We start from the raw sequence: 115,343 nt of genomic DNA, 5'->3' as shown, positions 1-115,343 counted from the left end.
ATGTGCGCGGTCGAGCGGCGCGGATTCAACGCCTCCACGACCTGCTCGAACGGCACCTCGGCGTGCGCGAACGCGGCCAGATCCGTTTCGCGAGTGGCGGCGAGCAACTGGTCGAACGGCTGCCGGGACGACACCCGCGACCGCAACACCAGCGTGTTGACGAACATGCCGATCAGATCGTCGAGTTCGCGATCGCCACGACCGGCTATCGGAGTACCGACCGCCACGTCGTCCACACCGGCCAGCCGTGCCAGCAGTACGGTCAACGCGGTATGCAGGACCATGAACACCGTGGCGTTGGCCGTGCGGGCGAGTGTGTCGATGCGGGCATGCAGTTCGGCGGACAGCTCGAAATCGACCGTGCGGCCGCGTGTGGACGCCACCGACGGCCGCGGCAGATCGGTCGGCAGCTCGAGCAGTTCGGGCAGCCCGGTGAGGGTGTCGGTCCAGAATCGCAGCTGCCGGGAGACCAGCGAATCCGGATCGTGCTCGTCACCGAGCACCTCGCGCTGCCACAACGCATAGTCGGCGTACTGGATCCGCAGCGGCGGCCAGTTCGGTTGCGTCCCTTGCCGACTCGCCTCGTACGCCACCGCCACATCCCGTGCGAGCGGCATCATGGACTGCCCGTCGGCGCAGATATGGTGTACACAGATCACCAGCACGTGATCGCGGTCGTCGAGGGCGAACAATTCGGCTCGCACCGGCGGTGCCTGGGTGACATCGAAGCCCGCGGAGACCACCGCCGCCGCCCGCTCGAGCACCTGCTGTTCGTCGACCTGGATCGGGGTCAACGCCGGTGCCACCCGGTCGACGTCGACCATGACCTGGCAGGGCGTTCCGTTGATCATCGGGAATGTGGTGCGCAGCGACTCGTGCCGGTTGATGACCAGCGCGCACGCCTGCCGCAGCGCATCGAGGTCGAGTTCGCCGTGCAGCCGGATCACCAACGGAATGTTGTAGCCGCCGACCGAGGTGTCGAACTGGTTGAGGAACCACATCCGCTGCTGAGCCGGGGACAGCGGCACCAGCGCCGGGCGGGTGCGCGATATCAGCGGCACCGCGACGTGGCGGTCGGCCGTGGCGAGATGCGCAGCCAGGTCGGCGACGGTCGGTGCGTCGAACAGGTCTTGGATACCCAGGCTCACCCCGAGTGCCGTGCGCAATCGCGCGACCGCCCGCGTCGCCGACAGCGAATTGCCACCGAGGTCGAAGAAACTGTCCGTCGCGCCCACCGCGCCGATACCCAGGACGTCGCCGAAGACATCCGCGATGCGATGTTCGGTCTCGGTGCGCGGGGCGATCCGTTCCCGTTCGTCCGGGAACTGCGGCGCGGGTAGTGCCGCCCGATCGAGTTTGCCGGTCGCGGTGAGCGGGAGTTCGGCGAGCGGCATGAGCACGTCGGGCACCATGTGCGCGGGCAGGTACCGCCGAGCCGCGCCCTTGACGGCGCTCGGATCGATGCGGCCGTCGCCGACCAGGTAGCCGACGAGCCGGTCGGTGCCGTACTCATCGGTGTGCAGCACGACCACAGCGTGGTCGACACCGGGATGTTCGGACAGCACGGCTTCGATCTCGCCGAGTTCGATGCGTTGACCGCGGATCTTGACCTGGAAGTCGCGGCGGCCGAGATACTCCACGGTGTGGTCGGTGTTCCAGCGGGCCAGATCGCCGGTGCGGTACATGCGTGAGCCCGCCGCCCCGACGGGATTCGCCACGAATGCACCCGCTGTGACCGCAGGCCGCCGCACGTACCCGCGGGCCAGCTGGATGCCCGCGAGGTACAACTCCCCGACCACCCCGACCGGCACCGGCCGCAGCCACGGATCGAGGACGACGGCCTCGACGCCACGGCTCGGTCCGCCGATCGTCACCACATCACCGGGAAGCAAAGCATCACTGATCGCGGCCAGAATCGTGGTTTCGGTCGGTCCGTATCCGTTCGACAACCGCCTGCCCGGCGCCCACACCGAGATCAACTCCGGTGTCACCGCCTCGCCACCGGCCATCAGCACGCGCAACGAATCCATCCCGGCCGGCACCATGGTGGCCAGCACACTCGGGGTGAGGAAAGCATGCGAAACCTGTTGCGTACGAATAAGTTCCGCCAACGCGTCACCGGCGAACACGTCCGGTTCCGCCACCACCAGCAACGCGCCGCTGGTGTGCGCCAGCAGAACTTCCAGGAACATCACATCGAAGCCGATACCTGCGGCGTGCAGCACACGCGATCCGGCGTCCACACCGAAGCCGTCGCGGACGACGGCGGCGAAATTCGCCAGCCCCGCGTGGGTGACCTCGACGCCCTTCGGAACTCCGGTGGAGCCCGAGGTGTAGATCACATACGCCGCGTCCTGGATTCGTGGCGTCCGCAGGCGCTCGGCGTCGGTGACGGCCGCTGCGGACTTCGCCTCGATGCCGGCCTCGGTGTCCGGATCGTCGAGGACAAGCGGCCGCACCTCGTCGGGAAGCAGATCCCGGGACGCCGCGACGGTGAGCGCGACCCGCACACCGGCGTCCGCGACCATATATGCCACGCGCTCGGCCGGGTTGCGCGGATCGACCGGCACGAACGCCGCACCCGTTTTGGTTACCGCCCACAGACTTGTCACGAACTCCAACGACCGCCCCAGCGCCAGCGCGACCTGATCACCGGGGCCGACACCCCACTCGATCAACCGCCGCGCCAGCTGGTTCGACCGGGCGTCCAACTCGCCATAGGACATCGTGCACCGACCCGAAAGCAGCGCTGCCGCACCGGGATTCACGTCGACACCGGCGGCCAGCAACTCGGCCACGAGCCGCGGCCCCACCGGAGTACCACCAGTTGCCGGCACCAACTCCCGCCGCTCGACCGCAGACAGCAGATCCACCGAATCGAGCCGCGCGTACGGATCGGTCGTGATCGCGCGCAGCACGATGTCGAGCCGGGCAGCGAGACCGGATGCCATCTCGGCGGCGATCTGGTCCGGCTGATAGCGCAGGCGGACGTGCAGCGTATCGGTCTGGTGGGCCTGCACGGTGATCGGGTAGTGCGCGGCGTCGCGGCCGTCCGCCGCGATCACCCGCATCCCGTCGATGTCGGTTTCACCCAGCCCGCTGCTGTCGACCGGATAGGACTCGAACACGACGAGGGTGTCGAACAGCGCGACGGCGCCCACGGCCGCCAGTATCTGCGGCAGTTCGAGGTAGTGATGGTCGAGCAGACGGGTGTTGTCGGCCTGCAGTCGCGTCAGTGTGTCGGCGATGGTCCGGTCCCGGCGCACGTCGGCGGCGACCGGAATCGTGTTGATGAACAGACCGATCATCGACTCGACTCCGGGCACGTCGGAGGGACGGCCGGACACCGTGCTGCCGAACACCACGGTGTCGGTGCCGAGCAGGTTGCTCAGGACCACCGCCCAGGCGAACTGGACCATTGTCGCCATCGTGACCGACTGTATGCGGGCGAAGTCCACCAACTCCGCTGTCGTATCGCGATCGAGATCGATCGTCAGATCGGTCGGGATGGTCGCTGCCGACTCGGTGTGTGCACCGGCGATCAGTGTCGGCTCGGTGACATCGCGCAGCGCGTCTCGCCACACCTCGATGCTTGCGGTGCGGTCCTGGCGGTCAAGCCATTCCAGGTAGTCGCGGTAGGACGCGGCAGCCGGCAGCAACTGCGGCTGTGCGTCCGCGGCGTACAACCCGATGAGCTCACGCCACAGCAGCGGCAACGACCAGCCGTCGAGCAGCAGGTGATGCGCGGTCACCAGCAGCCGGAACTCGTGCGGTCGCACCGCGATCAACAGCAACCGCAGCAGTGGCGGATCGGCCGGATCGAATCCGGTCGCTCGCTCCGCGTCGATAACCTCGTTCAGGTCCGGTGTGTCGCCGGACAGCGTGATGCTGCGCCACGACACGGCCGTATCGGTTGGAATCACCTGCACTGCAACGCCTTCCACGGTTCGCGTGAAGGCGGCCCGCAAGTTGGGGTGGCGGGCGAGCAGCGCATGGGCGGCTCGCTCGAGCCGGTTCTCATCAACCGCGCCGCTCAGGGTGAGCGCCGATTGCGCGAGGTAGACATCGAGCCCGCCCGCGGCGATCTCGGCGTGGAACAGCAGCCCCGCCTGCAGCGGCGCCAATGGCCACACCTCGCTCAGCGGTCCGTACCGGTCGGCGAACTCGTCCAGATCTCGCTGGGTGAGGTCGACGAGCGGAACGTCGGCTCGCGACAGCCCCCAGTCCTCGGTCGCGAGGGCCGCGACCGCGGTCAGGGCATCGACCCATTCGTCGGCGAGTTCGGCCACGTCGTCGTGGTCGAGCAGCCGCGAGGCGTAGCCGAGGTAGGCCGAGAGCCGCGGTCCGGCCGCGGCATCGACGATGTTCACATCGATCGTGAGCACCGCCGCCGCCGGCATATCCGGATCGAAGGCGGCCCGGCGGTCGAAGGGTTCGTCGGTGGGTACCCACGGCAGATCCGACAGTGCCGCGAGATCGACGCCCACCCGGCCGAGATAGTTGACACTGATCTGCGGCTCGGGCAGCGCGGCGAGCCGGTCGGCCGTGTCGGGGTTCAGATAGCGCAGCAGGCCGTAGCCGATGCCCTTGTCCGGGATGGCGCGCAGCTGGTCCTTGACCGATTTCACCACCGCGCGCAGATCCGCTGGATCGATGCCGCTCAGATCGAGCGCTGCCGGATAGCGGGTGGTGAACCAGCCGACGGTTCGGGAGAGGTCGGCGCCCGCGGCGATCTGCTCCTCGCGACCGTGCCCTTCCAACACGACCTTCATGCCCGCGTGCGCGTCGCCGCGACGCCTGCGCCAGCGAGTCACCGCCACGGTGAGTGCGGCCAGCAGCACATCGTCGGCGCTGCCGCGCACAGCGTGGGGCACCGCGTCGAGCAACGCCGAGGTCACCTCGGCAGGGAGCGACACGGTCAACTCACGCACAGTCGCCTGGGTGTCCCGCGCGGGATCCAGCTCCATACGCCCGAGCAACGGATCCGGTGCCGAACCGATCCGCTGCCACAGCTCGACCTCGCCGGCGCGCTCGGCCGCCGCGGCGATCAACGCGTGCGCCCACCGACGCATGGAGGTGCCCGGTGCGGCCAGCTCGACCGCCCGGCCCCGGGTGATCTGCTGCCAGGCAGTCACGAAGTCCGGCACCAGGATTCGCCACGACACCGCATCGACGGCCAAATGATGGATCACGATCAGTGCCCGGCCCTCGGCGTCCACACCGGACTCGGGCAGCAGGCACACGACATGCACCAGCCTGTCCGCCGCCGGGTCGAGCCGGTCGTACGCCGCGGTGGACGCCGCTTGCACCACGGCCGTGAAACCGGCGCTGCCCGGAGTCTCATCGGCGCCGAAGGTCCGCACGGAGACCGAACCGGTGGCGTCGGCTGCGCTCGGCGGCAACACCTCCCAGCTTTGGCTGTCGAGCCGCGAGCGCAGCACGTCGTGGTGTTCGACGATCGCCCGCACGGTCGAGACCACATCGTCGACGCGCGCGTCACGCGGCAGACGCACCAGCATCGACTGCGCGAACCGAGCCGGCGCCCCGAGCCGCTCGACGAACCAGGACACGATCGGCGTGCCCGGAATCTCGCCCACACCACCGCCGGGCAGCTCGGCGAGCGTTGCCCGTTCGGCCGCCTGCGCGACCTGCGCCAGCCCACGAATCGTCTTGTGCTCGAAGATGTCTCGAGCCGTCACGGCGACCCCCGCTGACCTCAGGCGCGCGGCCAGCTGAATCGACATGATGGAGTCGCCGCCGAGCGCGAAGAAGGAGGTCGTCGCGCCCACCGTGGTGACGCCGAGGACGTCGGCGAACGCGGCGGCGACGGTGCGTTCCAGGTCGGTCGATGCCGCGTCGGCCGCGTCATCGGTGGTCTCGAAAACATGCTCCGGCAACGCTTCTCGATCCACCTTGCCGGACGAGGTGAGCGGCACGTGGTCGAGTACCGTGATCGTCGCCGGCACCATATGCGCGGGCAGGGCGGCAGCCACGTGATCGAGCACCGCGCTCGGTTCGACGACCGTTGCGGGTTCGGCCGTGATGTACGCGGCGAGCACCTGGTGCCCGCCTGGGCCTCGGCGGCTCACGGTGACCGCGGTCGCGACCGCCGGATGGGTCACTAGCGCGGCGTCGATCTCGCCCAGCTCGACGCGCTGGCCGCGAATCTTGATCTGGAAATCGAGGCGGCCGATGTACTGCAACGTGTCCTGCGCGGTCCAGCGGACGATATCGCCGGTGCGATACATCCGCGAACCAGGCGCACCGTACGGGTTCGCCACGAACGAACATGCCGTTGTCCCAGGACGATTCAGATAACCGCGGGCCAGGGCGGCGCCGGAGAAGTGCAGCTCCCCTGGCACTGCGATCGGCACCGGCCGCAGCCGCGCATCCAGCACCACCGCCTCGGCGCCGCGGATCGGTCCGCCGATGGTGAGCACCTCCCCCGGCCGCACCGGGTCACTGATTGTGATCACGATCGTCGTCTCGGTTGGGCCGTAGATGTGGTGCAGCCGCCGCCCGGCCGCCCAGGAGGCGATCAGATCCTGCGGCACCTTTTCGCCGCCGACCGCCAGCATCCGCAGCGAATCCACCTCGCCGGGCGGCATCGTCGCCAGCACACTCGGTGTCAGGAACGCATGTGTCACCTGGTGGGTCCGGATCAGGTCGGCCAGGTCCGCGCCGGCGAGCGCCTCCGGCGGCGACACCACCAAGGCCGCGCCGGCCGCATGCGCCATCAAGGCTTCGAGCAGCACCGCGTCGAACGCGGGTGCCGCGGCTTGCAGCACGCGCGAGGTGGCCTCGACCCGGTAACGCTCACGCTGCTCGGCCGCGAAGGCCGCAAGCCCCTCATGGGTGACCACCACGCCCTTCGGCGTGCCGGTCGAACCCGACGTGTAGATCACATATGCCGCATCCTGAATCCGAAGGGTGCGCGGGCGATTCGCGTCCGACACGGCGTGGCTGGGACGCGCGGCGATCTCGACGGCCGCGTGCGGATCGTCGAGCACGAGCCAGCGAACACCGTCCGGCAGGGACGGCCGCGCGGCCGCGACCGTGACGCCGACCTCGGCACCGGAATCGTGCAAAAGATAGGCGATCCGCTCCGGCGGATAACGCAGGTCCACCGGCACGAACGTCGCCCCGGTCTTCATGATCGCCCACATGGCGACGTGATAGTCGGCCGAGCGCGGCACGACCAGGGCGGCGCGCATCCCGGGCCCCGCACCCCAGGAAAGCAGCTGCGCCGCAAGCCGGTTGGCGCGGGCGTCGAGCTCGACGTAGCTGAGGGCATGCGCGCCGTCGATCAGGGCGATCGCCTCGGGAGTTGTTGCCACGGCCGAGGTCAGCAGATCGGGCAACAGACGCGGCGTGGGGGCGTCGCCGCCGCGCGCCGGGAGCAGTCGTTCGGCCTCCCCGACACCGATCAGCGAGACGTCACCTACCGGCTGGGTCGGATCGGCGACGACCGCGTCGAGGACGCGGAGGAACCGCTCGGCCAGCGCGGTCGCGGAGGATTCTACGAAAAGATCTGTCGCATAGATGATTTCACCCTCGATCCCGGCCGGTCGAGCACCGTCGAGGCATTCGGTCAGCAACACCATGAGGTCGGTCTTGGCCTGGGCGACACCGGGATCGAGCAGTTCGACATCGATGTCAGGCAGCTGGAACCGGGCCGCGGCAGTCTTCTGCAACCCGAACAGCACCTGATACAGCGGCGTATACGCCGTCGACCGGGGCCGGTCGAGGACGTCGACCAACCGCTCGTAGGGCAGATCCGCATGCGCGAGCGCCTCGAGGTCGATTCCGCGCACCTCGGCCACGAGTTGCCGAAACGAGCGATCGTCGCGGACCGGCGTACGCAGCACCACGGTGTTGACGAACATACCGACGAGATCCTCCAGCACCGGAATGCCCCGCCCCGCGACCGGCGTACCGACCGACACATCGTCGGTGTGCGCTGTGCGCGCCAGCACAATCGCCAGCGCGGCGTGCAGCACCACGAAGACGGTGACGCCCTCGCGACGGGCCAGCCGCACGACCTCGTCGTGCAGCCGCCGTGGGATGCAGAAGCGGACACTGCCGCCGACCATCGACATGGTCGCGGGCCGAGGATGATCGGTCGGCAGATCCAGCAGATCCGGGGCGTCGGCGAGAGCGTCGGTCCAATAGGGGATCTGCCGCGCGATAATCGACGACGGGTCGTCCTCGGCGCCGAGGACCTCCCGCTGCCACATCGCGTAGTCGGCGTACTGAACCTGCAACGGTTTCCATTGTGGCGCTGTGTCTTTCACCCGTGCGCGGTACGCGGCGAACACGTCGCGCGCCAACGGCGCCATCGACGCGCCGTCGGCGGCGATGTGGTGGACGACCAGCACCAGCACGTGCGCATCGGGGCCGGTGCGATACAGCCGCGCTCGCATGGGCACCGTGTGTGCGACATCGAAGCCCGTCTCGACGGTCTGCCGAATCCGCTCGCCTAGCACGGTCTCGTCGGCGACCGGCTCCGGATCCAGTGCCGAGCCGTCGAACACGGTCGTCACGTCCCGCACAACCTGACACGGCTCGCCGCCGACCGCGGGATACACCGTCCGCAACGGCTCGTGCCGCGCCATCACGTCGCCGAACGCCGCCCGCAGCGCCTCGATGTCGAGCGCGCCGGTCAACCGGACCGCGAAACTGATGTTGTAGGCCGCCGAGGTGGTATCGAACTGGTTGATGAACCACAACCGGCGTTGCGCCGTCGCCAGCGGGATCGTTGCCGGGCGCGGCCGCGGCGCGAGCGGGATCAGCGCCGCCCGCGTCCGCTGTGCCAGTCGTGCCGCCAATCCGGCGATCGTCGGCTCCTCGAAAACATCGCGGATGCCGACTTCGACACCGAGCGCCGTCTCGGCGCGTGCGGCGATCCGGGCGGCCGACAGGGAGTCGACACCGATCTCGAACAGGTTCGCGCGCACGCTCACCAGCTCGCTACCGCTGACCGCGGCGACGATATCGGCCAGTGCCGCTTCGCGTTCGGTGCGAGCCGGAACGAATTCCTCGCCGTCGTCGAAGGTCGGCTGCGGCAAGGCCGCGCGGTCGAGTTTGCCGTTCGAGCTGAGCGGCATGGCGTCGAGCACCTCGACGCGAGCCGGCACCAGATACGAGGGCAGCACGTGCGAAAGTTGCGCGCGGATCGTGCGACCGTCGGTCACCGCCGCGGGCACCAGCGTCACGTAGGCGACGATGCGTTCCGAGGTCGCGACGACAACCGCGCGAGCGACCTCCGGCAGCGCGCACGCCGCCGCTTCGATATCACCGGGCTCCACCCGCTGACCGCGCACCTTCACCTGAAAATCGCTGCGGCCCAGGAATTCCAGCTCACCGCTGCGCCTCCACCGCACCAGGTCACCAGTGCGATACATCCGCTCCCCCGGCGCCCCGAACGGGTGCGCGGCGAAGGCGACGCAGGTGAGTTCGGCGCGAGCATGATATCCGCGCGCCACCTGCACACCCGAGACGTACAAATCGCCGGCGACACCGACCGGCACCGATTTCAGCCGCTTGTCGAGCACGTAGACCCGCATGCCCGCCACGGGCGCGCCGATCGGGACCGTCGCCGGGGTCCGCGCACCTGGCAGGCAGCGCGCGGCCGTGACCACTTCCGCCTCCGCCGGGCCGTACCAGTTCACCACCTCGGCCTCGGGGAACACGCGCATCGCGGCGTCGACGATGTGCTGCGCCAGCGCCTCACCTGCGACGAAAATCCTTCGGATGGAAGGTAATTCGGTATCGTGGACGGCTTCGAGCAGGACGTCGAGCATCGACGGCACGAAGTGTACGGTGTTGACGTCACCGCTTGCGATCAGGCTGGCGAGGTAGGCAGGGTCCCGGTGCCCGTCGGGTTCGGCCACCACGATGTGCGCGCCGACCTGCAACGGCCAGAACAACTCCCACACGGCGATGTCGAAGGTGATCGGCGTTTTATGCAGCACCGTATCGGACGCGGTGTGCGGCCACTGCTGCTGCGCCCACGCCAGTTGGCTCATGGTCGCGGCGTGCGTCAGGGACACGCCTTTGGGAACGCCGGTGGAGCCGGAGGTGAACAGTACATAGGCCACGTTCTCCGGCCGCAGCGGCGAGCGCCGTTCCGCGTCGGTGATCGGGGCGCCGGACAGCTCGGCCACCTCAACTCGATCAATGCGAACGGAGTCGAATCCCGCGGGCAGACCGTCGTCGTCCGCTGAGGTGGTGAGCACCAGCAGCGGACGTGCCGCACCCAGCACACCGGCGATGCGCGCACTCGGTTGGTCCGGGTCGATCGGCAGGAAGGCAGCACCCGCCTCGACCACCGCATACAGCGCCGTGACGAGTTCGATCGAGCGCCGAACAGCCACCGCCACAACGGTTTCCGGACCCGCACCGCGGGAGATGAGCCACCTGGCCAACTGGTTGACGCCAGCCGCGAACTCTCGGTAGGTCAGCGCCTGGCCGTCCAGAAACCGAATCGCCGGGGCATCCGGGGTGCGCTCGACCTGTTCGCCGAAGGCGTCCACCAGGGTCCGGCCCACCGAGACGGGGTCGCCGGTGTCGTTCCAGCGCTTGAGCACCAGCTGCCGCTCGCCGGCCTCGATCAGATCGATATCGCCGATCGGCGCATCGGCGTCGGTCGTGACACCGTCGAGCAGGCGCACGAACCGATCGGCGAAACGCTGCGCGGAGTCGGCGTCGAACAGGTCGGTGGCGTAGGTCAGCCGCAGCGACATGCCGGTCGGCTCATTGTCGGGCCCGTGCTCCTCGGTGATCATGAGCAGCAGGTCGTAGATCGCGGCACTATCGCCCGGGTCGATGGTCTCGATGGTGAGACCAGGAAGTTCCACGTGCGCCCGCACCATGTTCTGGTAGGCGAGCATCACCTGGAACAACGGCGTGTGTGCCGTCGACCGTGCCGGATTCAGCGCCTCCACCAGCTGCTCGAACGGCACGGTGGCATGGTCGAAGGCCTCGATGTCGTTGTGCCGCACCGTATCCAGCAGGCCGGTGAAGGTCTGTCCGAGCGTGACGCGGGTGCGCAGTACCAAGGTGTTGACGAACATCCCGACGAGGTGGTCGAGCGCCCGATGGCCGCGACCGGCGTGCGGCACGCCGATCGCGATGTCGTCGCTGCCGGACAGCCGCGACAGCAGCACCGCGAGCGCGGTGTGCACCACCATGAACGTGGTGGCCCTGGCTCGCTGGGCCAATGCCTCCACCCGGCCTTGCAATTCGGCCGGAATATCGACCCTCAGCACCGCCCCGTGGTGGGTCTGCTCGACCGGGCGCGGCCGATCTGTCGGCAGCTCGAGCAGTTCGGGGAGGCCCGCGAGTCGGGTTCGCCAGTAGGCGATATCGCGGGACACGGGCGAGTCCGGGGCGTCGGGCGAGCCGAGCACTTCGCGCTGCCACAGGGCGTAATCGGCGAATTGGACGGGGAGCGGCGCCCAATCCGGAGGGCTTCCACTGGTTCGCGCCCGATACGCGGCCACGATATCGGCGGCCAGCGGTGCCACCGAATAGCCATCGCAACTGATGTGGTGCACGGCCACCGCGACCACCCAGGCCATATCCGACAACTGATACAGCGCTACCCGCACCGGCACGCCCTTTGATACATCGAATCCGGTGTTCGAGAACGCGGCCAGCCGGCGGGCCAGCCCGCGCTCCTCGATCCGCTGCGGGGTGAGGTTCCAGCCCGCCACGACATCGGCCGCGTCCAACACCACTTGCGTGGGCGTGCCGTCGACCGCCGGATACATGGACCGCAAGCTCTCGTGCCGAGTGACGACGTCTCCGACCGCCGCTACCAGCGCCTCGACGTCGAGCACACCGTCGAGCCGAATTGCCAGCGGCACAACGTAACCGGGCGACAGCGGGTCGAACTGGTTGATGAACCACATCCGGGCCTGCGCCGTCGACAACGGCAGCCGATGCGGTCTCGGCTTCGGTGTCGGAGCCGGCAGGCCGGGCACCCCGCGCAGCTGTGCGATGCGTTCGGCCAACTCGGCGACAGTGGGGGCCTCGAAGATCATTCGCACCGGGACGGTCGCATCCACGACGGCCCCGATACGGCTCAGCGCGCGCGTGGCGACCAGTGAATTCCCGCCCAGGTCGAAGAAGTCGTCGTCCGCGCCGACCGCCGGTAGGCCGAGCAACTCGGCGAAAACCGCAGCCACGGCCTGCTCCACCAGCCCGCGCGGCGCCCGGTAGTCGGCCTCGTGGTCGCTCGGCTCCGGCTCGGGCAGGGACCGGAAGTCGATCTTGCCGTTGGCCGTCAGTGGCACGGCGTCGATGCGGACGATCGCCGTCGGCACCATATAGGCCGGCAGTCGCTCCAGCAGAAAACGTCGAATCTGCTTGGCGTCCAGGGCTTCCTGGGTGACCACGTAGGCAACCAGGCGTTGCTCGTCACGGCCGGGGTGCACCCGGGCGACGGCTGCGGTCACCTGGTCGTGCGCGAGCAGGGCTGACTCGATATCGCCCAGTTCGATCCGCAGTCCGCGAATCTTCACCTGGTCGTCGGCGCGGCCGACATAGCGCAGAGCGCCTCGCTTGTCCCAGTGAACCAGGTCGCCGGTGCGGTAGAGGCGCGTTCCGTGCGTGTCGTCGAGCGGGTCGGCGACGAACGTCGCCGCCGTCAGACCCGGGCGGTGGTGGTATCCGCGGGCCAGCTGGACGCCGCCCAAATAGAGCTCACCGGTTACCCCCGGCGGAACCGGGTGCAGTCGCGAATCGAGCACGTGCACAATCACATTCGGCTCGGGAACCCCGATCGGCACCGCCGCGCCGTCGACCCCGTCAACGTGGTACGCGGTGACGCTGACCGCGGCCTCGGTCGGCCCGTACAGGTTGTCGATGCGCGCATTGCTGACATCCCGGAATCGTCGGACGGTTTCGCCCGACAGCGTTTCGCCGATGCACAGTACCGACCGCAGATCCGGGAATTCGCGGCCGACGGCCGTCTCCCGGAACACCGACAGCAGCGACGGCACGAAATCAGCGGTCGTCACGTGATGTTCGGCAATCAGCCGGGCCACCGCTTGCGGATCGCCGCTCCCGTTTGGACCAGCGACCACCAACTTCGCACCAGATATCAATGGGCAGAACAACTCCCAGACCGAGAGGTCGAAGGTGACCGGCGTCCGCAACAGCATGACGCCGTCGTCGAGGTCGTAGTGCTCACGCATCCAGCGCAGCTGATTGGCCACTGCGGCATGCGGTATCGCCACCCCCTTCGGTACCCCGGTCGAGCCGGAGGTATAGATGACATAGGCCAGATTCCCCGGTTGCAGCGGCCCGAGCCGATCGGCATCGGTCACCGGCGAGGGATCCTCGTGCTCGGCGTCGAGATCCGCGAGCATCCACGCCGGAACGTGGTCGGACAGATTCGCGTCGTCGCCGGGACGGGTGAGTACCGCCCTCGGCCGCGCGGTGGTCACAATGGCGCGCACGCGATCGCGTGGATGGTCCTGGTCCAGGGGCAGATAGGCCGCGCCGGCCGCGTGGATCGCATACAGTGTGGTCAGCAGGTCGACCGAGCGCCGCATTGCCACGGCCACAACCGTTTCCGGACCCACACCGCGTCCGATCAAAGCGCGGGCCAGCCGGTTCACCCGCGCCGCGAATTCGCGGTAGCTCAGCCGCGCGCCGTCTTCGGCGTCGAGCACGGCGGTGCTGTCCGGCGTCGCCGCGGCCTGGGCGGCGAACAGGTCCACGACTGTCGTCGACGGCAGTGGGGTCGTGCCCCCGGCCGCGCGCGCGGCCAGCTCGCGTGCTTCCTGCGCGGTCAGCAGCTCGACGTCGCCGACCGCCTGCGCGGGATCGGCGACCATCGCCCGCAGCAGCAGCACGAATCGTTCGAGCATCGAGGTGATCGTTACCTCATCGAAAAGGTCTGTCGCGTAACCGAATTCCACGGCCATCGCGCCCGGTTCACGGTCGCGCGCCGCGGTGTCGACGAGGTTGAGATGCAGATCGTATTTGGCCACGCTCGGATCGGCGGCCCGCGCCGACACCGTCAGGCCCTCGAATTCCACGGTGGGAATCTCGATGTTGTGGAACGAGAATCCGACCTGTGTCAACGGCGCATGTGCCGTCGTGCGGGGCGGATTGAGCACCTCGACAATCCGCTCGAACGGAATGTCGGCGTGGTCGAAGGCGGCCAGATCGGTCGCCCGCACCTGCTCCAGGATCTGCAGGAAGGACGCGCCGGGTTCGATGCGAGTGCGCAGCACCAGGGTGTTGACGAGCATGCCGATCAGGCGCTCGAGTCCCGGTTCGCCGCGACCGGCGATCGGTGTGCCGACCGCGATGTCGCCTGTTCCGGAAAGCCGGGCCAGCAGTGCGGCATACGCGGCGTGCAGCACCATGAAGACCGTCACGTCGTGACGGCGGGCCAGCGCGACGATGTCGCGACCGAGGTCGGCGGGCAGCACCGCCGACACCGTCGCACCGCGGAACGATTGCCGGGCCGGGCGCGGACGATCGGTGGGCAGGTCGAGCACTTCGGGCAGATCGGCCAGCGCCGTCCGCCAATACTCGATCTGGGTGGCGGCCGGAGAGCTCGGCGCGTTCTCGGCACCAAGCCATTTCCGTTGCCACAGCGCGTAATCGACGTACTGCACAGGTAACGAAGGCCACCGCGGCGCCTGCTGCCGCACGCGGGCGTTGTAGGCGGTCACCAGGTCCGCGGCCAGCGGTGCGAGCGAGGACCCGTCGAAGCCGATGTGATGGACGATGAGCACCAGGGTGTGCTGCTCGCAGCCGCTGCGCAGCAACGTGATTCGCAACGGCACCGCACGGGTGACGTCGAATCCGGCCGCGGCCGCCGCAGCGATGTGCGCCTCGACCTCGTCCGCCGTCACCTCGATCGGCTCCAGCGAGGGCAGGGCCGACCGCACCGGCACGATCAGCTGGTGTGGTCCACTGTCGCTGTCCGGATAGACGGTGCGCAGCGCTTCGTGGCGGTCGAGCACATCGGTGATCGTCGCGCGCAGCGCGGCCACGTCGAGTGGTCCCGACATGCCCACGACCAGCGCGATGTTGTACAGCGCCGAGCTCGTGTCGAACTGATTGAGGAACCACATCCGGGTCTGGGCGGGCGAGAGCGGAATCTGAGCCGGCCGCTCCTGCGGAACCAGCGGTTCCCGACCAGGTCCCTCGATTGCCTTCAGAGTCTGCGCGAAGGCCGCGAGAGTCGGCGCATCGAAGACGGTGTGCAGTGCGACATCGACGGCGAATACCGCGCTCAGCCGCGCCGCCAGCCGCGTCGCCGACAGCGAGTTGCCGCCGAGGTCGAAGAAGTTGTCGAGCACGCCGACGCGATCGACGCCCAGCACAGCGGCGCACACATCCGCGACGATCTGCTCGGCCGCGTCGCGAGGCGCGACGAATTCGGTCTCGGCGGCGAATACCGGCGCGGGCAATGCCGCGCGGTCGGCCTTGCCCACCGAGGTCAGCGGCAGCGCGTCGAGCACCGTCACCGCGTCCGGAACCATATGCGACGGCAGGTGTTGCGCGGCGTGAGCCCGCAGTTCCGCGGCGTCGATGGCATCGATCGCCGGCGTGACGTAGGCAGCAAGTCTCGGTCCGCTCTCCGTCGCCACACTGACCGCCACCGCCGCCGCCACGGTGGAATGCCCCGCGAGAATGGCTTCGATTTCGCCGAGTTCGATGCGCTGGCCGCGGATCTTCACCTGGAAGTCGGTGCGCCCGACGTATTCCAGGGTGTGCTCGGGCGTCCAGCGAGCGAGGTCGCCGGTGCGGTACATGCGGGCACCCGGCGTACCGAACGGATCGGCCACGAACGCCGACGCGGTATCCGCCGGCCGATCGAGGTAACCGCGGGCGAGGTGAATGCCACAGATGTACAGCTGTCCCGTCACCCCGGCCGGCACCGGCTGCAGATTCTCGTCCAATACCAGGGCCTCGACACCGCGAATCGGGCCACCGATCGTGACGCGGGCATCGGCGCGCAGCGGGTCGCTGATCGCGACCATGATCGTGGTCTCGGTCGGCCCGTATCCATTGAACAACCGACGGCCCCGACTCCACATCGCTGTCGTTTCCGCCGACACCACCTCGCCACCGGCCACCAGATCCTGCAGGGCGTCCGCACCGTCGGGAGACATGGTCGCGAGCACGCTGGGTGTGATGAATGCATGCGAGATCCGTTGCGTACGAATCAATTCCGCCAGCCGGTCGCCGGCGAAGACATCCGGCGGCGACAGCACCAGCGCGGCACCGTTCGGATGTGCCATGAGCAGCTCCAGGACCAGTGCATCGAACCCCGGAGCCGCCACCTGCAACACCCGTGCGGAACTGTCGATCCGATAGCGTTCTCGTTGTTCGGCGGCGAAATTCGCCAAGCCCGCGTGCGTCACAGTGACGCCCTTCGGCTCGCCCGTCGACCCCGACGTGTACACGACGTACGCCGAGTTCGTGACCCGGCAGGGCCGGATCCGATCGGTATCCGTCACCGCGGCCGGGGATCGCGAGGCAATGCACATCTCGCTGCCCGGATCGTCCAGCAGCAACCGCGGTACCGAGGGTGGCAGCAGGTCTTGGGTGGCTGCAGCCGTCAGCACCACCGCGGCCTGCGCGACCATGAGCGCGACCCGCTCGGTGGGATTGCGCGGATCCACCGGGACGAATGCCGCACCGGCCTTCACCGTCGCCCACATCGCGACCACTAGTTCCACGGACCGCCCCAGCACCAGCGCGACCTGGTCGTCGGGACCTATTTCCCACTCGATCAACAACCGAGCGAGCTGATTCGACCGGACATCCAACTCCCCATACGACACCATGCGTTCCGCGGACACGATCGCCACGGCCTCCGGATTCTCGACCGTCAGCAATTCCGCCAGCACCCGCGGCGGCTCGGCAGCGCCACCCGACGCGGGCACCAGCGCGGCTCGCTCACTCGCTGCCAGCACATCGACCGCACCGACACGCTGCCGCGGATTCGACACGACCGACGCGAGGATCCGATTCAGCCGCCCGGCGAACTCCTCGACCGTAGTGCGATCGAACAGGTCCGTGGCGTAGTTGATCCGCAGGCCGAGATCGCCTGCTGCGCTGGTGTTCTCGGTGACGGTGAAGATGAGATCGACCTTCGCCGGTTGTGGTCCCGGTTCCAGGACCTCGACGGTGAGCTCGGACAGCTCCAGGCTCGGACGGTCCATGTTCTCGAAGGCGAGGTACACCGGGCACAGCGGGTCGTGCGCCGCCGACGGCATCGCATCGACCACCTCTACGACGCGTTCATAGGGCAGATCGCTGTGGGCGAAGGCATCCACATCGATGTCTTTGACCCGGGTCAGAAACTCGGCGAACGATTCGTCGCCGCGCACCTGGGTGCGCAGCGGAACCGTGTTGACGAACATGCCGATCAGCGGTTCCAGCGCGCGCTCGCCGCGGCCTGCGACCGGCGTCCCGATCGTGATGTCCGCCGTGCCCGACAGCCGGGTGAGCAGGACGGCCACCGCGGCGTGCACGACCATGAAGCTGGTGACGTTCGTCGCGCGTGCCACCCGGTCGATCCCGGCGCGCGTCGCGGGCGGGATCACGGTGTCGACGACGTCGGCAAGCATGGACCGGCGAGCCGGGCGCCGGCGGTCGGCAGGCAGTTCGAGCAGCCGCGCCATTCCCGCCAATTGCGTTGTCCAATACTGTAATTGGCGTGCAGCGAGCGAATCCGGATCGTTTTCGTCGCCGAGCACGTTGCGATGCCAGATGCCGTAGTCGGCGTACTGCACGCTCAGCGGTTGCCAGTCCGGCGCATGCCCCTGCGACCGTGCTCGGTAGGCGGCCGCGAAATCGGCTGCGAGTGGTGGCAGCGACGATCCGTCGCAGCAGATGTGATGCAGGACGACGACCAAGGTGTGTCGTCGAGGGTCGGCGGATGCGAGCAGCGCGACCCGGATCGGCGGACGTCGGCGCACATCGGTGCCGGTCGAGGCCAACTCCCGGATTCGGTGCTCGAGCTCGTCGGGATCGGTGGGGTGCGGGGTCGGATCGAGATCGGCGGCCACCAGCTCGGCGGGCAGAACCACCTGCGTCCCTTGACCATTCACGGCCGGGTACACGGTGCGCAGGGATTCGTGTCGTTGGAGCAGGTCGGTCAGCGCCGAACGCAGCGCCGTGGCGTCGAGGTGTCCGGTCAGCTGCAGCACCAGCGGAATGTTGTAGGCCGCCGAGGTCGGATCCACCTGATTGATCAGCCAGATCCGGTTCTGTGCCGGCGCCAGCGGGATGGGTTCGACGCGCGGCTGTGCCCGCAGGGTGGGGCGGCTGTAGTGCTGCCTGGCGTCGATATGGGCGGCGAGTCGGGCGACGGTCGGCTCGCCGAACAGGTCGCGCACCGACACCTCGCAGCGGGTCAGCTCGGCGATCCGCACAGCGGCGCTGGTCGCGGTGAGCGAATTGCCGCCCAGTTCGAAGAAGTCGTCCAGCACACCGATCCGCGGGGTACCCAGAACCTCGGCGAAGACGTCGGCGATGGTCTCCTCGACGACGGTGCTGGGCGCGACATACGCCGCGCCCGAATCGATGGCAGGCTCGGGCAGCGCCCGATAATCAATTTTGCCGTTGACGGTCAATGGCAATGCCGGCATAGCGACGATGTGTGCTGGGATCATGTACTCCGGGAGCAGCGACCCGACGTGCGCGCGCAGTGCCTCGGGTTCGTAGACCACGTTGTCGGCGGGCACGACATACGCGACCAGCCGGGCCGCTTCCGTCCCCGGCAGGTGCACGATCACCACCGCCGCCGCGACCGCGCTGTGGCTCAGCAGCGCGCTGCGGATCTCGTCCAGCTCGATCCGAAACCCGCGCAGCTGCACCTGCTGGTCGGCGCGACCACGATATTCCAACTCGCCCTTGGTGTTTCGGCGAGCAACGTCGCCGCTGCGATACAGACGCTCGCCCGGCGGGCCGAACGGATCGGCGACGAAGCGTCCCGCAGTCAATCCGGGGCGGTCGAGATAGCCGCGGGCCAGTTGGTCGCCCGCGACGTAGATCTGGCCCCAGGCGCCCAGCGGCACCGGGCGCAAGTGCGCGTCCAGGATGTGGACGCGCAAGCCCGGCAGCGGCCGTCCGATTGTGCTCGGCGCACCCGGCACGGCGATGTCCGGTGGCAGCTCTAGATAGGTGACGAAGACCGTGGTTTCGGTGATGCCGTAGCTGTTGGCCAGCACGGGCAGATTCGGATTGTGCCGGTACCAGGCCGCCAAACCGGCCGGGTCGAGCGCTTCGCCCGAGAGAACGACCAGCCGCAGCGCAAGCTCACCGTCGGGCTCGTCCGCATCCGCATCCGCATAGCGCCCTCGTGCGGTCACGAATTGATCGAAGGCCGAGGGGGTTTGGCTGAAGACGCTCACCCGCTCGCGCGCCACCAGTCGCACCATCTCGTCCGGCGAACGCGTGGTTGCGCTGTCCACCACGACCACGCGACCGCCGGTGACCAGCGCGCCGAAAATCTCCCACACCGAATAGTCGAACGCGAACGAATGGAACAGCGTCCACACGTCGTCGGCACGGATTCCGATGTCGGCACAGGCGTTCGTCAGGTAGGTCGCCACCGCGCGATGGGTGATCGGCACGCCCTTCGGCCGCCCCGTCGATCCGGAGGTGTAGATAACGTAGGCGATGTTGTCGGGGCGCAGCGGGCGCACGCGATCGGCGTCGGTGATCGGATGCGCGGACTCGACCTCCCGGTCGTCGTCGAACAGCACCACTCGGCCCGGCTCTGCGGGCACCCGATCGCGCAGACTTCGTTTTGTCACGACCGCGACCGGATCGGCATCGCGCAGCACGTAGTCCAGTCGATCGACCGGGTGCGCCGGATCCAGTGGCAGGTATCCGGCGCCCGACTTCAGCACCGCCAGCGCCACGACGATCAGATCGGCATCGCGCGGCATCGCGATGGCCACCAGCGATTCCGGCCCCGCGCCGCGGGCGATGAGCGTGCGGGCGAACCGGTTCGAACGCTCGTCCAGCTCGAGGTAGGTGAGGGCAGTCGTGCCCGCGGTGACGGCGACCGCGGACGGGCTGACCATGGCCTGCCGGGTCAGCAGATCGACGAGCGTCGCGGCCGTCGCAACGCCGTCGCGGCCGGCGAGTTCACCGAGGATGCGCCGCTCCTCCTCCGGGGCGGCGAGCGGGATGTCGAGCACACGGGTGTCTATCGGCGCGGCCATCAAGCGCTCCAGGAAGTCGACGAATCGACTGGTGTGCACGTCGAGTTCGTCCTGGCTGTACAGATTGGCGTTGCCGTGCAATTCGATGAGCAGCGGCGCGTCGACCCCGGAGCGGTACAGATTCAGCTGCAGATCGTCCAGTGCCCCGGACGTCAGGGCGCGGTAGCGGCCCACCGCCGCACCGAGGCGGATCTCGGAATCGAAGAACAGAATGTTGACGATCGGGCCGAACGAGGCCGCGGCCGGGTCCAACGCGTCGGAATCGCGGCGCAGATCCTCGAACCGGTAGAGCTGATGACGCATGGCCAGGACCAGCTCGAACGCCGCCGCGCGCATCAGCCCTTCCACGGTGGTCGTCGCGTCCACGGCGAATCGGATCGGCACCATGTTCGCCAACATCGCGGTGGCGTTGCGCAGGCGCATCGTCACCCGCCCGGTCACCGGCAGCGACAAGACGACGTCGTCGGTGTCGGTCATACGGGCGAGGAAAGCGGCGAAGGCGGCGCCCAGCACCTGTGCGGTCGAGGCTTGCAGATCCGCGGCGAAACGGTCGAGCGCGACAGTCAGCCCCGACGGCAGCCGCTGGCCGGTGAAGCGATCGTCCTCGCTCCATTTGGCGGTGCGACCGGACAGACTCGGCGCCGGCGGCAGATCGGCGACCTTGTCGAGCCAGTACGCCTTGTCGTTACCGAATCGTGGGGCGGCGCGATACTCCTGCTCCGCCTTGATGATGTCGGCCAGCCGGGCCGCCACCAGCCGCGTGGGTGGCCTGCCCTCGAGCAACGCATTGTAGTGTTCGGCGATCCGGTTCAAGACGTTGAACGCGCCATAACCATCGATCACCAGGTGATGGGCGCGCGCATACCACAGATACCGGTCGTCGCCGAGCCGGATCAGCCGCGTCGCGACGAGTCGCTCCCGGGCCAGATCGACGGCCTTCGTGTTGTAGTCCCGGCGCATCCATTCCATCGCCGCCGCGTACGGGTCGTCTTCGGCGCTGAGATCCAGCAACGGTTCGTCGTAGACGATGCTGCGATCGACGAATTGATAGGGATGACCGCCGAATTCGACCACCCGGACCACGAGCGACTCGGTCTCGTGCCCGGCGTCGTTGACCGCCTTGGTGAACGCGGAGTAGTCGATCGGTCCCTGGATCTCGACGTAGTGCGCGATATTGACGTTCGGGCCGCCCGGTAGATTGTTAGCGAGCCACATTCCGTACTGTGCCCTCGTAAGCGGAATCAGATCCGGATCGTGGGCGGCAGGCGTGGCTGAATTCGGACTCATCGTCTAACCTCTCCTCGAATTCCGGGACACGAGAACAACAAAGTCCCCCACGCGCCCGGCATTTCCCGAAGTGCATTTGCGGATGCACTTACATATGCACACCTCACCTACATTGCGAACCACAACACAAGGACCCGGCCGTTCCCCGATGGATACGGCCTTCAGGCGTCGGCGCCCACCGAACGTATTTAGCCCCCTGTCCCCCGACCCTGTCGAACGACTGTGCAACAAAATTGTCGTGACGGCGGCACGACGATCTGCCGCGGCACGGTCCGGAAACTCCTGGCCGTGCGCATTCAGCCGAAAGCGTCAAACTACGTACGTTATGTCCGTATTCGAATTAGATTTGCGTAGTCGAATCAGCCTATTCCCGTGCCCCACCTCGGTTCGGGATGTCGCCCCAAAGTCGACCCGGGCCCGGGCGGCTGCCGCTTCGAACATTATTAGCCCCTTCGTTCGGTCGAAAAGACAACATGCTCACAACATCCCCGCGCCGCTACTGACGCGGGAACCTGCTGCGGCCGCAGTATAGGGAAACCCGCTGCACCGTACCTATTTAATGCTACTGAACACCGGCTTTCATGTCTCGCACTCGACACGAATCGATGAGCTCGACGAATGCCCACCCAACGGCCAGCTGCGATCGGGCGCAACAGGAACACCGGCGCCGAAACCGGTGAAATCGCAAATATGTGATTCGGCTGTCGCTTACCGGGAGACGGTGGTGGCTACCGAAGTGGTCTTGATGGTTACGCTCGATCAGCATCGATGGGCGGCAAGTCGGCTTCGGCGTCGAGCCATTTCTTGTGGTTGGCACATGTCGATCGCGGCAAGACATCGCTCCGGAAGGCAGCGGACGGATGCCGCATCCGATTCCTGATCGCGTCGCGACTCGTCACGCTCGGCCGACGACAAGGCCGCGACGCCGGAATACGGACACCATGAACACCGGCTCGAATGACGCTGCCGCGCTCCTGAGCAAGTGAAAGCCGCTCGCCCACAACCGAATAGATCTCACTGCCGCTCCTCTGAACCGAGGAGGTGCTTCATTAAGGTGAATGCCGATGCGTGCCATCAATTTTCGGCTGAGCCGTCACCCGGGAGGACAACGTCACCGACCCACGGGCCAGGCAAGGCGAACAAGCTGTGGTGATTCGAGGCTTTGCGTAGTATTGCTGCACAAGGGACTTGGAGAAGCAGACCACGAAGGGGGCGATGTGGATCCGTTCACGGTGATCGTGACCGCGTTGATCGCTGGTGCGGCGGCTGGTGGCCAGGATGCGGCGTCGGCAACAGTGCGCGAGGTCTATCAGGCGATTCGGCGTCGCATAAGCCGCGGTGACGACGGCCCACAAGTGAGGGCCGCTCTCGAAGCCAACGAAACATCGCCTGGCAGTAACGTTGCAGCACTAGAAGCCGCAGTGCTCCGCGCGAGGGGCGGAGATGACAGCGAGTTGCAGTCTTTAGCAGCCCAACTCCTGGAAGCACTACCGACCTCGGAAACCGACCGGGCCCGTAAACTTATCGACCTGCGGCACGCAAAAGGGGTGCAGTTGGGGAACAACAACACTCAACACAACAGTTTCAACTGATCGCACGCCCGGCTCGTTGACGCGCGCTAGCACCTAGACCAAGAAATCGCCACGTGTCGGCCCCCGCTACTGGTGCCTCCGCCAGATAGATTGCTGCGCCACCCGCTCCGACTGCTCGCCGAGCTCGAGGATACGGCGATCGAATACGGTGCGGGCGACCACCGGTCGGCTGCGTTCGACGGAACCCTCCGCACCAAGGCTCGATACGGCAGGAGCTATATGGACGCGGCACTAGAAATCATTGACGATGCAATTCTTATTGTGATGGATTCGAGGTTCGCGTGAAAAACCAGATCCCGATTCAAGTCGGTGAAGGAAATATACAGAACAACTTCTGGTCCGAACGTCGAAGATGGCTGGTTGCGATCGGCGTCGCCATCCTGATTGTCGTATCGGTCTCGGCATCTGTCACAATTTATCTACTGCAACCGGATCGAGCGGTATCCGAACAGCGCGCAATCGAGGCAGACCGCGAAGGGAGAGACAATGCGACACCACCGGCACGCGCCGAGGGCGTGAGCGGCCCGCCAGGCGTCCCGGGATCATTGGCATCGTCAAGAATTATCGAATTGGATGGAGTCAGACCGGACAAGGCGACCATGCAGCGTCTCGTCCCCGATGGGGTCGCGCTCGGGCAGAGTGTGATTGATCCACGCAATCCGATGAACTCTCTGGAAGGGTTCGGTGAAGGCTCGATATACTTCAAGCTCACTGGACAAAATTTCACGCCGGTCCAAATCTCTAGCATTGCCGCCAGGATAGTCGAAAGGCGGCGACCTCCCGCAGGAACGATTGTCCCATTCTATTCACAAGGAGTTACCGAAGCATTGACAATGGGATTCGATCTGAACTCTGGAGATGTTGTCGAGGCGAAGGCTTTGGACGGATTCGGACAATTTACTGACAGCGACTACATGAAAACACATGCAGTTACGCTTGCGCTGAATGAGACGCTGGCCTTCAAGATAGAGATCCGGGCGCACGATTGCGATTGCGAATTTGTTGTGGACATCGGATTCGGGGACGGTCGATCACTGGCCGTAGACGACCAGGGAAAGCCATTTCGATTCGTCACACTGACAGGCTCGTACGAGCGAGCATACGTTCCGATGTACGACCTGGAGAATGGTTCCATGGCACGAGATGCGAAACTTCGGCTGTGCGACTATCCCAAGGAATGCAAGCTTCGGTACGCTCAAATGTACACAAAGTAATATCAATACGGCTATGTTCAGGAGCTGGGCGGTGCTCGACCCGCGCGAGCGCGCCTGAATAGCCCCTTGTCCACGCGGACAAGGGGTTTCAGCGTCGAGAACCGGTCAGTGATACCGACATCAGGTTCGGCATGAGGTACGGCGGATCGACCCGGATTCCATCGCATTGCTGCCGTATACCAGCCAAGTTGGAAGGTCCTGTTTGCACCTCGTTGCGTAACCAAACATCAACTTCTGGAACCGAACCGATACTTCGATGATCACAGGATGCACACCCGCGCCGCGGGCGCCCGGTCTGCGCGAAGATCTACTCGGGATCTGTCCCATAGATCGAGCGGTACTCCTTGGCGAAGGTGCGGCTGCCGAGCAGGCGCCAGGCGAGTCTGGCGGCGAACGGCATGTCGGCTAGGAACTTTCGGCGTTCGGGGTGCGGTACAGCTTGCAAGATGAAGCCGAGGAAGATCAACCGCCGGTCCTTGGGTACGGCGGCGCGTCCTCGTTCGCCGAGCGCCTGCCATTCGCGGGCGGTCATGACGCGTCCGGCGAGCGGCAGGATGCGCGCCTCCTCCTCAGCCATATGTTCGTCGAGAGCGGCGGCCAGCGCCGACAGCGTGGCGGCGAGATGCCCGCGCACCTCGGGATGCGCCGATGCGGCGAATTCCTCGGCCTGCCGGTCCGCGCGGTCGATCAGTTCGGCGATCCGCTCATGCTGTTCCTCCATCCGCAGGATCAGTGCGCCATCGGTCTTCGCCCGCTCGAGCAGCAGTGGCCACATCAGCTCGTCCTCAGCGCAGTGGTGGTGATGCAGGCCGGTATCGAGTTCGGTGAGGAACTCGACGATGCGACCCGCGCGCGCGGTGTCACCGTCGGCGACACCGCCGACGAGGCCGGGCAGGGCGTCGAAATGGCGGCGGAAGGCGCGGTGGACGAGCAACATGTCAGCGGTATCGGGACGGTCGGTGGTATCGGGGCGGTCGGGGGTCTGTGTCGCGGTGTTCATGGTTCTCACTGTCTGTCGATCCGCTTGTAGCGCACTTGCAATAGACTTGGCCGGTCATGGTGCGGATTCAGGTGCTCGGCTCGCTGGCCGCGCAGACCGAGCGCGGCAGTGTCGATCTCGGCGGCCCACGCCAGCGCGGCGTGCTCGCCCTTCTGGTGGTTGCCCGCGGCGCGGTCGTGCCGATCGACCGGCTGATCGACGATCTGTGGCGTGGTGAGCCGCCGCCGCGCGCACTCGGCGCGTTGCAGGCCTACATTTCGCACTTGCGCAAGCTCCTCGAGCCGGATCGGCTGCCCCGCTCGCCGGCCACCGTGCTGGTGAGCCAGGCGCCGGGATACGCGTTGCGGCTCGCCCCGGAGGCAGTGGACGCCTGGCTGTTCGAGACCGAACTACGCAGCGCGCCAACAGATCCCGCAGAACGACGACGCAGTCTCGAACAGGCGCTCAGCCGATGGCACGGCCCGGCATTCGCCGAGTTCAGCGACGAATCGTGGGCGCAGCCCGAGGCGAACCGACTCGAGGAACTGCGCCTGGCCGCGCGCGAGCGACTGGCCGCGACACTGGTCGAACTCGGCGACCCGACGGCGGCTGCCGCGGAGGCCGATGCGTTGACGAGCACGCATCCGCTGCGCGAGGAGGCGTGGCGTATTTCGGCGCTGGCACGGTTCCATGCGGGGCGGCAAGCGGACGCGCTCGCCGCGTTGCGTGCCGCCCGTGAGGTGCTCGCGGACCAACTCGGCATCGACCCCGGCCCGGCCCTGGTGCGGCTCGAAGCCGATTTGCTGGCGCAACGCATCCCCGTCGATCTACCCGCACCGGTCTCGTTTCCGTCGCCGACACCCGCGCTGGACCCGTTGCATTCCGAATTCGTCGGCCGGACAAGGGAACTGGATGAGCTGCGGCGGGCGGCGCGGGCGGGCGGCGCACCTCGTGTAGCGGCTGTCATCGGGGAAGCCGGTAGCGGCAAATCCCGTTTGCTGCAGCGGTTTCGGACAGAGCTGGCGGCCGGTGGCTGGCGCGTGGTCACGGGCAGCTGTCCCGAGGAGGACGGCGCACCACCGGCGTGGGCCTGGGTGGAAGCCCTGCGCGAGCTCGCGGGCACGGTCGATCCCAGCCGATACGCCGAGCCGCTGGAGCCGTTGCTCACCGACCGACGCCGTGAATTCGGCGCCGATGTCTCGGTCGGGCGGTTCCAGCTGCATCGCGCCGTCGGTGCGTACCTGGACGACGCGGCGCGGCAGCAACCGCTCGCGGTGTTTCTCGACGACCTGCACCGCGGCGACTCCGAGACGGTAGCCCTGCTCGGCAGCGTGGCGAAATCGGCCTCGATCCTGATCGTGATCGCCTACCGTCCCGACGAGATCGGAATGCCCCTAGAAGACGCGCTCGCCTCGCTCGCCCCCGCGACCGCAACGCGGATACGCCTGCGCGGCCTGGGTTTCGACGATGCGGCGGTTCTTATCCGGTCGGTGTCGGGACACGATCCCGAGCCGGCAACGATCGCGGCACTGGCCGAACGCACCGACGGAAATCCCTTCTATCTCACCGAAAGTGCTCGTCTACTTGCCAGTGAGGGCGCGCTCGTGGCGACTTCTGAGGTACCGGAAGGCGTCCGCGACGTGCTGCGCCGGCGCTTTGCACGGCTACCCGAGGTCAGCGTGTCGGTCCTGCGTCTCGCCGCGGTGATCGGGCGCGAATTCGACATCGACGTGCTGATCGGCGCGGCCGAAATCGACCAGGATAAGGTCCTCGATGCCGTGGACGCGGGTGTGCTCGCCGGACTGCTCGAGGAACCGGGTCCCGACTACGCGCGCTTCACGCACGCGCTGGTCCGCGACACCTTGCTCGGTGACCTGTCCCGTATACGGCGACGCCGCTGGCATCTGCGCATCGCCGAGTCGGTCGAGCGGGCCGCGCCGGACGACCTGTCGGCGCTCGCGCACCATTTCGGGGAGGCGCTCACCGCGGCGACGGCACGGCGGGCCGCCGACTACGCTCGCGCGGCGGGTGAACAGGCCGAACGCCGATTTGTCCACGATGTCGCGGCCGAAAACTACGGTCGCGCCGTCATCGCGCTCGAACGGATCACCGGCGCGGACACGACGGCCGAGCGGGTCGCCGCGCTTTCGCGTATGAGCAGGAGCCACCTCGCGGCCGGCGCCGGCCTGCCAGCTCGCGATGCACGCGACCGTGCAGTGTCGGCGGCCGACACGCCTGAATTGCTCGTCGGGGCGCTCACCGCATGGGACACGCCGACTCCCTGGCTGAACCGCGCGTACGGGTCCGTCGACCAGCGGGTGGTTGCCTCTATCGACGAGGCGCTGCGGACACCCGGGCTCACACCGCAAGCGCGCTGCCGGCTGCTCGTCGCGCTCGTCCGCGAGATCGGCGGAGAGCTGCACGAACGAGCGCGCGAGGCGGCCGAGGAAGCCGAAGCGCTGGCACGTGGACTGAGCGATCCTGGACTGCTCGGGCTGGCATTGCAGGCGCGGACCTCGGTGTACGACACATCAATTCCGCTCGCCGATCGGGAACGGCTCGCCACCGAGTTGATCCGCCTCGGCGAGGACAACGATTTCCCCGCCTTCGCGCTGATCGGCCGTAACGCCGCACTCCAAGTGGCCGCAGCCCGCGGCGACATCGACCGCGCGAATACCGAACTCGCGGCCGCGACACTGTTGGCCGACCGCTACCAGTGGCGTCAAGCCCAAGCCGCGAACACCATGGGCCGCGCGATGATCGCCCACCTGACGGGGAATCTCGAAGCGGCGGAACGACATTATCAGCAGGCCCACGAATTGTTCATGCGCCACAAAGTCTTCGATTCGGGCGGCAACCTGCTGATCGCCCTCTTCACCATCCGTCTCACGCAAGGCCGGGTCGGCGAATTCGCACCTCTGTTCACCGAAATGTTCACGCAGCTCGAAACTTCGGGCGCCGACCTCGTCGTCGACCCGCTCGCGTTGGCACTGCTGGCGACCGGTGACCGGGACGGCGCACGAGCAGCGACGCAGGCCCGCCACCCGCTGCGTACCGACTTCTTCCGTTCGCTGTTCCTCACCGTGCGCGGCATGGCCGTCACGGGACTCGAACAACACACCGAGGCAGCGCAGGTGTACCAGCAACTGCGCACCTACACCGGTCAGATCGCCGGCGCGGACACCGGTGCACATGCCGCAGGACCGGTCGACACCGTGCTCGGCGACCTCGCGGCGCTGCTCGGCAAACCCGCCCAGGCGGCCGAGCACTACGCCGTCGCGGACCGCCTGGCCCGCCGCTGCGGATGCCGGGAGTGGATCACCGCCGTGCACAATCGAATCGGTTTACAAGTCGATTACTAGTCGCGCCCGGAAGCTGGGTAGCAGATCACTCATCAGCCAGCAGAAAGAGCGCCCGCCATGCCGACCGATCGTCAACTCAAGACCTTGAACACCCTCCACCGCACCGTGATAAAGCTCAGCGGCGGCATCCTCGGCACAACCTTCAAAGGCATGCCGACGATCACGCTGACCACCATCGGCCGTAAATCCGGGCGACCGCACACCGTTATCCTCACCGCACCGATCATCGACGGCGACACGATCGTCATCGTCGCCTCCCGCGGCGGCGATCCCACCGACCCGGCATGGCTGCACAACCTCCGCGCGAACCCCACAGTCCAGGTTTCACTCGAGCAAGGCCCGAAACGGCCGATGACCGCTCGCGTGCTGTCATCGACCGACCGGGACAAGCTCTGGCCCGACGTCATCGCAGCCCACCCCGGCTACGCCGCCTATCAGGAAATGACCATCCGAACAATACCTCTGGTCACCCTGACACCAATCACCGATGAGATCGACACTCGACCGATCTGATAGCCGTCGCCCCCACCGGCACGCACGGGCCGGCAACCGGTAACCGATGGTGTAGACGCACCAGCGGGCATCGACCTGCGTGAGCCACAGTGTCACTGCTCTGCGGAGTAGCAGGGCGACCGGGTCAATGCCTACACGTCAGGTGGTGGTACCCGAGCCGGTCCGCGGTCGCGGCGATACGTGCGATCTCCTCGATTCCCGCGCCGGCCTCCCAGTCGGATGAGCGCCCCGGAATGTCCAGCACCACAGGGGTATTGATTCCCAGTCGTAAACGGCCGAGGATCGGGTTCGTCACGTGCCGCTTCTTCTTTCGCGACCGGACCAGCGGCTCGACCAGCATGGCATGGCCCGTTCCGGTTGTGCAGGGCCAGGCGCGAACCCGGTTTCCCGGCTAGGCGATCACACGGCGGGACCGAAACGCTTGCGCTGTAACCGAGAGGTACACACCATCGGTTACAGCGCACTGGCTATTGCACCAGGTTCGCCGACAGCGCGCCGCGATATCACCGGCGCAGAAGCCGGATGTCGGGCAGGGGTCACGGACTCGCTTGTTTGGTTTCCTCCGCGATCCAGGCCGCGATTTGTGAGCGTGAGGTGAAGCCGAGTTTGGTGAGGATGTGTTCGACGTGGCCTTCGGCGGTGCGTTGCGAGATCACGAGTTTGGCGGCGATCCGCTTGTTGCTGAGTCCCTGGGCGATGAGGTCGGCGATCTGCCGCTCACGCTTGGTCAATTTCGTGGATGCGCGCGCGGTACCGGCGGGCTGTTCGCCGAGCGCGTACGCCACAGCGGCGCCGATACCCATCGCCTGACCGTGGCGGAAGGCCGCATCGAATGCGCGGGTGCCGAGGGTGCGATGCGCTGTCTGCTCACAGTTTTCGTGAAAGCGCGCTATGTCCGGGAAGACAGCTCCAACACTGCTTCCTACGAGCCAGATTCCTTGCGCGGTTCCCAGCAGCACGGCCGCGCGATCGGCGTCGCCCTGGTCGGCGACAGTCCAGGCCAGGGCCTCGAGACTGAACGCGTTGAGCACCGGGCTATTCGGCCGCCGGTTGACTCGCAGCGCTTCCTGGAGCAGCTGTTGGGCTTTGTCCCGCTCGCCTTGCTGCCATGCGGCCACGCCCAAGCCGCGTAGCGCAGCCGAACGATAGAGCAGTTCGCCCTGCGCTTCGGTGATGGAAAATACCCGGCGGTAATGCTCGGTTGCTCGAGTCATGTCGCCGCGTAGCTCATATGCCCAGCCGAGGATGGTCAGGGTACCGATGTACAGAGCGCCCGTCCTGTCCCAGCTGAGTGTCTCGATGTCATGTTCGAGGGAGGACGATACGTTGGCCGTTTCGCCGCCAGCGAGTGCGAGAAGGGCGGTCGCGTAGGCGATCTGCGCCTGGATCGCGGGGGCGGGGGCCTGTTCGGCGAGCACTCGTGCCTGCTCCAGAAGGGCGGCCGCGGACTGGACATCCCCCTGCGGCGCGGCCAGTTGGCAGCCGACGCAGAACGCCTTGATGCGGTCGAGTACCGGTTGCGCGCCGGGGTGGGCGAGAACGCGGTCGATCCAGGATCGGCCTTCCCCATACAGACCGGATAAGCTCCAGAAATCGTAGAGTGCGGCTGTGATGCGCAGCCCTGCTTCAGCTGCTTCCTGGGTGTCCTCGGACAGGCAGGATTCGAGCGCTTCGCGCAGGTTGGGTAGTTCGTGTTCGAGGCGGATGATCCAGTCGAGCTGGCGGTCGCTGATCCACCCGGCTTCCGCGTCCAACGCCAACTGCCGATACCAGTCGCGGTGGCGTCGGCGCAGCTCGGTATCTTCGCCGGACTCTCGTAGTTTTTCCCGGCCGTAGCCGCGAACTGTCTCGAGCATCCGGAAACGCACGACAGTATCGGATTCCTCCCGGATCAGGATGGACTTGTCCACCAGGGACGAAAGCACATCCAGCGGCGTATCCGCTGCCAGGTCTGTGCCGCATATCTGCTCGATGGCGTCGAGTTCGAAGCTGCCGGCGAACACCGACATCCGGGCCCACAGCCGCTGTTCGGTCCCGCTGCACAACCCGTAGCTCCAGTCGATACTCCATCGCAGCGTCTGTTGCCGTGTCGGGGCTGTGCGACTGCCGCGGGTGAGCAGCGCGTACCGATCGGTAAGCCGGGCCAGGATCTGCTGCGGTGACATCGTGCGCATTCGGGCCGCGGCAAGCTCGATGGCCAGCGGTAACCCGTCCAGATGGGTGCAGATCCCGGTGACGGCGGCCTTGTTGTCCTCATCGAGTTCGAAGCCCGGAACTGCTGCCGCGGCGCGGTCGGCGAACAAGGTCACCGCATCGAAACCGGGCAGCCCGGCCAGGGTCGGCTCCCGGTCCGGGTCCGGGACCGACAGTGGTGCCACCCGCAGCACTGCTTCCCCGGCGATGTTCAGTGGTTCGCGGCTGGTGGCGAGAATCCGCAGCTCCGGACAAGTCTGCAGCAACGTCTCGGTCAGCTTGGCCACCGCATCCACGATCTGCTCGCAGTTGTCCACCACGAGCAGTGTTTCTCGCAAGCTGAGGAAGCCGATCAGAACCTCGAGCAACGGACTGGCCGACTCGTTGCGCACACCGAGGGTGGCCGCCACCACATCGACCAGCAGCGCGGGGTCGGACACTTCGGCCAACTCGATCGACCACACACCGTCGGCGAAACCACGTCGCGCACTGGATGCGGCCCGCAGCGCCAGTCGCGTCTTGCCGACACCCCCGGTCCCGGTCAACGTCACCAGCCGTGCGCTCGACAGCAGATTCTTCAGCTCCGATACCTCGGTGCGCCGATTGATGAAGCTGGTCAACTCGAGCGGCAGATTGCCACTGTGGTCCCGGCTAGCCGCCGTCGGCTTGCGCGCTGCCCGCACCGGTGGCTTCTGGTCGGAATCGGCGAGATTCGGTTCGCCCCCCACCGCCATCTCGCCCACCGCGAACCCGTGGCGCTGCTGCAGTTGCCGAAATGTCTCCCCCAGCGCCGCTGCCGCCGGCCGCTGCTTGCGGTCGCGGCTCATCGCTGTCTCCACCACCGCCGACACGTCCTCGGGGATGCCGTCCTCCCGCAGGTCGGGCACCGGCTGGGTGGTGATCCGGACAAACTGCGCGACCATCTTCTCACCGCTACGACGCTCGAACGCGGCATGCCCGGTCAATGCGCAGAACAGGGTGGCGCCGAGTCCATAGACATCCGCGGCCGGGGTCGGATCGCCACCCTCGAGCACCTCCGGTGCGGTGAACGCGGGCGATCCGGTCACAACACTCGCAGTCGTCTGGAACCCACCGGTGATATGGGCGATACCGAAATCGGTCAACGCTGGTTCACCGTACTCGGTGAGCAGAATGTTTCCCGGCTTCACGTCCCGATGCACGATACCGAGACGATGCGCGCTGGCAAGCGCACCAGCGATCTTCACCCCGATCTGCGCCACCCGCTCCAAAGGAAGGGGACCAATCTCGCGGATCCAGCCATCCAGGGAACCCAGCCGGTGATACGGCATCACCAGGTAGGGCCGCCCGCTCTCGGTGGTACCGGCCTCCAGCGCGGTGACGATGTTGGGATGCCCGGTCAACCGGCCCATCGCGTGCTGCTCCCGAACAAACCGCGCCTGATTGTCTTCGTCCAGTTCCGCGGTCAGAATCTTCACCGCAACCGTCCGATCCAACCTCGGCTGCGTGCAGCGATACACCACCCCGAAACCGCCGTGTCCGATTTCCACGGCGTCCTCGAAACCAACCGCAGCCAACTCCGCCGTGGCAGGCGTCATCGCCTCACGGCGCGTCTGCAGCGGATCATCTGTCATCGGCCGGGTGTGATCCGACCAGCATCTCTCCGGACACCAGGCAACATGCACTCACCTTTCGCCAATGCCAGCGTATCGCCGAAGAACATCGACAGAGGAATATCGCTGTAGGCGCACAGAGCGCGACACCGACCGCAATCACCGGAGACGGCTACCCGCCTTGCCGTCGGACCGCGCCGGCGCGCCGGACAATTCCATGCGCCGATCGCCGCCGAAGAACGACGCAACCGATCCCCTGGCGGTGCAGGGCGCCGAACCGAGTACTGGCGACTGACCGTCTCGGGCACGCACGCGGGGCGCTTTCTCCCCTCGATCTCCGGTGGTGCGAAAGACCAGCTGGGCCGAGGTCTCGCTATGTTCAGGAGCTGGGCGGTGCTCGACCCGCACGAGCACCTGAATAACCCCTTGTCCACGCGGACAAGGGGTTTCAGCGTCAAGAAGAAGACTGCTAAGCCGGACGCGCCTGCAAGTAGTCCGTCGCCGACATCACCTTCAGCGCCTGCCGAACACCGAGTGGCGCCCACCCAGCCGACGCATCGTGCACCACCACCGGATCGATGAGCAGCACGACAGTGCCCTTGGCCTCGAGCTCGAAACCGCCTGCGGCCGTGATGTTCTTGACCCAGTCCACATCGCGGCCATAGGTCAGCGCGATCCGGTATACACCGTCGTTTTCGAACGCCCACACCGGAGTTCTGTAGGGACGCCCGGATTTTCGTCCCTTGTGGACAACCATGCTCATCGGGGGCACTTTCCCGGCCAAACGGCCGAGGATCGGGTTCGTCACGTGCCGATTCAATTTCGCCAGTGTGCGCGGAAGCACCATCTGGGGCGGTCCTCTCTCAGGGTGGCGTGCGGAGATCAGGTTACTCTCGAGCGGTGTTCGGACACCCTCAGTCGGAGATGATCGCGGTCTATGACGCCGCGGGCCATGAAGTCGGCGCGGCCGACCGAACCACCGTCTATCGCGACGGCATCTGGCATGCCAGTGCGGGCGTACTCGTTCGCTCCGGCGACGGCGAACGCGTCTATGTGCACCGCCGCACCGGTACCAAGATGGTCTTCGCCGGTATGCACGACTGCCTGGCCGGGGGTGTCGTCGATCCGGGTGAAACCCCGGCACAGACGGCGGTCCGCGAACTCGCCGAGGAACTCGGCATCGTCCTGCCCGACGATGCGCCACCGCTCCCCTTGCGGGCCAGCGCCTCCTGGGACGGCGTCTGGCAGGGCGCCCCGATGCGCTGTCATCTGTTCGCCTACGAGCTGCGCTACGACGGGCCGATCCGGCACCAACCCGAGGAGATCGTTGACGGCTGGTGGTGGACCGATGCCGAACTGCGGGCGCACCTGGCCGACCCGTCCTGGGCCTTCGTCCCTGATACCCGCATCCTCACCGATCAGCTGCTGGCTTGAAACGCCATCGGCCCACCAGGTCGGGGACCTGATGGGCCGACGAGCCTGCGTTCTGTCAGGCGGCGCTACCGCTCATAGCACCCATGACCTGGGTGAAGAGGTTCGCGACGACTTCGAGGAGCTCCATGTACATTCCCTTGCTGGACCCGATATGAAATTTGCATTCTGCATGAGTTAGGTGTCCAGCAGGTAAGAGGGTCGTGAAAACGGGTGACTAACCCGAAGACGCCACCGAGCCCGCCCAGGCGGCGAAGGCGCCCGGATTGCGGGTCTGCAGCAGCACCCGGCCTGGCCCGGTGAAGTCGAAGACGAAGCCTTCGCCCGACTTCAGCGACTGGATCGAGCGCCCGGATACCGCGCGGCGGATGGTGAAGTTCATGGCCAGGTCATAGGCCACCACATGGCCGGTATCGATGGTGATCGGCTCACCCGGCTGCAGATCGATCACATCGATCGCGCCGAACACACCGACGACCACCTCACCCTCGCCGTGCGCGCGCAGACCGAAGCCGCCCTCGCCGCCGAACAGGTTCGCGAAACCACCCCATTTGCCCTCCACCTGCACGCCGTGCGAGTTCGCGATCCAACCGCCGCGGCTGATGAAGAACGGCCGATCGGGGGTGATCTGCAGGTTCAGCATGTCGCCGGGAAGTGCGGGCGCCACATCCACCCAACCGCCCTGCGGCGGTGCGGTGAAGGTCGAGACGAAGAATGATTCGCCCGCAAGCACCGAACGCTTCAGCCCGGCGAGAATGCCGCCTTCGGCCTTGGCCTGCAACGAAACTCCCGCCGAATGCGCGACCATGGCGCCGCTCTCGACCCGCATCGGCTCCCCGCCGGCCAGGAAGCACCGCGCGACCGCGGAGGCCGGACTATGACGCAGTTGTACCTTCATAAATGCCGACCCTACCGGCTATTTCGGCTACGAAGGGTCCAGCGATTCCAGGGCCTTCGCATCGCGCGCGACGACCGCACCGCCGTCGGGAGTGAGCACGATCGGCCGCTGAATCAGCTTCGGATTCGCCGCCAATGCCTCGATCCAGCGCTCCCGGTCGGCCGCGGTACGTCCCCAGCTGGATATGCCCAGGTCCTTGGCGATCTGTTCACCGGTGCGGGTGATATCCCACGGCTCGGCGCCCAGCCGCTGCAGCACCGTCCGCAATTCCGCCGCGGTCGGCGGATCGTCGAGATAGCGCCGGACCTTGTACTCGACGCCCGCCTCCTCCAGGTGCGTGGTGGCATTGCGGCTCTTGCTGCACTGCGGGTTGTGCCAGATCTCGGTTTGCCCAGATGTCATGGTCGCAGCGTACCTACAGGTGCATCCAGGTCGGCCACACCTGGGACCACGGGTAGCGCAGGCCGGTGCATTTCCACACGATGACGTTCTGGCTGTTGCCCGGATAGCCGATTCGGCTGTCCACCTTGGCAACTGGTTCGATGTGGTCGAAATCCCAGTGCAGGAAGTCGTCGTTCACGCCGACAGCGATCACGGCCGAGGCATTGTCCGGTGGCATGCCGAAGTAGCCGAAACCGCGGCTCGGACTGTAGATCCGTGGGAGGCGATCGCGGTCGAATTGGTCCAGGGCGCTGGCCTGCCAGTAGGTGTCGGTCACGATGACGGCGTCGGCGCGTTCGGCCCGGGTGAGCGATTCATAGGCCTGCAGGACGGCGGAAGTCAGTTCGGGCCAACCGAATTCGCCGTAGACGCCGATATTGACGGCGGCCTCGGCGTCATCGACGGGTGGCCGGACGTGCGCGGCATCGCGCCACGGCGTCGACCACAGCACATAGCCTGTGGTCACGGCGGCGAGCACCACACCGGCCCCGGTCGCCAACCGTCTCGGTGTGGGATTCAGGCGATCCGCGAGTTCGACGAGACCGACCGCGCCCGCCGCGAGCACCACACCGTACATTCCGGCGACGTAGTAGATCCGGCCACCGATCACCAGGAAGACCGCGACGAGTATCAGCACAGACGCGCCGAGAAACCGGTACGGCCGCAGCGAAGAACTACGCATCAGCGCCCACACGCCATAGATCAACAGCGCCGCACCCAGGTACCCGGCCAGCAGCAGCGCGAGCGGTACGAACAGCGCCCTGCCGCCGAGTATGCCCTGCTCACCGCTGATCACCTGGCCCATCGACAGCTGTGGCCAATCATTGCGCGCCTGCCAGATCAGTGATGGCGCGGTCGCGACGATCACGATGACACCGCCGAGCCACAGCAGCGGCCGCCGCACCAGTTCGCGCGGACCGAAGATCAGCGAACTCGCCGCGACACCGATCCAGAAGAAGGGAATCAGCCACTTCACCTGCATATCGACCGCGGTCACCAGTGCGGCGCACAGCAGCAGGCGATCGCGACGGGTCCGCACCCAACGCGCCACCAGCCAGGTGATCACCACCCAGAGCACGGTGTCGACCGCGTTGGTGGTCAGCATTTTGCCTTGGAGCAGCAGAAACGGTGAGGTCGCATAGCCGACAGCCGCGAGCACCCGGGCCGCCGGACCGCCGCCGAGTTCGCGCGCGATCACCGCGCACAGCACGATGCCGAGGACTGTCAGCGCGACAACGGGCAGCCGCAGCACGAAGAAGTTTCCGGGTGCGATCGTGTCCATCAACCGCGCCAGCATCGGCAATACCGGACCTTGATCGGCATAGCCGAATGACGGCCGCCGACCCGCCGCCAGAAAGTAGAGCTCATCGCCGAAGTAGTCATAACGGCTGGTCGAGAACACCAAGACGGCCGAGGATGCCACGGCGATGACACCGACGCTTATGGTCGCCATCGGCGGGCCCGCCCCGGTGGCGGTCAACTCCTGACGATCGGCGGTGTCGGTCACGTCAGCTCCTGCGGAGTTCCAGGAAACGGCCGTCTCCCCGCCAGCCAGCATGCGCTTCACCCCACGTATTCGTCGGCGACCTCCAACACCTCATCGACGATCTCCAGCCCGGTGCGCAATTCATCGGCCGAGGTGGTCAACGGGGGCGCGATCTGGAAGCGATTGCCCGCATTGAAGGGCCACAGCCCACGTTCCTTGGCGGCGGCGGTCACCCGGTTCATCGGCTCGGCGGCTGGACCAGCCGCCTCAAACTGGATCAGCGGCTCGCGGGTGTGTGGATCGCGCACCAACTCCAGTGCCCAGAAGAAGCCGAGGCCGCGTGCCTCGCCGACGCTTGGATGCCGAGATGCCAACTCCGCCAATCCTTTTCCGAGGACATATGCCCCGACGGTGCGCACATGGTCGAGGATGCCGTCGCGTTCGAAGACATTGATCGAGGCGATGCCCGCGGCACATGCGAGGGGATGTCCGGCATAGGTGAGTCCACCGGGATACACCGTATTGTCGTAGCGTTGCGCGATCCGTTCGGCCATGAGTACGCCACCGAGCGGAACATAACCGGAGTTGACGCCTTTGGCGAAGGTGATGATATCGGGTGCGACATCGAAGGCCTGGACCGCGAACCACTCACCGACCCGGCCGAATCCGACCATCACCTCATCTGCTATGTAGACAATGCCGAATTCGTCGCACAGGGCTCGGACACCGGCGAGATAGCCCGGCGGCGGCACGAGTACGCCGTTGGTACCGACCACAGTCTCCAGGATCAGCCCGGCAATGTGTTGTGGCCCTTCCAATTCGATGACCTGGCGCAGGTGGTTCAACGCTGCCGTCGTCTCTTCCTCGGGAGTGCTTGTGCCCCACGGTGATCGGTAGGGGTAGGGCCCGAAGAAGCGGACCACGTCGACATTGGTCGGTTCCGCGCCCCAGCGGCGCGGCTCACCGGTCAGTCCGATCGCGGTGCCGGTGCCGCCGTGATAGGAGCGGTAGGCGGCGAGCATCTTGGTGCGGCCGGTGTAGCTGCGGGCCAGCCGCACCGCATGTTCGACTGCCTCCGCGCCGCCGGTGGTGAACAGAATCCGGTTCAGCTCGCCCGGTGCGCGTTCCACGATCAGTCGGGCCAGTTCGCTGCGCGCTTCGTTGCCGACGGTTGGCGAGATGGTTGCGAGTTTCTGTGCCTGATCGATAATGGCCGCGACGATATCCGGATGTTGGTGGCCGATATTGACATTCACCAGTTGGGAGGAAAAGTCGAGGTAGCGTTTGCCGCTCTCTTCCCAGAACCATGAGCCCGACGCGCCGACGATCGGCACTGGATTCAGGGTCGCCTGCGCGCTCCAGGGATAGAAGACATGATCTGACCCGATCATGGGGCGAATTCCCCCTTCGAAGCTGGATAGAACAGCACATTGGCACCATAGCCCGATTGCGGCGCCTGCGCGGCTGGAGGCGCGGTCCGGGCGACCCCGACGCAGGCTTTCCCGTCATCGACTCCGACTCGGAAGTTCAATCCGCCGGAAACTGCCACTGCTGGCCTGACCGCGACGGCTGGCCTGCTGTTCAGTGCCCGAGCGAGGCTGCAGCGGGGGAACGCACAGCGCACGCCGTCGAGCTCGTGGCGGTCTAGTCGTTGCGGAATAGATCGGCCCGGTGATGCAGACGCTGAGAGAAGCTCTCGGCCCAAGCGGCCGTTTCGCTGTCGTCCCGCGACGAGCCGCGCGGTAGGTGCTCCCGGGATACTCGCGCCGACCGCGCCGCGCTGGGCTTCAGCGCGACCAATCGTGCACTCTGGGCGAGGAAGTCGGGCACGTTCATGCCCGCGCACGCGGCCGCATCACACAGCTCGGCCCACTCGGTGTCGTCCACGGTCACCGTCACGGTAACCTCCCTGGTCGCCATAGATGCATACAGTAGCCCTAGTGCTAGCGGTGCGGACTCACTGCACACGGTCGAATCGGGGTGTCGATCCGCGGGGTGCTGGACTGAACGTGCTGCCTGCATTTGCGATCAGGACACGGCTCACCGCCGAGATCCCGCCGAAGTCGTCCGGATCCTCGCCTTCCGTCGCACAACGGATGGAACATCCCCCGGATCGCTCGTGAGATCAACCCGCAGGCGAGCCTGCCGACTCCGCACCATATTTCACCTAACCGACTGACAGCCCGCTTACCCGGCTCCGGCCGATTGAAACATCGCGGAAAACTTGCGGTCAGGTGTGCGCAGGCAGCAAGTGCCAGGTGTTTGCCCTAATTCTTCGCGGGTATGTCGGCGAGGCAGGAGTACGGGCGACGAAGGTAGATCCGATGCAGCAGCGGCGCACAGTGGGATTCGAGGAAGAGTTTCTCCTACTCGACGTCGGCGGAGTGCCGGTCGTGGGAGTGGACACGGTTATCGACTGGATGCACACGAATCTCGAGCCCGATGAATCCAAGAGATTCAAACCGGAGCTACAACGAGTCCAGATCGAGTCAGTCAGCCTCGTTCACACGACGATGCAAACCTTGCGGACAGATTTGAGCACGGCCCGCGCAAAGCTCGCCACCGCCGGGCGCGATTGCGAACTGTTGGTCCTCCCGATCGGATACGCGCCCGTCTGCGCCACCCCGCACTGCGGCGGCACCGAGGACAGCCGATATGCGCGTATCCACAACCGATATCGGGAAATGGCGCAAACCTATACCGCCTGCGGTGCGCATGTGCATATCGGCGTCGACGGGGACGATCAGGCCGTCGCTGTGGTGAATCATCTACGGCCATGGTTACCGACCCTGATCGCGGTCGGCGCGAATTCGCCGTTCCATGACGGTCACGACTCCGGCTACAGCTCATGGCGGATCGCCGAACTGTCTCGGTTCCCCGGTTCGGGCTTACCGCCTTATGCGCGATCGGCCGACGACTATGAGAATCGAGTGGCGACGCTCGTCGAATCCGGCGTCCTCATCGACGCCCACATGTCGTTCTGGCTGGCTCGCCCCTCCGACGTGTACCCGACCGTCGAAGTTCGCGCCGCCGACACTGCCGCGACGGTCGACGACGCCGTCCTGCAGGCGGTACTGACCCGCGGACTGGTGCAAACCGCAATTACCAAACTGGAAGCCGGAATCGAGGGCCCGCATATCGACCACCAAGTCGGTGCGGCCGCGGTATGGGCAGCGGCCCGACACGGTCTCACCGGACCCGCGATCGATACCGTCGAGGAAGTACAGGTGCCCGCCTTGAGAATGCTGGGCAATCTGATCGACTGGATCGCCGACGAACTCGAAGAAGCCGGTGACACCGCGGTTGCCTGGCGATTACTGACCGCACTGGAACACCATGGAACCGGTGCCGCACGACAGCGCATCGTGGCAAGGCTCGGATTGAAAGAACTCATCGAGTCCTTCCGGTTGACTAACGGCCCGTGCGCCCAATTCCATTGATCCGCCACCTCCTTTGATCCGCCACGGATATCGAGCATCAGCAGTGTCCCAGCCCGCGAGCCGTACCAGCGTCGCACGGCCGAATACGTCAGGCGCACTTCCTGCAAGCCGGTCAGAAACAGGGACGATACCTAGAGGCGGCCGAAGAATCGGTCGCGGCTTATGGCGTGGTCGGAGCCGGGTCGGCAGCCAGGAAGTAGATATCACGGCGCAAGCGTTCCAAGTCTGGTGCTGCGGAAGTGGAGGTTTGGGTGTACCGCTCGCTCTCACGCATCCAGAGTGCCGCGTTCGTCATGTTCTCGTAGATCGCCGCGTACTCTTCCCCCCGGCCCGACAGGCCGGGCAGTACACGCAGGAGCGCGGGAAGGTAACGGGTCAGCGCGTCGATCTGGGCACGTTGCTCGGCCGTCTGGCGCTGCACCTGCTCGATGGCTTCACCCCGGCTGCAACCGGTTTCGTGCTGGATCGCCCGCACCAGGTTGTAGGGGACATGGCCGGCCTCGTCCCGATCCAGCCCCACCACGTCGTTCTCCGCGCAGGTCACCATGAAAAGCAGTTCCTCGAGTCGGCGAATCACGGGGTGGCTGCGCAGCTTCGGCGGCAATTCTCGGTCCTGGTGCACCTCCAGGCCTGCGATTGCGATGTCGATCCCGCTGGTCGACCTCCGCAGCGACAGGTAGTCGGCCGTCGGGGGGATGTAGCCGTTGATGCGATGGTGCGCTTCGCGTTCGGCGGCTTCGAACCATTCCTCGAGGCTGTCGAGGAACCGTTCCTGCCAGCGGGCGCTGCGGCCCTCGCGCACGCGTGGCCACAAATAAGCCCACGCCGCCGGGATCGGACCGTGCCGCCAAGGTACCTGCGGGTCCTGGTGCAGCGTTGCCACAAGGCCACGCCGCAGGGCGGTGACTGCTTGCGGGTCCATCAGCTGCGGATCGTCGAACAGGTCATCCCATACAAAGGCCAGCATGCCCAGACCGACGGCGGTTCGGGCGCGGGCCGTGTCCGTCGCGTCCAGGATCTGCGCCGGGATCCGTGGCGTTGCTGCCCACCGGTAGTGGCGGTCGAACTCGGCCGGGGAGATGACAAGGCCGGTGTCCACCATCCAGCTCCTCAGCCATTGCGCGACCTGCGGCGAGAGCGCGTCATCATGAGCTGCTGGGGGTTGCGTCGAAGGCCGGGAGGCCACCGGCGCAGGAGTTCGCCGATCGAGTGCGGACCGGGCGTAGGCGGTCATCGCGTGGCGGGTGCGCGGGTCAATGGTCGACACTGCGAGCCGACCAACGGCCCGGTCGATGAGTTCATCGGCCATCGCCTGTGCTTCGTCGACGGTACCGGAGGCGATGACGATTTCCCGGGCACGTGCGGCTTCCTGCCCTGTCATTGCTCTGTTCAGCAGGCGGGCAAGGGCCCGGTCGCGGGCGGCCGCACGGATCACGGGCAGTGTGTAGATGCCCTCGAGCAGATCCGCGTTCACGGGCTTGCCCATTTCCTCGGCGGTCGAGGTCAAATCGAGGATGTCGTCATACAGCTGGTAGGCCACCCCGAAGTGCCGGCCGAACATGGCCAGTGCCTCTTCTTCCCGATCACCGCGTCCGGCCTGCATCGCACCCACCCGGCATGCCAGCGAGAGCAGCGCCGCGGTCTTGCCGTCGATCGAGTCCAGGTAGGACTGCTCGCTGCGGTATGGGTCGTAGAGGTCGGCCGCCTCGATCACCACGCCCGCGCACATCTGCTTGCCTGCGCTCGTTCCCGCGAGAGCTTCGCGCTGGCCGAGTTCGGCCAGCAGATGCGCGCCCTCCATCGTCACCGAGTCTCCACCCAGGACGGCCATATGCGAGCCCCACACCGCGTTGGCGCTGGGACGTCCTCGACGCTCATAAGCGTGATCGATGACATCGTCGTGGTAGAGCGACCCCAGATGCAGCAACTCCACCGCGGCCGCGGCCTGCACCACCCGGTCATCGGCCGGCACCGAAGGATCAGCGAGCAGGTAATACGACAGCAACGTCAACGTGGGCCGGACAAGACGCCGCGACGTATCCGGGCCTTGGTCAGTGAGCGGGGTCAGCTCCGGCCTGCCCCGGAACCGGACCGGCCCCAGAACATCGCGAACACGGTCCAAGTCCGTCTCCAGATACGGGAAAACAGCAGAATCGATTTCACTGGGCACGCGCACGCTCCTGACTGGGTACATCGGTCATCCACAACACCGTGATCAAGAGAATTTGACCACCCCACGCGAAAAATGTTGGCGCAACCCGTTTTTAACCTCTCGATACTCGGTGGATGGGTCTCCGTGGATGTTGGTGCGCACCGGGTGGGCGTGTCTGCCGATGCCCGCCGCAGCTACCTGGTCGTTTCGGCGCGCGGCGCGCGGACCAGCCGCGCCCGGGAGCGCGCGGGCGATCGCCGGCACCGTCAGCGGTTGTAGATCACTCTGGCGCTAACGACGCAGATCCGGATCGACGGGATCCGGTGCCGCGTAACGTCATCGCCGAACACCGTCGTCCACATGGTCTGCACACCGTCGTGGTAGGCAACGTCGTCGATGTCGGCGAGACTGTCCGGCCACAGCTCGAGCCTGCGCAGGAATTCGACGACATCGCCGACCGCGCCGTGCGTACGCACAACGTTCCGTAGTCATGGTGCCGAACGGCTCCGCACGGTTCTTGGAACCGTGTGCCGTAGGGCGCCGGGATGACCACGGCACTTCGGGCCTTGAATCAGTTTGCGCGAAACCCTGTCCACAGCCGGATGAGAGGGAAAAACTGATGAGGCACAGGGAATTACATTATTTCAGGGAGAATCCGTGACTGTCGATACCAGTGCATTTCTCAACAACGTCGACATCGACGCCGTCGGTGGCCTGGTGGGGGCTATCCAGGCCGACCCGGTTAAGGCCCAAACCACTTGGACGGCTCACGTGACATGGAAGGGTGCGTTCGCCTCGGAGGCGAGTATCCGCACATTCGCTCCTGTCCCATCGGATGAGCCGGCTGCCCTCGGCGGAGCCGACGGTGCCCCGAATCCGGTAGAGCAACTCCTCGCAGCGCTCGGGAACTGCCTGACCGTCGGATACGCAGCGAACGCCACGATCGCCGGTATCCACGTCAACGACCTGCGCGTCGACTTGAAGGGCGATATCGACCTGCACGTCTTCCTAGGGCTCGCCGACGGGCACGCGGGCTTCGAGTCGATTACCGCCACCGTGACGATCGACGCCGACGCCTCCCCGGAACAGCTCGAACAGTTGCACGCGAAGGTGCTGGCCAGTTCGCCGGTGGGACATACGGTACGCAACGCGGTGCCGCTCGAAGTCGTCCTTACCTAGCCCGGGACCCTAGGGTTCGACGGTTTTCGTGGCGCGATGAGGCGGGTGTGAGGCCAATGGTTGAACGCGAGTACGGGTTCCGTACGCGTGCGATCCATGCGGGCAAAATCCCGGACACCGTCAGTGGTGCCTATTTGCCGCCTTCGGTCAGGGTCACCTGCTGCGGCGCGAATCCCGTTCCGGTGACATCGATTCCACCGGATTTCAGTAGGTCCAGCGCTTTGGTGACGTATTCGTTGGTGAACGCACCCGCATCGGGATCCTGTTTCAACACCGTGACGCCCTCCTGGTTCTTGGTCTCCTTGGCGATCTTCACCGTGCGGTCCCATGCGGACTTGTCGATCATGCCGATCCCGTTGGGCGAGGGCCAGATCAGCTTGTTGACCTCGTTGATCTGCCACTGCTGGTGGCTGGCGCCGAGAGTGCTGCCGGCGGCGACGGTGATATCGCGGCATTTGTCGACATTGTCGCGGCAGAATGCCCAGCCCTTCAGCGACGCCGTGATGAATTTGACGGTCTGGTCCTGGTATTTCGCGTCTTTCAGCTTCTCCGAATTCGCCCAGATCGCGTCCTGCAGCATGGCCACGCCCTCGTCGTTCCAGTCGATGGTCGCGAAATCGTCTGCGGTGTAAAGCTTTCCAGTGACCGGATTCTTCGTCTCCAGCAGCTGGGCGTACTCGTTGTAGGACATGGCCTGGGCGGCGGTGATGTCCTTGGCGAGGAAGGCGTTCATATCGAACTGCTGCTGGACGAGCTTGACATCCTCGGACGGATCGATGCCCGCCTTGGTCATGCCTGCGAACAGCTCGAATTCATTGCCGTAGCCCCAGTTTCCGACGGTCTTACCGCGCAGTGCGGCCGGTCCCGTAATGTTGTCGGACTTGAACGACACCTGCTTGGTACCCGAGCGCTGGAACACCTGCGCCACATCGGTGATACCCGCCCCGGCCTCGCGGGATGCCAGCGCCTTGGGCACCCAGGCGATCGCGTAATCGGCCTGCCCCTGCGCAAGTACCGTCTGCGGGACGATATCCGTTCCGCCATCGAGGATTTCGACGGAAAGGCCCTGCTCCTTATAGAAGCCCTGATCCACGGCGGCCAGATAACCCGCGAACTGCCCCTGCTTGAACCACTGCAACTGCAGACGAACCTTGGTCAGGCCATCTGCGGTGGTTCCAGAACCATTGTCGGTGGTACTGCAGCCGGTCAGCGCGGCCGCCGCCAACGCCACCAGCGCGAGACAAGCACGTAAACGCCCTGTGGAAATTCTCATTTCGATCTCCCAAAGATGTCGCGGATCAGAATGGTCCGGGGTCGGCGGGTCAGTTGTTCGAGGATCAGGACGACGGTAAGGAAGAGCAGGCCGACGATCATGGCGCCGACCACATACGCCCAGGCGCGCGGATAGGCGGTGTTCGCCGCGGCGGAGGTAATTCGGCTGCCGAGGCCGTTCTGCAGGCCGCCGAAGTATTCGGCGATTATGGCCGCGATCACCGCGCCCGGAGCCGCGATTCGCAGTCCGGTGAACAGATAGGGCAGTGCCGCCGGTAGCCGCACCGTGCGGGTGATCTGCCAGCCGCCCGCCGCATACGAGGTCATCAGATCCGCGTGCACCTGTGGCACTTGCCGAAGGCCACGGGCGGTGCTGACGAACATCGGGAAGAACACCACGATGGCCACTACCATGCGGCGCGGGGTCTCGGTGGTGGTCGAATACATCGAATTCAGCAGCGGGGCGAGTGCGACGATCGGCACGGCCGCGGCCGCGGCGGCCAGCGGTGTCAACAGCCCCTCGACCAGCCGGAACCGCACCGCGACCATGGCCGCCCCAATGCCCACGAGTGCACCGACCAGCAGGCCGATGAGGGCATTAGTACCCGTTGCGGTGGCGGCATCGACAATGCGGTCGAAGTTCTCGGTGAACTGTTTCGCGATCGCGGTCGGCGCGGGCAGCAGGAACGACGGCACACCCGCGGCGACGGTCAACACCTGCCACAGCGCCAATCCGCCGACACCGAAAACCATCGGAGGTAGCCACGTCTTCATCGCAGATCCTGTCCGGCCACGATGATGTCGGCGGTCTGGTGCCCGCCGCGCAGTGCGGTGCGAACGGCGGCGATGGCCTCGAAAAACGCCTCGCTGGAACGAATATCGTCGCCGCTGACGCCTGCCTCGCGGCCCCAGCCGCCGGTCGGCACGATCTCGGTGATGCGGCCGGGCCGCGGTGACATGACCACGACGCGGTCGGACAGGAACACTGCCTCCGGAATGGAATGCGTCACGAAAACCACTGCGGCGCCGGTCTCTCCGGCGATGCGCAGTAACTCACCCTGCATGTGTTCGCGGGTCATCTCATCCAGCGCACCGAACGGTTCGTCCATGAGCAGCAGCGAGGGCTTTGGGGCCAGTGCTCTGGCGATAGCCACACGCTGTTGCATACCGCCGGACAGTTCCGCCGGATAGCGGTCGGCGAAATCGGTCAGTCCAGCCATCTCTAGGAGTTCCGCACTGCGAGCGCGCCTTTCGGCCCTCGGAACCTTGTGCAGTTCGAGCGGTAATTCGACATTGGCCTGCACGGTGCGCCAGTCCAGCAGTCCCGCCTGTTGGAAGGCGATGCCGTAGTCCTGATCGATTCTGGCCTGCCGCGCGGACTTGCCATGCACGGTCACGGTCCCGCTGCTCGGTCCTTCCAGATCGGCGATGATGCGCAACAGGGTGGATTTACCGCAGCCCGAGGGACCGATCAGCGAGACGAACTCCCCCGCAATGACTTTCAGCGAGACACTGGTGAGTGCCGTCACCGAACCCGCGTCGAAGATCTTGCCGACATCGGTGAGCTCGACCGCCGCAACGTCTTCGGCATTCGCCGCGACGGGAACCGGATCCGCTGCCTGGATCTGCTCGTCGGCCGCATCGCTGCCCGTGGTGGCCGATTCCACTTTCCCGGTCAACGGGTACCTCCTGAAGAACCGCGCGCCCCGGCGGGACGGCTGTAACGACGTAGTGCCAGTTCGGCGAAGCCGACGACGGCGGTCACAGCGACACCGAGCAGTGCCGCGGCGAGAACAGCCGCGTAGAGCCGGGCCGCATCGCCGGTGGCCTGCTGGGAGAAGACGATGATCTGACGGCCGATGCCACCCGCGGTGCCGGTCGAGATCTCCGCGACCACGGCACCGATCACCGATGCCGCCGCGGCCAAGCGCAGGGCCGGCAGAAAATGCGGCACCGCAGCGGGAAATCGCAAGTGCACCAATGTCTCCCACCAATTCGCGGAGTAGCTGTGCAGCAATTCCACCGACGCCTTGGACGGCGCCTGCAATCCGCGCAACATCCCGACTGCCACCGGGAAGAAGGCCAGATACGAAGCGATGACCGCGATACTCATCCACGGTCGCCACGGCTCACCGGCGATAACGATCTTCCCGCCCCATCCGGCCACCAGCGGCGCCAAGGCGATCAACGGAACCGTCTGCGAGACAACGATGTAGGGCAGCAATCCGCGCTCGACGAAGGCGAAACGCTGCATTACCACCGCGAGCGCGATACCGACTACCGTGCCGATCGCCAATGCCAACAGCGCGAGCCCGAAGGTGAATCCCGCTGTGCGCAGCAGTGTTCCGCCGACGGTGCCGGTGCCGTCTTTGTCACCGAGCACGGTGATGACCGACCAGACGTGCGGCAACGCTGCGTCACTCGTGCGCGGCAGAATCCGGGTGTCGCCGATACTCATCCCGTGCTCCGGCACGAAGTACTTCACCAGTTCCCATACCGCGACCACCAGCACCAGCACACCGACCGCGTAGCCGACCTGCCGCGCCCGCAAAGCTCCCGCTCTCATCGGTCACCCGCCGACACCGGAGCCGGCTCCGGGACACGCCTGTCGACCAGCTCATAGCACCCCGCCGCGAGCGCCGCTGCCGAGACGATCACTCCGCTCCCGCCGTCGCCGTGACCGGATGCGCCAACCTGGGCAGCACCGACTCCCCGTACGCCTCCAAAGTGGCGGTCTTGGCATCGTGCTGGAGATAGACCGCGAACTGGTCGACACCCAACTTCTCCAACTCGTGCAACCGCGCCAACTGCTCATCGGGCGTGCCGATCACACAGAAGCGGTCCACGATGGCATCTGGCACGAATTCGGCATGGGTGTTACCCGCGCGGCCGTGCTCGTTGTAGTCGTAGCCCTGACGGCCCGCGATGTAGTCGGTGAGCGCGGCCGGAATATCGCCGCCGGTACCGTATTTCGCGACAATATCGGCGACGTGATTACCGACCATGCCACCGAACCAGCGGCACTGCTCCCGGGCATGGGCCGTCGCGGCATCGGACCCGTCGGTGACGTAGGCCGGTGCCGCCACACAGATTTTCACCGATCCTGGCGCACGCCCCGCCTTCTCGGCGGCCGCCCGCACCCGGGCGATCGTCCATGCGGCGATATCCGGGTCGGCGAGTTGCAGAATGAACCCGTCGGCGACTTCACCGGTCAGGTCGAGTGCGCGCGGACCGTATCCGGCCACCCACACCTCGAGCCGCGAGGCACTCGCCCATGGAAAACGCACTACGGTGTCGCCGATTTCGGCGCTGCGACCATTGCCGAGTTCCCTGATCACCTCGATGGATTCACGCAATGTCGCCAGGGTCGTCGGCTTGCCGCCGAGGGTGCGCACCGCGGAGTCACCACGCCCGATTCCGCAGACGGTGCGATTGCCGAACATATCGTTGAGCGTCGCGAATGTCGACGCGGTCACCGTCCAGTCCCTGGTGGCCGGATTGGTGACCATCGGGCCGACGAACACCTTGCGGGTGGCGGCCAGGATCTGGCTGTAGATGACGTAGGGCTCCTGCCACAGTAGGTGCGAATCGAAGGTCCACACATGCGAAAAACCATGTGTCTCCGCTTGTCTGGCCAGTTCGACCACCCGCGAGGCGGGAGGTGTGCATTGCAGCACCACACCGATATCCATGCGGCACTCTCCATTCAGGTCGATCAGGCCATTCGAGTCAGATCAGGTTCTGCGACAATTCACGGGCGATGAACCGGCCGTGACCGGTCCGGCCGAGATACGCACCGTCGTCGACGATCACGCGACCGCGCGAGAGCACCGTGTCGACGTGTCCGTCGATCTCGAAGCCCTCCCAGGCCGAGTGATCCATATTCATGTGATGGGTCTTGCCGAACCCGATGCTGGTGTGCCCGTTCGGGTCATAGATGACGATGTCGGCGTCGGCGCCCGGACTGATGACGCCCTTGCGCGGATACATGCCGAACATGCGCGCCGGGGTCGTGCAGCAGACCTCGACCCAGCGCTCCAGTGATATCAACCCGTTCTTGACGCCCTGGAACATCAGATCCATCCGATGTTCGACGCCGCCGATCCCATTGGGGATCTTGCTGAAATCGCCGAGCCCCAACTCTTTCTGATCCTTCATGCAGAAGGGGCAGTGGTCGGTGCTCACCGATGTGACATCACCCGTGCGGATATAGCGCCACAGCTCATCCTGATGTCCCTGCGCCCGCGACCGCAGCGGCGTCGAGCACACCCATTTCGCGCCCTCGAAACCCGGTGCGCCCAAATGCTCTTCGAGCGACAGGTACAGATACTGCGGGCAGGTTTCACCGAAGACGTTCTGCCCATTGCCCCGCGCGGCGGCGATCTGTTCCATCGCCTGCTTGGCCGAGACGTGCACGATATACAGCGGCGCATTCGTCAACTGCGCCAGCATGATCGCGCGATGGGTGGCCTCCTCCTCCATCTGCCACGGCCGGGTGACACCGTGGTAATACGGCGAGGTCTCACCGCGCGCCAGCGCCTGCTCGACCAGCGCATCGATGGCGATTCCGTTCTCCGCGTGCATCATCAGCAGCGCGCCCAAATCGCCCGCCGATTGCATGGCCCGCAGGATCTGACCGTCATCGGAGTAGAAGACACCCGGATAGGCCATGAAAAACTTGAAACTGGTGACACCCTCGGCCACCAATTCGCTCATCCCCTTGAGGGATTCGTCGTTCACTTCACCGATGATCTGGTGGAAGCTGTAGTCGATCGCGCAGTTGCCCGCGGCTTTCTCATGCCATAGAGCGAGGGTGTCCTGCACCCGCTCGCCCGGTTTCTGCACCGCGAAGTCGACAATGGTCGTGGTACCGCCCCAGGCGGCCGCGCGGGTGCCGGTTTCGAAGGTATCCGAGGCCTCGGTGCCGCCGAAGGGCAGCTGCATATGGGTGTGGCCGTCCACACCGCCGGGAATCACATATTTTCCGGTCGCGTCGATGACCATTTCGGCGGACTCGCCGAGATTCGCGCCCAATGCGGTGGCGCCGGGTTGCAGGACGGCGACAATTGCCTCGCCGTCGACGAGCACATCGAGCAATTGCGATCCGGTGGCCGAGACCACCGTGCCGCCGTGAATGAATATCTTCGTCATATCGATATCACCAGCCTCAGGGAGCCACCATCGGTCCGTAGGCGTCAGGGCGGCGATCGCGATAGAACGCCCAGCGGTCGCGCACCACCTTGATCAGATCCATATCGAGGTCACGGATCACCAGTTCGGGATCGGAGTCCGAGGCGACGTCTCCGACGAATTTACCTTCCGGATCCACGAAATAGCTGGTTCCGTAGAAATCGTCATCGCCGTATTCCTCGATGCCGACCCGGTTGATGGCGCCGATGAAGTATTCATTGGCGACCGCGGAGGCCGGTTGCTCCAGCTTCCACAGATACCCGGACAGGCCGCGCGAGGTCGCGGAGGGGTTGAAGACGATTTCCGCGCCCGCCAGGCCCAGGGCACGCCAGCCCTCCGGGAAATGCCGGTCGTAACAGATGTAGACGCCGACCTTGCCGACCGCGGTATCGAAGACCGGCCAGCCCACATTTCCGGGACGGAAGTAGAACTTCTCCCAGAATCCGTTGACGTGCGGAATATGGTGTTTGCGGTACTTGCCGAGGTAACTGCCGTCCGCATCGATGACCGCCGCGGTGTTGTAGAGCAGCCCGGGCTGTTCCTGCTCGTACACCGGCAGGATCATTACCAAACCCAATTCCTTTGCCAGGGCCGCGAATCGCTCCGTCGTCGGACCCGGCACCGATTCCGCGTAGTCGTAGAACTTCGCGTCCTGCAACTGGCAGAAGTACGGGCCGTAGAACAGCTCCTGGAAGCAGATCACCTTGGCGCCCTGTGCGGCGGCCTGGCGCGCGTAGTCCTCGTGCGCCTTGATCATGGACTCTTTATCACCCGTCCAGTTCGTCTGGACGAGCGCCGCTCGAACGATTCCCATGCTTTGTTATACTTCACCGAGATCCAATTCGGTTGTGTTACAAGATTGCGGAAACAGTTTCGTAGCCGTAAACCTTGGGGCCGGTCCTCGTTCCGGCGCTGTGCCCGACGCAGAATGACGCTGTGAACTTCGATCCGACGACCGCGCCGCCGGTGCCCGCAGACGACCTGCGAGACACCGCGCCCGCACCTGTCACGGCCGGGTCCGGCCTGTTCAACGCGGATCTCGAAGATCGCACCCCGGCCGGAATCGCGGCCGCGGTGAGCCGCCGGATTCGTTCCGGAGCAATCGAACCCGGATCCCGGCTACCGACCGTACGCGAAGTCGCCCGCGAGTTGCGGGTGTCGCCCGCTACCGTCAACCAGGCTTGGCGCGCGCTGGCCGCCACCGGCGCGATCGTGGCGCGAGGGCGCGCCGGAACCTTCGTCGGCGAACGCACCGCCACCCGCGCGACCACGCCGACGGGCCGCTATCAGCGCCTGCATCCACCCTCGGACAGCGCCTTCCGCATCGATCTGTCCCGCGGTACCCCCGATCCGCGGCTCCTACCGCATCTGGTCGCCGCACTGCGCGCGATCACCGAGCACGGACGCGGCAATGATCTCGCGGCGGACTATCTCGGCGAGGCCGTACTGCCGGAACTGGCCGCCAAGGTGCGCACCGATTGGCCCTTTCGCGCCGAACGGCTCGCGGTCGTCGACGGAGCACTGGACGCCATCGACCGATTGCTCACCACGCATGTGCGGCTCGGCGACGCGGTGGCCGTCGAAGATCCTTGCTTCCCACCATTTCTCGACCTGCTCGCCCGGGTCGGCGCTCGACCCATTCCGGTTCGCATGGATGAATCCGGCTTACTGCCAGATGATCTCGAGCGGGCACGCGGCGCCGTGGCGCTGATCCTGCAGCCGCGTGCACAGAACCCGACCGGCGTCTCGCTCACCGCAGCCCGTACCCGCGAACTGTCCGAAATCCTCACCGGCACAGACACCCTCGTCATCGAGGACGACCACTCCGCAGGCATCGCCGCCACCACACTGCGATCCCTCGGCTCGCGACTGCCGAGCCGAACGGTACACATCCGCTCCTACTCCAAATCCCACGGTGCGGACCTGCGCCTCGCGGTGGTCGGCGGCCCCGCCGAGTTGCTCGATCCGATGATCGAGCGGCGCATGCTCGGCCCCGGCTGGACCAGCCGACTGCTGCAGCGCCTGCTGCTCACCATGCTCGACGACGACACCGCCGTGCGCACCGTCGCCGCGGCCCGCACCGAATACCGCAGGCGCTCAACCGAACTCCGTCGCGCCCTGGCCCGCAAGGGCATCGCCGTTGCCCGTGGTGACGGCATCAATGTGTGGCTCCCGGTCGCCGACGAGAACGCGGCCATGATCTCCCTGGCCGCCGCGGGCATCAAGGCCGCACCCGGCCGCCCCTTCGAGGTCGAGGACCACCCGCACGGCGACCACCTGCGCATCACCGTCGCCGCGATAACCGACGGCGAGCTGGACTGGGTCGCCACCGAGCTCGCCGCCGCGACCACCGCGGCCCCCACCTACCGTCGCGTTCGTCGCGCTTAGGATCCCGGCTCGATATCGAAACTGGTCGAGCCGTCGTCACCGGTCGGGATAATGGGCGCGATCACCGAGGAGGGATGCTCGGCATCCTTGTAGATCGTCTGCGTGGCGGGCTGCGTACGGGCGCTGTCACCGAAGGGTTCGCCGGTATTCGGGTTCGGCCCGTACTGCGGATAGTCACTGCTGCTGATCGCCACTCGGATCCGATCGCCCGCCTTGAACTGGTAGCTGGTCGGCCAGATCTTAATCGTGAACTGATAGGGCCGGCCGGGCACCAAGGGTGTCGGATCCGATAGCGAATCTCGGAACGCGGCGCGGATGATGCCATTGTTGAGGTTGACGGCCGATCCATCGGGTGCGACGACCTCCAGCCGCGCGACGAAGTCGGTATCCGGTGTGGTGGACGACGCCCACAGCTTCACGGTAATCGGACCGGTGACCTCGGTATCGGCGCCGAGCCGGTCGGTGCTGTAGGTGAGCACATCCGAACGCTGCTCGACCGCGGTCTGGTCGAACGGTCCCTGTGGGCCCGATCCGACCGAACAGCACGAATGTCCGCCGATGCTCGGTGCGGGTGCGGCGGGGTCGTAGACATACCGGTCGACCGCGACTGGCCCGCTCGGTGCGTGGTCGATGAGTTTGCCGCCCCGACCGGCCACACCGTTGGCGCCGCTGTCGGCGAAGAAGTATTCCTTCCATTGTGTTTGCGGCAGTGGCCAACTCGGTGCCGACTTCCATCGATTGGCGCCCAAGAGGAAGTAGTCGACGCGGGGTTTGCCCGCGACGCCGTTGTCCGTGCCTTTGAGGAAGTGGTCGAACCACGCCAGCATCAGCTCGTTGATCGGGCTGTCGCCGACCGGTCCGAGCTGCTCGAGCCGGGGCGCGATCATCGAGGTCGGCCGCCCCCAGCCGAGGTGGTCCCCGGGACCGATGACCAATCGCTGGTTCTGCCGGGCCGATACGGCGCCACGCTCGACCATGCCGGTGAAGTTCTCGATGCCACCCGCGAGGAATGCGTCGTACCAGCCCTCGATATCGAGTACCGGCACCTGCACATTCGGATAGCGGTCGCGGATACTCCACTGCTTCCAGTAGTCGTTACGTGTCGAGTTGCGGATCCAGTCGAAGTACCAAGGCGCGACGGCCGGATTATTCGGCTGCAGTGGCGGAAAGTCTTTGTAGGGGCGGTAATTCAGCCATGAGGTGATGTTCTGCAGATCCGCGCGCAGCTGGTTGGCGGTGGCCTTGTCGTCACGTCGTTCGGCGGATTCCGCGCCGATGGTGCCCATGGCCCATGGTTCGACGAAACCGAGCCGGAACGCGCCGCCCTCGTAGGTCCAGCCGTCGTAGTAGTCGGAGGCGGTATTCGCGGGCACGATCGTGGTCAGATGCGGTGGCGTCTCGACGGCGGCCAGCCATTGTGTGGCACCGACATATGACGAGCCGTACATGCCGACCTTGCCGTTCGAACCGGGCAGCCGCACCGCCCATTCCACCGTGTCGTAGCCGTCGTGGATGTCATTGCCGAATTCACTGAATGTGCCGTCGGAGCTGCCGATACCGCGGATGTCCTGGATGACCACGAGGTAGCAGTGCGAGGCGAACCAGTCGGGTGTGCGATAGCGCGAGGGCTGGATCTGCGCGGCGGACTTGCCGTACTGGGTGCGCATCAGGATCACCGGCACCAGATCGCTGGTCTGCGGGCGGTACACATCGGCGCGCAGCACAGTGCCGTCGCGCATCGTTGCCGGAACGTCGGCCTGCTTGTCGACCGCACATGTGCCACGGTCATCGTCGGGTGGCCAGGCACCCGTTTGCGAGGTCGATTTCGTCCCGGCGCTCGCCGTGCATCCGCCTATTAGTGCGCCTACACACACCACCGCGGTACACCAGCGAAATATGTATCCGGACAAGCTGATACACCTCCCGTGGAGGCGATGTGACCGCCAGAGCCGATGCGTGCCGAGCCGGCTAGCCGATCAGATGCGCCTCCCTCGCAGCCATGCTAACCGACCACTCTCCGCACAGCGGCGGATTCCATTGCCACACAGTCGCAATACGCATCTCGTTCCGCTGGAAGCGTCGAGATGGAATGATCCGCTCAGCATCACCCGATGCGATACACAACAGAAGGAGACCTCGACCGGTGAGCAGCGAAGTGCAGGCGCGGCAATTCGACCACCATCAGCCCATCGGGCAGCCTCGCAGAGTCGGGACTGCCCTGCTCCGGGGCGTCGGTGTACTCGCCGTCGGCACCACCCTCGCGATCTTCGCCGCGGGCGGGGTCTCGGCGGATCCGGGCACCCCGATCGCCGGATGCGTGGCCCCCGATTCGGCCAAACCCGAGAGCAAGCAGTGGGCCAGCGAGCCCGCCATGGCGATCGACACGGGCGCGAAGTACACCGCGCAGCTGGAAACCACTTGCGGCACAGTCAATATCGCCCTGGAGGCCGCCCGCGCGCCGCGCACGGTGAACTCCTTCGTATTCCTGGCCGGACAGAAGTATTTCGACCACACCCAGTGCCACCGCTTGACCACCGCGGGCATCTTCGTCCTGCAGTGCGGTGATCCCACCGCCACCGGCACCGGCGGTCCGGGCTACCAGTTCCCGAACGAGAACCTGGACGGCGCCACCTATCCGGCGGGTACTGTCGCGATGGCCAATGCCGGTCCCGACACCAACGGCAGCCAGTTCTTCCTGGTCTACAAGGATTCGCAGCTGCCGCCGAACTACACCCCGTTCGGCAAGATCACCGGCGGTATGGATGTTCTGGCGCGGGTCGCCAATGCGGGCGCCGCGGACGGCGAAGACGGTCGCCCGAACGCCGATGTCGTCCTGAATTCGGTGACCACCGCTCAGGGCTGATCGACATAAGCTGATGGCGGTGTCGTCCATGGCGACGCCGCCATCGGTTTTGGTGGCCCCCTGCGAGATTTGCTTCCCGACACTTGACTTGGAGTGCACTCCAGGTCATAGCGTTGGCAGTGCAAAATCGTCTAGTACCAGGGGATCACTTCATGGAACTCGGTTTTCACCTACCGATATTCGACATCGACGGCGGCACCACCGCCATTGCCGGTGAGTTGGCCAGGGTCGGCGCCGCGGCAGAGGCGTCCGGTGCGACCTGGCTGTCGTTCATGGACCACTACTTCCAGATCGAGCCGACCGGCCTGCCTGCCGAGGCCAATATGCTGGAGGGCTACACCACCCTCGGCTATCTGGCCGCACACACCTCCCGTATCAACCTCGGCCTGCTCGTCACCGGCGTGACCTACCGGCATCCCGGTCTGCTCGCCAAGATCGTCACCACCGTCGATGTCCTGTCGGGTGGCCGCGCGGTGCTCGGACTCGGCGCCGCCTGGTTCGAGCGGGAACATCGTGGGCTCGGTGTGCAGTTCCCGCCGATCGCCGAACGGTTCGAGCGCCTCGAGGAGACGCTGCGCATCTGTCAGCAGATGTGGGACCCGCAGAACAACGGCCCCTTCGACGGCAAGCACTATCAGCTGGCCGAGACACTGTGCTCGCCGCAGCCGATCAACCGCCCCAAGGTGCTCATCGGCGGTGGCGGCGAACGCAAGACGCTGCGGTTGGTCGCGCAGTACGGCGACGCCTGCAACCTCTTCGGTTCCGCTCCCGAGGAAGTCGGCCACAAACTCGACGTCCTGCGCCGCCACTGCGACGATGTCGGGCGCGATTTCGACGATATCCGCATCACCATCATGGCCAATAATCCGCGCCCGAATCCGGACAATCGCGATGAATTCGTCCGCCAGATGGCCGATTACGCAAAGCTCGGCGTGCACACCGTGATCATTATCCCGACCTCCGGGTCCCCGGCGGCGTGGATCGAGGGCATGGCGCCGGTGGTACCTCAACTCGCCGAGCTCAGTTAACTCCCTTACGGCACATGCCCTTTCGCATGAAGTTCGGGTGAAAGGGCGCGTGTCGTATCCGATCTCGTTACGGGCGAGCGGCTCGAGTTCGCCTACCGCCGATGGCGGGTTCTCGATAGTCTGCTGACATCTGTACCGAGCAGAGGAGCAGCTATGCATGCGCACTGTCGGAACAGCGGCGATTCGAAACGCATTCGCCTACGGGCCGGTCTCACTACGCTGGCAGCCGCGATACTGGCCGTAACGGGCGCGGGTGGCGCGCATGCCGACGAAACGGTGGGCGGACCGGAGTCCTCGACCGCACAGGCGCCAGGTTGGGGTGGGTTCGATCGGGCCTCGGTGCTCGAATACGTCACCGAGGGCCCGACCGGCGCAGCCACGACGGCGACCGGACTGCTGCTCACCCCGAGTGGGACACCGCCACCCGGAGGTTGGCCGGTAATCGCATGGGATCACGGCACCAGCGGCCTGGGCCCGCAGTGCGGAATCACCACCACGAAGGCCCGGTCCGATGCCTCGTATCTGCATCGCCTGCTGGACCGAGGCTATGCGGTGGTCGCCCCCGACTATGTCGGCCTGAATCGCGGTGCCGTGACACCGCATCCCTACCTGCAATCCCGCACCGAAGCCACTGCCACCGTCGACCTCGTCCGTGCCGCGCGCACCGCCGATCCCGACCTGTCGACGCGTTGGGCGGTCGTGGGCGTTTCCCAGGGCGGACATGCGGCCTTGAACACCGGCGCTCTCGCCTCGACCTACGCGCCCGAACTCGACTTCCGCGGCACCGCCGCCCTCGCACCACCGGCCAACATGGAGCAGGCCATCGCGCTCGCGGGCCCCTACGTACCCCGCGCTCCGGTCCTCGATGGCTTCATCGACAACGTCGCCGCGGTACTCGAGGGCATGCGCATCGCCTACCCCGCTTCCGATATCGAAAGCTACTACACCCCAACGGGTATCGCCGCGATGGAACGTCTGGCCACCTCGTGCGTATCGAATTGGCCCGCCCAGGTCCAGGGCCTCTCCCTCGGTTCGCTACTCACCAAACCGTTACTGACCGGCGACTTCACCGCTCGACTCACCCGGTACCTGGCCGTATCGACCTCCGGCTACCGACAACCGCTGCTCATCACTCAGGGCGAGCAGGACACCACGGTCCCCTTCCCCTCGACCGCAGTCCTCCTGGGCCAACTGAGCGCCTCCGGAACCCGATACCAGTTCCGAAGCTACCCCACCGACCACCAGGGCATCGTCGAAGCCTCCTGGCCCCAACTGATCCCGTTCCTCACCGGCCTGTTCGCTACCGAATAACACTGTGAGACAACGGATATCAATCCGACATGCGGTTCAGGAAGTACACAGCTTCCCACAGATGACCGTCAGGGTCTGCGAAGTAGCCCGCGCAGATACCCCATGGGCGAGTCACAGGTGGTCGGACGATGGTGCCGCCCGCTTGTTCGGCCTGTTGCAGGATACGGTCGACGTCCTCGCGGGAGTCGGCGAAGAAGCCGAGGCTCATCGGTGAGCCGGTGACTCGATCGACGGCGATGCCCGCATCCATGGCCAGGTCGGTGCGCGAGTAGAGGGACAGAATCAGGCCGTTGTCGAGGGTGAACATGGCGACCGACCCGCCGGGGTTCTGCTCGTCGCGGATGAACTCGGTGCCGATAATGCCCGGGGAGGAGAGGCCGAGGCCGTCGCGGTAGAAGCGCAGCGACCGTTCGAGGTCGCTCACGGCCAAGGTGATCGCGCGGATATTCGTTTTCATACCGATCCTCCTGATCCTCGAACCATGGCCGGGGTGCGGCTTCGGCCCTGCCATGGTTCAGTCAACGCGGGTGTTGTTCGGATGTCTTGAACGAATCGGACAAACGGCCGGTCAGTCGAGGCGAAGCAGGTCGGACCAGACCTGCGACCAGGGCTGACGTGGGGTGCAGCGCCAGATGGTGACATTGCGGGTGACGTCCGGGTAGCCGAGGCGCGCGTCGACGCGACCGACCGGGGTCAATTCGCCACAGGTGGCACGCATTTCGTCTTCGACATTGCCGACCCACAGCACCGTTGTCGCGGAATCCGGTGGGGTACCGAAGTATCCGAAACCGCGGTTCGGGCTATAGGTGGCGGGCAGGCCGAAGCGATTCGAGTCGACATCCAAAGCGCTTGCCTGCCAATAGGAATCGGTGACTATCACCGCGTTCGCACGCTCGGCCGGTGGGAGTGCCCGGTAGGCGTCGGCGGTCGCCTCGCGTAGCTCCGGCCAGCCGAACTTGCCGTACAGGCCGATTTCGATACCGGCCTCGGCCTGACTGTCGACCGGATCGATGGACGACTCGGATTGCCAAGGCATCGTGAACACCGCGATCGCCACCGAAATCGCGACCAGCGGAACTGTCGCATAGGTTCGCCATCGTCCGGTGTACTCGGTCCAGCGCACCGCGCCCGCCGCCATGATCGCCGCGTAGCAGCCGGCCGCGTAGTAGGGGCGACCGTTGGTTGCGACGAATGCCACGGCCAGCAGCAGGGGCAGCGGCGCGAGAAATCGGTACGGCCGCAAGGTCTCCGAGCGGAACAGCGCCCAGATTCCCACGACCAGCAGCACACCGCCGAACAATCCGGCCGCGATCAGCGCCAGCGGCAGCCAGCTGTAGCGGCCACCGATCGTCGCCTGCTCCGCCGCGACCACCGCACCCAATCGCAGCTGTGGCCAGTCGTGCTCGGCCTGCCAGATCAGCGTCGGAACCATCACCAGGACAACGAAAACCGCGCCCATCCACAACACCGGTCGCCGCAACAGCTCCCGCGGACCATAGATCGCTAGGCCGATGGCGACCGCGATCCAGAAGAACGGAATCAGCCACTTCACCTGCATATCCAGCGCCGTGACCAACGCGGCCCACAACAGCAGACTGTCCTGGCGAGTGCGCACCCACCGGATCACCAGCCAGCTGATCACCACCCATAACGCGGTATCAATCGTGTTGGTGGCCAACTGAGTTCCCTGCACGAGCAGGAACGGCGAGGTCGCATATGCTGCCGCGCTCAATATCTGCGCGGTCCGCGAACCGCCGAACTCCCGGGCGATCTGGGCACTGATCAGCACTGCGGCAACGGTGACCAGTGCGGCCGGAATCCGCAGTGCCACCAGCGATCCCGGTGCCAGCACATCCATCAGCCGGGCGATCGCGGGCAGTAGCGGCCCCTGATCGGCATAGCCGAATCCGAGTCGGCGCCCGGCCGACAGGAAATACAGTTCGTCACCGAAGTATCCGTACCGTCCCAGCGATGCGAACAGCATGGTTGCCGCCACCACGGCGATCGCGCCCACACCGAACCAAGCGAACGGTGCCGTCTCGCCGTTATCTTCCTGCCGCACTTCACTTTCCACCACGGTGGTCATCACGTCCCCCCCTTTCGGGTCGCCAAATCGAATAGTCGGCACACATGCGCCGAGTACGTCGTCATATCGAAGTCCTTCTCCCGAATCGCCCGCCCGGCCGCGCCATCGATGGCATCGCGAATCGACTTGGCCATGACCGCCGGATCGAATTCGCCGAATTCGCCGGCGTGCTGCCCCTCCCGCATGATGTCGATGAGCGGTCGGATAATCTCTTGCTCCCCCTCTGCCGAGGCGAACCGCGGCTTACCCTCCGCATCACGCAGATTCAGCACCACATCGGTCAGCGCCGCGACATACTTCTTATTCGCATCGATGAATCCCAGATTCGCCCCGATATAGGCGAGCAACTGATTCCGCGGCCCGTCCGCCGCCATCACCGCGGGCGCGATGTGCTCGCCACCGGACACATACAGCTGGATCACCAGCTGCTCCATCAACTCGTCCTTCCCTGCGAAGTGGTACGAGATGACGCCCTTGGAGATCCCGGCATGCTTCGCGATCCGCGCCAGCGAAGCCCGCCCATACCCCTCCTCCGAAATCACCTCTACCGCCGAAGCAATGATCTGCCGCCGCCGCGCCTCCTCGATGAACGACCGCTGCCGACCACCCGTCCCATTTTCTGGCCGCATGGCCAAATTTTAACCCACCCGCCCAAATCCCCACATCAGCCCAAAGAACGACCTCCACCTACCCCACAAGGATGACCCCGGAAACGCCGAAGAGCCGCGCCCCCAACTGGAGGCACGGCCCTCGGTTCGAAACCTACAGGTACTGACCTGTGTTCGACTCGGTATCGATGGCGCGGCTGGCGCTGGCGTTCTTGCCAGTGAACACGCACAGCCGGATGTAGACGATCCACTCGCCCGAACCACCCGAGGGCCGCACCCCCAACAGGAGGCACGGCCCTCGGCCCGAAACCTACAGGTACTGACCTGTGTTCGACTCGGTATCGATGGCGCGGCTGGCGCTGGCGTTCTTGCCAGTAACCAGAGTGCGGATGTAGACGATCCGCTCGCCCTTCTTACCTGAAATGCGGGCCCAGTCATCGGGATTCGTGGTGTTGGGCAGGTCCTCGTTTTCGGAGAACTCGTCCACGATCGAATCGTAGAGATGCTGGATGCGCAGGCCCGGGTTGCCGGTGTCGAGGACGGCCTTGATGGCGTACTTCTTGGAGCGGTCCACGATGTTCTGGATCATGGCGCCGGAGTTGAAGTCCTTGAAGTACAGGACTTCCTTGTCACCGTTGGCGTAGGTGACCTCCAGGAAGCGATTGTCCTCGCTCTCGGCGTACATCCGGTCGACGACCCGTTCGATCATCGCGCGAATGCACAGCCCCTTGTCGCCGCCGAACTCTTCGAGATCGTCGGCGTGCAGCGGCAGATGCTCGGTCAGGTACTTGGAGAAGATGTCCTGTGCCGATTCGGCGTCCGGGCGCTCGATCTTGATCTTCACATCGAGACGTCCGGGCCGCAGGATCGCGGGGTCGATCATGTCCTCGCGGTTGGAGGCACCGATCACGATGACGTTCTCGAGACCCTCGACACCGTCGATCTCCGAGAGCAGCTGCGGCACGACCGTGGTCTCCACATCGGAGGACACGCCCGAACCGCGGGTCCGGAAGATCGAATCCATCTCGTCGAAGAACACGATCACCGGCGTACCTTCGGACGCCTTCTCTCGCGCACGCTGGAAGATGATCCGGATGTGGCGCTCGGTCTCACCCACGAACTTGTTCAGCAGCTCGGGGCCCTTGATGTTCAGGAAGAACGACTTGGCTTCCTTGGCATCCTCACCACGCGCCTCGGCGATCTTCTTCGCCAGCGAGTTGGCAACGGCCTTGGCGATCAAAGTCTTACCGCAACCGGGTGGACCGTAGAGCAGCACACCCTTGGGCGGGCGCAGCGCGTATTCGCGGAACAGGTCCTTGTGCAGGAACGGCAATTCCACCGCATCACGGATCTGCTCGATCTGTCGACCGAGACCACCGATATCGCCGTAGTCGACATCGGGGACTTCCTCGAGTACGAGATCCTCGACCTCGGCCTTGGGGATGCGCTCGAAGGCGAAACCCGCCTTGGTATCCACGAGTAGCGAATCACCCGGCCGCAGTTTGCGAATCGGCTGATCGGGATCTTCGAGATCGTCGACTTCGGCGAGCTTGGCCAGCGGACCCGCCAGCCACACCACACGTTCCTCGTCGGCATGCCCGACGACCAGCGCGCGACGACTGTCGTCGAGGATCTCGCGCAGGGTGCCGATCTCACCCACTGCATCGAAGATGCCGGCCTCCACGACTGTCAGCGCCTCGTTGAGGCGCACGGTCTGGCCGTACTCGAGGGTCGAGGTGTCGATATTGGGTGAACACGTCAGACGCATCTTGCGCCCCGAAGTGAACACATCGACCGTCTGATCCTCGTACACACCGATCAGAACGCCGTATCCACTGGGTGGCTGACCGAGCCGATCGACCTCCTCGCGCAACGCCACCAACTGCTGGCGCGCTTCCTTGAGGGTGTCCATCAGCTTGGTGTTGCGAATGGTCAGCGAATCGATACGGGCTTCCAATTCCCGTGCACGATCCGGCGAATCGGCCAGTTGCCTGCGGAGTGCAGCCGCTTCGGCGCGTACCGCCTCGAGCTCTCTCCAGGCCGCCGAATCCGAATTCTCGATGGGGCTCATGTGCTGCTCCTCCCAGTCCCGGTCTATTAACGCTACCGGGCGCGAACCGTTCTCGCTTTCCGACATGGTTTCGTCGTGATCACATCTGGGCCGCGGTCGGCGGCGGATCCACCATGTTAGCCTGCCCTAACCAGACCACGGCGACCCGCTTCGCCGCCCGAACCGAAAGGTTGCTGACAATGCTCCTTCCCGCCAGGACGCTGCGTATGTCCATGGTTATCACCGCGGCGGCGATGGCCGCTACCGTCGGTCTGACCGGCTGTGGCTCCGACGATAAGTCCGATACCAAGGCCACGAGTACCACCTCCGCCGCAGCGACGACCAGCGCCGCAGGTCACGGCGATCACGGCAGCGCCGCCGCACCCACCGCCGAAACTCTCACCGCCGTCCTGGATGCCCTCTCCGACCCGGCAAAACCCACCTCCGAGAAGACCAAGCTGATCGTCAACGGCGAAAAACGCACCGCCAATATCGACCAGATGAACCAGGCGCTCGGCAGCTACGGCAAGCTCATCTACGCGGTCGCCGATATCACCACCAGCGGCGAATCCGCGACCGCCCAGGTGACCATCACCTCACCGCACGGCACCGCCCCCGCGATGCCTCTGACCTGGGAATATGTTGACGGCACCTGGAAGCTCTCGGATGCCAGCGGCTGCCTGATGCTCGGTTTCGCGCAGGCGCCCTGCGTTCCGGCCTGAATCAGCCCTTCGACGGTCGACGCTGCGGCTTCGGGGTGACCGTGCCCTCGGCGAGGCGCCGCGCGCTGACCAGGAAGGCGGTGTGGCCCTGCATGCGATGTTCGGGCCGCACCGCCAGCCCCACCACATGCCAGCCGCGCACCATCGATTCCCACGAGCGCGGCTCGGTCCAGCACTCCTGCTCGCGCAGCGCCTCGACCACCTTCGACAACTGTGTGACGGTCGCCACATAGACGATCAGCACACCGCCGGGGACCAGCGCCTTGGACACAGCGGGTAGCGCATCCCACGGCGCGAGCATATCCAGGACGACGCGATCGACCGGCGCGCCGTCGTAGTCGGCGACATCGGCGACGGTGATCGACCAGTTGTCCGGGCGCTCGCCGAAGAAGGTTTCCACATTGCGGATCGCGTGTTCGGCGTGGTCCTCGCGGATCTCGTAGGAGACGACCTGGCCCTGCGGGCCGACGGCGCGCAGCAGCGAGCACGTCAACGCACCCGAACCCGCACCGGCCTCCAGTACCCGCGCGCCGGGGAACATATCGCCCTCGTGCACGATCTGGGCGGCATCCTTGGGGTAGATGACCGCCGCGCCGCGCGGCATGGAAAGCACGTAATCGATCAGCAACGGCCGCAATGCCAAATACGGTGTGCCATTGGTGGATTGCACGACACTGCCCTCATCGGCGCCGATCAGGTTGTCGTGTTTGATACCGCCGCGATGCGTGTGGAATTCCTTACCCGGTTCCAGCACCACGGTGTAGAGGCGCCCCTTGGCATCGGTCAGCTGTACCCGGTCCCCGATGGTGAATGGCCCGGTCCGTCTGGCCGTCATGTATCTCCGTTCGCTGGTCGTCGCTGCTGTCCGCACTGGCTGGCACCGGCGTGTCGGTGCGCCCGGATAGCCTGCCAGGTATGCATCCGCCGGTCACCACGCCCCCTGCCGACATCGCGCGGGAGGTCGCATCCGATCGTCCACGTCCGGCACTGTCACCTTCGCGGGCAATGGATTTCAAGCAGTGCCCGCTGAAGTACCGGTTCCGGGCGATCGATCGGATTCCGGAGCCGCCGACGCGGGTCGCGGTGCGCGGCACGGTGGTGCACGCGGTGCTGGAGGATCTGTACGGACTGCCCGCCGGTGAACGCCGGTTCGAACGCGCTGCCGGGCTCGTCGAGCCCGCATGGGCCCGGGTGCTAGCTGATAGACCCGAGGTCGCCGAAGTGGTCGCAGCGGACGGACTGGCGGGCTTTCTAGGCGAAGTGCGCGCGTTCGTCGAGACGTACTACCGGCTGGAGGATCCGACCCGCTTCGATCCGGAGTCGTGCGAGTCGCGAGTGGAGGTCGAACTCGACGACGGTGCGCTCCTGCGTGGGTTCGTCGACCGCATCGATGTCGCTGCGACCGGTGAGCTGCGCGTCGTCGACTACAAAACCGGCCGGGCTCCCGGACTCGCCCAAGAGACCAAGGCGCTGTTCCAGCTCAAGTTCTACGCCTTGGTCGTGCTGCGCACCCGCGGCATCCTGCCCACCCAATTGCGACTGATCTACCTAGCCGACGAGCAGATCCTCACCTATGCCCCCGACGAGGACGAACTGCTGCGCTTCGAACGCACCCTCTCGGCCCTCTGGCAGGCCATTCTGTCGGCCGGGCGGACCGGCGAGTTCCTGCCGAGTACCAGCTGGCTGTGCGGACATTGCAGCTACAAGAGTCTGTGCCCCGCATTCGGCGGCACACCACCGGTCTATCCGGGCTGGCCGGACGGTGGCACCGGGGAATCGCCGGACGAAACCTTCGCCGACGCGGTCGCCGACTGAGCTCAGCCGAGGAACAGATTCAGATCGAGGCCATGCGAACCGAGTGCGGCGATGACGCCGATGAGTACGAGGACGCCGAGAGCATCACCGATCACGATGAGCATATTGCGAATCCGCCACCACGAACCGACCGACTCGATACTCGGTTTCACTGGGCTTCCCCTGTCCTTCGGTCCCGAACGGCCTGCCCGTCCGAGGTCTTCCATAGTTGTTTCGCCCAACCCGGCCCCAGTGTTGACAGCAGAGCATGAAGTTTTCGTGAGTTCCGTCGCGAACTGAAAGCACACAACACCACTGCGATGCTCGCCGGGGTGACCGGCGAGCACCGTAACCGCAGGTTGCCGGCGCGGATCTACGCGGTGAAGTTGCGGAAAAGCAGCAGGGACAGACCCAGCCCGACCGCCAGATTGAAGACCGCCGCGGATCCGAAGACCACGACCGGACGCCAGCCTGCCTCGCGCAAGCCGCGCAGCGAGAACTCCAGACCGATGGAGACAAAGGCGAAGATCAGGAACCAGGTCCGCAGATCGTTGACGATCGCAATATGCGCCGCGCCGGTCTTCTTGTCCACCGACTGCAGATAGAGCGTGCCGATGACGGAGGCTGCGACGAAGCCGATCACGAACTTCGGGAACCGCTCCCAGAACTGGCGCAGCGAGGGCCGGGCCGCACCGGGAATGCGCTCGACCCGGATCGTGAAGTAGGCGGTCAGCGCGATGGCGACAATGCCGATGAGCGCATTCTGCGTGGTCTTCACGATGGTGGCGATCTGCAGTGCCTTCTCCCCCGCGATCGCACCGGAGGCCGCGACCGCCGCGGTCGTGTCGATATTGCCGCCGATCCAAGCCCCCGCGACCGCATCGGAGAGATTGAAAACATCTGCGAGCCAGGGCAATACGAAGATCGACGGTAGCGCGAAGATGATCACCAGCGATGCCGCGTACGCGATCTGCTCGCGTTTGGCCTGCACCGCGCCCGCGGCCGCGATGGCGGCGCTGACACCGCAGATCGAGACGGCCGAGGACAGCAGGGCGCGCAGCTTATCGTCGAGACCCAGTCGACCGCCCAGCCACCACGTGAAGCCGAAAACGGCGGTGATCAGCAGCAGCGCCTGCACGATCGACGGGCCCGCCGCGGTCACCAAGATCTTCAGATTGATCGATGCGCCTAGCAGCACCACACCGGTCTTGATGAAGAATTCGGTGCGGAATCCGGCCGAAAGGCGTTCCCGGAGATCGAGTTCAGCGAGTACGACATTGCCGATCAGGCCGATGACAATGGCGTACACCGGGAATTCGATCGACTTGGCGACCCGGTTGAACGGCGTACCGACCGCCCACCGCGGCACATGGGTGTCGAAGTAGCGGGTCAGCGCGCCGAGCAGGATGACGACCGCGATCCCGACTCCGATCTCAACTACCGTGGGACGTGGAATCGACTGCAGTGCAGCGGTTTCGGATCGGACTGTATTCTGATCGGTGACGTCCGACTCGGTCCTGGCTTCGCTCTCCGACATCACGGCACCAACCAATCCGGGATTGCGCCGAGCAGAACCAAGGCGATGAGAACCAGGCCGACGATGGCGGCCAGCCAGTCCTCATTCCACGCGAATGTGCTGCCCGAAGATTTCACGGGCGATGTCTGCGTCACTGTGATACTCCTCGCATTTCCTCATCGAGGCCGTAACGTACCAATCAACCGCAGGTCAGCACACCGATTGCAATCGCAGTGAATCGATCACTCGCACAAAACAACTCGGCCCCGCCGAGTGACGGGGCCGAGTTGTAGAAATCAGGTCAGAAGGCGCGGCAGGACCGGATATCGAAGGCCAGAATGGCCTTCGCGCCGAGTTCGGCGAGCTGGTCCATCACCTCGTTGCCCTGTTTGCGCGGCACCATGGCGCGGATGGCGACCCAGTTCGAATCGGCGAGCGGGGAAACCGTCGGCGACTCGAGACCGGGCGTGATCTCGACCGCCTCCGCCAGAAGTTCCTTCGGGCAGTCGTAGTCCAACATGATGTATTGCTGGCCGAATACGACGCCCTGGATGCGGGCGATGAGCTGATTGCGGGCCCGTTCGTTCTGATCGGAGCCGGTGCGCTCGATGAGCACGCCCTCCGAATCACACAGCGTCTCGCCGAAGGCAACCAGATTGTGCTGGCGCAGCGTGCGGCCGGAGCCGACCACATCGGCAATAGCATCGGCCACCCCGAGTTGGATGGAGATCTCGACCGCGCCGTCGAGGCGGATCACCTCGGCCTCGATACCGCGGCGCCGCAGATCGCTCAGGACCAGATTCGGGTACGAGGTGGCAATGCGCTTGTCGTAGAGGTCCTCGACCTTCCATTCGCGCTCAGCCGGAGCGGCGTAGCGGAAGGAGGAGCGGCCGAACCCGAGGGCGAGCCGTTCCTGAACCGGTGCACCGGAATCCAGCGCCAGGTCGCGGCCGGTGATGCCGAGGTCGAGCTCACCGGAGCCGACGTAGATGGCGATGTCCTTGGGCCGCAGGAAGAAGAACTCGACCTGGTTGGCCGGATCGAGGACGGTCAGGTCGCGGGAATCGGTGCGCTTGCGGTAACCGGCCTCGGCGAGGATCGAGGTGGCCGATTCGGAAAGTGCGCCTTTATTCGGGACTGCGACGCGCAGCATGGGGAGGGTCCTTTCGAGGAGGAGAACTAGGGATCGACGTGGCGGCGCGGGCGACGGCCCCGGAGGCGGTAGCGGAGCGTAACCACGAAGGGGCCCGCGAGTGCCGCAAATTCAACACCGCCGTCACAGATGTCGGTACACGTCTTCCAGCTTCAGCCCGCGGCCCACCATCAGCACCTGGACCCAGTACAGCAGTTGCGAAATCTCCTCGGCGAGCGCCTCGTCGCTCTCGTGCTCGGCGGCCAACCAGATCTCACCGGCCTCCTCGAGCACCTTCTTACCCTGGAAATGCACGCCCGCGTCCAATGCCGCCACGGTCCCCGACCCCTCGGGGCGGGTGACCGCACGATCTTGCAGCTCGGCGAACAGGGTTTCGAAGTTCTTCACGGTGAGCCATTGTTTCAGACGGGTATGCGGACCTGTTGCTCCGGCCCGGCCCCACCCATCAGGCGCACTCTTCGCACCCCTTGTGGCTGCCACAAGGGGTGCGAAGCCATGCGTCAGGCAGCCGAGAGGAGTTCCTCCAGGTCCGCTACGGCGGTGCGCAGGTGATCGGCGAAGGCGTACATCTCCGCGGCGACGGGCTTGGGGGTGGCCAGGTAGATGTTCCAACGGTCCGGCAGCAGGACGTAGGCGATGCCGACGCACTTCTGGCTGGTTGAGCCGAAACCGAAGTAGCGGATATTGACCGACGGGGCAGAGCTCGTGCTCAGGTAGTCGTCGCGCATGATCGTCCAGCCGGGGCTGGTGTAGAGCGGGATCGGCTCGGTGACGCCGAGTTCGGCGCCGCGCCGCCGCTGGATCCACTCGAGTTCCCACAGATGCTGTTCGGGCGCGTTACCAGCCTGACACTGCTTAGCGCGTTCGACATGCGCGCTCGCGGCCGTCCGCGCGGCAGCGAGCCGGTCGGCCTGCGCGACCGCTGGATCTTGCATGGCATCGACGAAGGCCACCATCTCCGGTGTCACCACCCGCATGGCCTCGGTGCGGCCGTTGCGGTACTGCCTGGTGGCAATGGATTCGTAGGTGGCGCCGGTCAATCCCTTACTGCGCCGGTGCGCCAGCTGATAGCTCAGCTGTGCGAACGCATCCGGTGAGATGCCGAACTGTTTGGCGCGAGTGGTGCCGAAATCGAAAGATACTGTCGCGGTGGCATTCTCGGCCGCATACCGGGAGAATGCCGCTCCAGCCGCCGCGATATCGGCGCGCTGCGCCTGATCGAGGACGAATTCGATCGGCTCGACCGGGGGCAACCCCTGCGGCTGTGCCCCGGCCCGTTCGGCGTGCTCGGCGGCCGGAGCCTCCAGCAGCGTGTCGACGAAGGACAGGATGGTGGTGCCGTCGAGACCGCAGTGCTCGACATTGATGCCAGCCTGACCATCAGCGAAGACGATGAACGACACCGACTTGTCGAACCAACGGTTGGCGCTGTCACCGTGCAGCAGCTGATCACAGGCCTGCAGTTCATCGCGCGGCGGGAAATCCTCCAGACACACGCCGAACAGTGCGGTCTCGATGGTGTCCAAGGCCGCGGCGTTGGCGGGTTCGGCCAGCAATCCCTGTCTACTGACGGCCCATTCGGCCCGCGCCTTGGTGGTCAGATGGCCGACTGCGGTATCGGTGCGGGCCGAGCGTGCACCGGCCTTGAGCACCGCGCGCAGCCCGTCGGCGAGATCCTCCAGCGAGTAGGGCACACCGTCCGGTCCGATCACATCCATCCGGAACATGCTGCCGCGGAAGAACACCACAATATGCCTGGCGGTCGACGGTCCTGGCCATTCGTCGCTGTAGGGCACCCGCACGGAATCCTGTGTCTCCCCCGGAATCCGGGTTTCGGAGAACAGGTACCTGTTCTGCCACATCGACAGCTGCTGTCCGCGCTGGGTGACCGGCGGGATCGCCTCGATATCGAGCGCCAGCTTGTAATCGACCGCGGCCGTGATGATTCCGGCCGCCCGCGCCACCTGCGAGGCCTCGGTGGAGGCGGCCAGTGCGGTGTCATCACGGAACAGGAAGAAGAAGTTGGCATTCAAGGCGATGCGATCACGACGGCCCAGATAGCGCGACGGCCAGAACAGATCCAGCCAGCTCCCGACGCCGGGGGTGGCATCGTATTCGGCCAGGGCCGCGTGCAGCTTTCGGCCCGGACCGTCGGGGCGAAGCAGGTCGGCGACCGCTGCCTCGGTGGTGGCGAATTCGTCGGCGGTCAGCAGTGGCGCACACCACTGCAGCAACCGCTCGCCGCTGTCCTCCAGCGTCGGCAGGGGCACCCTTGGCAGGTGGTCGTCGGCGGCGAAGGTGCGTTCGGTCAATGCGGGTCCTTGGGGTCGGCGTGTTTCGGTAGCGGTCGCGAGATGTACAGGTTGGCAAGCAGCCAACCTGTGCTTTCCTGGCCAGCGGTGTCGATTCCGTTGGCGGCCAAGGCATTCAGCACCTGGGTGCGTTCATTATCGGATGCGAACTTGCGTTGTTCGAACACCCCGGGGGCTCGCTCGGTGCGGTAGCCGAGCGCCGCCAGCTCCGCGGCGATCGGTTCGAAGCTGAACATCCGTAGTACGAAGTGTGCCATCCACGGCCGGCGACGCGGGTGCGCCGTTGCCACCCGCGCCAGCGTCTTCTCGGTGACGTATCCGACGCAACCGGTCGAGATGACGATATCCGCGGTCGCCAGCGTACGGCGTTGCGCCTCGGTCGGGTCGGCGGCCTCGAGATCCGCGTGCACCGTGTCGTGCAGGAATCCGGCTTCCTGGGCGTAGGCCAGCGCCGGGCGGGCGGCATCCATGCCGATGAAGTGGACGCCGGGGAGCTGGTTGCTGGCATCCAGGCGGGCCCTATCGCGGGCGATGAGTGCGGCATGATCGGCGTCCTCGGCACCGCGGTAATGCTCGGCGAGTTCACTCACGGTGGTGTCGAAGCGCAGCAGGGCCGCGTTGACGCCGTAGGAGCAACCGATATCGAGCACGGTCGGAGTGTCCACGCGGGCGGAGGCACGGTATTCCCGAATCTGCTGCTGGAAGTGCGGTTTCGCCAGTTCCGGTATGCGGTAATCCAAGTCGGCCATCCGAGCGTAGTAATCGCGCGGATCGGGGCGGTCGTAGATATCGTCGAAGGAAGCTTTTCCGGTCGTATGCAACGGCACTGGCATGTCGTCCCTCTCAGTCGAGCAACCGATCGCCACGGACGGCGTCGGCCGCGGCGGTTAGGTGATCGGGCAGCACCCGCCCGAACAGTTGGCGGGTGCGTTCCACGGTGCCGATGACACCGGGCCGATCGGTATAGGCGAAGATCGCCGAATGCCGTGCCGTGCCGCCCTCGACCGGCGAAACCCGATGCAGCGAGAAGCGGCCCTGGAACAATTGCAGATCGCCGGGCCGCAGATCGAGGTGCCGGATGAGCTGCGCACCGGATCCGGTGAGCACATCCCGCACATCGTCGAGGTTCTCGGCGTGGGGTGAGCGAATATTCGGGCAGTACTCGAAGATTCCGCCGGTCTCGGCAGGCTGGGTCAACATACTGACGGTGAATTCATTGGTGTCGAAATGCCAGGGATGTGACATTCCGGGCGCCACCACGTTCAGGCACAATCCGGCCAAAGGGTCTGCGAATTCGTGCAATTCGGTCAGTGCGAAACAATCCGCGACAAAGCGCTGGAACAGCGGACTGGTGTAGAGCCGATGGATCAGGGCCTCGGCCGGAATGCGGTCGCGCGGGACGAAGGCATTGCCCCGTTCCAACACGATGCGGCCCGGATGGTCTTGTGGCAGTTCGGTATTCAGCGGGATGTTGTAGGCGTTGACCCGTTCGACCTCATAGTGCGCATCGGGGGCCATCGTCTCGCCCTGCGCGCGCAGGGTCTCGATCAACTCAGAACGGATGAACTCGCGCAGTACGGTGCAGCCACTTTCGGCCAACTCCGCGCGGGCCCGCGCCACCGCTTCCCTGCACGCCGCGCCGGTCGGATCCCCCAGCGGATACCGTGCCGTATCGACGATCTCGTCCAGGACATCCGTCGCAGCCATGGCGTCATTTTGGTAGAGCGATCGGCGACACGCCCGGGATTCGACAAAGTTGCCGGTGACTACGGTCACACCTGCCAACTGCGCGCACTTGCGTTGCGGCACAGTAACTCTCACTATGGCGAGGTCGGGAGTGTCGGCTCACAAACAGCGGGACTCGTGATCATGATCCGTCCCGAAGACGCTCCCTGTTCGGGCGCGCGGCTCAACCTCTGACGCGTAGCGCGTCTTCCAGATCCCGCAGTGTCAATCCCACCAATGAATCAAGGAATACCCGTCCCGGCGCCGCCGAAACCGGTATCTCACACGGGATCACGATGACCGCACAGCCCGCAGCACCGGCCGCGGCCGCACCGGTCGGCGAATCCTCCAGTGCCACACAGTCTCGCGGGTGCACACCGAGCAGTTCGGCGGCGCGCAGATAGATCTCGGGTTCGGGCTTGCCGTGCGCGACTTCGTCACCGCAGACCGACACGTCGAAGAAATCGCGACCGAGCGTATCCAAGCCGAATTCCGTAAGCGACCGCTTGGTATTGGTGACCAATGCGGTGCGGAGACCCGCAGTGCGCGCCAATGCGAGCGCATCTTTCGCGCCGGGCCGCCATGGGATCGGCCCCGCCATCAGTTCGGTCACCCGCCGCTCGATGAATTCACCGGCGGCTCGCAACGCATCCGGTGTCCTCTCGATACCCAAACCGTCGAAAATGAGCCGAAGGGCGTTCGGTCCGGACGCACCGATCAATGAATGCCGCAGTTCATCGGTCATCTCGTGACCGTGTGCGCGAGCCAGTTCGCGCACGGCGACATCCCACAGTTTCTCCGAATCGAGCAGCGTGCCGTCCATATCCCACAGCACACCGGCAAGTCGCGCCGTCACCCGATTCGTCTCCCTCTCCTATACGCCCGAAGCGGCGATCAGCAATCGCCCGTTATCCGACACGACCTGGATCCATCGGTTCTCCGAAGAGGTCGAGCCGTTCTTCAGGTTATAGGTGAGCGAAACGACCGCCCGGTTCTCACCGTTCGGTGCGACGCCGCTCACGCTCACCGAACGAACGGTGGACCAGAACTGTGAGTAGGAGCCGAAGCCACCGGTCTGAGCCTGGTACGACGTCGTCAGCTCAGACCACCCGCCCTGCACATTGCCCGGCAGCATCCCGTAGTAGCCGTAGACGAATTGCGAGATCCGATCCGGGGTGGCCGGACCGAACTGGGTGGTGGTGGTCGTCGGCGGTGCGGTGGTCGACGGCTTGGTAGACGAGGTCGGCGCCACTGTGGTGCTGGGCTGGGTGGTCGGCGCCGCCGTGGTCGTCGGCGCCTGCTGCTCCGGCTGACCCGGTTGGATCGCGATCGACGACTCCGGTCCGGTCTCCGAGCTGGTGGGCGCCGGTGTCGGCGTCGTCGAACCGACTGCGCTACCGCCCTTGTCGTCGTTGTTCAGCGACGACACGATGACCGCGACCAGCACCAGCACCGCGACCGCGGCGGCCGCGGCCACCGCGACCAGACGGCCACGACTCTGCTCACCGCCACCGCCGGGCAGGGTGCCGCCGGACTTCGGCGGCGCGGGCGGCGGCGCGACGGTACGGGCCGGTGCGGCGGGGCCCGCGAGCGGGACAACCTGAGTCGCGTCTTCCGCCGCGCCACCCGACTTGTTCAGAACGGTGGTCGCATCCGCGCCGGGTGCGGGCAGCACCTTGGTCATCGTCGGCGTGGTCACCAACGCCGGAGTCCGGCCCGCCGCAACGGCTTCCAGCGCCTCCTTGGCCTCGCGCATATTTGGGCGACCATCGATCGAGGCGGATAGCAGCCGCATCAGCACCGGACCGAGTTCTCCCGCGTGCTGCGGCGGCGGGATCTGTGCCCGCGCCGCGGCATGCAGGACCGCGAGAGCGTTATCGCCCTCACCGAACGGCGGACTGCCCTCGACCGCCGCATACAGCGTGGAGCCGAGCGCGAAGACATCCGAGGCCGGTTCCGGATTCTCCCCGCGCGCCACCTCCGGCGCGAGATAGGCCGGGGTGCCCGCCAGGAATCCGGTGGCGGTGACCGTCACATCGCCGACGGCGCGGGAAATGCCGAAATCGGTGATCTTCACCGTGCCGTCGTCGCCGACGAGCAGATTCGCGGGTTTCACATCCCGATGCATGATGCCCGCATCGTGTGCAGCGGCCAGCGCACCCGCGGCTTGCGCGCCGATGCGGGCCACCTCGGTCGGCTCCAGGGTCCGCTTGCCCGCCAGTTTCGCGGCCAGGCTCGGCGCGTTCATGTACTCCATGACCAGCCACGGCTGGCCGTCCTCCTCGGCGACATCGAAGACGGTGATCGCATTGGGATGGTGTAGTCGCGCCGCGATGCGGCCCTCCCGCATGGCCCGCAGCTTGGCCTCCAGGGCCTGGGACCGGGACAGACCGGGCGCGAGCACCAACTGCTTCACCGCGACGGTGCGGCGCAGCCGGACATCGGTAGCCCGCCACACCACACCCATGGCGCCGGTGCCGATCGGATCCGTCAGCCGATACCGTCCAGCGATCAACCGGTCCGCCGTCATGGTGTTGTGCCCCTCCTGCTTGCCCGCCGAGCCAATTCCGCACTCCGCGCGTAAGCGGAAATCTTCGAAAATGCTACGCGCCGAAGTCCTTTGCACCCGAATTGCCGCAGGACATACACATCCGCCGACTGCCCCGGATGCAGTTGCAACAGTTCCGACTTTGTCATACCTGACCGACATCCAGCCACCGGCGCGCGAACCCGAAGGCGATAGCCCAGGTCAGAGCCGCGCGGCCGAAGAATACGCCCGCGCGTCGCAAGCCCTCGTGTCGTCGGCGTCCGCATTTCATCTCACATATCACGAGGTAATCAAGGCCATCACCCGCACCGATCGACCCGATTCCGATGCGGTGAGAATCACAACGTCCGTACCGGGCGGATAACGAATCCCGCCCGGAAACAGACTGGTCGGCACTTACGCATTGAAGTACTTGGCCTCCGGATGCAGCAGCACGAACGCATCGGTCGACTGTTCCGGATGCAGCTGCAGTTCCTCGGACAGTACGACGCCGATGCGGCCGGCCTCGAGCAGGTCGACCAGTTTCGCGCGGTCCTCCAGATCCGGGCAGGCACCGTAACCGAAGGAGTAACGCGCGCCGCGGTAGCCGAGTTTGAAGTACTCCTGCACATCCGACGGGTCGGAGTCGGCGATCGAATGTCCTTCCAGCACCAACTCTTCGCGGACCCGCCGGTGCCAGTATTCGGCGAGCGCCTCGGTGAGCTGGACGCCGATGCCGTGCACCTCGAGGTAGTCGCGGTAGTTGTCGGCCGCGAACAGCTCATTGGCGAAGTCTGCGATCGGCTGACCCATGGTGACCAACTGGAACGGCAGCACATCGACCTGACCGGTTTCACGTGCCCGTTCGCGCGAGCGGATGAAGTCGGCTATGCACAGGAACCGGTCGCGCTGCTGGCGCGGGAAGGTGAATCGGTAGCGTTGCGGCGCATCCGGATCGGGCTCGGTCAGCACGATCACGTCATCGCCCTCGGAGACCGCGGGGAAGTACCCGTAGACCAGGGCCGCATGCTGCAGCACGCCTTCGGTGGACAGCCGGTCCAGCCAGTATCGCAGCCGCGGCCGCCCCTCGGTCTCCACCAGCTCCTCGTAGCTCGGGCCCTCACTGCCGCGTTGACCGCGCAGACCCCACTGTCCCAGGAATAGCGCGCGCTCGTCGAGCAGTCCCGAATACTCCTGCAGCGAAACGCCTTTCACCACCCGGGTGCCCCAGAACGGCGGCACCGCGACCGGCAGATCCGCGGCCACATCGGAGCGCTGCGGCACCTCGATCGGCACCTCGGCTGCCTTGCGCTGTTCGGCGATGCGCTTGGAACGCTCGTGCCGCGCCTTGCGCTCGGCCGCCTTCTCGCGCTCCGCGATCGCCTCGGGGCTGTCCGGATCGAGGCCGCCGCCGCCGCGCTTGCGGGTCATGATGTCGTCCATCAGCCGCAGGCCCTCGAAGGCGTCGCGGGCGTAGTGCACGTCGCCGTGGTAGACCTCGGTGAGGTCGTTCTCGACGTAGGCGCGGGTCAGCGCCGCACCGCCGAGCAGCACCGGGAACTGGTCGGCGACGCCCTTGGCGTTGAGTTCCTCCAGGTTCTCCTTCATCACCACGGTCGACTTCACCAGCAGACCGGACATGCCGATCACATCGGCCTTCTTGTCGACGGCGGCATCGAGAATGGTCGCGATCGGCTGTTTGATGCCGAGGTTGACCACCTCGTAGCCGTTATTGGACAGGATGATGTCGACCAGATTCTTGCCGATATCGTGCACATCGCCCTTGACGGTGGCCAGCACGATGCGGCCCTTACCGCTGTCGTCGGTGGCCTCCATATGCGGCTCGAGGTAGGCCACCGCCGCCTTCATCACCTCGGCCGACTGCAACACGAACGGCAGCTGCATCTGGCCGGAGCCGAACAGCTCGCCGACCGTCTTCATACCCGACAGCAGCGTTTCATTGATGATCTGCAGCGGCGGCACCTCAGTCATGGCGGCGTCGAGGTCGGCTTCAATCGCTGCCTTCTCACCGTCGACGATCCGGCGCTCCAGCCGCTCGAACAGCGGCAGCGCCGCCAATTCCTCCGCGCGCGAGGCCCGCGACGACGAGGCCGACACGCCCTCGAACAGCGACATGAGCTTCTGCAGCGGGTCGTAATCGTCGCGGCGTCGGTCATAGAGCAGATCCAGCGCGGTCTCGCGCTGTTCCTCCGGTATGCGGGCGATCGGCAGGATTTTGGAGGCGTGCACGATCGCGGAGTCCAATCCGGCCTGGACGCATTCGTGCATGAATACCGAATTCAGCACCTGGCGCGCGGCGGGATTGAGGCCGAAGGAGATATTCGACAGACCGAGTGTGGTCTGCACCTCGGGATGCTTCTGCTTGAGCAGCCGGATGGCCTCGATGGTTTCGAGGCCATCGCGCCGCGACTCCTCCTGGCCGGTGCCGAGGGTGAAGGTAAGCGTGTCGATGATGATGTCGCTTTCGCGAAGACCCCAGTTGCCGGTGATATCGGCAATGAGCCGCTCGGCGATCTCCACCTTCTTCTCGGCGGTGCGGGCCTGGCCCTCCTCATCGATGGTCAGCGCGACCACCGCGGCGCCGTGTTCGGCGACCAGCTTCATCGTCTGCTGGAACCGGGAGTCCGGACCGTCACCGTCCTCGTAGTTCACCGAGTTGACCGCGCAGCGACCACCGAGATGTTCCAAACCGGCCTGCAGGACCGGGGTTTCGGTGGAGTCGAGCATGATCGGCAGGGTCGACGCGGTCGCCAGCCGCGACGCCAGTGCCGCCATATCCCTGGTGCCGTCGCGTCCGACGTAGTCGACGCACAGATCGAGCATATGCGCGCCATCTCGAGTCTGATCCTTGGCGATATCGAGGCACTTCTGCCAGTCCTCGGCCAGCATGGCCTCGCGGAATGCCTTGGAGCCGTTGGCATTCGTGCGCTCGCCGATCATCAGGACCGAGGCATCCTGTTCGAACGGCACCGCTGTGTACATGCTCGATACGCTCGGCTCGTGCACCGGTTCGCGGCGCGCGTCCAGCGGCGGCAGCGTCGGTTCCACCTCGCGCACCGCCGCGGTGACCTGGCGAATATGTTCAGGAGTGGTACCGCAGCAGCCGCCGACCAGCGCGAGACCGAATTCCGATACGAAACCGCGCAACGCGATTGCCAGCTCTTCGGGAGTCAGCGGGTACTCCGCGCCGTTCGCGCCGAGTACGGGCAGACCGGCATTCGGCATGACCGACACCGGAACCGTCGCGTGCCGAGACAGGTGGCGCAGATGTTCGCTCATCTCGGCCGGGCCGGTTGCGCAGTTCAAGCCGATCATGTCGATTCCCAGTGGCTCCAGCGCGGTGAGCGCCGCGCCGATCTCACTGCCGACCAGCATGGTGCCGGTGGTCTCCACTGTGACGTGGGTGATGATCGGAATGCGCCTGCCCAGCTTGACCATCGCGCGCTGACTTCCGGTCACCGCGGCCTTGACCTGCAACAGGTCCTGGCAGGTCTCGATCAGGATGGCGTCCGCACCGGCCTCGAGCATGCCCAGCGCCGCCTCGGTGTAGGCATCGCGCAGCGCGGTAAAGGGGGCATGACCGAGCGTCGGCAGTTTGGTGCCCGGTCCCATCGAACCCAGCACATAGCGGGGGGTGCCGTCCGCGCTGGGGCCCATCTCGTCGGCGACCTCACGAGCCAGGCGGGTGCCGCGCTCGGAAAGATCGCGAATCCGGTCGGCGATATCGTAGTCGGCGAGGTTCGGCAGATTGCAGCCGAACGTATTGGTCTCGACCGCATCCGCACCGGCCTCGAAGTACGCGCGGTGGATATGGCGCAGCACATCCGGGCGGGTGTCATTGAGGATTTCGTTGCAGCCCTCCAGACCACGGAAGTCGTCCAGGGTCAGCTCGGCCGCCTGCAACATCGTGCCCATCGCTCCGTCGCCGATCACGACACGCCGACGGAGCGTATCGAGAAGGGTGGTATCGAAGGCGGCTGAGCTGGACGCAGACATGTGATCAAGCGTAGTGGGCCGCTACGACATGCCGAACCACCCTATCGGTGTCGGGCGCCACACCTGCTCAGACAGATGAACCGACGGTGCCGCGCCGACTGCGCAAATTCAACGCCGCGTCCGCACACGCCGTAGGCTGACCGGGGTGAACTCCAGTGAATCTCCGGTATCGCCCGAGCCGGAACTGCCGACATTGCGGGAACCAGTGCTGGTCGCCGCCTTCGAAGGCTGGAACGACGCGGGTGATGCGGCAAGTGGTGCCGTCGAGCATCTGGAACTGATCTGGGATGCCGAGCCGCTGGCCGAACTCGACTCCGAGGACTATTACGACTACCAGGTCAATCGGCCAACGGTACGTCAGGTCGACGGTGTGACCAGGGAAATCCAATGGCCCTCCACCATGCTCTCGGTCTGCTCGCCGCCCGGCAGCGATCGCGATGTGGTGCTGCTGCGCGGTATCGAACCCAATATGCGCTGGCGCAGCTTCTGCGCGGATCTGCTCGAGTTCATCGAACAACTCGGCGTGCAGACCGTGGTGATTCTCGGCGCACTGCTCGCCGATACCCCGCACACCCGCCCGGTGCCGGTCACCGGATCGGCCTATAGCAAGGAAGCCGCCGAGCGGTTCAGCCTGGAGCAGACCCGCTACGAGGGGCCGACCGGCATTACCGGGGTGCTGCAGGATCAGTGTGTCAAGGCGGGCGTACCCGCAGTCTCGTTCTGGGCGGCCGTTCCGCATTACGTCTCCCAGCCGCCGAATCCGAAGGCGACCATCGCACTGCTGCACCGCGTCGAGGATGTGCTCGATATCGAGGTGCCGCTCGGCGAGCTGCCCAAACAGGCCGAGGACTGGGAGACCGCCGTCAACGAGATGACCGTCGGCGACGACGAGATCAGCGAGTATGTGCGCTCGCTCGAGGAACGCGGCGACGCGGCGGTCGATCTCAACGACGCGATGGCCAAGATCGATGGCGACGCAATCGCGGCCGAATTCGAAAAGTACCTGCGCAGGCGGGGTCCGGGCAGCTTCGGGTTGTAATCGGTTCGCGCTGTTGCGGTTCGGGTTCGGACAATTCACCGAAAGTTCGCCACGGGGCCGCACGCAGTTATGGAAAGCCTTGCCATCTAGACTTCCCGAGTGACTATTCACCGGATCGTCGCGCACCTTCGCAACTTCGACGACCGGATCGCCGTCCTCTGCTCTCGATCTCCATCGGCGGCCGTCACAGCAGCGGAATCGGTGCCGGATGGTTTGGAGCGGGTCACCTATGCGCAGCTGGCGGCACGTGTCGAGGAGTACGCGCGGCAGCTCGGCGCGAACCGGCGTCTCGTCGCGCTCGCCGCGCGCAACGATATCGACTCGCTCGTCGCGTATCTCGGCGCGCTGAGCGCGGGCTGCGTCGTCCTGCTCACCGCGGAGATCACCAGCGAATTGCTGGGTACCTACGATCCCGATGTCGTGATCGATGCGGGCCCGCCCGAGATTCGGCGGGCCGGCTCCGCACATCGCCTGCATCCGGAGTTGGCGCTGCTGTTGAGTACTTCGGGTTCGACCGGTTCGCCGAAGCTGGTGCGATTGTCCGCGGCCAATCTACTGTCGAACGCGGATGCGATCGCCGACTATCTGGCCATCGACGCCGATAGTCGCGCCGCGACGACGCTGCCGATGTTCTATTGCTACGGACTGTCGGTCGTGCACAGTCATCTGCTGCGCGGCGCGAGTCTGCTACTCACCGATCGGTCGGTCCTCGACGACGAATTCTGGGTCCAGTTCCGTCGCTACGGTGCAACGTCTTTCGCGGCCGTGCCGTACACGATCGATCTTCTCGAACGCATCGGCTTCGCCGAGATGACACTGCCGAGCCTGCGCTACATCACCCAGGCGGGCGGTCGCCTCGCGCCCGAGCGGGTCCGTGACTACGCCGAGCTGGGCAAGCGGGCGGGCTGGGACTTCGTCGTCATGTACGGCCAGACCGAGGCCACCGCGCGAATGGCCTATCTGCCACCGGAATTGGCCGCCGACCATCCGGACTGCATCGGCAGGCCGATACCGGGCGGTCGATTCACCCTGGAACCGGTGCCGGATACCGACGACGAGGAGCTGGTCTATCACGGGCCCAATGTGATGCTCGGCTATGCCGACGGCCCATGCGATCTCGCCCGTGGCCGCACGGTCGAATCGCTGCGAACAGGCGATCTGGCCCGACGCACGCCCGAGGGTCTGTACCAAGTGGTCGGCAGGCGCAGCCGGTTCGCCAAGATCTTCGGCCTGCGCATCGATCTGCAACGGCTCGAATCCGGTTTGGCGGCGGCCGATTTCACAGCCTGCTGTACCGAAAATGGCGACCAGTTGGTTGTCGCCGCCGAAACTCCGGCACAAGCACTCGCCGCGACCGCCGCCGAACTGTCCGGTCTGCCCGCCGCAGCCATTCGCGCGTGCGCGGTCGACGAAATACCGCGCCTGCCCAATGGCAAGCCCGACTATCCGGCGATCCGCCGACTCGCCGCACCCGAATCCGAACTGCCGCCACGGGATATCCGCGCCCTCTATGCCATTGCCCTCGGCATCGATCCCGCCCGGATTCGGCCCGACAGCACCTTTGTCGATCTCGGCGGCAATTCGCTCACCTACATCACCACATCGACCCGGCTCGAGCGCGCGCTCGGTCGACTGCCCGCGAACTGGCCCGACCTGACCGTCGCCGAACTCGAGCGAGTTCCGGACGGCCACAGGGTATTCGGTCGCACGGTGGACACGCCCACCTTATTGCGCGCCGCCGGGATCGTGCTGATCGCGGGTTCGCATATCGGCATGTTCGTGCTCTGGGGGGCGGCGCATATCCTGCTCGGTGTCGCTGGATTCAACTTCGCCCGCTTCGCGGTCACCATGACCCCGCGCGCCGAACGACTGCGGCACGCGCTGCACACGGTGGCACTCATCGCGATCCCGACCGCCGCCTGGGTGGCGCTAACGCTGCTGTTCACCGACTATTACAGCTGGCAGAACGTGTTGCTGCTCAACAAGTTTCTCGGACCGCGCGACAGCGACACTGCGGGGCACCTGTGGTTCATCGAGGTGCTCGTGCTGTTCATGGTCGTGTCCGCGCTTTTGGTGCGGGTGCCGTTCATCGATGCCGTGCAGCGGCGCGAGCCGTTCTGGTTCGCCATGGGCCTGGTCGGTATCACCATCGTGTTCCGGGTCTGGTCATTCGGGCTCTACCCGGCCAAGGATGTGCCGTTCTCGCCACTGGCCTGCTGGTTCTTCGCCCTCGGCTGGGCGGCCGCGAAGGCTACGGCGATCTGGCAGCGGCTGCTGGTCAGCGCGGTGCTGCTGATCTCTGTCCCCGGCTACTTCGGCGTTCCCGATCGGGAGCGGCTGGTGATGTCCGGGCTGCTGCTGTTGATCTGGCTGCCCGCGGTCCGCGTACCCGCCCTCGTGGCCGGGGTCGCCGCGCTGCTGGCCGACAGCTCGCTATTCGTGTATCTGCTGCACTGGCAGGTCTATCCGCCGTTCGGGCAACACCATGTCGCGGCGCTGCTCGCATCCCTGGCGGCCGGTGCGGTCGCGACCTGGGTGGTGGCGAACCTGCGGCGCAGATCAGTCCTGGTGCACAGCTTCTTCGCCAAGGGCCTCGTCTCGAAGCGCACAGCTCTCGATGGTCCACACCTGCGCCGCCGCGTCCTGAGCCAGCTTCGCGATCAGAATGTCACGCGGAATCGTCTGGCCGGCAAAGTGATCGAGTGACGGCACCACCACATGATGCGCGTCCGCCCGCTTGAGCTCCTGGGTCAGCTCGGCGAATGCCGTGCCGTCACCGGAAGTCGATTCATGGAATGTTGCGGCGAAGCAGAGCCCTTCCTCGCGGGCGAGGCTGCTCATCGCATCCTCGAGCTCTGCACCTTGGCCATCGGCCAGATCGTCACGCAAGTATCCATAGATCAACGCTTCCACCCGAACCTCCGTTGGATTGGGGATATCGCTGTTCTCTAATGTGGATCACCCCCGTCGCCGAGGGGTACTGCGCACTTGGAAGGCAGATGTTCTTACATCCGGAGCGTGGCAAATCTTCCGCGCCCATATCCATCATGTAGGACGCAAAACTGCGAGTGCAGCTGTCAACCCAGTGACATCTGTATGCCCTATCCGGGCCACTGAGCGTTAACTGATGAGATACTACAGACGTGGCCGCTGGAGACGATCGACCCGTCTGGGCTGTCCGAATGCGCTCCGAACGCGATGCACGGGGGTGGTCACAAGCAGACGCCGTCCGTGTGATGCGCGCGAAGTCTTCGCACAACCTGCCGACGGACAGTACCCTGCTGCGTAACTGGCGACGCTGGGAGTCGGGTGAGTCGCGTCCGGACGACTTCTACGCCCCTATCATCGCGGCCGCGTTCGATACAGTGACGGCCGCATTCTTCCCGAAAAATCGCCCGAACCGCGACGATGAGCTGCTCTCGGCAACCGGGATGGATACTCTCGAATTCATTGGCAGGCTACGGATGTCCGATGTCTCCACGGCCACACTCGATGCCATCCGGATCACCGCGGAGCGGCTGTGCTGCGAATATCCGTTCGCCGATCCGCACGATCTGCATTCCGAGGGCACATCCTGGTTGCGCCGCATCACCTCGCTGCTGGATGGCCGACTGACGCTGGCGCAGCATCGGGAGATTCTCGTACTGGCCGGTTGGGTTGCGCTGCTGGTCGGTTGCGTGGACTACGACCTCGGTCGGCGCACCACCGCGGAAGCCACTCGCCGCGCGGCCTATTCGCTCGGCCAGGAAGCCGAGAATGCCGAGATCACCGGCTGGAGTGCGGAAATGGCGGCCTGGTTCGCGCTGACCCAGGGCAACTATCGGGGTGCGATCGAGGCGGTCGATCCAGCGATGGCAACCAGCGGCGAACTCGGCGTGGGTGTCCAGTTGTGCGCACAACGAGCGAAGGCCTGGGCCCGCCTTGGCGATCGGCGCGAGGTGGAAGCGTCGCTGAGTCAGGGGCGAGCTATCCTCGAGCGACTCGACCATCCGACCAATCTCGACAACCATTTCGTGGTCGATCCGCAGAAATTCGACTTCTACGCCATGGACTGCTGCCGGGTCGCGGGTGAGGATGCGCTCGCGGAATCGTATGCGCGCGAGGTCATCCGCCATTCGACCCGCGCTGACGGCACGATACGCAATCCGATGCGGGTGTCGGAGGCACATCTCACCCTCGCGGTGGTCGCGGTGCGCAACCGCGACCTGGAACTCGCACTGGACGAGGGCATGCGGGCCTTCGCGGGCAAGCGCCGGTCGCTGCCGTCGCTGATGTGGATCGCGGGCGAAGCCGCGCGCGAAATCATCGAGCGCTATCCGGGCGATCCCCGCACTCGGGTGTATCTGGATCAGTTGCGGACCTTGTCCTGCGAGTGATCATTTCGGCGTACGTTTGACTCATCGCCAGCGGTAAGGGGTGGGCGATGAATCGGGTTCGCGTCATTGTGCGTCGCGATGCGGACGGATCGCTACGCACCACAGTGTTCGAGGCGGGTGCGCCCATCGGTGAACGGGTAGCGCCACTGCCAGAACTGGTGGCGTGCGCGTGGGATGCGGTGGGTGGCCAGCCGGAGACCGTGCGTCGAGCGGTCGTTCAGATCGGTACCGCCCTGCGTGACGCACTGTTCGAATCGCGCACGATCTGGCAGCTGACGCGGCTCGTCGAGGGCTCCGATATCGAGGTGGTCTTCGATGTCGACGACGATACGATGCTGCTCCCCTACGAGATGCTGGTGCTCGCCGACAATATGCCCCTGGCCATGCGGCCGACAGTAGCCATCTCCCGCAGGCGTTCGGGTACCGGGCAGCCCACCTCCGTGCTGGCACCGGGACCGTTGAAGATCCTCGCTGCGGTCGCCGCGCCGACCGAGACCCGCACGGCCAATGTGGCATTGGATGTCGAAGCGGAGATGCAGGCGATCCTCGACGCCGTCTCACAGGTGCCGACCGCGGGTGGCGGTGGCGTGCGCATTCTGGAAGTCGCTTCACTGCAGCAGATCACCGCGGCGCTGCGGGCCGAGGAGTTCCATGTGCTGCACCTGAGTGCGCACGGGTCGGCGACGAATCTGGAGTTGGAGAATGAGGACGGCGCTGCCGATGTGGTCGCGGCCGCGGATCTCATTGCCGCGCTGCGTGCTTCGCAGCGGGCGCTGCCCTTGGTGGTGTTGTCGAGTTGCGGCGGCGTCGACGGTGGGCCTGCCGGATTGGCGCGCACGCTGATCAGCGGTGGTGTCGAGCGGGTGCTGGTCATGCAGACGCGGGTTTCGGACCGGTATGCCACGCTGTTGGCGAAATCGTTCTACGCCATGCTATCCGCGCATCCGTCTGGGTCGGTCGCCTTCGCTTTGGGGCAGGCGCGCTGCGCCCTCGAGCAACAGCGACTCGCCGATGGCGCAACGGTTGCACCCGAATGGTTCGTGCCGACGCTGCTGACCGGCGTCGCGGATCGGCCACTGTGGCATCCGACGGCGCCGCCGCGACCGCTCGGGCGCCGGACGCAAGCACCGAGCGGTGCGACGGTGCGTGAGTTGCCGGTCGGATATCTGATCGGCCGTCGCGGGCCGGTGCGCGATATCGTCCGGATGCTCGACTCGTCGGGTGGGCGACCTGGTGTGGTGATCACCGGGATGGGTGGACTCGGGAAGACGGCGGTGGCCGGTCGCGTGGCGGCGCGCATGCGCGAGCGCGGCTGGCATATCGCCGAGCATGTGGGGCAATGGAATCCGTCCGCGCTGTGTGGCGCGGTCCGCGCGGCGATCGAGGGCGACCCGGCATTGCGCACGGTGTCCGATGCGCTCGCTCGCGATAGCGGGGAGCAGGCATTGAAGCATGTCCATCGGTTGTTGGCGGGGAGCCGAGTGTTATTGCTGTTCGATGATTTCGAGCAGAATCTGACCCGGCCCGGCGGTGCGGAATTCCTGGATCCCGGTTTCGCCGAACAGTTTTCGCAGTTGTGTCGGATAGCCGAGACGGGGCGATTGCTGGTCACCTGTCGCTATCCGGTTCCCGGTGGCCTCGGGGAGGTCGGCCTGACTCCACTGAGCCCCGCCGAGTTGAAGCGAATGTTCTTGCGGCTGCCACAGATCAGCGGTTTACGGGCGCAGGAGCAGCGGCTGGTCGCACGGACGATCGGTGGGCACCCTCGCCTCATCGAATTCGTCGACGCGCTATTGCGTGGTGGTGACGGAACATTGCGTCCGGTCGGCGAACGGCTGCGCCGGTTGGCAGGTGAACACGCAGTCGATCTCGACCAGGACCGCACACTGACCGAAAGCCTCGACACCGCAGTGGTACTCGGCACCCGCGACATCCTCGTCGATGCACTGCTCGATCTGCTCAATGCTTCCGAACGCGAACTGCTGCTGCAGATTTCGCTTTCACGGACGCCGCTGCGCGATCTGGACATCTCCCATGCCCGCTTCGGTGCCGACGCGACACGAGATCAGTGCCGCGAAGTGATGGCGGCCATCGATACGTTGCTCAGGCTGACGCTGTTGACCACCGACGACGACCGATATCTCGTGCACCCGTGGGTCACCCAGGCCCTCGATACCCACCAGGGCCCCGATCGAATTTGCCGTCACAACCGAGCCCATGCGATGCGAATAGCCCGAATCTCGGCCGGTTTCCGGGATTTCGACGACTACAGCGAGGCATGCGGACATCTACTCGCTGCTGGTCGGTACGCGGAACTTACCCAACTCGCCATCCCGTTCTGCCGCGAGCTGGACCAATTGCAAGTCGCCGCCCTGCTCGGCGAGATCATGCCGACCCTGCCGACCGACACTCCCGGCTATCTCGAACTCGGTGAGCGCGAGGTACGCGCACTGCGCCGTACCGGAAACCTCCGTGCCGCGACCGATCGCCAGTGCGCGTTGGTCGAGGTGCTGCGGGCCCGGGTCCAAACGGCCTCGGGCAGCGCCGATGCCCGACGCGCACTCGTCATCGGCCTGGACACCCTCGGTGAACTCGCCATGCTGGCCGGAGATCTCGGCACGGCGCGCGAGCACTACAGCCGATCCCTGCGCACCGCACGTTATCTCACGAATACCGACCCGAACAACGTCGATATGCGACAGGTCCTCAGCCGCGCACTGGAGAGTCTGGGCGATATCGCAGTTCGCACCGGCGATCTCACTGCTGCTCTCGCCCACCACACCGAGGCGCTGGCCATCCGACGCTCCCTTGCCGACAACGACCGCACCCGCGACGACCTGCGCCGCGACCTAGCCAATGCCTGCACCCGACTCGGCGACCTGGCAGTACTGACCGCCGATCTCGACGGCGCACAGTACCTCTACACCGAATCGCTCACCCTGCACGGCGGTCTCATCGAATCCGGCCCCGATGCCGCCGAATCCCGGCGCGGCCTGGCCATCGCGCATGGCAAACTCGGCGATCTCGCTATGCGCACGGGGCACGGCAAGACCGCGAGCAGGCATTATTTCGAAAAGCTGCGCATCAGTACCGAACTCTCGCTGGCCGATCCGGGCGATACCGAAATCACCCGCGATGTCGCCATTGCGATGCAGCAGATCGGCGACACCTCGTTGCTCTACGAAACTCCCGAGGAAGCGTTCACGTTCTTCACCGAATCCCTCGCTATCCACCGCGAACTCGCCGAGAAGGATCCCGGCAATGCCGAATATCGACGCGATCTCGCCATCGCGCTCAACCGATCCGGCGATGTGGCACTGCGACTCGGCGAACTCACCACGGCCTCGACCCACTACACCCAATCCCTGGCCATCCACCGCGGATTCGCCGACGCCGACCCGGGCAATGCTCGAAATCAGCGCGACCTCAGCATTTCCCATGACAAACTCGGCGACTTGGCCATCCACACCGGCGATTATCCGGCCGCCGACCACCACTACACCCAATCCCTCACCCTCGCGAAACAACTCGCGGCCGCCGATCCGACCAACACCGAAAAGCAGCGCGATCTGAGCATCTCCCATCACCAGCTCGCCAGGGTCGCCGCCGCGACCGGTGCCTTCCCTCTCGCCTTCCGCCACAACACCGAGGCACTCACCATCGCCCGCCGCTTGGCCACCGCCGATCCGGAGAATCTGCAACTGCACCGCGATGTCGGTCTGATTCTCTGGGCGATCGGGGATGCCGCCGAACGCGAGCGGGACTACGGCTCCGCCGTCGAGGTCTACCGTGCGGCCCTCGCGATCGCCCAAGACCTCCTCGAAACCGATCCGACCAGCCCCCGCGCCCTGCGCGATATGGAGTTCGCGTTGACCACCCTGGGTCGCGTGCTCGACATCGTCGACCCGCACCCGCTCGGGTCCACGCGCTTCGACGCTCTGCTCGAACAGGGCAAGACATTGCTGCGGCGCCTGCTCCCGCCAGCGTAATTCCGCAGGTAGCGACCATCTCTGTACCACTATGCGCGGTATCCGCTGTAAAGTCTGCTGTATGACGGTGCGCCTGAATATCTCGATGGACGACGATCTCGCGGCCCGTCTCCGTGCGGCATCGGAGGACAAGTTGAGCGACTACATCTCCAAGGCCGTACGCAGGCAGTTGCTCGAGGACGAACTCAGGGCCTTGCCGGACAGCACCGGGACCGAATGGGCTAAGGACGCCGAGCAGACCGCCGAACAAGTATTGTTCGGCCGTGCCAGCTGAACCCACGCACCAAGGCCAGATTTGGAATCTCGTCAGCCGGATCTCCGGACGCCGCGCGACGGTGGTGATCGTGGATTCCGATGTGGTGATTCGGCAGCGGCCGATGTTGGTCGCCGCGCCGGTGCGGGAGGGTCGCGAGGTGCCATCGCGCCATCAATTGCTCACCGTCGCAATGCCGGAGAGTTCGCGGGTGATCGCGCTGTACGACATCGCCATCGTGCCGAAGGACAGTCTCACCGAGCAGGTCGGTGAGCTCACCCCGGAGGTGCTCGAACAGGTCAAGATCGGGCTGCGGGCTCGGTTCGATCTGTGAGTCCTCGGGTGGCGAACAGGGGCAAACCGGACGCGGCCACGCCGAATGGGGGTCGGTCTCGACACCCGCGACCGACCCGCTACTACCCTGTTCCCGGTGACCGACTCCGATGACGGCCTGCCGTATGCCGCGCCCGCGCTATGGGATGAGCGGTTGCGGCTGTTCTCCTTCGCCACGGCCGAGAAGCGAGCGGAGTATCTGTGGGTGCTGCGGGCGTTCGACAGTGCGCGGGCGGCATATGTGGTGTTGCTGCACGCCGATGATGTCGCGACTTGGATCGAACGCAGTGCGCCCGATGCGCCGCAGCTGACCGGCCCGGAAATCGGTCCGCTGTTGGATCAGCTGCATCAGTGGGGTGTGGTCGAGCGCAGCTATGACGGCACGCGCGCCGCGACGCTCGCGGAGTATCGGAATCGGCACTACGTCTATCAACTCACACAGGCCGGATTCAAGGCATATCGCGCGGTCGCGGGGGTGCTCGAGGCGCGAATGGACGAGGCGGCGCTCTCGCGTCTGGTCCTGCCCGAACTGCTCGCGGATCTCAATACCCTCGCCGCGGCGAATAAGGCCGGTGATGCCGAGCGCGTCTACCGGACGCTGCGCCGTCTGGATGCCGCACTCTCGGATATGGCGACGCGGGCCGCGCACTTCTACCTCTCGCTCGGCGATATGGTCCGCACCACCGAGATCACTCCGGAATCGTTCCTGGCGCACAAGGACGCGCTGCTCGCGCATATGCGCGAATTCAGTATGGATCTGGCTCGCTTCGCGCCGCGCCTGGCCGCCGCGACCGGCGAGATCGAGGAGACCGGCGTCGAGGAACTCATCGAGCGGGCGGCGCGCTGTGACGAGCGGGTGCTGCTGAGTCCGGCCGAGCGGCAGGCGGATTGGCGGGCGCGCTGGCAGGGACTGCGAACCTGGTTCGTCGCGACCGCCTCCGATACTCCCGGTGAATCATCCGGTACTGAGGCGGATCGGCTGCGAGAGGCGACCATGAGCGCCATTGCCGCCGTGCTGTCACTGCTGCGGCGGGTCACCGATTCACGCAAGGGCGGGGTCAGTCGCGAATCGGCGCTGCGGCATCTCGCGGGCTGGTTCACCGCCGCACCGACCACCGATAGCGCGCATGCGCTCTTCGACGCCGTCTTCGGTCTCGGCAGGCCGCGCCATATTTCGCTGGAACATCCGGATGCGGATCTGATTCCCGCGATCCGCTCCTGGTGGGAGGCACCGCCACTGGAAATATCGCGCACCCTCGCCGAAACGGGCAGACCGGCGCAAGCCGGTGCCCCTGCCCGAATTCAACGCAATGACGCCGGAATTCGCCGACTCCGCGAAGCGCAACTCGACGCCCAGCGCGCCCGCGCTCAGGCCGCCAAATCCCTGGCCGCCGCCTCGGTGCACGAGCGCGTCTTGGACGAACGGGAGACCGAGGTGCTGCTGCGCCTGATCGACGCCGCGTCCACGGCATGGGTTCCGGTGAGCGGCCGCACCGACGGCACCACCGGCTCGGATAGCGGCGTCACCCTCACCGTCTCCGAACATCCGGGTTCGACGGTGGTCCGCACCGCGCGTGGCCTGCTGCATTTGAACAACCGCCGCCTCGAGGTGAAGCAGTCGACCCGCGGGCAGCGCGCATGATCAACGCCCGCCGCATCGACTCGCTCGCATTGGACAACTATCAGCGCGCGGCCCGGGTGATCCTGGCCAACCACCTGGTCACCCGGACATATCCGGACCGGATCGCACTGCCGCTGATCCGCCGCTGGGCCACCGAACTCCGCGAGGATCTGGCCGAATTGTTCGGCTACCGGCTCGAGGTCACCGAAACGACCGCCCGGGTCTTCCCGGTCATCGATCGGCTCGATTCCGGCAAACCGGCCCGCTCCGTCACCGACCGTGTCTTCGATCGCCGCCGCTACGCCTACCTGGCGTTGGCACTGGCGGCGCTCGGCCGCGCGGGCGATCAGATCACGTTGTCGGAGTTGGCCGATCAGGTCGCCGCCTATACCGGCCGGGTCGACGGGCTCGAACTATCACCCGACCGCGCCGCCGATCGCGATGCCTTCGTCGATGCTGTCGGCTGGCTCGCACATCGGGGTGCCCTCACCCTCGCCGATGGCGATGCGGGTGGCTGGGCCGCCGATCCGGAGGCGGGTGAAGCGCTGTACGACATCGACCGACCGGTTGTATTCGCGCTTTTTCGACCGCCGCGCGCGCTGCAGCATTTGCACAGTGTCCGTGGTCTGTTGACCGAGGACGCACTGGGCCCGGCCGCGAACGCGCAAGCCGCCGATGCGGCTCGGCGGGTGCGGCGCAGTCTCATTGAGCGTCCGGTGGTGTACGCCGAGGATCTGGACCATGACGAGCGTCCGCTGTTGCTGCAGGATCGGGTCGTCGCGGATGTCGAATTGTTCACCGGCTTGCGGGCAGAACGCCGGGCCGAGGGCGTCGCATTGATCGATGTCTCCGGACGTCTCTCCGATGTCCGTTTCCCAGGCACCGGCACATTGGCGCAGGTGGCGCTGCTGCTGGTCGGTGAGATCGCCGATCGCGTACTCGATATCGACAATCCGGTGCCGGTGCGTCCCGGCGCACCCGATCCAGCGGTCGCGCTGGCCGAGCAGCTCGACGGTGCCATCCCCGAGTCCACCGTATTCGTTCCGCTCGCCGACCTCCCGTCGACCGACCCCGAAGTCGGGGAAGAGGTCTCGGATCCGGACACGGAGGCGATGGCCTACGTGCGCGCGACGTACCCATTCGTCGAAGCGAGCTGGGTCGGCGAGACCGTGCAAGCGCTGACCGACCGCTACGGTGTCACCTTCGCGGCACAGTGGCAGGCCGATGTTCCCGGGCTGACCAGGGAGGTGACCGCCCTGCTGGAGCGGCTGCGGCTGGTCCAGGTGGTAGCGGACGGCCTGATCATTCTGCCCGCACTGGCTCGCTACCGCGGCGCGGTCGTCACCGTCCGCACCAAACGGGCCGCCGAATTGTTCGTCACCGCCTCCGACACGCACGGGGCCGATAGCGCTGGTAGGGAAGGGATTTAGACCATGTCGCTCATCCATGGCGGAGTGCGGTTCGTCCCGACGCGCGCTGGCATCATCAACCTGTGGGACTACCGCGACCAGGAATACTGCTTCGCCGACGGCAGGCTGGTGCTGCGCGGGCCCAACGGTTCCGGTAAGACCAAGGCGCTAGAGGTGCTGTTCCCATTCGTACTCGACGGCCGGATCGAACCGCGCAGGCTCAATCCGTTCGCGGGTGAAGAGCGCACGATGAAGTCGAACCTGTTGTACCGCAAGCAGGAATCCGCGTATTCGTATGTGTGGATGGAGTTCGCGCGCGGTAAATGGGACGATCCCGAAGTCGTCACCATCGGCATCGGTATGCGTGCCACCCGCTCATCGGACAAGGTGACGCGCTGGTATTTCGTCGCCGACGGTCGTGCGGGCGTGGACTTTTCACTCATCGGCCCGGATGATCGGCCGCTGACCCGCAAGCAGTTGGCCGAACAGATCGGCACCGACGCCATCGTCGATCGACCGGTCGAGTATCGCAATGCGATCGACGCACGCATGTTCGGCCTGGGCACCCAGCGCTACGACCAGCTGATCAATCTCATTCTCACGCTGCGCCGCCCCCAGCTCGCGAAAAACCTTGATCCGCGCGGACTTTCGCAGGCACTCACCGATGGTCTGCGCCCACTCGACGAACAGCTGATCCTGGACGCGGCGCGTTCGTTCAGCGATATGGAGGAGGTCGGGCGCACCCTGGAGGGTCTGGTCCACGCCGATACCGCCACCAGGTCTTTCGTCGATGTGTACCGGAAATATCTTGCGGTACAAGCGAAGACCGATGTCGATCAGGTCCGCACTCGTCTCGATGCGGTGACCCACGCCAGCACCGCCCTCTTCGCCGCCACCGCACTGCGCGAACGTCGCGAGGCCGAACGCACCGCTGCCGAGGCGCGCGCCGACGATGCCGATCGCGCCTACGAACAAGCGCTTTCCGACCGGGAAACCCTGCAGCGCTCCAGCGCCTACGAGGGCAAACAGCAACTCGACGACCTCGCCGACGCCGTCCGCCGCCTGGAGACCTCGGCGGGTGTGCACAAAGACAAGGCGCTCAAGGCCAGGCAAACCCTCGATCAGCGCGGACAGGAAGCCGAACGCGCCACGGCGGCGGTACAGAATGCGGCCGCCGCACTGTCCCGTGGCGAGGACGAATTGCGTGCCGCCGCCGAAGAGGCGGGAATTACCTGGGCCGGATTGGCCGATCAGGCCCGTGGCGATCAACTGACCGCCGCGGTTCGTGGCCATGCCGAGGAGCGCGACGCCGACGTGCGCGCAGTCCGCAAGGCGCTCGGTCTGATGGATTCCGCCACAGCCGAACGCAATCGTGCCGAACAGCTCGCCGAACGGGCCAGGTCGCTGCGCGAATCGGCCGCAGCCGAGGTCTCGGCCGCCGAGACGGCCGTAGTGCTCGCGCGTACCGAGGCCAGTGGTGCACTGCGCACCTGGTGGGACGCGCATCGTGAGGTGTACTCCCCCATACAGAAAGGCCTGTTCGAGGCGCTCGATGCCGCATTGGCCACCGCGGGATCCGATGAGGCCGCCGGTGGCGCCGAGGTCTTGGCCGAGCGTGCCGAACCGCTGCTCGAGGACATCCGCACCCGTCGTCAGGAAGCGCGCGCCACCGCCGCGCTGGCCGGTGACCGCCTCGCCGAACTCCATGCCGAACGCGATGAGGTCGCGGCCCAACGTGACGAGGCCCCACCGGTTTCCGCCGCTCGGGCGCGCAGCGCGCAGGGTCGTCCGGGTGCGCCACTGTGGCGACTGGTCGGCTTCGCCGATTCCGTGACACCGTCGCAAGCCGCGGGCATCGAGGCCGCCCTGCACGCCGCCGACCTGCTCGACAGTTGGGTGTGCGCGGAATCCGAACGACCGGAATACACTTCCGACCAGTTCCTCGTTCCATTGCCCACCGCCGCGCGGCCGTCCGGTCGTACGTTAGCCGATGTCCTTGTCGTGGAGGATGATTCGGTCGATCTCACGGTGCCGAAGCAGGTCGTCGCGGATGTGCTGGCCTCCATTGCCCTGTACGACAAGGACTCCGACCTCGGCACCGAAGTCGGTGTGAGCACCACCGGCGGATTCCGCCAAGGCGTTCAGGTCGGCCGCCACCACAAACCCGATGCCGAATTCATCGGAGCGACCGCCCGCGCCAAGCGCCGGGAAATCCGGCTCGCCGAGTTGGCCGCGGCAATCGAGGCCGCCGAGGAGACACAGCGGCGGGCTCGGGCCGGCGAGTCCGCGGCGAACGCCGAACTCGCGCGAATCTCTGCCGCCGCCAAGGCAATACCGCGCCCCTCGGCAGTCACCGCCGCCCTGCGCTCGGTTTCCGAAGCCGCGGGCATGATGCGCTCGCGCTGCGAGACGGTCGCCCAGGCCGAACGCGACCTCGACCAAGCGGTGGCCGAGGCGTCGGCCGTCGAGAAGAAGCTGCGCTCGGTCGCCCAGGCGCATCGCACTCCGCGCGACGCCCGCGAGATCGACGCCCTCGCCGCCGCGATCCGTCATTTCGAGAACACCGGAACCGGGCTACTGCGTCTGCGCGCCGACCACGAACGCGAACGCGAACGCGAACGCGAGAGTTCGGACCGCTTCGACGAGGCCCGCGATCTGGCCGAGGCCTTCGCCGAAGAGGCCGAGGTCGCGAATGCGGGCTACCAAGAGCAGCTGCGCAAACTCGAAACCCTGCGCGAGGCACTCGGTGCGGGAGCCGCCGATATCGATCGTGAACTCGAACAGGCGCGCGCGAAGATCGAGGTGACCAGGGCCGAGCAGAAGGCCGCTCGCAAGGCCGCCAATGCGGCGATCGAGGCGGTCGGTGATGCGGAGGCGGCCTACCGCACCGCGCACGAATCGCTCGGTACCGCGCTCACCGAAGTCCTGGCCGATGTGAAAGCCCTCGCGCCCTACGCCCAACCGGATCTGCTCACCCTGCTCGGCGCACCCGCCGACAGCCGCTGGCCGAGCAGCGATGCCGCCTGGTCGACCCCCGAGCAACTGCTCTACCGCATTTCGGCGGCCGGGCCGGAGGTCGAACCCCAGGTGCTGCCGGACGAGGTGGCCGAACTCTTCGACAACCTCACCGCCGCAACGTCTTCCGTGCGGGCGGGCGAAGCGGCCCGCAAATCCACCCGCAGTGCGGTGACCTCCGCACTGCAGGAATTCGATGCCGCACTGGCCGCTTCCGGCCGCGACTACCGGCTGCAATGGGATGCCGCGGACGGCCTGACCGTCGTCCAGGTACAAGACGACAACGGACTGTCCGCCCTGGCCGATTTCGCCACCCGGATCGACGCCGCCCGTCGCGATCAGGAATTGCTGCTCACCGACGCCGAACGCCGGATCCTCGAGGACGCGCTGCTCACCGGCCTGGCACAGCAGATCTACGAACGAACCAGCGATGCCCGCGATCTGATCGCCCGAATGGGTGCGGAGATGAAGCAGCGCCGCATGTCCTCGGGCAATACCATCGGCGTGCACTGGGTGCTGTCCGATTCGCTCTCGGATGCGGCCAGGGCCATGTGCAAGCTGTTGGATCGCGACGCCTCCTCCCTCGTCGCCGATGATCTGGCGGCCATCCGCGCCCACTTCGCCGCCGAGATCCGGGCCGCCCGCGCCGCACATCCGGAACGTTCCTACCCCGAAATCCTGGGCTCGACACTGGATTACCGGACCTGGCGGGTGTTCTCCTTCACCCTCATCTCCGCCGACGGCAGCGAGGACAAGCTGACCGTGGCCAGGCACAGTGCGCTCTCCGGTGGTGAGCAGTCCGTCTCGCTGCATCTGCCGCTGTTCGCGGCCGCGCACGTCATGCTCGACTCGGCCGATCCGCAAGCCCCGCGACTGCTCGCGCTGGACGAGGCGTTCGCCGGTGTCGACGACAACGGCCGCAGCGAATTGCTCGGCCTGAGCGTGCAATTCGACCTGGATCTGTTCATGACCGGCTACGACCTGTGGATCACCTATCCGCACGTCCCCGGCTGCGCACATTACGATCTCGCGCATTCGGCTGCCGAGAACACCGTCAGCGCGACGCTGCTGGTGTGGGACAGCGGCGATCTGCTGGCCGAACACGATGGAACCGATCTCACCGCCGCGCTCGGCTCCCCCAACCGCCGCCGCGTCGCGAACTCGATCGAAGGCGGGCTGGCACTGGACAACATGCCGGGCACCCCGGCCCCGGTCAGCTGATTTTGAATGGATAGCAGTGTCTTCGAACTCCATCCCGCCCCACCGCAAGGTCGCCATCGCCACCCTGGTCGGCACCACCCTCGAGTGGTACGACTTCATGCTCTACGGCACGGCATCCGCGTTGATCTTCAGTAAACAGTTCTTTCCGACGCTGAGCCCCGCCGCCGGAACGCTGGCGGCATTCAGCACTTTCGCGGTCGGTTTCGGGGCGCGACCGGTCGGCGGGCTGCTCTTCGGCCACTTCGGTGATCGGATCGGTCGCAAGAACACCCTCGTGGTGTCGCTTTTTCTGATGGGTGTGAGCACCATGCTCATCGGGGTGACCCCGAGCTACGCGAGCATCGGATTCTGGGCTCCCGCAGTGCTCATCGCGCTGCGACTGCTGCAGGGCGTCGGACTCGGCGGTGAAGGCGCGGGGGCGGTGGTGCTGTCGATGGAGCATGCGCCATCGGGACGGCTCAACCGGTATGCCAGCTACCCGCAAATGGGCACACCGGCCGGGCTGGTCCTGGCCAATGCCATCTTCCTCGGCACCAGTGCGCTGCTGCCGGATTCGGCGTTCCTGAGCTGGGGTTGGCGAATTCCGTTCCTGCTCAGCGCGATTCTCGTCATTGTCGGGCTGTGGGTGCGGCTCGGGATCACCGAATCCGCGCACTATGCCGAACTCGTCCAACGCGGCGAAGTCGCGTCGTTTCCGCTTCGCGACGCCCTTCGGGTGGGACCTGTACGGCTGCTGTTGATTCTGTTCGCCGCCGTGGCGACCTCGGCGGTCGTCTATATCTTCATGGTGTTCACGTTGACCTATGGCACCAAGGCGCTCGGGTTCAGCCGAGACTTCCTGCTGCTCGGCGTTATCGTTTCGGCCGTTTTCTGGTGTGCCGCAATGCCCTTCTGGGGCTCGATCGCCGACCGCTACGGCACGCGTCGGGTATTCCTCGCTGGCACCGCCGCGCTGACGCTGTGGTGTGCGGTGTACTTCCCGCTGCTGAATACCGGCAACAAGGCCGTCGTCTTCCTCGCACTGCTCGGTATGGGCGTGACGCTGCCCATCGCCCACAGCGTCGGCGGCATCATCATCGCCGAACTCTTCCCACCATCGGTCCGTTACTCCGGCACCTCGCTGATCGTGCAGATCTCGGTCATCCTCGGCGGCGGCCTCGCCCCGCTCATCGCGACCGCACTGTGGACCGCGGGCTCGACCTCCGCGGCGGTCACCTGCTACATCGTCGCCATCTGCGCGTTGAGCACGATCAGCACGGCGGTGCTTATCCGGGCGCTACCGGACCGGACAGCCGAGGCACCCGTACCGGTCGGCTGAGCGACTACAGCCCGAAGGATCCGCTCAACCACGGCGGGAGCGGGATCGACGGCAGCGCCGGGAGGACAGGCGGAATCGGCGCGGACGGAGCCGGGGCGGTACCGCCCTCGCTCGCATCCGCGCGCAGCGCCGGACACGCTCGGCCCGGGGCGGTGGCGAGTTCGAAATGCCACCATTCGTTCTGATAGATCCGGCACAGGCCCCAGCGATTCCCATTCGCCTCCAGCCACTGTGCCCCGGCCTGCGGCCCCACGTCGATAGCCCGACCCTGTACATGCGTCGATTCGTTGGGCGGCAGCACCCACCGTCGCGCCTCCTCGGGACTGCCGTAGGTCCGCACCCCGTCGTCCCACAGCGCCTGCTGCTCGGCGGGTGTGCGGTAGCCGGAGTTGATGTACAGCGCGACCCCTTCGGCATGCGCCTGATTCTCGGCCAGCGTGTACGCGCCGGCGAGCCCCGGCTCCAACCCCTCGGTCCCGCTGGCATTGGCCACCTGTACCACTGGCGCGGCCGTGGCGGCGGGCATGGACAGCCCGGCAGCGACGATCACCGGGAACAGCGTGGCGGATACGCCCAGCAGGGTCCGGGCACGAAGCGTGGGCGACATGTCAGCGATAGTAACGGCACCCCGGCCGCGGATCCCGCATCTACCTCCCCTTCGGCCCACATCCCGCCGCCGCTCACCCCTAGCAACATACCGGCGAACGGGAGGACACCTCCCTGTCCGAACGGACGTCATTCACATAGCTTTCCACATATCCACAGCACAATAAATCACCAATGTCCGAAACATCCTGTGCCACGCCCGATTTGTCGCAGCGGAAATCCCCCTGTCCACAATCTATTCCAGTGTTGTGGATCACGATCAACAATCGCCAGCAACTCCCGAGAAACCCGGAAACTACCGCACCTTCACGAGTTTCATGACCTCGCCGGAATCCCCACCGTCGACGAATTCGAGCCACACGCGGTCCCCGCTATGCAGTGGCGCATCGGACTCGATCACCGCATCGCGCACCACGAACTCCTCGCACGACTCGGTCGTCACAATCCCGAAGCCGCCGTCCTGATCGGCAACCCAGCGCCCGACGATCGCCCACATACGGCGCAACACTATTGCACCGCAAGCCTTTCCGCTGCCGCACGGCACACCGACGCAGAACGGGTGGCTCACCGCACGCAATGCATGTGCGATAGCCACCCGCTATTTATGGTGTCGATCGGCTATGGGTCAGGGGCGCACGGACTCCGAACCGCGGATCGCTTCGGCCGCTTCACGATTGCGGTCGATGCGTTCGATGATCTCCGGACCGTGCGCCCGGGCGTAGGCGATGGCGATCTTGATCTTGCGGGAGTGCAGATCGGATTGCTGGCTCAGGACAGCGATACGGCGTTCCACCGGACCGTCCAGTTCTTGTAGGCGCGCAACGACTTCCCACACCTCCGGACCGGCGGCCAATGCCGCACGGCGGTCGGAGATGGGTCCGCGGAACACGATTCCGGGATGGTCGAGCTGATCGAAACCCTCCCGGATCAGGCGGTTGAGTAGTTCGGTGGAACTGGTTCCCTCACGAGCGGCGCGTTCGACCAACCGACGGCTGGCGGATTCCGAGATACGAAACGACGTACTCATTGCCCTCCTCGACCTCCATCGACACCGGTGCAGCGATGTACCCCCGTTTAAGAGTGCCTCGCGTCGGCGGATTGTTACCCCGGCGAACGGGGTGACATTCCGGTGTCCGGACACATGCCCTGATGGCTGCCGTTTCGAGCGATCCGCAAGCAGTCGCTGCCAGCCGAACGCCAGGTCAGAGCACCGTTCAGACGCGTTCCTTCGAACGGGTACGCACTCGCAACGCAATCGGCTTCTGCGTTTCCGCGAAGAAGTCGTTGCCCTTGTCGTCCACGACGATGAATGCCGGAAAATCTTCGACCTCGATCTTCCAGACCGCCTCCATGCCCAGCTCCGGATACTCCAGAACCTCGACGGATTTGATGCAGTCCAGTGCCAGTCGCGCCGCGGGCCCGCCGATGGAACCGAGGTAGAAACCACCGTGTTCCTTGCACGCCTTGGTCACCTGTGCGGAGCGATTGCCCTTGGCCAGCATGACGAACGAACCGCCCGCAGCCTGGAACTGATCGACATAGGAGTCCATCCGGCCCGCGGTGGTCGGACCGAAGGAACCAGAGGCGTAGCCCTCGGGTGTCTTCGCCGGACCCGCGTAGTACACGGCCATCTCGCGCAGGTATTCCGGCATCGGCTCGCCCGCGTCGAGGCGCTCCTTGATCTTGGCGTGCGCGATATCGCGGGCAACCACCAGCGGACCGGTCAGCGAAAGCCGGGTCTTCACCGGGTATTTCGACAGTTCGGCGCGAATCTCGGACATCGGCCGGTTCAGGTCGACCTCGACCACATCGCCACCGAGGATGGAATCGGTCTGCTCGGGCAGGTAGTGCGCGGGCTCGCGCTCGAGCTGCTCCAAGAACACACCCTCCGGCGTGATCTTGGCCAGCGCCTGCCGGTCGGCCGAGCAGGACACCGCGATCGCGACCGGGCAGCTGGCGCCATGCCGGGGCAGGCGCACCACGCGCACGTCGTGGCAGAAGTACTTACCGCCGAACTGCGCACCGATACCGAAGGACTGGGTGAGCTTGAAGACCTCTTCCTCGAGCTCCACATCGCGGAAGGCATGCGCCGCGAGCGAACCCTCGGTGGGCAGGGTGTCCAGGTAGTGCGCAGAAGCGTATTTGGCCGTCTTCAACGCGAATTCCGCACTGGTGCCGCCGATTACGACCGCGAGGTGGTAGGGCGGGCAGGCGGCGGTACCGAGCGAACGGATCTTCTCGTCCAGGAACTCCAGCATGCGCGTGGGATTCAGCACGGCCTTGGTCTCCTGGTACAGGAACGACTTGTTCGCCGAACCGCCCCCCTTGGCCATGAACAGGAACTTGTAGGACGGATGCGCGGTATCGCCCGGCGTGGAGTACAACTCGATCTGCGCGGGCAGATTGGTGCCGGTGTTCTTCTCCTCCCACATGGTGATGGGCGCGAGCTGCGAGTAGCGCAGATTCAACTTGGTGTAGGCGTCGAATACGCCGCGGCTGATCCATTCGGCATCGTCAGCACCGGTGAGCACACCCTCGGACTTCTTGCCCATCACGATGGCGGTGCCGGTGTCCTGACACATCGGCAGGATGCCGCCCGCGGAAATGTTGACGTTCTTGAGCAGGTCGAGCGCGACGAAGCGGTCATTACCGCTGGCCTCGGGATCATCGATGATCCGGCGCAGCTGCGAAAGATGCGCGGGCCGCAGGTAGTGGCTGATGTCGTGCATCGCCTCGGCGGTGAGCAGGCGCAATGCCTCGGGTTCGACCTGCAGGAAGGTGCGGCCGTTGTGTTCGAAGGTGCTGACGCCCTCGGTGGTGATCAACCGGAACGGGGTGTCGTCGGCGCCGATCGGCAGCAGATCTGAATAGCGGAAATCCGGCGCGGTCACGGACGCACTCCTTATTCGGTCTCAGGGCTGACGCACCGCCGGGGCCTTGGGAAGGTCTTCGGCAGGCTGGTCACGAGCACAAGGAGCGTATCCAGTAATAAGAGGCCGACCATTGCTTAGGCAACCCTCACTCGTGCATCCCACCAAAAGGTTGCACGTTCAACCCCACGAGTGCTACCTCTCAGATCTGGCAGTTGTCGCGCGACATCACGCGGCGGGACATTTCAATGACATGTCAGAGTTTGGAGCGCTCTCGTGACCGATCCCCACTGGCTCGATGACGTCGAAATGCGCGCATGGGTGGGATATGTGCGCACCAGGGACCTCATCGCCGCCGCGGTCGGGCGCGACTCATCCCGCGAGTCGAACCTCACCTACGTCGAATACTCGGTGCTGGCCTACCTAGCCGAGGCACCGGATCATCGACTCACCTTCGCCGATCTCGCCGCCAAACTCGAATGGTCGCAGAGCAGGCTGTCCCATCAGATCACTCGGATGGAGAAGCGCGCGCTGGTCGCCAGAGAACCGATTCCCGACGATGCCCGCCGCACCGCCGCGCGGCTAACGCCGCGCGGCGCCGACGTGCTCGCCACGGCCGCGCCCGCACATGTGCAGAGCGTGCGCAGACATATGGTCGATGTGCTCGACCGCCAGCAATTGGCCGCCCTCGCCGATATCTACGACACGCTGCTCGCCCATCATCGAAGAGCCGCGGCCACCGAATAATCCGCCAGGTCAAACCGACCGCACGGTTGGGTCCGGGACCCCCAGTGCCCGCTCGAACCCGTCCGGCACCACCAGATCGCCCCGATCGAGATCGCCGACGCTGGTCTTGCGCAGTCCCAGCAGCACCGAATCAATACCGCCACGCAAGACGTCGAGCACATTCTCGACACCGGCCTGCCCATTCGCGGCCAGGCCCCACAGGTAGGCCCGCCCGATCATGACCGCGCGAGCACCCAGCGCCACCGCCTTCACCACATCGCTGCCGCGCCGGATGCCGCCATCGAGCACCACCTCGATCTGCGATCCGACCGCGTCGGCCACCACCGGCAATGCCCGAATCGCGGCGGGCGTGCCGTCCAGGTTGTTTCCGCCGTGGTTGGACACCGAGATGGCCGCTACACCGGCATCGACCGCCCGCAGCGCATCGTCGACGCGCATCACTCCCTTGAGCATGACCGGTCCGCCCCACTGTTCGCAGATCCACGCCACATCCGCCCAATCCGGTGCGGGGGTCCCCATCCACTCCCCGTAGGCGCCGAAGAAGCCGGGCGCGGGACCGTCGCCGACAGCCATATTCGGCGCGGTGAGATCCGGAATGCGGCCGGAGCGAGCATAAGTCGCGAGCCAGCGCGGTCGCGCCAGCGTTTGCGGCGCGAATGTCAGCATGGTTTTGAAATCGAGCTTCTCCGGAATCACCGGGCTGCCCCAGTCGCGCCCGTGTGAGAAGGACCAGTCCAGGGTCAGGATCAGACCGACCGCGCCCGCCGCCTTGGCACGCGACATCCGCTGCAGGATCTCATCTTTCGAACCACACCAGTACAGCTGGAAGAATGTCGCCGGATTCGCCGCGATGACTTCCTCGATAGGCTTGCTCGCGAAGGAACTGAGCCCCATCGCGATCCCGCGTGCCGCCGCCGCACGCGCCACGGCCACCTCGCCATCCGGATGCACCGCCTGCACGCCGGTGGGTGAGATCAGCACCGGCATCGAGAGCTGCTGTCCCAATACGGTTGTCGACTGGTCGCGGTCGCCGATCGGGCCCGCACAGTGCGGCGCGAAGCCGAGTTCGGTGAAGGCCTGCTGATTTTCGTCGATGGTCTGGCCGCGCTCGGATCCGGCGATCAGTGCGCCGTACACCGACTTCGGCAGTCGTTTCTTTGCACGCCGCTGCGCCTCGGCAACGGTTTCGAACCAGGGGTTCACGAGAGGGATCCTTTCGGGGAAGCCACCGGCCACCACAGCCGGATCTGTTCATGCAGGTCAGTGGTCAATTGGGTGAGCAGTGCGGTGCCCTCGGCGGCGTTCGCGCCCGTCGGATCGCCGAGCACGCCGTTGGCGCTCACCGCGCGGACTCCCCCGGCGCGCAGCAGGGGTAGGAGTTCGGCGAGCGGCCTCGTATCACCGGCGACGGCGCGTTCGGTCCGCACCGCATCCGGCCGCAGCGCCAACTGCATCGAGGTTTCGGCGCGGCCCGCGTGCGGATCACCCGGATAGCGCGGCATGAACACCCGCACATCCCGGGATTCGGTACGCAGCAATGCCTCCGCTTTGCGTAGCGGTTCGAGATTGCCGCCGTGCCCGTTGACGAGCACGATGCGGTCGAAAGTATCAGTGGCCGACCGGCACAACTCCACGATCAGCAACTCCAGCGCGGCCTGCCCGATCGACAGCGTGCCCGCGAAACCCGCATGCTCACCGCTGGCTCCGTACGGGATCGCCGGCGCGACGAGCACATCCGACCGCAGCTCGGCCAGCCGCGCGCACAATGCCATCGCGATATCGGTATCGGTGGACAGCGGCAGATGTGGTCCGTGCTGTTCGGTCGCCCCGACCGGCACGGCGAGAATCGCACCCGCAGCCGCGCGCGACCCGGCCTCCGGCCAGGTCAGTCGCGCGGCCACGATGTGTTCCGCGACACTTTCCACCATGCCGCGAGATTATCGTCAGTGACTGACATAATCAAGATCCTGCGATCGACGCCCATAATCAACAGTCGTGACAGATGCCAAGGTGCGGGGCCGTCCACGCGGCACAACCAAGCGCGAACTCGAACTGATCGCCATGCGACTGTTCACCGAACAGGGCTTCGACGAAACCACCGTCGAGCAGATCGCCGCGGCCGCGGGTATCAGCGGGCGTACCTTCTTCCGTTACTTCCCCACCAAGGCGGAGGTGCTCTGGTACCAGTTCGACGCCGAGGTCGAGGCGCTGCGCGCGGCCTTCGCCACCGTGCCCGACGACGTTGCGATGATGACCACCGTGCGCCGAGTCGTGGTGAACGCCAACCGATATCGCGCCGAAGACGTGCCCGAACTACGCGTACGCATGCAACTCCTCGGCGGCGATCCGGCACTGGCCGCCGCCGCGGGCGCGCATTACGACGCATGGGAGCGGGCCGTGAGCGCATTCGCCGCACGCCGACTCGGCGTACCGGAGGACAACCTGGTCGCGATGGCGGTCGGCCGCACCACACTCGCGGCCGCGCGCGCCGCCTTCGACGCCTGGCTGACCCGCGCCGACGCCGACCTCACGGTCTATCTCGACCAAGTGCTCGCGGCCCTGGCACGTGGATTCGCGCCGCAGTCCGAGGATCCCGGATCTACCATCGAGCTAACGGCAGGTTTCACCGGCGACCGGGATGGGGTATGACTAGGCTCGGTATCGGCGCGCAGCCGAAACGCACGACTATCCCGACAATCCCGTCGAAAGGGGCTGGAATTTCCATGTCCGAGGTGTCCATGAGCCTTTCGGCGGATTCCCTGCCCGTAGGACCGGTCGACAACCTGCTTCCGCAGCTGGTCGAACACCTGCGGCAGAACCGAACCGGGCTGCGCGAGGAATGGGCTCGGCGCATCACCGAAGCTCAACTACTGACCGCGATGACCCCGGAGGAGATCTTCTCCGAGGCGACCTCCATGTACGACAACTACGTCGAGGTGCTCGTAACCGGTAGCGTCGAAGCGCTGCAGGCCTACGCACGCGACCTGTCCGAGCGCATCATTCCCAGAGGCGTCGAAACCGACGAGGTCCTGGGCATCGTGCTGCTCCTGCGCGACGTGCTGGCCCGCTCGCTGTTCGAGAAATACCAGGCAGATTTCGAAATGCTCAACGCTGTACTCGACGCGTACGAGCCCGCCGCGAACCGCATCGCGAGCACCGTGGCAATCTCGTTCGTGCAGGAACGCGAGCGCGTCATCCGCCAGCAGCAGGAAGCCATTCGCGAGCTGTCCACTCCGGTGCTGCAGGTGCGTGAGCAGCTGCTCATCCTCCCGATCATCGGTGTGCTCGACTCGCAACGCGCCCGCCAGCTCACCGAACAGCTACTGCGCGCCATCCGCGCCAATCGCGCGAAGGTAGTCGTCATCGACATCACCGGTGTGCCCGCGATCGACTCCACGGTTGCCAACCACCTGGTGCAGACCGTCGACGCATCCGGCCTGATGGGCGCCAATGTGATCATCACCGGCCTGTCCTCCGAGATCGCCCTCACTCTGGTGACCATCGGCCTCGACCTGTCCAAGATGAACGCGGTCGGTGACCTCCAGGGAGGTATCGAAGAGGCCGAACGCTTACTCGGCTATGAGGTGACCCGCGTCACGGATCGAATGCTCACCGAGCGCGATGGGCGCTGATCGGGCCCCCCTATGCCGGTTCCGATCCTCAAACAAGGTACCTATCTAATCGCGTCGGTCCAGTCAGCCCTGACCGACGCGGATACCGAACGTCTCCAGGACGACCTGATGAAACAGGTCAGCAGATACCGGGCACACGGGATCATCGTGGACGTCACCGCGATCGATGTCATGGACTCGTTCGCGGCCAGATCGCTGCGTACCATCGCGCACATGACGCAGCTCCGCGGTGCCGAAACGGTCATCGTCGGATTACAGCCCGAAGTCGCGTTCGCCATGGTGCAGTTGGGCCTCACCTTCGAGGATATGCACACCGCCCTCGACCTGGAAGAGGGCTTGGCGTGGCTGAATCGCATGGCTCCGGCCCGCCGCCAGCGAGATGGTCGTGACAGTGGCCGCTGAGAACTTGGTGATCGCGGTCAGGGTGTCGGGTGACATCGTGATCGCACGTCAAGCCGGACGTGAGCTGGCGGCCAAGCTCGGATTTTCTCTGACAGATATGACCATGATCTCGACGGCGATCTCCGAGATCGCCCGCAACATAACCAGTTACGCGGGCAGTGGTGAAATACGTTTGCTGGTCGATGACCGGGAGGGTCGCCAGGCGCTGGTCGTCCAGGCCGAGGACCAGGGCCCCGGCATCCTCGATATCGCCCGCGCACTCGACGACGGGTACTCCACCGGCCGCGGGCTCGGACTCGGCCTGCCCGGCGCGCGCCGGCTGATGGACCGGCTCACCGTTGATTCGGCACCTGGTCGCGGCACGTTGGTGGAGATGTGGAAGTGGGTACCCAACGGTGCATGAGGACGGGATCATCGGCCGGATCGAATGGGCGGTGGCCGGCCGTGCCCTGCCCGGTCAGCGGGTCTCCGGTGATCGCGGCGTGGTCCTCGACGCGGGCGGCGGCGCGGTGCTCTTCGCCGTCCTCGACGGCCTCGGCCACGGCTCGGCGGCCGCGGACGCCGCCGATCGCGCCGCGCAGGTGCTCTCGGAGAACCGCGCCGAACCGCTGGACGTGTTGATGGTGCTGTGTCATCGGGCCATGGCCGACACCCGAGGCGCGGCAGTGTCTTTGGCGCTGTTCGGCGCAGCCGATACGGTGCACTGGCTCGGCGTCGGCAATGTCGATTGCCGGATTCTGACCGCGGGCCCGGTCGGGCTCACCATGCGCGCGACGGTCCTGATGACCGCTGGCATCGTCGGCTATCGACTACCCCAGAACCTACAGGTGCAGACCGTTCCGGTGCGTCCTGGTGATCTGCTGCTGATGTCGACCGACGGCATCGTCACCGAATCCGCTGACAGCGGCATCGATCCGTCCAAATCCACCGCCGAGATCACCGCCGAAATCCTGGCCAGGCATGCCAAGGACACCGATGACGCATTGGCGCTCGCGGCCCGCCACCGGGGCGGCGTATTGGAGGCACCAGCGTGAACGGCGGAATGCACATGAGCGAGCGAACAAAAGGCGCAGCCGCCAACGCGGTCATGGCGGAGCCGAGCGCTAGCGAGGCGGAGACATGAGCGAGCGGAGCGAGCGAACAAAAGGCGCAGCCGCCAACGCGGTCATGGCGGAGCCGAGCGCTAGCGAGGCGGAGACATGAGCGCGGCACTTGCCGCATTTCTCGACGACTACTCGGATGCGCTACGGCGGCATCTGCACTCACCGTCGCAGGCGAGTCTCGGCGAGGGTTACGAACTGGGCCGCCGCGCTCTCGTCGAGGGCATCAGCCTGCTCGATCTCACCGAAAACCACTACCGTGTGGTGCAAGCCACGGAATCGGGCACCGCGGCAGCCGACGAATCCCCCAAACCCGCCGAGACCGCACTCGAATTCCTGCTGCAGACCCTCGCCGCCCTGGACATCGCAACTCGCGGCTATATCGACGGCACCCGCCGCGCCGAACAACAGCGTTCGCGCATCGACGATCTCGCGGGGCGCGACGCCTTTCGCACCGCTCTGGTGGAGTCGTTGCAGGACGGCTTCTTCGTCGCCGATGCGCGCGGCACCATCATCGAGGTCAACTCCGCCTTCGGCGCGCTGACCGGCTACGGCGCATCGGAACTTCCGTTCCCGCTGCCGCATCCGTGGTCGACGCCGGAAGGGCCCCGCTATCCCGATCTCGGTAGCGAGGCACAGCGATTCGTGATTCCGGTCAAGCATCGCGACGGTCGCACTGTCTGGCTGGCGGTGAGCACCAGTGCGATGGTCGAACCGGAGAAGTACGAGCAGATCTTCGTCGGCACCATCCGCGATGTCACCGCCGAACACGATGCGCAGGCCCGCGATCAGGCGGCGTCGCGACTGGCCACCGCGGTCGGCGCGGCGACGAGCGTGGTGGAAGTGCTCGCCGTCGGGCTGGACGAACTGCGACGGACCGTCGGCGCGGAAACCGCGGTGGTGATGGTGTGGCCCAACCGCAATACCGGGCCGGAGACGTATGTCTCGGGGGCCGAGGGTGTTCCGGAGGGATCGGTGCTCGACGCCCGTGCGCGGGCGCTACTGGATCGGGCTCGCCGCCGTCCGGCGCGCAGCCTGTTCGCGATTCCGGAGAGCACTGAGAGTTCCGAGGGCATCGTCGCACCGCTCGGCGAGACAGGTGATGCGGCGCTGTGGCTGCGCTTCGCCGCGCCGCGCGCCATCAGCGCTGCCGACTGGACATTGTTCTCGCTGCTCATCGGCCATCTCAGCCTGGCGGTGCAACGGGCGCGCAACTTCGATCAGGCGCGCTCGACCTCGCTGACGCTGCAGCGCGCCATGCTCGGTCCGATCGAACTGCCGCCGCGGTTCTCGGTGCATTACGAGCCCGCGCTGCCGCCGCTGGAGATCGGCGGCGACTGGTATGACGTGGTTCCGCTGCGCGACGGCACCATCGGCGTCGTGGTCGGCGATTGTGTCGGACGTGGTCTGTCCGCGGCCGTCGTGATGGGCCAATTGCGTACGGCCGCACGGGCTCTGCTGCTGCGCGGTGCGGGCCCGGCGCAGCTGATCGCGGAACTCGATACCGTCGCGGGTCGGATTCCCGGCGCGATGTGCACGACGGTCTGCGCGGCCGTCCTCGATCCGGTGCGCGGATTGGTCCGCTACAGCAGCGCTGGACACATGCCGCCGATTCTGGCCGACGTCGGTCAGCCCGGCCGATTACTCGAGGGCGGCCGTGCGGTACCGCTGGCAACCTTCGATACGCCACGACGTCCCGAAGCCACCACAGCGCTCACACCGGGTTCGACGCTGGTGTTGTTCACCGACGGCTTGGTCGAACAGCGCGGCGTCGATATCGATGACAGTTTCGCGAAGATCTCGGGGGTGCTCGCCGATACCGCAGGCAAGCTGCCGCGCGAGGTCGCCGATGCCGTGCTCTCGCGACTACGTCCGGCGGCGGGCTACGACGATGACGTCGCCATGGTGGTCTACCGGCAACCCCCGGCACCGCTGCGGCTCGAGATTCCGGCCAATCCAGATCAGCTCTCGGCCATGCGCAAGCGGCTCAAGGCCTGGCTCGCCACCGCCGCGGTACCGCACGATCTCGCCTCCGACCTGATCGCCGCGGCGAACGAGGCCTGTAGCAACAGCATCGAGCACGCTTACCGCAATGGCGGCGGCCCGGTCACCCGCGCGATCAGCTCCACGGCCGAATTGCTCGGCCGTGCCACCAGCGCCGAGGCGGCCACCACCGATCCTGGACTCGTCGAACTGACCGCCGAATGTGATACCCAAAAGGTCGTCATTCTGGTCGCCGACTCCGGAACGTGGAAACCACGCTCCGCCGATCCGGGGCCGCGCGGACGCGGCATCGACATGATGCGGGCATTGACGGAAGAATTGGAGATAGACCACAGCGGGGTGGGCACCCGCGTCCGCATGTCGGTAACGTTGCCCGCGATCAAATCCCCCGTAGCGAACCCACTGCGTGGCACGAACCGCCAGATTTCTGGCTGAGGAATGCAGCGCGAAAGGCGGGTTCATGGCAGATTGTGATGATGTGACAAACAACTCCGGAGACGCGTATCCCTTGGCGGACACGATGGCCACCACAGTCGAGGCACACGATGGCGCGACCGTGCTCACGGTTTCCGGCGAGGTCGATCTGGCGACCGCGCCAGCGCTGGAGAACACCATCGAGGCCATCCTGACCGGCAAACCGGCGGTCCTGATCATCGACCTGACCGGTGTCAGCTTCCTCGCCTCGGCGGGTATGGCGACCCTGGTCGCGGCGCATCAGCGCGCGGGCGACACAACGACCATCGTGGTGGTCGCGGACGGTCCGGCCACCAGTCGGCAGCTGAAGATGACGAGCCTCGATCAGGTGTTCGCACTGCACACCACCCTGGCCGAGGCGCTGGCCTCGATCCGGTAGCGCACCCGATTCAACCCGAACCCTTTCCGATCACCTGACCGTCACGGAGCGAGTCTTACGAGCGACGTTCGCGGCCCGTCTCGAGGCCGAGCGGTCGAAGCGCATGCGACGAAAGTCGCGAGTCTCGACCGCTCGGCCTCGAGACACTAGGGGGCCGCGAATACGCAGCGCCGCAGGCGCTGCGTATTAGACACAGAGTTCGCGCAGTTGCTCGATCAGCTTGACCCGCTCGGCCGCGGTCGCCGCCATCGGCACCACATTCAGCACCGTGACACCCGCCGCGCGGAATGCGGCGACCCGCTCCTTCACGAATCCGGCCGGGCCGACCAGCGAGATATCCCGAACCAGATCGTCCGGGACCACCTTGGCGGCCTCTTCCTTCCTACCCGCCAGGTACAGCTCCTGGATCCGGTCCGCCTCGGCGCCGTAGCCGTACTTGGTGGCCAGCGTGTGATAGAAGTTCTTGCCCTTGGCGCCCATGCCGCCGATGTAGAGCGCCAGATGCGGTTTCACGAATTCCAGTAGCGGCGTGACATTCTCACCGATGGCCAGTGCGGGGCCGGCGTAGACGTCGAGCTCGCCGAGGATCGGATCACGCTTGGCCAGACCGGCATCCAGCGATTCGCCCCAGATTTCCTTGGCCTTCTCCGGTACGAAGAAGATCGGCTGCCAACCCTCGGCGATTTCCGCGGCCAGCTCCACATTCTTCGGCCCGAGCGCGGCCAGCAGCACCGGAATGCGTTCGCGCACTGGGTGATTGATCAGCTTGAGCGGTTTGCCCAGGCCCGTGCCCCGATCGGCGGGCAGCGGGATCTGATAGTACTTACCCTGGTACTCCAGCCGCTCGCGACGCCACACTTTGCGGCAGATCTCCACCAGTTCCCTGGTCCGTCCGATGGGTGCGTCATAGGGGACGCCGTGGAAGCCCTCGATCACCTGCGGGCCCGAGGCGCCGAGGCCGAGGACATAGCGCCCGTCGGAGACGAAGTCCAGCCCGGCGGCGGTCATGGCGGTCAGGCTGGGCGTACGGGTGTAGATCTGCAGGATGCCCGAGGCCAGCTGCAGCCGGGTGGTCTTGGCCGCCAGATATCCGAGCGCGCTCACCGCGTCGAACGAGTAGGCCTCCGGCACGAACACGATGTCGAGTCCGGCCTTTTCGAGGTCGGCCACCTCGGCGGCCGCCTCTTTGAAGCCACCCGAGTAGTTGATGCTCAATCCGATCCGCATAGCACTCAACATAACCGCAGCTACGCACCGGCCGCGCACCGGCCACCTCGGTGCGAGCGGTAGCGTATTCGCCGTAGTTCTCCACTGTCGTCGCAGGAAAACGAAAGGCCACCCGACGTGTCGCAGCCCGCCTTCGCTGAGGCCACCCTCGCGCAGTACCTGACCGACCTGGCCGCGAAGGTGCCCGCACCAGGCGGCGGTGCCGTCGCCGCATTGCACGCCGCACAGGGCGCCGCGCTGGTCGCGATGGTCGCGCGCTACACCACCCGCGCCAAGGACGCCGAGCACCGGCCGGTCATCGACCGGATCATCGAGGCGGCCGACGCGGCCCGCGAGCGCGCGCTGGCCCTGGCCGATGCCGACGCGGCGGCATTCACCGCCGTCGGCAACGCCTACAAGTTGTCGAAGGATTCCCCGGAGCAGGTCGCTGCCCGCAGCGATGCCATTGCCGCCGCACTGCTCGAGGCGGCCCGGGTGCCCGCCGCGGTCCTCGACGAGGCCGACGAGGTGCTCTCTCTCGCCACCGAACTGCTGCCGATCGGCAATCCCAATGTGGTCACCGATATCGGCGCCGCCGCCGACGCGGCACGGGCCGCGGCCACCAGTTCGCAGCTCAATATCGAAATAAACGTCCGCTCGCTCAGCGCCGAACAGGGCGATAAGTTCGCGGCGGTGCTGATCCGCGTCGACGAGATCACTGCCCGTGCGGACGCATTGCACGCGGACGTTTTGCATGCCGTACGCAGCTGAAATCGACCGACCGGTCGGATCGTTTGTTCGGTTTCATGCCGGGTATGTCGCCCCTATACGAAAGAACTGTGGACTTGGACGGCCGTTACAGAACCGGTACGTCGAGTTGATCATGAAGTCCTAGACTGGATTTCTGCGTCCCACACCAGCGTGAAGGGGTGGACAATGCGGAGCGCACTCAGATACCTGTTCCTCGCGACCACGATCGTCGCCTTGGGGGCCTTCGGGTCCGGAACGGCATTCGCCACTACGATCCTCAAACCAAGCGCCGACGTCGTCGCGACGATTACCCCGTCGGCAGGCCAGGAAGTCGGGATCGCGGCACCGGTGACGATTCGATTCGCCAATCCGGTCGCCAACCGCGACCGAGCCGAACGACTGGTCGATATTCGAGCCACCGAGCCGCTGCCTGGAGCCTTATCCTGGGCAAATGATCGTGAACTGACTTGGACGCCAACAAGTTTCCTGCCAGCCCGGGCGCCGATCTCGGTGCAGGTCGGTAACGCGCGCACGGAGTTCCGCACCAATGCGGGCGTGGTCGCCGACGCCGATATGTCGGCGCATACCTTCACCGTGAACATCGGCGGAGCAGTCGCGCGGTCGGTGCCCGCATCCATGGGCAAGCCTGGCCACGAGACACCGACAGGTACGTTCCCGGTGCTGGAAAAGTTCCGTTCCATCGTCTTCGACTCGCGCACCATCGGGATCCCGCTGAGCTCGCCCGAGGGCTACGTCATCAATGGCGAATACGCCGAACGCCTTACGTGGGGCGGGGTTTTCGTGCACTCCGCACCGTGGTCGGTGGATTCGCAGGGCAATGCCAATGTCAGCCACGGCTGCATCAACCTGGCGCCCGATGACGCTGCCTGGTACTACCAGACCGTCGGCGTCGGCGATCCGGTCACCGTGCACTGGTGAGCCGTAATCAATCCGTTTTTCCTTCGCGACACCTCCCTTCAATTTCGTCACGCGCGGCAAACCTGGCAGTATCCTGCCGGGGTTGATACAACTGCGAGACACACGTGATCGTATGACCCGATGAAGGTGGGCGATGGATCGACCGGATATGACCTCGCGGGCGAATTCGGGCCCGCCGCCGGGCGCTGCACCACAACAACCGCTCGGTGCGCCGAGGGCATACCAGACTCCGGCACCGCCGAACCCGTTCCACCGGATCGGCTTCACCGAAGACAATGCGCCGACCGGGCCGATTCCCCGGATTCCGGTCGACGGCGCACCTATCGACACCGGCCCACTACGGCGCGTTCCGATCGACCACGCCGCAACGCAATCCGGGCCGCCGCCCCGAGTACCGGTCGACCGGGCGCCGACGAATACCGACCCGTTCCGGCGCATTCGCGGCCAACAAGTTCCCGGAGGCCAGGCTCCGAAACTCCCGGCTCCGAATCCCCCAACTCCGGATCCCCAGGGCCCGAGGCAAACCGGACCGATCCCGCATATTCCCGTGCAGGAAGTTCCCGCGCGTCCGGCCCCGGACCCACATGTCTCGATGCATCAGGCACCGACCGTGCAGGACAGTGAGCAGCAGTCGCTGACATTGCCGGACCCGATTCGTCAGGCACCCATCACCCGAAACCCGAGCTCTCCCGCCCCGCAAGAGCCGAACTGGCATACGCCTGTTCCCCAGGAGCCGCCCAGGCGGGCTCCGCTCCAGCGAGATCCGATGCGCCAGAACCCGATTCATCCGGGGTTCGCCCACGGCGAGGCCGCCTGGCACGATCCGAACCATTACGCTCCGCGCACATACGAGCAGCACCCGATTCAGGCAGACGACAGGGGACCCGCGCGGCAGGAGTTCGACTATCGAAGTGAGTGGTCCGAGTGGGTCGAGGAAGCGCCCGAAGAGTCGAAACCGTCTGCGCCGGACTACTTCCGGCATGAGGATGCCTTGGCGGCCATGATCGATCGGTCCGGACGGAATCGATCGAAGCGCCGGTGGATGCCTGTGCTGGTCGGATCGGTCGCGGCGGCCGGACTGCTCGTGGTGGCTTTCGTGCAAATTCGGCCGGATCCGCAACCGGCGACGGTGGCCTCCTCCACTCCCAGCCAGGTCGCGGTCTCCGGCTCCACCTCCGCCGCGGAGTGCCCGGCCGAGCGGGTCGGGGACACCATCACCGGCAACGGTGCGGGCGGAATGGATTCCGGACCGGGCGTCATCTTCGCGTTCCAGTACGCGTATTACGTCACCCGATCCGGCGCGGCGACCCGAGAATTCGTCGTGCCCAATGCATCCGTCTCGCCTGCCGGGACGATTCAACAGGGCATCGATGGCATTCCGGCCGGGACCACCCACTGCATCAGCATTACGCCGGGGGCGTCCGTCGGTCAGTATCTGGTGCAAGTTACCGAGCACCGGCCCGATTCGACATCGGTCACCTACAAACCTCAGGTCGTCACGACGGCGCGGGTGGGCAACCAGACACTCATCACCGGAATCGGCGCGGCCTGACGGTCATACCGGCGAATTCCATGGCACCAGTACGATTTTCCCGCGGACGTGCCCGGATTCGCTCAGGTGATGGGCCTTGACCACCTCTGCCATCGGCAGCACCTGATCGATTTCCACGTGCAACCGGCCCGCCTCGAACAGGGCGGCCAGCTCGCGCAGATCGCGGCCGGACGGATTGACATACAGCCGCTCGTACCGCGGATCGCCCTCGGCATCATTGCCCTGTGCGTCGATCAGGCGACCGTCCGCGGCGAGCACCGGTAGCGAACGCGATCCGTAGTCACCGCCGACGAGATCGACGATGACGTCGACATCACCCACCGCGTCCGCGAAATCGCATGTCGTGTAGTCGATCACCTCATCCGCGCCGATTTCCCGCAGGAATTCGTGGTTGGCGGCGCGGGCCGTGCCGATCACATACGCGCCACGGTCCTTCGCGATCTGCACTGCGAAATGCCCGACACCACCTGCCGCCGCATGCACCAGCACCCGTTGTCCGGCAACGACTTCGGTAAGTCCCTGCCATGCGGTCAGCACTGCCGTAGGCACGGCGGCCGCGTGGATGTGATCCAGGATCGCCGGTTTCGGTGCGAGGAAATCCGCCTGCACCACAACGTATTCCGCATAGCCGCCGGACCGGCTGAGCACCATGCCGTAGACCTCGTCGCCGACCCGGAATTGCTCGACACCCGCACCGAGGGCATCGACGATCCCGGACACATCGAAGCCGAGGGTGAACGGCGGATCCCCGAGTTTGCGCACCAGTCCGGACCGCAGCTTCCAGTCCGCCGCATTCATACCGGTGGCGGCGACCCGCACCACCACCTCGCCAGGTCCGGCGCTCGGCCGATCGACCTCGACGATTTCCAGAACCTCGGGACCACCGAATGTTTTTTGCGTGATTGCGAGCATGCCCTCGATTCTGCGGTCCCCTAGTATCCAAGGGAAAGAAGGCACTTCAATGATCCCGAGGTACCCGATGGATACTATTGTCGACTGGTCCGGCTCCGACAACCTGGTCAAGAGCTATCTGACCAACTGTCCGGCGCGCGAAGTGCTGACGGTGCTCGCCGACAAATGGGTGCTGCTGGTCCTCGGTGTGCTGCGCATGGCTGGCGGGCCGGTGCGCTTCAACGATCTGCGACGTCGGCTCGACGGCATCACCCAGAAGATGCTCACCCGCACGCTGCGCAATCTGGAGCGCGATGGGCTGGTCCGCCGTGCGGTCTATCCCACCGTCCCGCCACGCGTGGAGTACTCACTGACCGATCTGGGTGCCAGCCTCGGGGAGCTCAGCCACGCGATGGGGGTCTGGTCGGTGCAGCACCACAATGAAATCCTCTCCGCCCGCGACGAATTCGATACACGTGCCGAGCCCGAACCCATCTGAATGCCACCCGCGTCTTTCAGCCGTGGGTCAGGCGGCGTGCAGGAGGTCGCCACCGGATGCCAGGGCCGCGTAGCGCCCCTCGGCGTCCATGAGCTCGCGGTGGGTGCCGCGTTCGATGATGTGGCCGCGGTCGAGTACCACGATCTGGTCGGCGTCGCGGATGGTGGAGAGCCGGTGCGCG

General features: G+C 65.8%; 80 protein-coding genes (2 of these 80 running past the window's edge). 35 read left to right on the top strand and 45 right to left on the bottom strand.

Going from position 1 to position 115,343, the window contains the following annotated elements; all coding sequences use genetic code 11:
• On the bottom strand, positions 1–21,503 hold the 5' portion of the coding sequence (locus ACIBJI_RS29045; RefSeq protein ID WP_397086723.1) for a non-ribosomal peptide synthase/polyketide synthase. Its footprint begins 2,932 nt before the window's first position; 21,503 of the gene's 24,435 nt are visible here — the first part of the coding sequence; its start codon is at positions 21,501–21,503; the stop codon falls past the left edge of the window.
• A 1,217-nt stretch (positions 21,504–22,720) separates the two neighbouring features.
• On the opposite strand from ACIBJI_RS29045, the gene ACIBJI_RS29040 reads away from it, so the two are divergent.
• Together ACIBJI_RS29040 and ACIBJI_RS29035 are read left to right on the top strand one after the other, a co-directional pair.
• Positions 22,721–23,095 carry a hypothetical protein gene (locus ACIBJI_RS29040; protein WP_397086722.1) on the top strand — a complete coding sequence of 125 codons (375 nt, stop codon included), beginning with the start codon at positions 22,721–22,723 and terminating at the stop codon, positions 23,093–23,095.
• 281 nt (positions 23,096–23,376) lie between these two features.
• Positions 23,377–24,309, top strand: a complete 933-nt coding sequence (locus ACIBJI_RS29035; RefSeq protein ID WP_364347535.1) for a hypothetical protein — start codon at positions 23,377–23,379, stop codon at positions 24,307–24,309.
• A gap of 307 nt (positions 24,310–24,616) precedes the next feature.
• Here the strand turns inward: ACIBJI_RS29035 and ACIBJI_RS29030 are convergent, their stop codons facing one another.
• Positions 24,617–25,309, bottom strand: coding sequence for a hemerythrin domain-containing protein (locus ACIBJI_RS29030; RefSeq protein WP_364347538.1), 693 nt, complete (start codon positions 25,307–25,309; stop codon positions 24,617–24,619).
• A 56-nt stretch (positions 25,310–25,365) separates the two neighbouring features.
• Between ACIBJI_RS29030 and ACIBJI_RS29025 the strand changes: the two genes are divergently transcribed.
• Complete coding sequence (locus tag ACIBJI_RS29025; RefSeq protein WP_397086720.1) at positions 25,366–28,650, top strand: BTAD domain-containing putative transcriptional regulator; 3,285 nt, start codon at positions 25,366–25,368, stop codon at positions 28,648–28,650.
• Between the two features lie 57 nt (positions 28,651–28,707).
• Positions 28,708–29,163: a nitroreductase/quinone reductase family protein gene (locus ACIBJI_RS29020; protein ID WP_364347544.1), complete on the top strand. Its 456-nt coding sequence runs from the start codon at positions 28,708–28,710 to the stop codon at positions 29,161–29,163.
• A 124-nt stretch (positions 29,164–29,287) separates the two neighbouring features.
• On the opposite strand, the gene ACIBJI_RS29015 is transcribed toward ACIBJI_RS29020, so the two are convergent.
• The 3 genes from ACIBJI_RS29015 to ACIBJI_RS29005 all read right to left on the bottom strand — a co-directional run bounded on the left by ACIBJI_RS29015 (position 29,288) and on the right by ACIBJI_RS29005 (position 33,756).
• Positions 29,288–29,458, bottom strand: coding sequence for a hypothetical protein (locus tag ACIBJI_RS29015; RefSeq protein ID WP_364347547.1), 171 nt, complete (start codon positions 29,456–29,458; stop codon positions 29,288–29,290).
• A gap of 241 nt (positions 29,459–29,699) precedes the next feature.
• Positions 29,700–32,969 carry a protein kinase gene (locus tag ACIBJI_RS29010; RefSeq protein WP_397086717.1) on the bottom strand — a complete coding sequence of 1,090 codons (3,270 nt, stop codon included), beginning with the start codon at positions 32,967–32,969 and terminating at the stop codon, positions 29,700–29,702.
• Between the two features lie 448 nt (positions 32,970–33,417).
• Positions 33,418–33,756, bottom strand: coding sequence for a nitroreductase family deazaflavin-dependent oxidoreductase (locus ACIBJI_RS29005; protein ID WP_364347554.1), 339 nt, complete (start codon positions 33,754–33,756; stop codon positions 33,418–33,420).
• 116 nt (positions 33,757–33,872) lie between these two features.
• Between ACIBJI_RS29005 and ACIBJI_RS29000 the strand changes: the two genes are divergently transcribed.
• Complete coding sequence (locus tag ACIBJI_RS29000; protein ID WP_364347891.1) at positions 33,873–34,382, top strand: NUDIX domain-containing protein; 510 nt, start codon at positions 33,873–33,875, stop codon at positions 34,380–34,382.
• 214 nt (positions 34,383–34,596) lie between these two features.
• Here ACIBJI_RS29000 and ACIBJI_RS28995 read toward each other — a convergent pair whose 3' ends face one another.
• The 5 genes from ACIBJI_RS28995 to ACIBJI_RS28975 all read right to left on the bottom strand — a co-directional run bounded on the left by ACIBJI_RS28995 (position 34,597) and on the right by ACIBJI_RS28975 (position 39,124).
• Entirely contained in the window at positions 34,597–35,277 is a 681-nt protein-coding gene (locus ACIBJI_RS28995; RefSeq protein WP_063037160.1) for a TIGR00266 family protein, read from the bottom strand.
• A gap of 27 nt (positions 35,278–35,304) precedes the next feature.
• The gene (locus tag ACIBJI_RS28990; RefSeq protein ID WP_397086715.1) at positions 35,305–35,679 is read right to left on the bottom strand and encodes an arsenate reductase family protein; all 375 of its coding nucleotides are present in this window, start codon (positions 35,677–35,679) and stop codon (positions 35,305–35,307) included.
• Between the two features lie 13 nt (positions 35,680–35,692).
• The gene (locus ACIBJI_RS28985) at positions 35,693–37,225 is read right to left on the bottom strand and encodes a glycosyltransferase family 39 protein (protein WP_364347563.1); all 1,533 of its coding nucleotides are present in this window, start codon (positions 37,223–37,225) and stop codon (positions 35,693–35,695) included.
• Positions 37,226–37,281: 56 nt separating this feature from the next.
• Complete coding sequence (locus ACIBJI_RS28980) at positions 37,282–38,595, bottom strand: aspartate aminotransferase family protein (protein WP_397086712.1); 1,314 nt, start codon at positions 38,593–38,595, stop codon at positions 37,282–37,284.
• A 253-nt stretch (positions 38,596–38,848) separates the two neighbouring features.
• A complete protein-coding gene (locus ACIBJI_RS28975) occupies positions 38,849–39,124 on the bottom strand; it encodes a hypothetical protein (protein WP_364347569.1) in 276 nt (91 codons plus the stop codon).
• Between the two features lie 404 nt (positions 39,125–39,528).
• Between ACIBJI_RS28975 and ACIBJI_RS28970 the strand changes: the two genes are divergently transcribed.
• Positions 39,529–40,644: a YbdK family carboxylate-amine ligase gene (locus ACIBJI_RS28970; RefSeq protein WP_397086710.1), complete on the top strand. Its 1,116-nt coding sequence runs from the start codon at positions 39,529–39,531 to the stop codon at positions 40,642–40,644.
• Positions 40,645–40,804: 160 nt separating this feature from the next.
• Here ACIBJI_RS28970 and ACIBJI_RS28965 read toward each other — a convergent pair whose 3' ends face one another.
• Both ACIBJI_RS28965 and ACIBJI_RS28960 read right to left on the bottom strand, forming a co-directional pair.
• A complete protein-coding gene (locus ACIBJI_RS28965; protein WP_364347573.1) occupies positions 40,805–42,814 on the bottom strand; it encodes a polyprenyl synthetase family protein in 2,010 nt (669 codons plus the stop codon).
• 248 nt (positions 42,815–43,062) lie between these two features.
• On the bottom strand, positions 43,063–43,272 hold the full coding sequence (locus ACIBJI_RS28960; RefSeq protein ID WP_364347575.1) for a hypothetical protein: 210 nt from the start codon (positions 43,270–43,272) through the stop codon (positions 43,063–43,065).
• A 181-nt stretch (positions 43,273–43,453) separates the two neighbouring features.
• Between ACIBJI_RS28960 and ACIBJI_RS28955 the strand changes: the two genes are divergently transcribed.
• Positions 43,454–43,975, top strand: coding sequence for an OsmC family protein (locus ACIBJI_RS28955; protein WP_364347577.1), 522 nt, complete (start codon positions 43,454–43,456; stop codon positions 43,973–43,975).
• 130 nt (positions 43,976–44,105) lie between these two features.
• Here the strand turns inward: ACIBJI_RS28955 and ACIBJI_RS28950 are convergent, their stop codons facing one another.
• The 7 genes from ACIBJI_RS28950 to ACIBJI_RS28920 all read right to left on the bottom strand — a co-directional run bounded on the left by ACIBJI_RS28950 (position 44,106) and on the right by ACIBJI_RS28920 (position 51,251).
• Positions 44,106–45,248 carry an ABC transporter substrate-binding protein gene (locus ACIBJI_RS28950; RefSeq protein WP_364347580.1) on the bottom strand — a complete coding sequence of 381 codons (1,143 nt, stop codon included), beginning with the start codon at positions 45,246–45,248 and terminating at the stop codon, positions 44,106–44,108.
• Positions 45,245–46,021: an ABC transporter permease subunit gene (locus ACIBJI_RS28945; RefSeq protein WP_364347583.1), complete on the bottom strand. Its 777-nt coding sequence runs from the start codon at positions 46,019–46,021 to the stop codon at positions 45,245–45,247. Before ACIBJI_RS28945 ends, ACIBJI_RS28950 begins: the two co-directional genes overlap by 4 nt.
• Positions 46,018–46,926, bottom strand: a complete 909-nt coding sequence (locus ACIBJI_RS28940; RefSeq protein WP_364347586.1) for an ABC transporter ATP-binding protein — start codon at positions 46,924–46,926, stop codon at positions 46,018–46,020. Before ACIBJI_RS28940 ends, ACIBJI_RS28945 begins: the two co-directional genes overlap by 4 nt.
• Complete coding sequence (locus ACIBJI_RS28935; RefSeq protein WP_364347589.1) at positions 46,923–47,813, bottom strand: ABC transporter permease subunit; 891 nt, start codon at positions 47,811–47,813, stop codon at positions 46,923–46,925. Before ACIBJI_RS28935 ends, ACIBJI_RS28940 begins: the two co-directional genes overlap by 4 nt.
• A gap of 88 nt (positions 47,814–47,901) precedes the next feature.
• The gene (locus ACIBJI_RS28930) at positions 47,902–48,939 is read right to left on the bottom strand and encodes a TIGR03842 family LLM class F420-dependent oxidoreductase (RefSeq protein ID WP_397086707.1); all 1,038 of its coding nucleotides are present in this window, start codon (positions 48,937–48,939) and stop codon (positions 47,902–47,904) included.
• Between the two features lie 37 nt (positions 48,940–48,976).
• Positions 48,977–50,398 (bottom strand): dihydropyrimidinase, encoded by a 1,422-nt coding sequence (gene hydA, locus ACIBJI_RS28925; protein WP_397086705.1) that lies wholly within the window; start codon positions 50,396–50,398, stop codon positions 48,977–48,979.
• Between the two features lie 16 nt (positions 50,399–50,414).
• Positions 50,415–51,251: a nitrilase-related carbon-nitrogen hydrolase gene (locus ACIBJI_RS28920; protein WP_364347598.1), complete on the bottom strand. Its 837-nt coding sequence runs from the start codon at positions 51,249–51,251 to the stop codon at positions 50,415–50,417.
• Positions 51,252–51,373: 122 nt separating this feature from the next.
• Here ACIBJI_RS28920 and ACIBJI_RS28915 point away from each other — a divergent pair, with 122 nt between their 5' ends.
• Entirely contained in the window at positions 51,374–52,825 is a 1,452-nt protein-coding gene (locus ACIBJI_RS28915) for an aminotransferase class I/II-fold pyridoxal phosphate-dependent enzyme (protein WP_364347601.1), read from the top strand.
• Here the strand turns inward: ACIBJI_RS28915 and ACIBJI_RS28910 are convergent.
• A complete protein-coding gene (locus tag ACIBJI_RS28910) occupies positions 52,822–54,564 on the bottom strand; it encodes a CocE/NonD family hydrolase (RefSeq protein ID WP_397086703.1) in 1,743 nt (580 codons plus the stop codon). The two genes, ACIBJI_RS28915 and ACIBJI_RS28910, sit on opposite strands and share 4 nt — an antisense overlap.
• 404 nt (positions 54,565–54,968) lie before the next feature.
• Between ACIBJI_RS28910 and ACIBJI_RS28905 the strand changes: the two genes are divergently transcribed.
• The 3 genes from ACIBJI_RS28905 (at position 54,969) to ACIBJI_RS28895 (ending at position 58,027) form a co-directional block, all read left to right on the top strand.
• Complete coding sequence (locus tag ACIBJI_RS28905) at positions 54,969–55,688, top strand: peptidylprolyl isomerase (protein WP_364347607.1); 720 nt, start codon at positions 54,969–54,971, stop codon at positions 55,686–55,688.
• 152 nt (positions 55,689–55,840) lie between these two features.
• Positions 55,841–56,716: an LLM class F420-dependent oxidoreductase gene (locus ACIBJI_RS28900; RefSeq protein ID WP_396955526.1), complete on the top strand. Its 876-nt coding sequence runs from the start codon at positions 55,841–55,843 to the stop codon at positions 56,714–56,716.
• 153 nt (positions 56,717–56,869) lie between these two features.
• The gene (locus ACIBJI_RS28895; protein ID WP_396955525.1) at positions 56,870–58,027 is read left to right on the top strand and encodes an alpha/beta hydrolase family protein; all 1,158 of its coding nucleotides are present in this window, start codon (positions 56,870–56,872) and stop codon (positions 58,025–58,027) included.
• A 19-nt stretch (positions 58,028–58,046) separates the two neighbouring features.
• Here the strand turns inward: ACIBJI_RS28895 and ACIBJI_RS28890 are convergent, their stop codons facing one another.
• From ACIBJI_RS28890 to arc, 4 genes are all read right to left on the bottom strand, one after another.
• Positions 58,047–58,484 carry a VOC family protein gene (locus tag ACIBJI_RS28890; protein WP_364347616.1) on the bottom strand — a complete coding sequence of 146 codons (438 nt, stop codon included), beginning with the start codon at positions 58,482–58,484 and terminating at the stop codon, positions 58,047–58,049.
• Positions 58,485–58,595: 111 nt separating this feature from the next.
• Positions 58,596–60,113: a glycosyltransferase family 39 protein gene (locus ACIBJI_RS28885; RefSeq protein WP_364347619.1), complete on the bottom strand. Its 1,518-nt coding sequence runs from the start codon at positions 60,111–60,113 to the stop codon at positions 58,596–58,598.
• The gene (locus ACIBJI_RS28880) at positions 60,113–60,742 is read right to left on the bottom strand and encodes a helix-turn-helix domain-containing protein (RefSeq protein WP_364347622.1); all 630 of its coding nucleotides are present in this window, start codon (positions 60,740–60,742) and stop codon (positions 60,113–60,115) included. Before ACIBJI_RS28880 ends, ACIBJI_RS28885 begins: the two co-directional genes overlap by 1 nt.
• Positions 60,743–61,031: 289 nt before the next feature.
• Entirely contained in the window at positions 61,032–62,792 is a 1,761-nt protein-coding gene (arc, locus tag ACIBJI_RS28875) for a proteasome ATPase (protein WP_364347894.1), read from the bottom strand.
• 206 nt (positions 62,793–62,998) lie between these two features.
• Between arc and ACIBJI_RS28870 the strand changes: the two genes are divergently transcribed.
• Positions 62,999–63,493, top strand: a complete 495-nt coding sequence (locus tag ACIBJI_RS28870; RefSeq protein ID WP_364347625.1) for a hypothetical protein — start codon at positions 62,999–63,001, stop codon at positions 63,491–63,493.
• 1 nt (position 63,494) lies between these two features.
• Here the strand turns inward: ACIBJI_RS28870 and ACIBJI_RS28865 are convergent, their stop codons facing one another.
• A complete protein-coding gene (locus ACIBJI_RS28865) occupies positions 63,495–64,328 on the bottom strand; it encodes a tRNA (adenine-N1)-methyltransferase (RefSeq protein ID WP_062989275.1) in 834 nt (277 codons plus the stop codon).
• Positions 64,329–64,408: 80 nt separating this feature from the next.
• Here ACIBJI_RS28865 and ACIBJI_RS28860 point away from each other — a divergent pair, with 80 nt between their 5' ends.
• On the top strand, positions 64,409–65,308 hold the full coding sequence (locus ACIBJI_RS28860; RefSeq protein WP_364347629.1) for a RecB family exonuclease: 900 nt from the start codon (positions 64,409–64,411) through the stop codon (positions 65,306–65,308).
• Between the two features lie 2 nt (positions 65,309–65,310).
• On the opposite strand, the gene ACIBJI_RS28855 is transcribed toward ACIBJI_RS28860, so the two are convergent.
• The 11 genes from ACIBJI_RS28855 to metH all read right to left on the bottom strand — a co-directional run bounded on the left by ACIBJI_RS28855 (position 65,311) and on the right by metH (position 78,537).
• On the bottom strand, positions 65,311–65,460 hold the full coding sequence (locus ACIBJI_RS28855; RefSeq protein ID WP_364347632.1) for a hypothetical protein: 150 nt from the start codon (positions 65,458–65,460) through the stop codon (positions 65,311–65,313).
• Between the two features lie 200 nt (positions 65,461–65,660).
• On the bottom strand, positions 65,661–66,824 hold the full coding sequence (locus tag ACIBJI_RS28850; protein WP_364347635.1) for a putative sulfate exporter family transporter: 1,164 nt from the start codon (positions 66,822–66,824) through the stop codon (positions 65,661–65,663).
• Positions 66,824–66,958, bottom strand: coding sequence for a hypothetical protein (locus ACIBJI_RS28845; protein WP_364347638.1), 135 nt, complete (start codon positions 66,956–66,958; stop codon positions 66,824–66,826). The genes ACIBJI_RS28850 and ACIBJI_RS28845 overlap by 1 nt, the downstream gene beginning before the upstream one ends.
• 146 nt (positions 66,959–67,104) lie before the next feature.
• Positions 67,105–67,956 (bottom strand): ATP phosphoribosyltransferase, encoded by an 852-nt coding sequence (gene hisG, locus ACIBJI_RS28840; protein WP_364347641.1) that lies wholly within the window; start codon positions 67,954–67,956, stop codon positions 67,105–67,107.
• A 123-nt stretch (positions 67,957–68,079) separates the two neighbouring features.
• A complete protein-coding gene (locus ACIBJI_RS28835; RefSeq protein WP_069162624.1) occupies positions 68,080–68,343 on the bottom strand; it encodes a phosphoribosyl-ATP diphosphatase in 264 nt (87 codons plus the stop codon).
• A 113-nt stretch (positions 68,344–68,456) separates the two neighbouring features.
• Positions 68,457–70,268 (bottom strand): choline/carnitine O-acyltransferase, encoded by a 1,812-nt coding sequence (locus ACIBJI_RS28830; RefSeq protein WP_364347645.1) that lies wholly within the window; start codon positions 70,266–70,268, stop codon positions 68,457–68,459.
• Positions 70,265–71,101 carry a class I SAM-dependent methyltransferase gene (locus ACIBJI_RS28825; protein ID WP_364347648.1) on the bottom strand — a complete coding sequence of 279 codons (837 nt, stop codon included), beginning with the start codon at positions 71,099–71,101 and terminating at the stop codon, positions 70,265–70,267. The genes ACIBJI_RS28830 and ACIBJI_RS28825 overlap by 4 nt, the downstream gene beginning before the upstream one ends.
• 10 nt (positions 71,102–71,111) lie before the next feature.
• The gene (locus ACIBJI_RS28820) at positions 71,112–71,975 is read right to left on the bottom strand and encodes an arpA protein (protein WP_397086700.1); all 864 of its coding nucleotides are present in this window, start codon (positions 71,973–71,975) and stop codon (positions 71,112–71,114) included.
• Positions 71,976–72,177: 202 nt separating this feature from the next.
• Positions 72,178–72,849, bottom strand: coding sequence for an HAD family phosphatase (locus tag ACIBJI_RS28815; RefSeq protein WP_364347654.1), 672 nt, complete (start codon positions 72,847–72,849; stop codon positions 72,178–72,180).
• Between the two features lie 18 nt (positions 72,850–72,867).
• Positions 72,868–74,523 carry a serine/threonine-protein kinase gene (locus ACIBJI_RS28810; RefSeq protein WP_364347657.1) on the bottom strand — a complete coding sequence of 552 codons (1,656 nt, stop codon included), beginning with the start codon at positions 74,521–74,523 and terminating at the stop codon, positions 72,868–72,870.
• A 414-nt stretch (positions 74,524–74,937) separates the two neighbouring features.
• A complete protein-coding gene (gene metH, locus ACIBJI_RS28805) occupies positions 74,938–78,537 on the bottom strand; it encodes a methionine synthase (protein ID WP_364347660.1) in 3,600 nt (1,199 codons plus the stop codon).
• A gap of 136 nt (positions 78,538–78,673) precedes the next feature.
• Here metH and ACIBJI_RS28800 point away from each other — a divergent pair, with 136 nt between their 5' ends.
• The 10 genes from ACIBJI_RS28800 (at position 78,674) to ACIBJI_RS28755 (ending at position 97,111) form a co-directional block, all read left to right on the top strand.
• Positions 78,674–79,576: a PAC2 family protein gene (locus tag ACIBJI_RS28800; RefSeq protein ID WP_387293241.1), complete on the top strand. Its 903-nt coding sequence runs from the start codon at positions 78,674–78,676 to the stop codon at positions 79,574–79,576.
• A gap of 105 nt (positions 79,577–79,681) precedes the next feature.
• Positions 79,682–82,282 carry an AMP-binding protein gene (locus ACIBJI_RS28795; protein WP_397086755.1) on the top strand — a complete coding sequence of 867 codons (2,601 nt, stop codon included), beginning with the start codon at positions 79,682–79,684 and terminating at the stop codon, positions 82,280–82,282.
• Between the two features lie 530 nt (positions 82,283–82,812).
• A complete protein-coding gene (locus ACIBJI_RS28790; protein WP_364347669.1) occupies positions 82,813–83,952 on the top strand; it encodes an XRE family transcriptional regulator in 1,140 nt (379 codons plus the stop codon).
• A 47-nt stretch (positions 83,953–83,999) separates the two neighbouring features.
• Complete coding sequence (locus ACIBJI_RS28785; RefSeq protein ID WP_397086697.1) at positions 84,000–87,941, top strand: CHAT domain-containing protein; 3,942 nt, start codon at positions 84,000–84,002, stop codon at positions 87,939–87,941.
• A 61-nt stretch (positions 87,942–88,002) separates the two neighbouring features.
• A complete protein-coding gene (locus ACIBJI_RS28780) occupies positions 88,003–88,215 on the top strand; it encodes a hypothetical protein (protein ID WP_364347675.1) in 213 nt (70 codons plus the stop codon).
• Positions 88,205–88,528, top strand: a complete 324-nt coding sequence (locus ACIBJI_RS28775; RefSeq protein WP_364347678.1) for a type II toxin-antitoxin system PemK/MazF family toxin — start codon at positions 88,205–88,207, stop codon at positions 88,526–88,528. The genes ACIBJI_RS28780 and ACIBJI_RS28775 overlap by 11 nt, the downstream gene beginning before the upstream one ends.
• A gap of 153 nt (positions 88,529–88,681) precedes the next feature.
• Positions 88,682–90,169 (top strand): TIGR02677 family protein, encoded by a 1,488-nt coding sequence (locus tag ACIBJI_RS28770; protein WP_364347897.1) that lies wholly within the window; start codon positions 88,682–88,684, stop codon positions 90,167–90,169.
• A complete protein-coding gene (locus tag ACIBJI_RS28765; RefSeq protein ID WP_364347900.1) occupies positions 90,169–91,578 on the top strand; it encodes a TIGR02678 family protein in 1,410 nt (469 codons plus the stop codon). The genes ACIBJI_RS28770 and ACIBJI_RS28765 overlap by 1 nt, the downstream gene beginning before the upstream one ends.
• 3 nt (positions 91,579–91,581) lie before the next feature.
• Positions 91,582–95,793, top strand: a complete 4,212-nt coding sequence (locus tag ACIBJI_RS28760) for a TIGR02680 family protein (RefSeq protein ID WP_397086695.1) — start codon at positions 91,582–91,584, stop codon at positions 95,791–95,793.
• A gap of 16 nt (positions 95,794–95,809) precedes the next feature.
• Complete coding sequence (locus tag ACIBJI_RS28755) at positions 95,810–97,111, top strand: MFS transporter (protein ID WP_397086693.1); 1,302 nt, start codon at positions 95,810–95,812, stop codon at positions 97,109–97,111.
• Between the two features lie 4 nt (positions 97,112–97,115).
• On the opposite strand, the gene ACIBJI_RS28750 is transcribed toward ACIBJI_RS28755, so the two are convergent.
• From ACIBJI_RS28750 to ACIBJI_RS28735, 4 genes are all read right to left on the bottom strand, one after another.
• Positions 97,116–97,718, bottom strand: coding sequence for a D-alanyl-D-alanine carboxypeptidase family protein (locus ACIBJI_RS28750; protein WP_396955518.1), 603 nt, complete (start codon positions 97,716–97,718; stop codon positions 97,116–97,118).
• A gap of 294 nt (positions 97,719–98,012) precedes the next feature.
• The gene (locus tag ACIBJI_RS28745) at positions 98,013–98,312 is read right to left on the bottom strand and encodes a hypothetical protein (protein WP_364347687.1); all 300 of its coding nucleotides are present in this window, start codon (positions 98,310–98,312) and stop codon (positions 98,013–98,015) included.
• A 30-nt stretch (positions 98,313–98,342) separates the two neighbouring features.
• Positions 98,343–98,744 (bottom strand): hypothetical protein, encoded by a 402-nt coding sequence (locus tag ACIBJI_RS28740; RefSeq protein ID WP_364347690.1) that lies wholly within the window; start codon positions 98,742–98,744, stop codon positions 98,343–98,345.
• Between the two features lie 187 nt (positions 98,745–98,931).
• Positions 98,932–100,608, bottom strand: a complete 1,677-nt coding sequence (locus ACIBJI_RS28735) for a fumarate hydratase (RefSeq protein ID WP_397086690.1) — start codon at positions 100,606–100,608, stop codon at positions 98,932–98,934.
• Between the two features lie 255 nt (positions 100,609–100,863).
• On the opposite strand from ACIBJI_RS28735, the gene ACIBJI_RS28730 reads away from it, so the two are divergent.
• Positions 100,864–101,334, top strand: a complete 471-nt coding sequence (locus tag ACIBJI_RS28730; RefSeq protein ID WP_364347696.1) for a MarR family transcriptional regulator — start codon at positions 100,864–100,866, stop codon at positions 101,332–101,334.
• Between the two features lie 9 nt (positions 101,335–101,343).
• Here ACIBJI_RS28730 and mftD read toward each other — a convergent pair whose 3' ends face one another.
• Both mftD and mftE read right to left on the bottom strand, forming a co-directional pair.
• Complete coding sequence (gene mftD, locus ACIBJI_RS28725; RefSeq protein WP_364347699.1) at positions 101,344–102,537, bottom strand: pre-mycofactocin synthase MftD; 1,194 nt, start codon at positions 102,535–102,537, stop codon at positions 101,344–101,346.
• On the bottom strand, positions 102,534–103,262 hold the full coding sequence (gene mftE / locus ACIBJI_RS28720) for a mycofactocin biosynthesis peptidyl-dipeptidase MftE (RefSeq protein WP_396955514.1): 729 nt from the start codon (positions 103,260–103,262) through the stop codon (positions 102,534–102,536). The genes mftD and mftE overlap by 4 nt, the downstream gene beginning before the upstream one ends.
• Before the next feature lie 67 nt (positions 103,263–103,329).
• On the opposite strand from mftE, the gene mftR reads away from it, so the two are divergent.
• From mftR to ACIBJI_RS28685, 7 genes are all read left to right on the top strand, one after another.
• Complete coding sequence (mftR, locus tag ACIBJI_RS28715; protein WP_397086687.1) at positions 103,330–103,983, top strand: mycofactocin system transcriptional regulator; 654 nt, start codon at positions 103,330–103,332, stop codon at positions 103,981–103,983.
• 74 nt (positions 103,984–104,057) lie between these two features.
• Positions 104,058–104,966, top strand: a complete 909-nt coding sequence (locus tag ACIBJI_RS28710) for an STAS domain-containing protein (RefSeq protein ID WP_040691747.1) — start codon at positions 104,058–104,060, stop codon at positions 104,964–104,966.
• 12 nt (positions 104,967–104,978) lie between these two features.
• On the top strand, positions 104,979–105,368 hold the full coding sequence (locus ACIBJI_RS28705; RefSeq protein WP_327098425.1) for an STAS domain-containing protein: 390 nt from the start codon (positions 104,979–104,981) through the stop codon (positions 105,366–105,368).
• Positions 105,346–105,771, top strand: a complete 426-nt coding sequence (locus tag ACIBJI_RS28700; protein ID WP_040691752.1) for an ATP-binding protein — start codon at positions 105,346–105,348, stop codon at positions 105,769–105,771. Before ACIBJI_RS28705 ends, ACIBJI_RS28700 begins: the two co-directional genes overlap by 23 nt.
• Positions 105,764–106,402 (top strand): SpoIIE family protein phosphatase, encoded by a 639-nt coding sequence (locus ACIBJI_RS28695; protein WP_364347710.1) that lies wholly within the window; start codon positions 105,764–105,766, stop codon positions 106,400–106,402. Before ACIBJI_RS28700 ends, ACIBJI_RS28695 begins: the two co-directional genes overlap by 8 nt.
• Before the next feature lie 165 nt (positions 106,403–106,567).
• On the top strand, positions 106,568–108,907 hold the full coding sequence (locus ACIBJI_RS28690; RefSeq protein ID WP_396955512.1) for a SpoIIE family protein phosphatase: 2,340 nt from the start codon (positions 106,568–106,570) through the stop codon (positions 108,905–108,907).
• Between the two features lie 25 nt (positions 108,908–108,932).
• A complete protein-coding gene (locus ACIBJI_RS28685; protein ID WP_364347714.1) occupies positions 108,933–109,325 on the top strand; it encodes an STAS domain-containing protein in 393 nt (130 codons plus the stop codon).
• A 186-nt stretch (positions 109,326–109,511) separates the two neighbouring features.
• Here ACIBJI_RS28685 and ACIBJI_RS28680 read toward each other — a convergent pair whose 3' ends face one another.
• Positions 109,512–110,552 carry an LLM class F420-dependent oxidoreductase gene (locus ACIBJI_RS28680; RefSeq protein ID WP_364347716.1) on the bottom strand — a complete coding sequence of 347 codons (1,041 nt, stop codon included), beginning with the start codon at positions 110,550–110,552 and terminating at the stop codon, positions 109,512–109,514.
• Between the two features lie 117 nt (positions 110,553–110,669).
• Between ACIBJI_RS28680 and ACIBJI_RS28675 the strand changes: the two genes are divergently transcribed.
• The 3 genes from ACIBJI_RS28675 to ACIBJI_RS28665 all read left to right on the top strand — a co-directional run bounded on the left by ACIBJI_RS28675 (position 110,670) and on the right by ACIBJI_RS28665 (position 113,772).
• Positions 110,670–111,302 (top strand): cyclodeaminase/cyclohydrolase family protein, encoded by a 633-nt coding sequence (locus tag ACIBJI_RS28675; RefSeq protein ID WP_397086685.1) that lies wholly within the window; start codon positions 110,670–110,672, stop codon positions 111,300–111,302.
• Between the two features lie 165 nt (positions 111,303–111,467).
• Positions 111,468–112,220, top strand: coding sequence for a L,D-transpeptidase (locus ACIBJI_RS28670; protein WP_364347721.1), 753 nt, complete (start codon positions 111,468–111,470; stop codon positions 112,218–112,220).
• Positions 112,221–112,353: 133 nt separating this feature from the next.
• The gene (locus ACIBJI_RS28665) at positions 112,354–113,772 is read left to right on the top strand and encodes a hypothetical protein (protein ID WP_364347724.1); all 1,419 of its coding nucleotides are present in this window, start codon (positions 112,354–112,356) and stop codon (positions 113,770–113,772) included.
• A gap of 3 nt (positions 113,773–113,775) precedes the next feature.
• Here ACIBJI_RS28665 and ACIBJI_RS28660 read toward each other — a convergent pair whose 3' ends face one another.
• Positions 113,776–114,684, bottom strand: a complete 909-nt coding sequence (locus ACIBJI_RS28660) for an NADP-dependent oxidoreductase (protein WP_364347727.1) — start codon at positions 114,682–114,684, stop codon at positions 113,776–113,778.
• Between the two features lie 67 nt (positions 114,685–114,751).
• Between ACIBJI_RS28660 and ACIBJI_RS28655 the strand changes: the two genes are divergently transcribed.
• Complete coding sequence (locus ACIBJI_RS28655; RefSeq protein WP_364347730.1) at positions 114,752–115,162, top strand: helix-turn-helix domain-containing protein; 411 nt, start codon at positions 114,752–114,754, stop codon at positions 115,160–115,162.
• Positions 115,163–115,189: 27 nt separating this feature from the next.
• Here ACIBJI_RS28655 and ACIBJI_RS28650 read toward each other — a convergent pair whose 3' ends face one another.
• On the bottom strand, positions 115,190–115,343 hold the 3' end of the coding sequence (locus ACIBJI_RS28650; protein ID WP_364347732.1) for an ABC transporter ATP-binding protein. It continues 1,607 nt past the right edge of the window; 154 of the gene's 1,761 nt are visible here — the last part of the coding sequence; the start codon falls outside the window, past its right edge — the gene reads right to left on this strand; its stop codon occupies positions 115,190–115,192.

This window comes from Nocardia sp. NPDC050408, assembly GCF_044458905.1.
GTDB lineage: Bacteria > Actinomycetota > Actinomycetes > Mycobacteriales > Mycobacteriaceae > Nocardia.
The sequence above is the reverse complement of the archived record's forward strand: the minus strand, read 5'-3'. Positions and strand labels throughout refer to the sequence as shown.

Excerpts from the sequence above, each read along its gene's own strand:
- ACIBJI_RS28790 (WP_364347669.1), top strand. The coding sequence starts at position 82,813 with ATGCGCGCGAAGTCTTCGCACAACCTGCCGACGGACAGTACCCTGCTG.
- ACIBJI_RS29010 (WP_397086717.1), bottom strand. The coding sequence starts at position 32,969 with ATGACAGATGATCCGCTGCAGACGCGCCGTGAGGCGATGACGCCTGCC.
- arc (WP_364347894.1), bottom strand. The coding sequence starts at position 62,792 with ATGAGCCCCATCGAGAATTCGGATTCGGCGGCCTGGAGAGAGCTCGAG.
- mftE (WP_396955514.1), bottom strand. The coding sequence starts at position 103,262 with ATGGTGGAAAGTGTCGCGGAACACATCGTGGCCGCGCGACTGACCTGG.
- ACIBJI_RS28780 (WP_364347675.1), top strand. The coding sequence starts at position 88,003 with ATGACGGTGCGCCTGAATATCTCGATGGACGACGATCTCGCGGCCCGT.
- ACIBJI_RS28750 (WP_396955518.1), bottom strand. The coding sequence starts at position 97,718 with ATGTCGCCCACGCTTCGTGCCCGGACCCTGCTGGGCGTATCCGCCACG.
- ACIBJI_RS28655 (WP_364347730.1), top strand. The coding sequence starts at position 114,752 with ATGGATACTATTGTCGACTGGTCCGGCTCCGACAACCTGGTCAAGAGC.
- ACIBJI_RS28870 (WP_364347625.1), top strand. The coding sequence starts at position 62,999 with ATGTCCATGGTTATCACCGCGGCGGCGATGGCCGCTACCGTCGGTCTG.
- ACIBJI_RS28895 (WP_396955525.1), top strand. The coding sequence starts at position 56,870 with ATGCATGCGCACTGTCGGAACAGCGGCGATTCGAAACGCATTCGCCTA.
- ACIBJI_RS28785 (WP_397086697.1), top strand. The coding sequence starts at position 84,000 with ATGAATCGGGTTCGCGTCATTGTGCGTCGCGATGCGGACGGATCGCTA.
- metH (WP_364347660.1), bottom strand. The coding sequence starts at position 78,537 with ATGTCTGCGTCCAGCTCAGCCGCCTTCGATACCACCCTTCTCGATACG.
- ACIBJI_RS28980 (WP_397086712.1), bottom strand. The coding sequence starts at position 38,595 with ATGATCGGGTCAGATCATGTCTTCTATCCCTGGAGCGCGCAGGCGACC.
- ACIBJI_RS28910 (WP_397086703.1), bottom strand. The coding sequence starts at position 54,564 with ATGCGCGACGGCACTGTGCTGCGCGCCGATGTGTACCGCCCGCAGACC.
- ACIBJI_RS28680 (WP_364347716.1), bottom strand. The coding sequence starts at position 110,552 with ATGCGGATCGGATTGAGCATCAACTACTCGGGTGGCTTCAAAGAGGCG.
- ACIBJI_RS28865 (WP_062989275.1), bottom strand. The coding sequence starts at position 64,328 with ATGACGGCCAGACGGACCGGGCCATTCACCATCGGGGACCGGGTACAG.
- ACIBJI_RS28700 (WP_040691752.1), top strand. The coding sequence starts at position 105,346 with ATGGTCGTGACAGTGGCCGCTGAGAACTTGGTGATCGCGGTCAGGGTG.
- ACIBJI_RS29020 (WP_364347544.1), top strand. The coding sequence starts at position 28,708 with ATGCCGACCGATCGTCAACTCAAGACCTTGAACACCCTCCACCGCACC.
- ACIBJI_RS28705 (WP_327098425.1), top strand. The coding sequence starts at position 104,979 with ATGCCGGTTCCGATCCTCAAACAAGGTACCTATCTAATCGCGTCGGTC.
- ACIBJI_RS28990 (WP_397086715.1), bottom strand. The coding sequence starts at position 35,679 with ATGACATCTGGGCAAACCGAGATCTGGCACAACCCGCAGTGCAGCAAG.
- ACIBJI_RS29025 (WP_397086720.1), top strand. The coding sequence starts at position 25,366 with ATGGTGCGGATTCAGGTGCTCGGCTCGCTGGCCGCGCAGACCGAGCGC.
- ACIBJI_RS28710 (WP_040691747.1), top strand. The coding sequence starts at position 104,058 with ATGTCCGAGGTGTCCATGAGCCTTTCGGCGGATTCCCTGCCCGTAGGA.
- ACIBJI_RS28660 (WP_364347727.1), bottom strand. The coding sequence starts at position 114,684 with ATGCTCGCAATCACGCAAAAAACATTCGGTGGTCCCGAGGTTCTGGAA.
- ACIBJI_RS28900 (WP_396955526.1), top strand. The coding sequence starts at position 55,841 with ATGGAACTCGGTTTTCACCTACCGATATTCGACATCGACGGCGGCACC.
- ACIBJI_RS28820 (WP_397086700.1), bottom strand. The coding sequence starts at position 71,975 with ATGGCTGCGACGGATGTCCTGGACGAGATCGTCGATACGGCACGGTAT.
- ACIBJI_RS28690 (WP_396955512.1), top strand. The coding sequence starts at position 106,568 with ATGAGCGCGGCACTTGCCGCATTTCTCGACGACTACTCGGATGCGCTA.
- ACIBJI_RS28685 (WP_364347714.1), top strand. The coding sequence starts at position 108,933 with ATGGCAGATTGTGATGATGTGACAAACAACTCCGGAGACGCGTATCCC.
- ACIBJI_RS28885 (WP_364347619.1), bottom strand. The coding sequence starts at position 60,113 with ATGACCACCGTGGTGGAAAGTGAAGTGCGGCAGGAAGATAACGGCGAG.
- ACIBJI_RS28930 (WP_397086707.1), bottom strand. The coding sequence starts at position 48,939 with ATGGATATCGGTGTGGTGCTGCAATGCACACCTCCCGCCTCGCGGGTG.
- ACIBJI_RS28670 (WP_364347721.1), top strand. The coding sequence starts at position 111,468 with ATGCGGAGCGCACTCAGATACCTGTTCCTCGCGACCACGATCGTCGCC.
- ACIBJI_RS29030 (WP_364347538.1), bottom strand. The coding sequence starts at position 25,309 with ATGAACACCGCGACACAGACCCCCGACCGCCCCGATACCACCGACCGT.
- ACIBJI_RS28880 (WP_364347622.1), bottom strand. The coding sequence starts at position 60,742 with ATGCGGCCAGAAAATGGGACGGGTGGTCGGCAGCGGTCGTTCATCGAG.
- ACIBJI_RS29000 (WP_364347891.1), top strand. The coding sequence starts at position 33,873 with ATGATCGCGGTCTATGACGCCGCGGGCCATGAAGTCGGCGCGGCCGAC.
- hydA (WP_397086705.1), bottom strand. The coding sequence starts at position 50,398 with ATGACGAAGATATTCATTCACGGCGGCACGGTGGTCTCGGCCACCGGA.
- ACIBJI_RS28665 (WP_364347724.1), top strand. The coding sequence starts at position 112,354 with ATGGATCGACCGGATATGACCTCGCGGGCGAATTCGGGCCCGCCGCCG.
- ACIBJI_RS28740 (WP_364347690.1), bottom strand. The coding sequence starts at position 98,744 with ATGAGTACGTCGTTTCGTATCTCGGAATCCGCCAGCCGTCGGTTGGTC.
- ACIBJI_RS28970 (WP_397086710.1), top strand. The coding sequence starts at position 39,529 with ATGCAGCAGCGGCGCACAGTGGGATTCGAGGAAGAGTTTCTCCTACTC.
- ACIBJI_RS28950 (WP_364347580.1), bottom strand. The coding sequence starts at position 45,248 with ATGAGAATTTCCACAGGGCGTTTACGTGCTTGTCTCGCGCTGGTGGCG.
- ACIBJI_RS28850 (WP_364347635.1), bottom strand. The coding sequence starts at position 66,824 with ATGTCGGAGAGCGAAGCCAGGACCGAGTCGGACGTCACCGATCAGAAT.
- ACIBJI_RS28975 (WP_364347569.1), bottom strand. The coding sequence starts at position 39,124 with ATGGCGACCAGGGAGGTTACCGTGACGGTGACCGTGGACGACACCGAG.
- ACIBJI_RS28810 (WP_364347657.1), bottom strand. The coding sequence starts at position 74,523 with ATGACGGCGGACCGGTTGATCGCTGGACGGTATCGGCTGACGGATCCG.
- ACIBJI_RS28935 (WP_364347589.1), bottom strand. The coding sequence starts at position 47,813 with ATGAGAGCGGGAGCTTTGCGGGCGCGGCAGGTCGGCTACGCGGTCGGT.
- ACIBJI_RS28945 (WP_364347583.1), bottom strand. The coding sequence starts at position 46,021 with ATGAAGACGTGGCTACCTCCGATGGTTTTCGGTGTCGGCGGATTGGCG.
- ACIBJI_RS28920 (WP_364347598.1), bottom strand. The coding sequence starts at position 51,251 with ATGGGAATCGTTCGAGCGGCGCTCGTCCAGACGAACTGGACGGGTGAT.
- ACIBJI_RS28890 (WP_364347616.1), bottom strand. The coding sequence starts at position 58,484 with ATGAAAACGAATATCCGCGCGATCACCTTGGCCGTGAGCGACCTCGAA.
- hisG (WP_364347641.1), bottom strand. The coding sequence starts at position 67,956 with ATGCTGCGCGTCGCAGTCCCGAATAAAGGCGCACTTTCCGAATCGGCC.
- ACIBJI_RS28760 (WP_397086695.1), top strand. The coding sequence starts at position 91,582 with ATGTCGCTCATCCATGGCGGAGTGCGGTTCGTCCCGACGCGCGCTGGC.
- ACIBJI_RS28995 (WP_063037160.1), bottom strand. The coding sequence starts at position 35,277 with ATGAAGGTACAACTGCGTCATAGTCCGGCCTCCGCGGTCGCGCGGTGC.
- ACIBJI_RS28860 (WP_364347629.1), top strand. The coding sequence starts at position 64,409 with ATGCATCCGCCGGTCACCACGCCCCCTGCCGACATCGCGCGGGAGGTC.
- ACIBJI_RS28825 (WP_364347648.1), bottom strand. The coding sequence starts at position 71,101 with ATGCCAGTGCCGTTGCATACGACCGGAAAAGCTTCCTTCGACGATATC.